The 115,343-nt window shown below is 68.4% G+C and carries 98 protein-coding genes (2 of these 98 running past the window's edge); 57 read left to right on the top strand and 41 right to left on the bottom strand.

Annotated features, from left to right (window positions below):
* On the bottom strand, window positions 1–379 hold the 5' portion of the coding sequence (cobA, locus tag B9Y70_RS05475) for a uroporphyrinogen-III C-methyltransferase (RefSeq protein WP_085549250.1). It extends 356 nt beyond the left edge of the window; the window shows 379 of its 735 coding nt (coding positions 1–379); it begins with the start codon at window positions 377–379; the stop codon falls past the left edge of the window.
* Complete coding sequence (locus tag B9Y70_RS05480; RefSeq protein WP_085549251.1) at window positions 370–882, bottom strand: hypothetical protein; 513 nt, start codon at window positions 880–882, stop codon at window positions 370–372. Before B9Y70_RS05480 ends, cobA begins: the two co-directional genes overlap by 10 nt.
* 130 nt (window positions 883–1,012) lie before the next feature.
* Here B9Y70_RS05480 and B9Y70_RS05485 point away from each other — a divergent pair, with 130 nt between their 5' ends.
* The 4 genes from B9Y70_RS05485 to B9Y70_RS05500 all read left to right on the top strand — a co-directional run bounded on the left by B9Y70_RS05485 (window position 1,013) and on the right by B9Y70_RS05500 (window position 5,703).
* Window positions 1,013–2,611, top strand: coding sequence for an AbgT family transporter (locus tag B9Y70_RS05485; RefSeq protein ID WP_085549252.1), 1,599 nt, complete (start codon window positions 1,013–1,015; stop codon window positions 2,609–2,611).
* Between the two features lie 16 nt (window positions 2,612–2,627).
* Complete coding sequence (locus tag B9Y70_RS05490) at window positions 2,628–3,992, top strand: M20 family metallopeptidase (RefSeq protein ID WP_085549253.1); 1,365 nt, start codon at window positions 2,628–2,630, stop codon at window positions 3,990–3,992.
* A 177-nt stretch (window positions 3,993–4,169) separates the two neighbouring features.
* Window positions 4,170–5,111, top strand: a complete 942-nt coding sequence (locus B9Y70_RS05495) for a hypothetical protein (RefSeq protein ID WP_143337538.1) — start codon at window positions 4,170–4,172, stop codon at window positions 5,109–5,111.
* A 13-nt stretch (window positions 5,112–5,124) separates the two neighbouring features.
* On the top strand, window positions 5,125–5,703 hold the full coding sequence (locus B9Y70_RS05500) for a nucleosidase (protein ID WP_085549255.1): 579 nt from the start codon (window positions 5,125–5,127) through the stop codon (window positions 5,701–5,703).
* Here the strand turns inward: B9Y70_RS05500 and B9Y70_RS05505 are convergent.
* From B9Y70_RS05505 to B9Y70_RS05515, 3 genes are read right to left on the bottom strand one after another with little or no spacing between them, the layout of a single operon-like run.
* Window positions 5,660–6,319 carry an FAD-dependent oxidoreductase gene (locus tag B9Y70_RS05505; RefSeq protein ID WP_143337539.1) on the bottom strand — a complete coding sequence of 220 codons (660 nt, stop codon included), beginning with the start codon at window positions 6,317–6,319 and terminating at the stop codon, window positions 5,660–5,662. The two genes, B9Y70_RS05500 and B9Y70_RS05505, sit on opposite strands and share 44 nt — an antisense overlap.
* Window positions 6,320–6,324: 5 nt before the next feature.
* On the bottom strand, window positions 6,325–7,752 hold the full coding sequence (locus B9Y70_RS05510) for an AI-2E family transporter (protein ID WP_085549257.1): 1,428 nt from the start codon (window positions 7,750–7,752) through the stop codon (window positions 6,325–6,327).
* Between the two features lie 34 nt (window positions 7,753–7,786).
* Entirely contained in the window at window positions 7,787–11,053 is a 3,267-nt protein-coding gene (locus B9Y70_RS05515; RefSeq protein ID WP_085549258.1) for a bifunctional proline dehydrogenase/L-glutamate gamma-semialdehyde dehydrogenase, read from the bottom strand.
* Between the two features lie 402 nt (window positions 11,054–11,455).
* Here B9Y70_RS05515 and B9Y70_RS05520 point away from each other — a divergent pair, with 402 nt between their 5' ends.
* The 6 genes from B9Y70_RS05520 (at window position 11,456) to exaC (ending at window position 18,712) form a co-directional block, all read left to right on the top strand.
* Window positions 11,456–12,508 (top strand): DUF4272 domain-containing protein, encoded by a 1,053-nt coding sequence (locus tag B9Y70_RS05520; RefSeq protein ID WP_085549259.1) that lies wholly within the window; start codon window positions 11,456–11,458, stop codon window positions 12,506–12,508.
* Between the two features lie 183 nt (window positions 12,509–12,691).
* Window positions 12,692–14,560, top strand: coding sequence for a molecular chaperone DnaK (gene dnaK / locus B9Y70_RS05525; RefSeq protein ID WP_085549260.1), 1,869 nt, complete (start codon window positions 12,692–12,694; stop codon window positions 14,558–14,560).
* Window positions 14,560–15,264, top strand: coding sequence for a nucleotide exchange factor GrpE (gene grpE / locus B9Y70_RS05530; RefSeq protein WP_085549261.1), 705 nt, complete (start codon window positions 14,560–14,562; stop codon window positions 15,262–15,264). The genes dnaK and grpE overlap by 1 nt, the downstream gene beginning before the upstream one ends.
* Before the next feature lie 145 nt (window positions 15,265–15,409).
* On the top strand, window positions 15,410–16,603 hold the full coding sequence (dnaJ, locus tag B9Y70_RS05535) for a molecular chaperone DnaJ (RefSeq protein ID WP_085549262.1): 1,194 nt from the start codon (window positions 15,410–15,412) through the stop codon (window positions 16,601–16,603).
* A 29-nt stretch (window positions 16,604–16,632) separates the two neighbouring features.
* Window positions 16,633–17,046 (top strand): heat shock protein transcriptional repressor HspR, encoded by a 414-nt coding sequence (locus B9Y70_RS05540; protein WP_143337551.1) that lies wholly within the window; start codon window positions 16,633–16,635, stop codon window positions 17,044–17,046.
* A gap of 145 nt (window positions 17,047–17,191) precedes the next feature.
* Window positions 17,192–18,712: an acetaldehyde dehydrogenase ExaC gene (exaC, locus tag B9Y70_RS05545; protein ID WP_085549264.1), complete on the top strand. Its 1,521-nt coding sequence runs from the start codon at window positions 17,192–17,194 to the stop codon at window positions 18,710–18,712.
* On the opposite strand, the gene B9Y70_RS05550 is transcribed toward exaC, so the two are convergent.
* The gene (locus B9Y70_RS05550; RefSeq protein ID WP_085549265.1) at window positions 18,682–19,842 is read right to left on the bottom strand and encodes an alpha/beta hydrolase; all 1,161 of its coding nucleotides are present in this window, start codon (window positions 19,840–19,842) and stop codon (window positions 18,682–18,684) included. The two genes, exaC and B9Y70_RS05550, sit on opposite strands and share 31 nt — an antisense overlap.
* Window positions 19,842–20,081 carry a hypothetical protein gene (locus B9Y70_RS05555; RefSeq protein WP_085549266.1) on the bottom strand — a complete coding sequence of 80 codons (240 nt, stop codon included), beginning with the start codon at window positions 20,079–20,081 and terminating at the stop codon, window positions 19,842–19,844. Before B9Y70_RS05555 ends, B9Y70_RS05550 begins: the two co-directional genes overlap by 1 nt.
* Before the next feature lie 91 nt (window positions 20,082–20,172).
* Between B9Y70_RS05555 and B9Y70_RS05560 the strand changes: the two genes are divergently transcribed.
* Window positions 20,173–20,976, top strand: coding sequence for a carbon-nitrogen hydrolase family protein (locus B9Y70_RS05560; protein WP_085549267.1), 804 nt, complete (start codon window positions 20,173–20,175; stop codon window positions 20,974–20,976).
* On the opposite strand, the gene B9Y70_RS05565 is transcribed toward B9Y70_RS05560, so the two are convergent.
* Window positions 20,959–22,128: an FAD-binding oxidoreductase gene (locus tag B9Y70_RS05565; protein WP_159449786.1), complete on the bottom strand. Its 1,170-nt coding sequence runs from the start codon at window positions 22,126–22,128 to the stop codon at window positions 20,959–20,961. The two genes, B9Y70_RS05560 and B9Y70_RS05565, sit on opposite strands and share 18 nt — an antisense overlap.
* A 104-nt stretch (window positions 22,129–22,232) precedes the next feature.
* Here B9Y70_RS05565 and B9Y70_RS05570 point away from each other — a divergent pair, with 104 nt between their 5' ends.
* Genes B9Y70_RS05570 through B9Y70_RS05585 form a run of 4 tightly spaced genes read left to right on the top strand, consistent with a single transcriptional unit; the run spans window position 22,233 to window position 25,268 of the window.
* Entirely contained in the window at window positions 22,233–23,039 is an 807-nt protein-coding gene (locus B9Y70_RS05570; RefSeq protein ID WP_085549269.1) for an ABC transporter ATP-binding protein, read from the top strand.
* Window positions 23,036–23,680 (top strand): ABC transporter permease, encoded by a 645-nt coding sequence (locus tag B9Y70_RS05575; RefSeq protein ID WP_085549270.1) that lies wholly within the window; start codon window positions 23,036–23,038, stop codon window positions 23,678–23,680. The genes B9Y70_RS05570 and B9Y70_RS05575 overlap by 4 nt, the downstream gene beginning before the upstream one ends.
* Window positions 23,677–24,342, top strand: coding sequence for an ABC transporter permease (locus tag B9Y70_RS05580; RefSeq protein WP_085549271.1), 666 nt, complete (start codon window positions 23,677–23,679; stop codon window positions 24,340–24,342). Before B9Y70_RS05575 ends, B9Y70_RS05580 begins: the two co-directional genes overlap by 4 nt.
* Window positions 24,339–25,268 (top strand): ABC transporter substrate-binding protein, encoded by a 930-nt coding sequence (locus tag B9Y70_RS05585; RefSeq protein ID WP_085549272.1) that lies wholly within the window; start codon window positions 24,339–24,341, stop codon window positions 25,266–25,268. Before B9Y70_RS05580 ends, B9Y70_RS05585 begins: the two co-directional genes overlap by 4 nt.
* 99 nt (window positions 25,269–25,367) lie before the next feature.
* Here the strand turns inward: B9Y70_RS05585 and B9Y70_RS05590 are convergent, their stop codons facing one another.
* Window positions 25,368–26,435 (bottom strand): LLM class flavin-dependent oxidoreductase, encoded by a 1,068-nt coding sequence (locus B9Y70_RS05590; RefSeq protein ID WP_085549273.1) that lies wholly within the window; start codon window positions 26,433–26,435, stop codon window positions 25,368–25,370.
* Complete coding sequence (locus B9Y70_RS05595) at window positions 26,432–27,586, bottom strand: NAD(P)-binding domain-containing protein (RefSeq protein WP_085549274.1); 1,155 nt, start codon at window positions 27,584–27,586, stop codon at window positions 26,432–26,434. The genes B9Y70_RS05590 and B9Y70_RS05595 overlap by 4 nt, the downstream gene beginning before the upstream one ends.
* A 149-nt stretch (window positions 27,587–27,735) precedes the next feature.
* On the opposite strand from B9Y70_RS05595, the gene adhP reads away from it, so the two are divergent.
* Window positions 27,736–28,767 carry an alcohol dehydrogenase AdhP gene (gene adhP / locus B9Y70_RS05600; protein ID WP_085549275.1) on the top strand — a complete coding sequence of 344 codons (1,032 nt, stop codon included), beginning with the start codon at window positions 27,736–27,738 and terminating at the stop codon, window positions 28,765–28,767.
* Window positions 28,768–28,806: 39 nt separating this feature from the next.
* Window positions 28,807–30,156 (top strand): sodium/glutamate symporter, encoded by a 1,350-nt coding sequence (locus B9Y70_RS05605; RefSeq protein WP_085549276.1) that lies wholly within the window; start codon window positions 28,807–28,809, stop codon window positions 30,154–30,156.
* Window positions 30,157–30,209: 53 nt separating this feature from the next.
* Here the strand turns inward: B9Y70_RS05605 and B9Y70_RS05610 are convergent, their stop codons facing one another.
* A complete protein-coding gene (locus tag B9Y70_RS05610) occupies window positions 30,210–30,596 on the bottom strand; it encodes an MmcQ/YjbR family DNA-binding protein (protein ID WP_085549277.1) in 387 nt (128 codons plus the stop codon).
* A 120-nt stretch (window positions 30,597–30,716) separates the two neighbouring features.
* On the opposite strand from B9Y70_RS05610, the gene clpB reads away from it, so the two are divergent.
* Window positions 30,717–33,275 carry an ATP-dependent chaperone ClpB gene (gene clpB / locus B9Y70_RS05615; RefSeq protein ID WP_085549278.1) on the top strand — a complete coding sequence of 853 codons (2,559 nt, stop codon included), beginning with the start codon at window positions 30,717–30,719 and terminating at the stop codon, window positions 33,273–33,275.
* Window positions 33,276–33,406: 131 nt separating this feature from the next.
* The gene (locus B9Y70_RS05620; protein WP_143337540.1) at window positions 33,407–33,661 is read left to right on the top strand and encodes a DUF7218 family protein; all 255 of its coding nucleotides are present in this window, start codon (window positions 33,407–33,409) and stop codon (window positions 33,659–33,661) included.
* Here B9Y70_RS05620 and B9Y70_RS05625 read toward each other — a convergent pair.
* Window positions 33,647–34,153 (bottom strand): DinB family protein, encoded by a 507-nt coding sequence (locus B9Y70_RS05625; protein ID WP_085549280.1) that lies wholly within the window; start codon window positions 34,151–34,153, stop codon window positions 33,647–33,649. The two genes, B9Y70_RS05620 and B9Y70_RS05625, sit on opposite strands and share 15 nt — an antisense overlap.
* A 34-nt stretch (window positions 34,154–34,187) precedes the next feature.
* Here B9Y70_RS05625 and B9Y70_RS05630 point away from each other — a divergent pair, with 34 nt between their 5' ends.
* From B9Y70_RS05630 to B9Y70_RS05665, 8 genes are all read left to right on the top strand, one after another.
* Window positions 34,188–35,345 (top strand): glucose-1-phosphate adenylyltransferase family protein, encoded by a 1,158-nt coding sequence (locus tag B9Y70_RS05630; RefSeq protein ID WP_085549281.1) that lies wholly within the window; start codon window positions 34,188–34,190, stop codon window positions 35,343–35,345.
* 58 nt (window positions 35,346–35,403) lie between these two features.
* Complete coding sequence (locus B9Y70_RS05635; RefSeq protein WP_085549282.1) at window positions 35,404–36,243, top strand: sulfurtransferase; 840 nt, start codon at window positions 35,404–35,406, stop codon at window positions 36,241–36,243.
* A gap of 20 nt (window positions 36,244–36,263) precedes the next feature.
* The gene (locus B9Y70_RS05640) at window positions 36,264–37,277 is read left to right on the top strand and encodes a type III secretion system chaperone family protein (protein WP_085549283.1); all 1,014 of its coding nucleotides are present in this window, start codon (window positions 36,264–36,266) and stop codon (window positions 37,275–37,277) included.
* Window positions 37,278–37,314: 37 nt separating this feature from the next.
* A complete protein-coding gene (pyrE, locus tag B9Y70_RS05645) occupies window positions 37,315–37,866 on the top strand; it encodes an orotate phosphoribosyltransferase (RefSeq protein ID WP_085549284.1) in 552 nt (183 codons plus the stop codon).
* Window positions 37,856–38,503, top strand: a complete 648-nt coding sequence (locus tag B9Y70_RS05650) for a TrmH family RNA methyltransferase (RefSeq protein WP_085549285.1) — start codon at window positions 37,856–37,858, stop codon at window positions 38,501–38,503. The genes pyrE and B9Y70_RS05650 overlap by 11 nt, the downstream gene beginning before the upstream one ends.
* 79 nt (window positions 38,504–38,582) lie before the next feature.
* Entirely contained in the window at window positions 38,583–39,782 is a 1,200-nt protein-coding gene (locus B9Y70_RS05655; protein ID WP_085549286.1) for a glycoside hydrolase family 76 protein, read from the top strand.
* A gap of 134 nt (window positions 39,783–39,916) precedes the next feature.
* Window positions 39,917–40,948, top strand: coding sequence for a class II fructose-bisphosphate aldolase (fbaA, locus tag B9Y70_RS05660; RefSeq protein WP_085549287.1), 1,032 nt, complete (start codon window positions 39,917–39,919; stop codon window positions 40,946–40,948).
* Window positions 40,949–41,013: 65 nt separating this feature from the next.
* Window positions 41,014–42,201, top strand: a complete 1,188-nt coding sequence (locus tag B9Y70_RS05665) for an FUSC family protein (RefSeq protein ID WP_085549288.1) — start codon at window positions 41,014–41,016, stop codon at window positions 42,199–42,201.
* A 98-nt stretch (window positions 42,202–42,299) separates the two neighbouring features.
* On the opposite strand, the gene B9Y70_RS05670 is transcribed toward B9Y70_RS05665, so the two are convergent.
* Both B9Y70_RS05670 and B9Y70_RS05675 read right to left on the bottom strand, forming a co-directional pair.
* Window positions 42,300–43,307: a PRC-barrel domain-containing protein gene (locus B9Y70_RS05670; RefSeq protein ID WP_275886734.1), complete on the bottom strand. Its 1,008-nt coding sequence runs from the start codon at window positions 43,305–43,307 to the stop codon at window positions 42,300–42,302.
* A gap of 274 nt (window positions 43,308–43,581) precedes the next feature.
* Window positions 43,582–44,424, bottom strand: coding sequence for a hypothetical protein (locus B9Y70_RS05675; RefSeq protein ID WP_085549289.1), 843 nt, complete (start codon window positions 44,422–44,424; stop codon window positions 43,582–43,584).
* A 94-nt stretch (window positions 44,425–44,518) separates the two neighbouring features.
* On the opposite strand from B9Y70_RS05675, the gene B9Y70_RS05680 reads away from it, so the two are divergent.
* Window positions 44,519–45,811 (top strand): adenylosuccinate synthase, encoded by a 1,293-nt coding sequence (locus tag B9Y70_RS05680; protein ID WP_085549290.1) that lies wholly within the window; start codon window positions 44,519–44,521, stop codon window positions 45,809–45,811.
* Window positions 45,812–46,855 carry an ATP-grasp domain-containing protein gene (locus B9Y70_RS05685; RefSeq protein ID WP_085549291.1) on the top strand — a complete coding sequence of 348 codons (1,044 nt, stop codon included), beginning with the start codon at window positions 45,812–45,814 and terminating at the stop codon, window positions 46,853–46,855.
* On the opposite strand, the gene B9Y70_RS05690 is transcribed toward B9Y70_RS05685, so the two are convergent.
* The 4 genes from B9Y70_RS05690 to B9Y70_RS05705 all read right to left on the bottom strand — a co-directional run bounded on the left by B9Y70_RS05690 (window position 46,819) and on the right by B9Y70_RS05705 (window position 51,592).
* On the bottom strand, window positions 46,819–47,271 hold the full coding sequence (locus tag B9Y70_RS05690; RefSeq protein WP_085549292.1) for a GNAT family N-acetyltransferase: 453 nt from the start codon (window positions 47,269–47,271) through the stop codon (window positions 46,819–46,821). The two genes, B9Y70_RS05685 and B9Y70_RS05690, sit on opposite strands and share 37 nt — an antisense overlap.
* A gap of 8 nt (window positions 47,272–47,279) precedes the next feature.
* Complete coding sequence (locus tag B9Y70_RS05695; RefSeq protein ID WP_085549293.1) at window positions 47,280–48,794, bottom strand: MFS transporter; 1,515 nt, start codon at window positions 48,792–48,794, stop codon at window positions 47,280–47,282.
* 96 nt (window positions 48,795–48,890) lie between these two features.
* Entirely contained in the window at window positions 48,891–50,360 is a 1,470-nt protein-coding gene (locus B9Y70_RS05700) for an MFS transporter (RefSeq protein WP_143337541.1), read from the bottom strand.
* A 2-nt stretch (window positions 50,361–50,362) separates the two neighbouring features.
* Entirely contained in the window at window positions 50,363–51,592 is a 1,230-nt protein-coding gene (locus tag B9Y70_RS05705; protein ID WP_085549294.1) for an amidohydrolase, read from the bottom strand.
* A gap of 781 nt (window positions 51,593–52,373) precedes the next feature.
* On the opposite strand from B9Y70_RS05705, the gene B9Y70_RS13030 reads away from it, so the two are divergent.
* Entirely contained in the window at window positions 52,374–52,604 is a 231-nt protein-coding gene (locus B9Y70_RS13030) for a hypothetical protein (RefSeq protein ID WP_240309150.1), read from the top strand.
* A 106-nt stretch (window positions 52,605–52,710) separates the two neighbouring features.
* Here B9Y70_RS13030 and B9Y70_RS05715 read toward each other — a convergent pair whose 3' ends face one another.
* Entirely contained in the window at window positions 52,711–54,078 is a 1,368-nt protein-coding gene (locus B9Y70_RS05715) for an FAD-dependent oxidoreductase (protein ID WP_085549295.1), read from the bottom strand.
* 472 nt (window positions 54,079–54,550) lie between these two features.
* Here B9Y70_RS05715 and pta point away from each other — a divergent pair, with 472 nt between their 5' ends.
* The 3 genes from pta to B9Y70_RS05730 all read left to right on the top strand — a co-directional run bounded on the left by pta (window position 54,551) and on the right by B9Y70_RS05730 (window position 58,314).
* Window positions 54,551–55,924 (top strand): phosphate acetyltransferase, encoded by a 1,374-nt coding sequence (gene pta, locus B9Y70_RS05720; RefSeq protein WP_085549296.1) that lies wholly within the window; start codon window positions 54,551–54,553, stop codon window positions 55,922–55,924.
* On the top strand, window positions 55,924–57,123 hold the full coding sequence (locus B9Y70_RS05725) for an acetate kinase (RefSeq protein WP_085549297.1): 1,200 nt from the start codon (window positions 55,924–55,926) through the stop codon (window positions 57,121–57,123). Before pta ends, B9Y70_RS05725 begins: the two co-directional genes overlap by 1 nt.
* 192 nt (window positions 57,124–57,315) lie before the next feature.
* Window positions 57,316–58,314: a hypothetical protein gene (locus B9Y70_RS05730; RefSeq protein ID WP_085549298.1), complete on the top strand. Its 999-nt coding sequence runs from the start codon at window positions 57,316–57,318 to the stop codon at window positions 58,312–58,314.
* A 79-nt stretch (window positions 58,315–58,393) separates the two neighbouring features.
* Here the strand turns inward: B9Y70_RS05730 and B9Y70_RS05735 are convergent, their stop codons facing one another.
* Genes B9Y70_RS05735 through B9Y70_RS05745 form a run of 3 tightly spaced genes read right to left on the bottom strand, consistent with a single transcriptional unit; the run spans window position 58,394 to window position 63,416 of the window.
* On the bottom strand, window positions 58,394–60,802 hold the full coding sequence (locus B9Y70_RS05735) for a serine/threonine protein kinase (protein ID WP_143337542.1): 2,409 nt from the start codon (window positions 60,800–60,802) through the stop codon (window positions 58,394–58,396).
* The gene (locus B9Y70_RS05740) at window positions 60,799–61,845 is read right to left on the bottom strand and encodes a glutamate ABC transporter substrate-binding protein (protein WP_143337543.1); all 1,047 of its coding nucleotides are present in this window, start codon (window positions 61,843–61,845) and stop codon (window positions 60,799–60,801) included. The genes B9Y70_RS05735 and B9Y70_RS05740 overlap by 4 nt, the downstream gene beginning before the upstream one ends.
* Window positions 61,845–63,416, bottom strand: coding sequence for a hypothetical protein (locus tag B9Y70_RS05745; protein WP_085549300.1), 1,572 nt, complete (start codon window positions 63,414–63,416; stop codon window positions 61,845–61,847). The genes B9Y70_RS05740 and B9Y70_RS05745 overlap by 1 nt, the downstream gene beginning before the upstream one ends.
* 77 nt (window positions 63,417–63,493) lie before the next feature.
* Here B9Y70_RS05745 and B9Y70_RS05750 point away from each other — a divergent pair, with 77 nt between their 5' ends.
* The 3 genes from B9Y70_RS05750 to B9Y70_RS05760 are packed head-to-tail and all read left to right on the top strand — an operon-like array spanning window position 63,494 to window position 65,707.
* A complete protein-coding gene (locus tag B9Y70_RS05750) occupies window positions 63,494–63,997 on the top strand; it encodes an NUDIX domain-containing protein (RefSeq protein WP_085549301.1) in 504 nt (167 codons plus the stop codon).
* Between the two features lie 22 nt (window positions 63,998–64,019).
* Window positions 64,020–64,937: an ABC transporter ATP-binding protein gene (locus tag B9Y70_RS05755; protein ID WP_085549302.1), complete on the top strand. Its 918-nt coding sequence runs from the start codon at window positions 64,020–64,022 to the stop codon at window positions 64,935–64,937.
* Between the two features lie 8 nt (window positions 64,938–64,945).
* Window positions 64,946–65,707, top strand: a complete 762-nt coding sequence (locus B9Y70_RS05760; protein ID WP_085549303.1) for a multidrug ABC transporter permease — start codon at window positions 64,946–64,948, stop codon at window positions 65,705–65,707.
* Between the two features lies 1 nt (window position 65,708).
* Here B9Y70_RS05760 and B9Y70_RS05765 read toward each other — a convergent pair whose 3' ends face one another.
* Window positions 65,709–66,932 carry a Na/Pi symporter gene (locus tag B9Y70_RS05765; RefSeq protein ID WP_085549304.1) on the bottom strand — a complete coding sequence of 408 codons (1,224 nt, stop codon included), beginning with the start codon at window positions 66,930–66,932 and terminating at the stop codon, window positions 65,709–65,711.
* A 118-nt stretch (window positions 66,933–67,050) separates the two neighbouring features.
* Between B9Y70_RS05765 and B9Y70_RS05770 the strand changes: the two genes are divergently transcribed.
* Window positions 67,051–68,253, top strand: coding sequence for a multidrug effflux MFS transporter (locus tag B9Y70_RS05770; RefSeq protein WP_085549305.1), 1,203 nt, complete (start codon window positions 67,051–67,053; stop codon window positions 68,251–68,253).
* Here the strand turns inward: B9Y70_RS05770 and cls are convergent.
* The 5 genes from cls to B9Y70_RS05795 all read right to left on the bottom strand — a co-directional run bounded on the left by cls (window position 68,225) and on the right by B9Y70_RS05795 (window position 72,687).
* Complete coding sequence (gene cls, locus B9Y70_RS05775; RefSeq protein ID WP_085549306.1) at window positions 68,225–69,721, bottom strand: cardiolipin synthase; 1,497 nt, start codon at window positions 69,719–69,721, stop codon at window positions 68,225–68,227. The two genes, B9Y70_RS05770 and cls, sit on opposite strands and share 29 nt — an antisense overlap.
* Window positions 69,722–70,543, bottom strand: a complete 822-nt coding sequence (locus tag B9Y70_RS05780) for an exodeoxyribonuclease III (RefSeq protein WP_085549392.1) — start codon at window positions 70,541–70,543, stop codon at window positions 69,722–69,724.
* A gap of 101 nt (window positions 70,544–70,644) precedes the next feature.
* Entirely contained in the window at window positions 70,645–70,995 is a 351-nt protein-coding gene (locus B9Y70_RS05785; RefSeq protein ID WP_205410415.1) for a VOC family protein, read from the bottom strand.
* 114 nt (window positions 70,996–71,109) lie between these two features.
* Window positions 71,110–72,102 (bottom strand): N-acetylglutamate synthase, CG3035 family, encoded by a 993-nt coding sequence (locus tag B9Y70_RS05790; protein ID WP_085549307.1) that lies wholly within the window; start codon window positions 72,100–72,102, stop codon window positions 71,110–71,112.
* Complete coding sequence (locus tag B9Y70_RS05795; protein WP_085549308.1) at window positions 72,103–72,687, bottom strand: peptide deformylase; 585 nt, start codon at window positions 72,685–72,687, stop codon at window positions 72,103–72,105.
* Here B9Y70_RS05795 and B9Y70_RS05800 point away from each other — a divergent pair.
* The 4 genes from B9Y70_RS05800 to B9Y70_RS05815 are packed head-to-tail and all read left to right on the top strand — an operon-like array spanning window position 72,686 to window position 75,222.
* Window positions 72,686–72,961, top strand: coding sequence for a DUF3263 domain-containing protein (locus tag B9Y70_RS05800; protein ID WP_085549309.1), 276 nt, complete (start codon window positions 72,686–72,688; stop codon window positions 72,959–72,961). The genes B9Y70_RS05795 and B9Y70_RS05800 overlap by 2 nt on opposite strands.
* 5 nt (window positions 72,962–72,966) lie before the next feature.
* Window positions 72,967–73,638, top strand: a complete 672-nt coding sequence (locus B9Y70_RS05805) for a LytR C-terminal domain-containing protein (RefSeq protein WP_240309151.1) — start codon at window positions 72,967–72,969, stop codon at window positions 73,636–73,638.
* Entirely contained in the window at window positions 73,638–74,777 is a 1,140-nt protein-coding gene (locus B9Y70_RS05810) for a glutamate--cysteine ligase (RefSeq protein WP_085549310.1), read from the top strand. The genes B9Y70_RS05805 and B9Y70_RS05810 overlap by 1 nt, the downstream gene beginning before the upstream one ends.
* The gene (locus B9Y70_RS05815; RefSeq protein WP_085549311.1) at window positions 74,770–75,222 is read left to right on the top strand and encodes an alpha/beta fold hydrolase; all 453 of its coding nucleotides are present in this window, start codon (window positions 74,770–74,772) and stop codon (window positions 75,220–75,222) included. The genes B9Y70_RS05810 and B9Y70_RS05815 overlap by 8 nt, the downstream gene beginning before the upstream one ends.
* On the opposite strand, the gene B9Y70_RS05820 is transcribed toward B9Y70_RS05815, so the two are convergent.
* From B9Y70_RS05820 to B9Y70_RS05860, 9 genes are all read right to left on the bottom strand, one after another.
* The gene (locus B9Y70_RS05820; RefSeq protein WP_143337544.1) at window positions 75,203–76,372 is read right to left on the bottom strand and encodes a glycosyltransferase 87 family protein; all 1,170 of its coding nucleotides are present in this window, start codon (window positions 76,370–76,372) and stop codon (window positions 75,203–75,205) included. The two genes, B9Y70_RS05815 and B9Y70_RS05820, sit on opposite strands and share 20 nt — an antisense overlap.
* Window positions 76,373–76,426: 54 nt before the next feature.
* Window positions 76,427–76,807, bottom strand: coding sequence for a monovalent cation/H(+) antiporter subunit G (gene mnhG, locus B9Y70_RS05825; RefSeq protein ID WP_085549313.1), 381 nt, complete (start codon window positions 76,805–76,807; stop codon window positions 76,427–76,429).
* A complete protein-coding gene (locus B9Y70_RS05830; RefSeq protein ID WP_085549314.1) occupies window positions 76,807–77,082 on the bottom strand; it encodes a monovalent cation/H+ antiporter complex subunit F in 276 nt (91 codons plus the stop codon). The genes mnhG and B9Y70_RS05830 overlap by 1 nt, the downstream gene beginning before the upstream one ends.
* Window positions 77,083–77,084: 2 nt before the next feature.
* A complete protein-coding gene (locus B9Y70_RS05835) occupies window positions 77,085–77,594 on the bottom strand; it encodes a Na+/H+ antiporter subunit E (protein WP_085549315.1) in 510 nt (169 codons plus the stop codon).
* Entirely contained in the window at window positions 77,591–79,333 is a 1,743-nt protein-coding gene (locus B9Y70_RS05840) for a Na+/H+ antiporter subunit D (protein ID WP_205410416.1), read from the bottom strand. The genes B9Y70_RS05835 and B9Y70_RS05840 overlap by 4 nt, the downstream gene beginning before the upstream one ends.
* Window positions 79,326–79,820, bottom strand: a complete 495-nt coding sequence (locus B9Y70_RS05845; RefSeq protein WP_085549316.1) for a Na(+)/H(+) antiporter subunit C — start codon at window positions 79,818–79,820, stop codon at window positions 79,326–79,328. The genes B9Y70_RS05840 and B9Y70_RS05845 overlap by 8 nt, the downstream gene beginning before the upstream one ends.
* Window positions 79,821–82,781: a Na+/H+ antiporter subunit A gene (locus B9Y70_RS05850; protein ID WP_085549317.1), complete on the bottom strand. Its 2,961-nt coding sequence runs from the start codon at window positions 82,779–82,781 to the stop codon at window positions 79,821–79,823. It lies immediately after the preceding gene.
* 403 nt (window positions 82,782–83,184) lie between these two features.
* Window positions 83,185–83,706, bottom strand: a complete 522-nt coding sequence (locus tag B9Y70_RS05855) for an acetyl-CoA acetyltransferase (RefSeq protein WP_085549318.1) — start codon at window positions 83,704–83,706, stop codon at window positions 83,185–83,187.
* Between the two features lie 255 nt (window positions 83,707–83,961).
* Window positions 83,962–85,320, bottom strand: a complete 1,359-nt coding sequence (locus tag B9Y70_RS05860) for a dipeptidase (RefSeq protein ID WP_085549319.1) — start codon at window positions 85,318–85,320, stop codon at window positions 83,962–83,964.
* Window positions 85,321–85,545: 225 nt separating this feature from the next.
* Between B9Y70_RS05860 and B9Y70_RS12630 the strand changes: the two genes are divergently transcribed.
* The 15 genes from B9Y70_RS12630 to B9Y70_RS05930 all read left to right on the top strand — a co-directional run bounded on the left by B9Y70_RS12630 (window position 85,546) and on the right by B9Y70_RS05930 (window position 108,635).
* Window positions 85,546–85,899, top strand: coding sequence for a hypothetical protein (locus B9Y70_RS12630; protein ID WP_143337545.1), 354 nt, complete (start codon window positions 85,546–85,548; stop codon window positions 85,897–85,899).
* Between the two features lie 17 nt (window positions 85,900–85,916).
* Window positions 85,917–88,631, top strand: a complete 2,715-nt coding sequence (locus B9Y70_RS05865; RefSeq protein ID WP_240309152.1) for a vWA domain-containing protein — start codon at window positions 85,917–85,919, stop codon at window positions 88,629–88,631.
* 101 nt (window positions 88,632–88,732) lie between these two features.
* On the top strand, window positions 88,733–92,341 hold the full coding sequence (locus B9Y70_RS05870; protein WP_085549320.1) for a tubulin-like doman-containing protein: 3,609 nt from the start codon (window positions 88,733–88,735) through the stop codon (window positions 92,339–92,341).
* Entirely contained in the window at window positions 92,341–95,112 is a 2,772-nt protein-coding gene (locus tag B9Y70_RS05875; RefSeq protein WP_085549321.1) for a hypothetical protein, read from the top strand. Before B9Y70_RS05870 ends, B9Y70_RS05875 begins: the two co-directional genes overlap by 1 nt.
* On the top strand, window positions 95,113–97,224 hold the full coding sequence (locus B9Y70_RS05880; RefSeq protein ID WP_085549322.1) for a SaeA-related protein: 2,112 nt from the start codon (window positions 95,113–95,115) through the stop codon (window positions 97,222–97,224).
* Complete coding sequence (locus B9Y70_RS05885; RefSeq protein WP_085549323.1) at window positions 97,221–99,182, top strand: GAP1-N2 domain-containing protein; 1,962 nt, start codon at window positions 97,221–97,223, stop codon at window positions 99,180–99,182. The genes B9Y70_RS05880 and B9Y70_RS05885 overlap by 4 nt, the downstream gene beginning before the upstream one ends.
* Entirely contained in the window at window positions 99,175–100,122 is a 948-nt protein-coding gene (locus tag B9Y70_RS05890) for a vWA domain-containing protein (RefSeq protein ID WP_085549324.1), read from the top strand. The genes B9Y70_RS05885 and B9Y70_RS05890 overlap by 8 nt, the downstream gene beginning before the upstream one ends.
* Window positions 100,123–100,125: 3 nt before the next feature.
* Complete coding sequence (locus tag B9Y70_RS05895; protein WP_143337546.1) at window positions 100,126–101,238, top strand: TRAFAC clade GTPase domain-containing protein; 1,113 nt, start codon at window positions 100,126–100,128, stop codon at window positions 101,236–101,238.
* A complete protein-coding gene (locus B9Y70_RS05900) occupies window positions 101,238–101,525 on the top strand; it encodes a hypothetical protein (RefSeq protein WP_143337547.1) in 288 nt (95 codons plus the stop codon). The genes B9Y70_RS05895 and B9Y70_RS05900 overlap by 1 nt, the downstream gene beginning before the upstream one ends.
* Before the next feature lie 197 nt (window positions 101,526–101,722).
* Entirely contained in the window at window positions 101,723–103,369 is a 1,647-nt protein-coding gene (gene groL, locus B9Y70_RS05905) for a chaperonin GroEL (protein ID WP_085549327.1), read from the top strand.
* Window positions 103,370–103,770: 401 nt separating this feature from the next.
* Window positions 103,771–104,010, top strand: a complete 240-nt coding sequence (locus B9Y70_RS12755; RefSeq protein ID WP_085549328.1) for a PorH family porin — start codon at window positions 103,771–103,773, stop codon at window positions 104,008–104,010.
* A gap of 74 nt (window positions 104,011–104,084) precedes the next feature.
* Window positions 104,085–104,291: a PorA family porin gene (locus B9Y70_RS05915; protein ID WP_085549329.1), complete on the top strand. Its 207-nt coding sequence runs from the start codon at window positions 104,085–104,087 to the stop codon at window positions 104,289–104,291.
* A 137-nt stretch (window positions 104,292–104,428) separates the two neighbouring features.
* Window positions 104,429–105,328, top strand: a complete 900-nt coding sequence (ppk2, locus tag B9Y70_RS05920; protein ID WP_085549330.1) for a polyphosphate kinase 2 — start codon at window positions 104,429–104,431, stop codon at window positions 105,326–105,328.
* A gap of 320 nt (window positions 105,329–105,648) precedes the next feature.
* Entirely contained in the window at window positions 105,649–107,106 is a 1,458-nt protein-coding gene (locus tag B9Y70_RS05925; protein WP_085549331.1) for a cryptochrome/photolyase family protein, read from the top strand.
* Entirely contained in the window at window positions 107,103–108,635 is a 1,533-nt protein-coding gene (locus B9Y70_RS05930) for an SDR family oxidoreductase (RefSeq protein ID WP_085549332.1), read from the top strand. The genes B9Y70_RS05925 and B9Y70_RS05930 overlap by 4 nt, the downstream gene beginning before the upstream one ends.
* A 2-nt stretch (window positions 108,636–108,637) precedes the next feature.
* Here the strand turns inward: B9Y70_RS05930 and B9Y70_RS05935 are convergent, their stop codons facing one another.
* From B9Y70_RS05935 to B9Y70_RS05945, 3 genes are read right to left on the bottom strand one after another with little or no spacing between them, the layout of a single operon-like run.
* Entirely contained in the window at window positions 108,638–112,525 is a 3,888-nt protein-coding gene (locus B9Y70_RS05935; RefSeq protein WP_085549333.1) for a Pls/PosA family non-ribosomal peptide synthetase, read from the bottom strand.
* A gap of 3 nt (window positions 112,526–112,528) precedes the next feature.
* On the bottom strand, window positions 112,529–113,014 hold the full coding sequence (locus B9Y70_RS05940) for a MarR family winged helix-turn-helix transcriptional regulator (protein ID WP_085549334.1): 486 nt from the start codon (window positions 113,012–113,014) through the stop codon (window positions 112,529–112,531).
* 55 nt (window positions 113,015–113,069) lie between these two features.
* A complete protein-coding gene (locus tag B9Y70_RS05945; RefSeq protein WP_085549335.1) occupies window positions 113,070–113,360 on the bottom strand; it encodes a rhodanese-like domain-containing protein in 291 nt (96 codons plus the stop codon).
* A 25-nt stretch (window positions 113,361–113,385) separates the two neighbouring features.
* On the opposite strand from B9Y70_RS05945, the gene B9Y70_RS05950 reads away from it, so the two are divergent.
* Window positions 113,386–113,748, top strand: coding sequence for a hypothetical protein (locus B9Y70_RS05950; protein WP_085549336.1), 363 nt, complete (start codon window positions 113,386–113,388; stop codon window positions 113,746–113,748).
* A gap of 94 nt (window positions 113,749–113,842) precedes the next feature.
* Here B9Y70_RS05950 and B9Y70_RS05955 read toward each other — a convergent pair whose 3' ends face one another.
* On the bottom strand, window positions 113,843–115,343 hold the 3' portion of the coding sequence (locus tag B9Y70_RS05955) for an FAD-dependent oxidoreductase (protein ID WP_085549396.1). 350 nt of this gene lie beyond the right edge of the window; only the last 1,501 of its 1,851 coding nucleotides appear in the window; its start codon lies beyond the right edge, outside the window; its stop codon occupies window positions 113,843–113,845.

Here is a 115,343-nt window from a genome sequence, read left to right on the forward strand (position 1 = left end):
AGATCGCACTGGTCACGCCGGGGACGACGGCGCACGGGATGGCGTGCTCGCGGCAGGCCTCGAGCTCCTCGTAGCCGCGGCCGAAGACGTACGGGTCGCCGCCCTTGAGGCGCACGACGTGACGGCCGGCCAGGGCGTGCTCGACGAGGAGACGGTTGGTCTCCTCCTGCGCGACCTGGCGGCCGTAGGGGAGTTTGGAAACGTCGATGACGGTCTTCTCCGCGGTCTCGCACAGCTGCGAGAGCTCGTCGGTGGGGCCGAGGTGATCGGTGAGGATGACGTCGGCGTCCTGCAGGGCACGCATGCCGCGCAGGGTGATGAGGTCCCAGGCGCCGGGGCCGCCGCCGACGAGGGTGACGTGGCCGGTACTCACATGCACACCGGGACGCCGCGGGAGGACAGCTCGACGGCGGCCCAGTCGGTGGAGGCCGTGACGCCGGCGGTCCAGCCCTGCCAGGAGATGACGGCGACGCCGCGGGCGTCGAGAAGCTCGAGGAGGCGGGGCGGGGCGTCCTGCGGGCGCTCCGGGAAGACGGCGGCGGTGATCTCGGCGGAGGCGAGGGCCGCGCCGGTGAGGGTGGCGGTGTCGGTGGTGGCCAGGGCCGCGGCGTCGGGGGTGACGACGGCGTCGTAGAGCTCGTGGAGCTCGTCGACGGTGACGTCCTCGTCGACGCGCACGTTGCCGATGAGGCGCAGGCGCGGGGCCTGGTCACCCTGCGGGGTGGAACGGAGCAGGCCGGCCGGTGCGGTGCGTGCGGTGATGAGGTCCACGAAGACAGGGGCCTGGTGACGGGTGGTGAGCAGGCTCTCGGCGAGGCACATGCCGGTGGCTCCGTCGCTGATGACTGCGATGCGCAGGGGCCGCTGGGATGACTCGGGCATGGTCTCTGTCCTCTCTCGTAGACTGAATTGTCTACGAAGATTAGTACAGGTCGGTCTATTTGGCAACGGGGGCGACCTTTCCATCTAAAGGTGCATGTGGCCATATGTGATCTGTGCAACATTGGTTGGTATGACCACGAAGACCACCGACAAAAGGCAGGGCGGGATCGGTGACCGGATCCTCACCGGCATCGAGACCCTCGGCAACAAACTGCCCGAACCGTTCACCCTCTTCCTCGGCCTGTTCCTCATCACCGGCGTCGCCTCGACGATCATGGCGCTGCAGAACATCCAGGTCGCCGTACCCGGGTCCGAGGAGGACCTGGTCATCCGCGGCCTGTTCACCGGCGAGGGGCTCACCTGGCTGACCACCACCATGGGTGCCAACTACATCGGGTTCCCGCCCCTGGTCACCGTCCTGCCGATCCTGCTCGCCACCGGTGTCGCGGAACGCACGGGCATGCTCTCGGCGCTCATCCGCAAGCTCTTCGGCTCCGCCAAAAAGTGGATCCTCCCCTACGCCGTCGGAGTCGTCGGCGTCACGGCCTCGATCATGGCCGACGCCGCCTTCGTCGTCGTCCCGCCCCTGGCCGCCATGGTGTTCAAGGCCGCCGGCCGCCACCCCGTCGCCGGACTCCTCGGCGGCTTCGCGGCCGTCGGCGCCGGCTACTCCACCTCCTTGTTCCCCACCAGCCTCGACGCCCTGTTCGCCGGCATCACCAACGCCGTCATGGAGACCCTGCCCGGCATCGCCACCACCGAGGTCAACCCGGTGAGTAACTACTACTTCAACATCGTCTCCGCGATCGTCCTCGGCATGCTCGCCGGCTTCATCACCGACCGCGTCCTCGAGCCCCGCATGGTCCGCCAGGACGTCCCCGCCGAGGAGACCCTGTCCGACGGCGAGGACCCCTCCCAGCGCGGCGACCGCGACGCCGAGGGCAACGAGCTCTCCGCCACCCTGACCAGGCAGGAGACCAAGGGCCTGTGGGCCTCCCTCGTCGCGGCGCTGCTGCTCACCGTCGTGTTCCTGTGGGCGTTCCTCATCCCCAACTCCCCGTGGCGCAACGAGGAGGGCGGCTTCCTCCCGCAGTCCCCGCTGCTGCAGTCCATTGTGTTCATCGTCTTCGCCTACTTCATGGTGCTCGGCATCGTCTACGGACTCTTCGTGGGCACCGTGACGTCCGTCTCCGACATCGTCGAGATGATGGGCCTGGCCATCAAGGACATGCTCAGCTTCCTCGTCCTCGCCTTCATCCTCGGCCAGTTCGTCGCCCTCTTCGCCTGGACCGGCATCGGCACGTGGACCGCGGTCAAGGGCGCCGCCTTCCTGGAGAGCATCGGACTCACCGGCTTCGGCGCGATCCTCGCCTTCATCGTCCTCGCCTCCCTGCTCAACCTGCTCATCATCTCCGGCTCCGCGATGTGGACCCTCATGGCCGCCGTCTTCGTGCCCATGTTCGCCCTCATCGGCTTCGAACCCGCTTTCACCCAGGCCGCCTTCCGCGTCGGTGACTCCGCCACCCAGGTGATCACCCCGCTCAACCCGTACATGATCGTCATCCTCGGCCTCCTCCGCCGCTACGAACCCGACGCCGGCCTGGGCACCCTCATGTCCCGTCTCCTGCCGTTCGTCATCCCGTTCTGGCTGGCCTGGGCCTCGCTGCTCGGCGTCTGGTACTTCCTCGACCTGCCGCTCGGCCCCGGCGCCGCGATCTTCCTCAACTAGGTAGCGTGAGAAGACGATGACCTCTGCAGAAAGAACCACCCCGTCCACCGCCTTCCTCGACCACGCCGCTGCCAGCATCTCCGCCCGGATGGCCGAGGTCACCGAGGCCGCCTCCGCGGCAGAACCGGCCGCGCTGGACGCCTACCCGGGGCAGAAGGAGGCGTGGCGGGTGGCGTCGATAAGCGCCGAAGCACTGGAGCCGACACTGACCGAGCTGCTGTGCGACCTGCACGCCCACCCCGAGCTCGCCTTCGAGGAGGTCCACGCGCAGGCGACGCTCACCGCGCTGCTCGAGGGGCGCGGTTACCGCGTCGAGCAGGGCGCGCACGAGGTCGGCACCGCGCTGCGCACCTCGTGGACCTCGCCCGGGTACGAGTCCGGCAGTCACCGCACCGTCGCGATCATGGCCGAATACGACGCCCTCCCCGGCATCGGCCACGCCTGCGGGCACAACATCATCGCCGCCGCCGGCATCGGCGCCTTCCTCGCGGCCGTCGACGCCGCGCAGGCCGCGGGTATCGAGGGACGCCTCGTCCTGCTCGGCACACCCGCCGAGGAGGGCCACTCCGGCAAGGAGTACATGATCCGTGGCGGCATGCTCGACGACATCGACATCGCCGTCATGATCCACCCCTTCGGCTACGACATCGCCAGCCACTACTGGCTCGGCCGCCGCACCCTCCAGGCCACCTTCCACGGCGTCGCCGCGCACGCCAGCTCGCAGCCGTTCATGGGACGCAACGCCCTCGACGCCGCGACCCTCGCCTACCAGGCGATGGGACTGCTCCGGCAGCAGATGGCCCCCTCCGACCGCCTCCACGCCGTCATCACCGACGGCGGACACCGCCCCTCCGTCATCCCCGAGCAGGCCTCCCTGGACATCTACGTGCGCTCCCTGCTCACCGACTCGCTCGTCGACCTGTCCGCGCGTGTCGACGACATCCTCGACGGCGCCGCCCTCATGACCGGGTGCCGCGTCGAGAAGACCTGGGACGTCCACCCCGCGACCCTGCCCATCCGCAACAACCAGGCCCTCGCCGAGCGCTGGACCCGCACCCAGGCGCTGCGCGGACGCGTCGCCGTCCCCGCCGGCGTGGTGCCCGACTCGCTGGCGGCGTCGACCGACTTCGGCAACGTCTCCCAGCTGGTCCCCGGCATCCACCCGATGGTCAAGGTCTCGCCCTCCGACGTGGCGCTGCACACCGCGGCTTTCGCCACGTGGGCCGCCGGGGAGGAGGCCACGCGCGCGGCCGTCGACTCCGCGGCCGGGTTGGCGCAGGTCGCCGTCGACACGCTTGCCGACGACGCCCTCGCCGCCGCCGCCCGCGCCGAGTTCGAGGCCACCGGCGGGCGCTTCAGCGTGGCGGAGCAGCTGGGGTAGGGTCCGCTCCCTCAGCGCCTCCCTCAGCGCCTCCCTCAGCGCCGCGGTTTGGCCACTTCTGGGGTGTTCAAACAGCCCGGAAGTGGCCGAACCGCGCGCGGATGACACCCGCCCGGGAACCTTTCGGCCCCCGACACAGTCCAATCTGTGTGGGACATCCACACAGAGAGGGAATTCATGGGGGACACGGAGACGGCACTGGGCCGCTGCACGCGGCGGGACGACCATCTTCTGCTGCGCAAGGAACAGACACACCTGCCGGACGCCTCGAAGGTGCTGCGGCGACTGCTCAATGACCGGGTCATCGTCCGACTCTTCCGGGGCGCGTACGTCGAGGCCGCGTTCTACGGGACGCTGCAGCCCTGGGAGCAGTACGACCTGCAGGCCAGGGCATTGGGGGAGGTGTCCGGGCGGGTGCTGGTCGGCTATTCGGCGGCGGCGCTGTGGAAGCTGTGGCGCTACGAACCGACACCGGTACAGCACGAGATCCACCGCCGCAACGGTGGTGGCAAGCGGACGCGGAGCACCGTGCGGGAGGTCAGCGGTGCCCTGCCGGACGAGGACATCGTCGGCGAGCACGTCAAGGCGACGACGGTCCCGCGCACGCTCGTGGATCTCACGCGGCTGCACGGGTTCGGGGCGGGGTTCGTCGCGGCGTGCAGCGCCCTGCGGCAGAAGCTGGTCACCCGGGAGGAGCTCGCGGCGTACGACGTCACCGGCATGGAGGGCCTGGCGCACTGGCCGCTGGTGGTGGAGAAGACGACGGGGGTGGTGGAGTCGGCGCTGGAGGCGGCTTTTCTGGCGCAGTCGGTCTTCTTCGGGGACTTCACGCTCATCCCGCAGGTGTCGGTGCGGGGGAGCAACGGGAGGAACTACCTCATCGACTTCCGGGTCGAGGGGACGGAGGAGTACGTGGAGACGGACGGGCGGGGGAAATACGGGGCGTCGGCAAGCGAGCAGGAGTTCAACCTGAAGAAGGAGAAGGAGCGGGCCGACAACCTGCCCGTCCGGCCGGAGCGTTTCGGGTGGGCGGAGGTGATGAGCATGCAGGCGTACCGGCGGATGCTCGACAAGCTGGGGTGCTGGCACCGGTGGGATCTGCCGCGGATCCACTGGTAGTAGGATCGCGCGCATGACTGTTCTGTTTGTCGCCGCCGTGTCCGAGGAAGCCGCCCATCTGCCGGAGGGGGCGGATCTGCTGGTGACGGGGATCGGCACCCTGCCGGCCGCCATCACGCTGACGGAGGAGCTGTGCGCGCGCCGGGCGAACGGCACGCTGCCGGAGCGGATCATCAATGTGGGCACCTGCGGGGCGCTGCGCGATGAGATCCCCAACGGGGTCTACGAGATCGACCGGGTGCACAAGCACGACTTCAACGTGGAGTTCACCTCCGACATCGCGTTCGACGCCTTCCCGCGCGTCATCACCCCGGCCACCACCGGCCTGTTCCCGACCGGGCAGCTGGCCACGGGTGACACCTTCGTGGAGGATTCCGCCACCCGGGAGCGCATCGCGCAGGTCGCCGGGCTGGTCGACATGGAGGGCTACGCTCTGGCGGCCGTCGCCCACCGTTTCGACGTCCCCATCACCCTGCTCAAGCAGATCAGCGACCGCGCCGACGAGGAGACCGCCCCCGAGTGGGCCGACGTCGTCGAGGGCAGCGCCGTCAAGCTCGCAGACGCCGTCGAGCGGCTGCTTGCTGCTCTGTAACCCACGGCCGCAACCGCGCCTCTATCTCGTCGAGCGTCAGCCCCCGAGTCATGCCGGTCGCGACCTCGTACCCCATGGCCAGGGCGACCGTCGTGCCGTAGCCGGTACTCGCCCCGCTGGCCGCCGCCGCGTCGCCGATGAGCATGACGTTGCCGACGGACCAGCGGGGGAGCACGATCTGGTCGATCCCGTCGGCGCGCCAGGGATCCCCGCCCGGCGCCTCCCCGGTGGGGAAGAGGAGCACATGCCCGGTCGGACGGCGCCCGTCCAGGCCGAGACGTCCGCGGGTGGGGGAGTCGATGCCGTCGGCACCGAGCACCAGATCCCACCCCTCGTGGGGCACCGTCTCCGCGGCCACGCCGAAGCAGATCTCCCCGACCTCCCGCGCCAGCATCCGCACGAGGTCCCCGCGTGACATCTCCACCGGACCGCGGGTCACGGGGACGTCGAGAAGCGATGCCAGCACCTGCCGGCCCCGCTCATGCACGGGGACGGAGAAACCCTCCGTGCGCAGGCGCGGGGCCTCCTCCACCAGCCGCACGTGCCAACCAGAACGGCGCAGGACCAGCGCGGCGGTGAGGCCGGCGGGTCCTGCGCCGATGATGAGCGCTCGCACGGGGGCTAGGACGGGTCCGAGAAGTTGACCATCCGCCAGCGCGGCTTGTCTGACTTGTCTGCGTCGGCGTCGCCCTCGACGTCCTCGGAGGCGGTGTCGGAATCGGTGTTCTTGCGGCGACCCAGCGTCGGGGTCATGGTCACCAGGCGCTCGCGCACCGCGGTGAACGCCTCCCAGGAGGTGAGATTGGAGCCCTTGGCGGTGGCGATCTCGATGTCGTCGATGGTGATCTCGCCGGCGCGCAGGGCGACGAGCTCGGAGTGGTAGCGGAACCACACGGCGGCGACCGCGGCGATGGGCACCGCGAGGAAGGCACCGACGATGCCGAAGAGGGTGGAGCCCAGGGTCACGGACAGCAGCACCACCGCGGCGTGCAGGTTCATCGCCTTGGACTGCAGCACCGGCTGGAGGATGTTGCCCTCGATCTGCTGGACCGCGATGATGAGCAGCAGCACCAGCAGGGCGTTCGTCACACCGTTACTCACCAGCGCGATGATGACGGCCAGGGCACCGGCGGTGAAGGCACCGACGATGGGGATGAACCCGGCGAAGAACGTGATCACGGCGAGGACGAACGCCAGCGGCACGCCGAGCAGGACGAGGCCGATGCCGATGAAGACGGCGTCGACGAGCGAGACGATGGCCTGGGTGCGGATGAAGCCGGCGAGGGTGTTCCACGAGCGGGTCATCACCTCGGTGAGGTGCCAGCCCGCGTTGGAGCCGGTGAAGCCGCGCATCCACGGCAGGAAGCGATCGCCGTCCTTGAGGAAGAAGAAGGTGAGCACGAGCATGACGACGGTGGTCACCACGATCGATGTCGCCGCGCCCAGGCCGGTGAACACGCCCGACGCGATCTGGGAGGAGCGTTCCTGCAGGAAGCCCGTGATGTCGTTGAGCACCTGGTCGAACTGCGAGGTGTCGACGTTGAGCGGCGGGCCCTGCACCCAGTCGGAGAGCTGGTTGAGGCCGTCCTGCGCCTGCTTCACCAGCGCCGCGCCCTGGTCACGGACGATGGGGGCCATCGCGGCGAAGATGCCGCCGAAGATGGCGAAGAAGCCGACGAGCGTGACCACCGTGGCCAGCGCCGCCGGGAACCTCAGCTTGTCGCGGAGGAACTTTACCGGCGGCCACAGGACGGTGCACACGAGCAGCGCCAGCAGGATCGGGAGGAGCCCGGCCCACACGAAGCCGAGGATCCGGCCCAGGATGAAGGCGGCCACCACGAAGATGATGAATCGCAGCGCCCAGCCGGCGGCCCACCGGCCGTCGCGGCCGATGAAGACCGCGCGGTCGGTGACCTCCGGGGCGTCGTTGGGGGCGTTGGCGTCCAGCGGATTGTCGGACAGCTCGGCGTAGTCCGAGACCATCTCGGTGAGGTCGCGGGTGTCGGTGCCGCCGGGGCCCGGTTTCTGGGGATCAATAGGTGTGCTCATCAGAACTTCATTGTGCCCCAAAAACCTGTGGTTATCACTGTCGGATGCTGCCTACTTTCCGCAGGACGCCGAATCGGTGCAGGGTGACGGTGAGCGCCTGCTCGAGGAGGAAGGGCAGGAGTTCGCGGCGACCGTCGGCGAGCACCGGTCCGTCGAGGATGACGGCACCGACCTCGGCCGCCTGCTCGTACAGCTCCTCCGGGACCGCGCCGAGCGCCCGGACGCGCCCGCCGGGACGGAACGACACCTCCTCGCTTATCGACGCCCCCGCCCGCTCCGCCGCCAGCTTCAGCCGCCAGAGGTCGCGCTCGTCGGCACCCTCGCCGACGTACACGGGCAGCGGTTCCGGCAGCGGGCGGTAGCGGAAGATGTTGGCCTCGGAGGCCAGGCCGGTGAGGTCGTGCTCGCGGGAGAACTCCTCGCGCCAGGCCAGTTCGTCGAGCTCGGCGGCGCGGCGCAGCCAGGGGTCGGCGGGGGCGTCGGCAAGCAGCTTCTCGACGCCCGCGCTCAGCTGCACCTGCCCGTGGTCGAGGTCGCCGTCCGTCCACGTGCCCAGCTGGGCGACGTAGTTCGGGCCGCCGGCCTTCGCGCCGGAACCGATGACCGAGTCCTTCCAGCCGCCGAAGGGCTGGCGCTGGACGATCGCACCGGTGATGCCGCGGTTGACGTAGGCGTTGCCGACCTCGACGTGCTCGGTCCAGTAGTCGATCTCGTCGTCGTCGAGGGAGTGGATACCGCCGGTGAGGCCGAAGCCGGTGTCGTTCTGCCACTCGACGGCCTCCTCGAGGGAGGAGGCGTACATGATGCCCAGGACCGGACCGAAGCACTCGGTGCGGTGGAACCAGGAGCCGGGGCGGACGTTGTCGCGGATGCCCGGGGTCCAGAACCTCCCCTCCTCGTCGAGCTTCTCGGGCTGGAGCAGCCAGGACTCGCCGTCCTCGAGGGTCGTGAGGCCGCGCTCGAGCTTCTCCCCGGGCGGTTCGATGAGGCCGTTCATGGTGGTGGAGATGTCGGTGCCGGGGCCGACGCGGAGGGTGGAGACGGCATCGATGAGCTGCTCGCGGATGCGGCGCGACTCACCTGCCTGGCCCACGAGGATGACCAGCGAACTGGCCGAGCACTTCTGGCCCGAGTGCCCGAAGGCGGAGTGGTAGATGTCCGCCACCGCGAGGTCCGGGTCGGCGGCCGGGGTGACGATGATCGCGTTCTTGCCCGAGGTCTCCGCACTGATGCTCATGCGCGGGTTCCACGAGCGGAACAGCTCGGCCGTCTCCGAGGCGCCGGTGAGGATGACGTGGTCGACGTCCTCGTGGGAGATGAGACGCTGACCGGCGTCGGCCTCGTCGGCGCGGAGGAACTGCACGAGGTCCGTGTCGATGCCGTGGCGCTCCAGTCCACGGTGCACCGCCTGCACCATGACCTCGGCGCAGGCCACCGTCTGCGGCGCCGGCTTGATGATCACCGCCGACCCCGCCGCCAGCGCCGCCGTCACGCCACCGGTCGGGATGGCGACGGGGAAGTTCCACGGCGGGATGACCACGGTGAGGGCGTGCGGGGTGAAGGTCGACCGCGCGCGGTCGAGGTTGCGGGCCTGCTCGCCGTAGTAGGCGGCGAAGTCGATGGCCTCGGAGATCTCCGGATCCGACTGGTCGACGGTCTTGCCTGCCTCGTGCGCCATGACGGTGATGAGCTCGCCGCGTGCCCTGGCCAGCTCGTCGGCGATGGTCTCCAGGACCTCGGCCCGCTCGTGCCCGCTTCTCGACGCCCACTCCGGGCCCAGCTCCCGCGCCCGCGCGACGGCGGCGTCGACGACGGCCGGGTCGGTGACCTCCTCCGCCCCGCTGACGTGCGGCTTCGCGGCCAGGCGCTCCAGCGCCCACTCCCGGTTGGCACGCAGGGCGGGGTCGGTGTCGGGTTCGTTGGTGAACCGGCCCTCGACGGTGCGGCCCGTCTCCGTCAGACGGTTCTGGGTGCGGCGCGGCGAGGTGGTGGAGGGGTTCCGGGCGGCGTCGAGAAGCGCCTGCTCCTGGGCGTTCATCCCGTCGCCCGGGGCGAACAGGGCGTGGAGGAAGTTCTCCTCCGCGGCGTTCTCCTCGAGGCGACGCACCAGGTAAGAGACGGCGACGTCGAAATCCTCGCGGTGGACGACCGGGGTGTAGAGGATCATGCGGCCCACCACATCACGCACCGCCTGCTGCTGCGCCGGGGCCATGCCCTGCAGCATCTCCGCGTCGATCTGCTCCGTGACGCCGCGGGCGGTGGCCAGCTCCCAGGCCAGGGCCACCGAGTAGAGGTTGTGGCTGGCGACGCCGATCCGCACGTGCGGGGCGTGCTCCGGGGTGAGGATGTAGTCGAGGAGACGGATGTAGTTCGCGTCCACCTCGTGCTTCGTGGCGTACGGGGCCTGCTCCCAGCCGTGGCTCTCCGCCTCGACCTTCTCCATCGAGAGGTTCGCGCCCTTGACCAGGCGGATCTTGATCGGGGTGGAACGGGAACGGGCCCACTCGGCGAGCTCGACGAGGGCGTCGTGGCTGTCCGGGAGGTAGGCCTGCAGGACGATGCCGGCCTCGAGGTCCCGGAACTCCTCCTCGCCGAGCAGCTCCGTGAACAGGCGGATCGTCAGGCGGAGATCCTTGTACTCCTCCATGTCCAGGTTGATGAACGTGCCCGACTCCTGCGCCGCCCGGTACATCGGGCGCAGCTGCTCCTTGAGACGGACGAGGTTGCCCTCCAGATCCCACGGGTTGAGCTGGGCGACGAGGCTCGAGGCCTTCACCGAGACGTACGTGACCTTCGGATTCGTGATGAGCGCCAAGGTGCGCTCCGCGCGGCGGGCCGCCTCCTCATCGCCGAGGACCGCCTCGCCGAGCAGATTGAGGTTGAGCTGCGTGCCCTCCTCGGCCGCCCTGTCGAGCAGCTTGTCCAGGGCCTTGCCGTCGGCGTCGAGGACGAGGTGGCCGACCATCTGGCGCAGGCGGGCGCGGGCCACCGGCATGACGACGTTCGGCAGCCTCGGGCCGACGATTCCGCCGAGCTGCAGGGCGGTCTGGTTGAGTCGGCCCAGGAAGTCGGGGGCGCCGTCGAGCTTGCGCAACGCGTTCGCGGCGGTGCGGTTGTCCTCCGGGCGGGCCACCCGGTCGACGAAGTCCATGGTGAAGGAGACACCGGCGGGGTCGCGGACCAGGTCGGCGAGGCGCTCGGTGGCGGAGGAACCGTCGGTGTCGGAGGTGGCGGCGAGCCACTCGCGTGCGCGGGCGACGGCGGGGTCGAGCACCTGCTCGACGGAGGCATGCTGAGACATCAGGGATTCCTTTACGGGGAGGATGGGGAGGGGTGGTGGGCGCGTGTCTCAGGCGGCCACCGGAGGGCGGTCGCTGACGTGGCGGGTGCGGGTGACGTGGGGATTCACTGGCGGGCCCTTTCTCCTCGGTCCGCGGGCAGGGTGATGCCGCGGACGCTCCTGCTCAGAATGTGATGAGGGTTACTCTCTCTGCTGGCCAGTATAGGTCCTGGGTGGTGTTAGGGGTGACCATTCTGGGCGGCCGCTGCGGCGGGGTGCGTACGGACGTACTCCTCTGTGTCGGGCGGGGTGGCATTTCCCCAGGTCGCGGAGGAGGGGTGGAGGGAATAGGAGTACGCCTGCGACAGGCCTGCTGTCACCGCGAACCCTGCCGCGCGGGCGGACCTCTGGTTGCATGGGGGCATGGATCTCCTCGTCTACTCCACCGTGCCGGACCCGGTCGACCTGCCGGGCCCGGTGGAGGTGTTCACCCACCCCCGGGACCGGGCGGTGTTCGTGGAGGACGCCCTGCGCGACCTGGCCGAGGCCGGGCTGCGGGTCACCGGGCCCGACGTCACGCAGGTCCACCCCCTGGCCCGCCACATCTCGCGCTCCCAGGTGATCTACCGCCTCCAACGCGACGACAGCTACACCGCCCGCCAGCTCATCGAGTTCGCCGACTGGGGGCGGTGCTGCGTGTTCCGGGTGGGCAACGGCCCCTTCCGCAACCTCGACGGGGAGAACCTGGCCGCGCCGGGCAAGGGGGTCAAGGTGCCCGTCCACGTCGACGCCTACCGGCGGCGGCAGAAGAACCTGCGCACCCTGCGTCAGGCCGGGCTGGAACTCGACGAACAGATCCCGGTCATTCCGGCGGAGGAGGAGGTGCGGCTGCGCGACCATGCGCAGGTGGTCTACCGGCTCGGTGCCCTGGCGCTGGTGGTCGACGCGGCCCGCCACGTGCGGGAGGGAAGTCTGCCGCAGGCCGATGACCTGGTCGCCGCGCAGGAGCTCGTCGCCTCCTCGTTGACTGCGCGGGAGCGGGGCTTTCTGGCGGACGTGGGGGCGGCGCGGGCGGCGGCCTTCGACGACGGCGGGCGGGTGGAGTTCCCCGCCGGCCTGCGCGCCGAGGCGGAACTCTTCGCCCGGTCGGCCTGGGCGGTGGAGGCGCTGGCGTGGGCGGCGCAGCTCGTCGACCTGCCGCCCCAGCGGATCCGCGCGTGGGACTTCGACGCGCGGGCGTGGGAGGCGCCGACGCCGGAGACGAGGGAGGGCGAGACCACCGTGACGCTCCTCGCCCGCTCGGCGGGCCTGCGGGGCGTGACCCAGTTGCTGGAGGCGTTCGATCTGGTGCACATCCTCCATCACGGGGTCGTTTCCGACGACCCGGGGGCGGTCGTTGCGGAGCAGTGGACAAAGGCGCTGGCGTGGGTCATCGCGCCGGACAGCGCGTGGGGCGAGGCGGAGCGGCTACTCTGACCTGCATAAACGCGGCGGAAAAGAAAAAGTTGAGTCGATCGGGAACAACTTTGGCGGGTTGCCCGTTGTACTGGGTGTCAGGTTGAGTGCTCCAGGCTCAAGGGGTCTGGTACGTTGGGTTCCACAAGTTGAGCCAACAGCAGTCAACTTCAGGAAATCCCGTACAACAGGAGGAAACACAAAATGGGACGCGCAGTAGGAATTGACCTCGGTACCACCAACTCGGTGGTCTCCGTCCTCGAGGGTGGCGAGGCCACCGTTATCGCCAACTCCGAGGGCTCGCGGACGACCCCGTCCGTCGTCGCCTTCGCCAAGAACGGCGAGGTCCTCGTCGGTCAGCCGGCCAAGAACCAGGCCGTGACCAACGTCGACCGCACCATCCGCTCCGTCAAGCGCCACATCGGCTCTGACTGGAACGTCGAGATCGACGACAAGAAGTACACCGCCCAGGAGATCTCCGCCCGCACCCTCATGAAGCTGAAGCGCGACGCCGAGGCCTACCTGGGTGAGGAGATCACCGACGCCGTGATCACCGTCCCGGCCTACTTCGAGGACGCACAGCGCCAGGCCACCAAGGAGGCCGGTCAGATCGCAGGCCTCAACGTCCTGCGTATCGTCAACGAGCCGACCGCCGCCGCTCTGGCCTACGGCCTGGAGAAGGGCGACAAGGAGCAGACCATCCTGGTCTTCGACCTCGGTGGCGGTACCTTCGACGTCTCCCTGCTGGAGATCGGCGACGGTGTGGTCGAGGTCCGTGCGACCGCCGGTGACAACCAGCTCGGCGGCGATGACTGGGATCAGCGCATCGTCGACTGGCTCGTCGAGAAGTTCAAGTCCACCAACGGCATTGACCTGACCAAGGACAAGATGGCCCTGCAGCGTCTGCGCGAGGCCGCCGAGAAGGCCAAGATCGAGCTGTCCTCCTCCCAGCAGGCCAACATCAACCTGCCGTACATCACGGTCGACTCCGACAAGAACCCGCTGTTCCTCGACGAGACCCTGTCCCGCACCGAGTTCCAGAAGATCACGCAGGATCTGCTGGACCGCACCAAGGAGCCGTTCAACCAGGTCGTCAAGGACTCCGATATGTCCGTCTCCGAGATCGACCACGTCGTTCTCGTCGGTGGATCCACCCGTATGCCGGCCGTGACCGACCTGGTCAAGGAGCTCACCGGTGGCCGCGAGCCGAACAAGGGCGTCAACCCGGACGAGGTCGTCGCCGTCGGCGCCGCCCTGCAGGCCGGCGTCCTGCGCGGTGAGGTCAAGGACGTGCTGCTTCTCGACGTCACCCCGCTCTCCCTCGGTATCGAGACCAAGGGTGGCGTGATGACCAAGCTCATCGAGCGCAACACCACCATCCCGACCAAGCGCTCCGAGACCTTCACCACCGCCGAGGACAACCAGCCCTCCGTGCAGATCCAGGTCTTCCAGGGTGAGCGCGAGATGGCGTCCGCCAACAAGCTGCTCGGCTCCTTCGAGCTGGGTGGCATCGCCCCGGCCCCGCGTGGCGTGCCGCAGATCGAGGTCACCTTCGACATCGACGCCAACGGCATCGTCCACGTCACCGCCAAGGACAAGGGCACCGGCAAGGAGAACACGATCAAGATCCAGGACGGCTCCGGCCTGTCCCAGGAGGAGATCGACCGCATGATCAAGGATGCGGAGGTCCACGCCGAGGAGGACAAGAAGCGCCGCGAGGAGCAGGAGACCCGCAACAACGCGGAGTCCATGGTCTACCAGACCCGCAAGTTCGTCGAGGAGAACTCCGACAAGGTCTCCGAGGACATCAAGACCAAGGTCGAGGATGCCGCCAAGGAGGTCGAGGAGGCCCTCAAGGGCGAGGATCTGGACGCGATCAAGACCGCCGTCGAGAAGCTGTCCACCGAGTCCCAGGAGATGGGTAAGGCCATCTACGAGGCCGAGGCCAACGCCGGTGCCACCCAGGCACAGGCCGGCGACGCTGAGGCAACCGACGACAACGTCGTCGACGCCGAGGTCGTCGAGGACGAGCCGACCGCCACCGACACCGACACCGGGGAGGAGAAGAAGTAGTGACGCACCCCAACCAGATGCCCGACAACCCGGGCGATCCGGAGCACACCGACCCGGAGGCGACCTCGGCCGACCGTGCTGAGGCCGCCGCCGAGGAGGCCGCCCGCGCCCAGGACGACGACCCGGACGCCGTCATCGACGAGGAGCCTGTCCCCGGCGACGACGCCACCGAGGCGGAGATCGACGCCCGGCTCGAGGCCGAGATCGAGGAGGCACTCGCCGACATCGATCCCGACGCCGACGGCGACGGTGAGGTCTCCGACGTGGAGGCCCAGCTCGCGGAGCGCACCGAGGACCTGCAGCGCGTGAGCGCGGAGTACGCCAACTACCGCCGGCGCACCGAGCGTGACCGCCAGGGCATCATCGACGCCGCCAAGGCGTCGGTGCTGGCCAAGCTGTTGCCGATCCTCGACGACCTGGACCTGGCGCGACAGCACGGTGACCTCAACGAGGGTCCGCTGAAGTCGTTCGCCGACAAGTTCACCGACACGGTCACCGGCCTCAAGCTCATCCCCTTCGGCGAGGAGGGCGAGCCCTTCGACCCGGAGATCCACGAGGCCGTCCAGGACCTGTCTTCCGGTGAGGACAAGGCTCTCGGCACGGTGCTGCGTCGTGGCTACCGGGTGGGCGACAAGGTCGTCCGCAACGCGATGGTCATCATCGCCGACCCGGCCGCCCCGGCAGACGCCGCGGCCACCGACTAGCGGGACGCCCGTCCCGTACCTGAGCACCGCCGTCCGAGACGCACCTCCAGTCGCCCTCGGGCGGCGGTGCTCCCCCTTTTAGTTAGCGATTAAACATAATTAGACACAACAACGAACTTCTCATCCCGAAAGGAGGAGATGCCCAGTGACCGTTCAGCGCGAATGGGCAGACAAGAACTACTACGCGGATCTGGGGGTCTCCTCATCCGCCTCCGCCGAGGACATCAAGAAGGCCTACCGCAAGCTGGCCCGGGAGAACCACCCGGACAAGAACCCCGGCGACAAGGCCGCCGAGGAGCGTTTCAAGAAGGCCGCCGAGGCGTACGACGTCGTCGGTGACGAGTCCAAGCGCAAGGAATACGACCAGCTGAAGGCGATGCTCCGTTCCGGCGGTGGTTTCGGTGGCTTCGGTGGAGGCGGAGGCGCCGGATTTCCCGGCGGGTTTCGGCAGACGCAGGAGGACTTCGACGCCTCAGACATCTTCGGACGAGGACCCGGTGGAGGATTTTCTGCGGACGGCGGTCTGGGCGATCTCTTCGGTGGCCTTTTCAACCGCGGCGGCGCTCCTCGCCACGCAGCTCGGCCGACGCGGGGGGCCGACGTCGAAACGGACATCACCCTTGACTTCCGGGAGGCGGCCAAGGGCACGACGATCCCGCTCCAGCTGACCGGTGACGCCCCCTGCAACACCTGTCACGGATCGGGCTCCAAGTCCGGCAACCCCGAGACCTGCGCCGTGTGCAACGGCTCCGGCTTCACCTCGGAGAACCGCGGCGCCTTCGGCTTCAGCGCGCCGTGCACCAACTGTGCGGGCACCGGCCAGTTCATCGCCGACCCGTGCACCACGTGCCACGGTTCCGGCACGGTGCGGCGCACCCGGTCGCTGACCGTCCGCATCCCGGCGGGCGTCATCGACGGACAGAAGGTGCGCCTCGCCGGCCAGGGCGAGGCCGGCCCGCAGGGCAAGCCGGCGGGTGACCTGTTCGTCACCGTCCATGTGCGTGACGACGCCGTGTTCACCCGCTCCGGCGACGACCTCGAGGTCACCGTCCCGGTGTCGTTCACCGAGCTGGCGCTCGGCGACACCATCACGGTGCCGACGCTCGACGCCCCCGTCCGGGTGAAGGTGCCCGCCGGCACCCCCAACGGCCGGACCCTGCGTGTCCGCGGACGCGGTGTGCCGAAGAGCGGCGACAACGCCGGTGACCTGCTGGTGACCGTCGAGGTGGCGGTGCCGAAGAATCTCGACGCCGCCGCGACCAGTGCCCTGCGCGAGTACGCGCAGGCGGAGAAGGACTCCGGCTACAACCCGCGCGCCGGGTGGGCCGGCAACAAGTAGGCACGGAAGGAGGTGCACGGACCATGACCATGAGGAAGGACAAGTCGTCGACGGACGACCTGGGCGAGGTGTTCGTCATCTCGGTTGCCGCCGAACTCGCCGGCATGCACGCGCAGACACTGCGCACCTACGACCGCATGGGTCTGGTGACGCCGCAGCGGACCCGCGGGGGCGGGCGTCGCTACTCCCGCAAGGACATCTCCCTGCTGCGTCGCATCCAGCAGCTCAGCCAGGAGGAGGGCGTCAACCTCGCCGGGATCAAGGCGATCATCGAGCTGAGCGAGGAGGTCGACCGCCTGCGTGCCGAGGTCGAGGAGCTCCGGGAGGAGCGCGAGCGGCAGGCCCGCCCGCGCGGCGAGCTCGTCCACGTCCCGCGCTCCACGGCGCTGGTGATGTGGGAGCCGCGGCGCGGCCGTCTGCGGCGACATCAGGACCATCGCTAGAAGAACCGCCACGAGCCCACGCTGACCCTGTTTCCCGGGGTGAGCGTGGGTTTGTGCGCCTGTCACAACAATTCTTAACAAAAGTGGCGCGGGTCACTGTATGGTGTGGTGCAGACCACTCAAATCCCTGTGAAAGGACACCATCATGACCGTGTACGCGAACCCCGGCACCGACGGATCGATCGTCAACTACCGCGAGCGCTACGACAACTACATCGGCGGCGAGTGGGTGGCACCCGTCGACGGCGAGTACATGGACAACATCACCCCGGTCACCGGTGAGGTGTTCTGCCAGGTGGCCCGCGGTAAGGCCGCCGACGTCGAGCTCGCCCTCGACGCCGCCCACAAGGCCGCCCCCGCCTGGGGCCAGACCTCCCCGGCCGAACGCGCCCTCATCCTGCACCGCATCGCGGACCGCATGGAGGAGCACCTCGAGGAGATCGCCGTCGCCGAGACCTGGGAGAACGGCAAGGCCGTCCGCGAGACCCTCGCCGCCGACATTCCGCTCGCGATCGATCACTTCCGTTACTTCGCCGGCGCCACCCGCGCGCAGGAGGGACGCCTGTCCCAGATCGACCACGACACCGTGGCCTACCACTTCCATGAGCCGCTGGGCGTCGTCGGCCAGATCATCCCGTGGAACTTCCCGATCCTCATGGCCACCTGGAAGATTGCCCCGGCCCTGGCGGCCGGTAACGCCATCGTCCTCAAGCCGGCCGAGCAGACCCCGGCCTCCCTCCTCTACCTCGTGGAGATCATCCAGGACCTGCTCCCGGCGGGCGTGCTCAACATCGTCAACGGCCTCGGCGAGGAGGCGGGTGTCGCCCTGTCGAGCTCCGACCGCATCGCCAAGATCGCCTTCACCGGTTCCACCGCGGTGGGCAAGATCATCAACAAGGCCGCCGCCGAGAAGATCATCCCGGTCACCCTGGAGCTGGGCGGCAAGTCCCCGTCCATCTTCTTCCCCGACGTCATGGCCAAGGACGACGCCTTCCGCGACAAGTGCCTCGAGGGCTTCGCGATGTTCGCCCTCAACCAGGGTGAGGTCTGCACCTGCCCGTCCCGTGCCCTCATCCACGAGTCCATCGCCGACGAGTTCCTCGAGCTCGGCGTCGAGCGCGTCAACAAGATCAAGAAGGGCAACCCCCTCGACACCGAGACGCAGATGGGTGCGCAGGCCTCCCAGGAGCAGATGGACAAGATCTCCGGCTACCTGGAGCTCGGCCCCCAGGAGGGCGCGGAGACCCTCACCGGCGGCAGCATCAACAAGATCGAGGGCCTGGACAACGGCTACTACATCGAGCCGACCGTGTTCAAGGGCACCAACGACATGCGCATCTTCCAGGAGGAGATCTTCGGCCCGGTGCTCTCCGTCGTCACCTTCAAGGACTTCGACGAGGCCATCAAGATCGCCAACGACACCAACTACGGTCTCGGTGCCGGTGTCTGGTCCCGTGACGGCCGCACCGCCTACCGCGCGGGCCGCGAGATCCACGCCGGTCGTGTGTGGGTGAACCAGTACCACAACTACCCGGCCCACGCCGCGTTCGGTGGTTACAAGGAGTCCGGCATCGGCCGTGAGAACCACCTCATGATGCTCGCCCACTACCAGCAGACGAAGAACCTCCTCGTCTCCTACTCGGATGACGCCCTCGGCTTCTTCTGAGTCCACCCGCTGAGCAGCCCGAGCAGCACGGGATCGTCCCAGTAGCTGCCGTGGCTGCCGGCCCGGTCACCCGGCCAGACCCGCGCCCCGAACTCCGGGGATGTCGGGTCTGTTCCGTGTACGCCTCCGACCAGTGACAACGGGTCGGAGGGGTGCGTCATGGCGTGCACCTGGGGGTCCTCGCCGAGCAGGGTGAGCTGTGCCGCATGATCGACGCCGACCCCGGGGCTCCCGAGGAACACCAGGTCGTCGGCATACAGGCCGCCGCCCCGCGACGCAGCCCTCCCCGCCACCACGGACCCGTAGGAGTACCCGAGCACCACCCGCCGCTGATCCGGGTGACGGCGGGCGAGTTCCCGCTGGAAGGCCTGCAGGTCGGCCCCGGCGGCGCGGGCTGGTTCGTGGGCCAGGGCCTGCCCCAGGCCGGCGGGTGCCCGGTAGCCCAGCCACAGCACACTTGCCCCGCCCGTCGCCTGCGCGATGGTGCGCGCCCGGTCGAGGTGCACGGGCAGGCGTTCCGGATCCGAGGATCCCGTGCCCGCGACGATCGTGACCACCGAGTCGGCCCGCTCCAGGTCGCCGACCGCGGTGACGAGGCGGCCTTCGCCCACCTCGAGGACCTGCACGTCCGGCGGCAGGTCCAGCGGGTGGGTGAGCATGTTGAGTTCATGGACCGCCCCCACGCTGAGGTCGGGGGCATCCGCCAGGCGGCGCACCGGGGCCGGCGCGACCGGGGTACACAGGACGTCGATCTGGCGGGCGCAGGCGTGATCGAGGAGGTCGCCCAGCGAGTGCAGGTCCCGCAGGAACAGTGCCACCAGCGACGAGGCCCCGGCCACGCGGTCGGCGAGGAGGACGGCGCGCCGGGCGGCGTCGTCCAGCTCCTCCTGCAGCCGGGCCGTGACGGTGAGCACCTGCGCCACGCGCAGCATCTGTTCCGGCGGGCCGGCGAGCGGTCGGGCATGGAGATGGAGACGGGTGACGGCCGCGTCGGCGGCGGGCCCGGAGAAGCCGGTCCCCGGGAGGTCGTCGAAGGTCCGGGCCAGCCAGGAGTTCTGCTCCTCCAGCCAGTCGGCGTCGACTCCCAGGAGTCGGGCGGCGTGGCGGAGGGAGGGGGCGTCGAGAAGCATCACAGCAGCGACCGGTCCTCCTCGGCGACCCGCCCGACGAAGCGCTGCAGGTCGCGGACGTGGTCGAGGAGGGCGGTGTCGGCCCGGCGGTGCGTGCCCGCCCAGGCGGCGGCCGCGCGGTCGAGGGCGGCGGCGGTCCGCGAGCCCGGTGGCAGGGTCGGCGGGGAGGGCGGCGTGGTGCGCCGCAGGAGGGTGAGCAGGTGGTCGGCGGTGGCGGAGGTGAGCTGCAGGTGGTCCATGGCGCCAGTGTCCGGCCGCGGCGGCGATCTGCCAACCGCGGGGTGTGCCGACCTGTGGATAACCCGGAGTTATCCACATAGTGTGGGTGCCATGAAGATCGCAGTCGTGCAGCTGACCTCCGGGCCGGATATCCTCAACAATTTGGCCCTCGCCAAGCAGAAGCTCCGGGAGGCCGCCGGGCAGGGCGCGCGTCTCGTCGTGTTCCCCGAGGCCACGAGCCAGGCCTTCGATTCCGGCCGCCTCGATGAGCAGGCCCAGGAGCTCGACGGGGAGTTCGCCACCGGGCTGCGCGACACCGCCCGGGAACTCGGCGTCACCGTCGTCGCCGGTATGTTCCGCCCGGCCGACACCGTCGAGCGTGAGGGCAAGAAGATCAACCGTGTCTACAACACCGCGCTCATCACCGGGCCGGACATCCACCGCGGCTACGACAAGATCCACACCTTCGACGCCTACTCCTACCGGGAGTCCGACACCGTCAGACCGGGCGAGGAACTGGTGACCTTCGACGTCGAGGGCGTCACCGTCGGCGTCGCCACGTGCTACGACATCCGCTTCCCCGAGCAGTTCCGCGACCTTGCACGTAAGGGGGCGCAGGTCATCGTCGTGCCGACCAGCTGGATGGACGGCCCCGGCAAGCTCGACCAGTGGCGCATCCTCACCGCGGCGCGCGCGCTCGACTCCACGTCGTGGATCGTCGCCGCCGGCCAGGCCCGTCCGGGCGGGGAGGAGAAGGCCGGGGAGGCCACCGGGCCGACCGGCATCGGCCACTCGTGTGTGGTGGGGCCGATGGGGCGTCGGGAAGCGGAGGCCGGTTACGAGCCGGAGATCCTCACCCACGACCTCGACTTGGAGCAGGTCACGAAGGCGCGGGAGTCACTCCCCGTCCTGTGACGGCCAGTCGTCGGTGTTCTCCCAGGCCTCGGCCTGGATCTGCTCCCGCGGCGTGCCACCGGCGATGAGCTTGTCGACGGTTGCGCGGACCTTCTCCGCGTCCCCCACCACGAGGACGTCACGGTCCGCCCACGCGCCGTAGGAGGCGACGAGCTCGCCGACCTGCCCCGTCTGCTGCAGGTGGAGACCGTACGGGGCGCGGGAGGACTCGGTCGCGCCGACCCACCAGGCGTCCTTCGTGTGCTCGACGACGGGCACCACCGACAGCCAGTGACTGACGATCGCCAGATTCCACAGCCCCATGAGGTCGTAGAGCTCACCCGGGTACTCGGCGGCGACGAAGAGATGGACGCGGGGGCGGTGCTCCCACGCGAGCATGTCGAAGAGCATCGCGCGCAGGGGAGCCAGGCCGGTGCCGTGGGCGATCATGAGGACGTCCCGCTCGCCCGTCACCTCGAGCGTGCCGCGCGGCTGGCCGAACAGCCAGTAGTCCCCGGCCTTCGGGGTGGCCAGCAGCTGGGAGATGTCCGAACCCTCCAGCTGACGGATGTGGAACTCCAGCTGCCCGAAGTCGTTGGTGGGCAGCGCGGGGGAGAACATCCGCCACACGCCCGGCAGGTACGAGGTGGTCACCGGCAGATGCTGGCCGGCGCGGTAGGCGATGGGGACGCCCGCCTCCAGGCGCACGACGCTGATGTGGCGGGTACGGCGCTGCACGCCGAGCACCTCCGCGGAGTACGCCGGGGCCACCCCCTCCCGGTCGGCCTCGCGGGCGGCGGAGGCCATGACCGCGCACACCGTGTCCAGCGCCCGCGAGGCCGCGTCGGCGTGCGGGATGCCGAGGGAGTGCAGGCCGTGGGAGAGGGCCCCGGCGAAGGCGGGGTAGATGTCCGCCGGGAAACCGTGGCGGCGGTGGTCCCGCCCCAGGTCCCGCAACCGGTCGAGGACCTCCGCCGGGACGGCGCCGGTGGCGGGGGTGCGTTCGAGGACCCAGGCGCAGGCGTCGGCAAGCTCGAGATGCGTGTGGCGCAGGGAGATGGGGAAGACCTGCCGCGACTCGAGAACCTCCTGGTAGAGGCGCTGCTGGACGGCGTCCCGGAACTCTGCGCTGCGCTCGCGGAGGACGGTGCCGGTGTCGGTCAGGGTCTGCATGGACTCCATTGTGCCCGGATGCGGCGGCGGCAGGTCAATGGGTGGCGGGTCAATTCGTGGTTAGAATTGCATAACACCCCGTCGTCGACCCGGAGGAGCCCGCGATGATCGAGTTCGACCGCGTCTCCCGCACCTACCCGGGCAGTGCCCACCCGGCGGTCGCCGACTTCTCCCACCGCGTCGAGCCCGGCTCCACCACCGTCTTCGTCGGTCCCTCCGGCTGCGGCAAGACGACCCTGCTGCGCATGGTCAACCGCATGGTCCCCGCAGACAGCGGCACCGTCCGCGTGCGCGGGGAGGACGTGAGCGCGGTCGATCCGGTGCAGCTGCGGCGCTCCATCGGCTACGTCATGCAGCACTCCGGCCTCCTGCCGCACCGCACGGTCCTCGACAACGTGGCCTCCGTAGCGCAGCTGGGCGGCACGCGGAGGAAGGAGGCCCGGGAGCGTGCCGCCGACATGCTCCGCCTCGTCGGCCTCGACGTGGACCTGGGGCGACGCTACCCGGCGGAGCTGTCCGGCGGGCAGGCGCAGCGCGTCGGCGTCGCCCGCGGCCTCGTCGCCGACCCGGACATCCTGCTCATGGACGAGCCCTTCGGCGCCGTCGACCCCGTCGTGCGCCGCGGCCTCCAGGAGGAGATCCTCTCCCTGCAGGAACGCATGTCCAAGACCATCCTCATGGTCACCCACGACATCGACGAGGCCTTCCTCCTCGGCGACACCGTCGTGCTCCTCGGCGAGCAGGCCCGCGTCGAGCAGGTCGGACCGCCGGAGGAGTTCCTCACCGCCCCCGCCAACGACAACGTCCGCGAGTTCACGGGCGCGGAGGGGCGGCTGCTGAGCGTCGAGAAGCGGGACGGACGCGACGTGGTCGTCGACCGCAGCGGCCGGGTACGTGGGGTGCTGCAGTGAGGTGGGACTGGGTGGTCGACAACGCCGGGCGGATCGGGGATCTCGCCTGGGCGCACTTCTCCCTGTCGTGGCCGGCGATCCTCGCCTCCTTCCTCATCGCCCTGCCGATCGGCTGGTTCGCCCACCGACACGCCCGCACCCGCGAGGTCATCGTGGTGCTCACCGGCCTGCTCTACGTCATCCCCTCGCTGGCGTTGTTCGTGGTCATGCCGCTGGTGCTGGGCACGTCGATCCTCTCGCCGCTCAACGTCATCGTCGCGATGACCCTCTACGGCCTCGCGCTTCAGGTCCGCGCCACGGCCGACGCCTTCGGCACGGTGCCCGGGGACGTGCGGCAGGCGGCGATCGCCACCGGCTACCCCGCGTGGAGGCGTGTCCTCAGCGTCGAACTCCCGCTGGCCGGACCGGCGCTGCTGGCGGGCATCCGGGTCGTCTCCGCGTCGACGATCTCGCTCGTCTCCGTCGGCGCGCTCATCGGCGTCGCGTCGCTGGGCACGCTGTTCACCGAAGGTTTCCAGCGGTCCTTCCCCACGCAGATCATCGTCGGCCTCGTCGGCACGGTCCTGCTCGCCGTGCTTATCGACGCCGCCCTCGTCCTCACCGGCCGCCTCCTCATGCCGTGGGCCCGGAGGGTCGGATGAACCAGCTGCAGCCCATGTGGGCGTTCCTCACCGACCCGGACCGGTGGCCGCTCATCCTCTCCCGCACCCTCGACCACCTCGGGTACACCGCTCTGGCCGTGGGGCTCTCGCTGCTCATCGCGCTGCCCCTGGGTCTGTGGGTGGGGCACACGCGCCGGGGTGCGGACACCGTGCTGGCGGTGGCCGGCGCGCTGCGTGCGTTGCCCTCCTTGGGCCTGCTCACGTGGCTGACCGTGTCCATGTCGATGGGGGTACGCCTGCCGTTGGTGCCCGCCACCATCGTGCTCATCATTCTTGCCGTGCCCCCACTGTTGGCGGGCATCGTCGCCGGTATGGTGGCCGTGCCGCGGCACGTCGTCGACTCCGCCCGCGCCACCGGCTACAGCGAGTCCCAGATCCTGCGGCGCGTGGAGATCCCCCTCGGACTGCCCGTCATGATCGGTGGGCTCCGCTCCTGCGTCGTCCAGGTGCTGGCGACGGCCACTATCGTCGCCTACATCGGACTGTCCGGCCTCGGCCGCTACCTCATCGACGGCCTCGCCCTGCGCGACTACCCGCAGATGCTCGCCGGGGCGGTGCTCGTCACCGCGTTGGCGCTGGTCGTCGACCTGCTGCTCGCCCTTGTCCAGAAATCCCTGCAACCGAAAGGACGTGTGTCATGAAACTCCGACTCACCACCACCCTGTTCGCCCTCTCCGCCCTCGCCCTCGGTGCCTGCTCCTCCGGGGACGACCCCCTGGCCACCTCGCCGGAGTCCGCCGCCGGGGACGAGACCATCACCATCGGCACCGCCAACTTCCCCGAGTCCGAGATCATCGGCCAGATCTGGGCCGCCGCCCTCGAGGACGCCGGATTCGACGTCGAGGTCAACTCCGGCATCGGCTCCCGCGAGGTCTACCTCCAGGCCCTCGAGGAGGGCAGCATCGACCTCGTGCCCGAGTACTCCGGCAACCTCGCCCAGTACTACGGCGCGGAGCTTGAGGCGGGCACGGACGCCGACGGCGTCGTCTCCGCGCTTTCCGACGTCCTCCCCGAGGGCCTGGCCGCCGGTGACATCGCCGACGGCGAGTCCAAGGACTCCTACCGCGTCACCCGCGAACTGGCCGACGAGCACGGCCTGCAGACCCTCGGCGACCTGGACAATCTCGATCAGGTGCGCATCGCCGCCAATCCCGAGTTCGCCGAGCGCCCCTACGGCCCGCCCGGTCTGGCGTCGGTCTACGGCGTCGCCGAGGACAAGATCTCCGTCGTCCCGATCTCCGACGGCGGCGGCCCGCTCACCATCGCCGCGGTCGTGGAGGGCACCGCCGAGGTCGCCGACATCTACACCACGTCCCCGCTCCTCGATTCCGCCGGCAACGAGGTCGACCTGGTCACCCTCGACGACCCCGAGCAGCTCATCCTCCCGCAGAACGTCCTGCCGCTCATGCGCGCCGATGCCATCCCGCAGGAGGCCCTCGACGCCATCAACGGCATCTCCGCGGAGCTGACCACCGACGTCCTCGTCGAGCTCAACCTGCGCAACATCGGTGAGGAGAAGGCCGAGCCCCCGGTCATCGCCCGCGACTTCGTCGACGAGCACGCCTGACCCCCCTCGGGGTTCCCACGCGCTTAAGGGCGGGTCCATTTCCGCGACCTGGGGAAACGTCGGCCGGCGGAAAAATACACGTGGGAACCCGGTGGGCGGCTACGCCACCGGATACCCCTCCACGCGTCCCTCGGTCGCCGGCTTCCAGCCCAGTGCCGGGGCGACGTGCTCGGCGAAGGACTGCAGGATCGACTGGTTGAGCTCGACCCCCATCTGGTTCGGGATGGTGAGCATGAGGGTGTCGGCGGCCATGACGGCGGCGTCGGCCTTGAGCTGCTGGATGAGCACGTCGGGCTCGGCGGCGTAGGTGCGGCCGAAGGTGACCGGGGAGCCCTCGCCGAGAGAGCCGATCTGGTCGCGGCCGGTGGCCTGGAGGCCGAACATCTCGCGGGAGCGGTCGTCGACGATGGGGAACACCGAGCGGGAGACCGACACACGCGGGGTCCAGTCGTGGCCGGCCTCGACCCATTCGGCGCGGTAGCGGGCGATCTGCTCGGCCTGCAGGTCGCCGAGGGAGGAACCGTCGGCCTCGGAGACGAGGGTGGAGCTCATGAGGTTGACGCCGTCGCGGGCGGCCTGCTCGGCGGTGGCGTGCGATCCGGCTCCCCACCACACGTGGCGACGCAGGCCGGGGGAGTGGGGGAACACCGGCAGCGGGGTGCCGGGCTGGTACATGCGCGGGTACTGCTCCTCGGCGGGGGCGGCCTCGGCGACGCCGTAGCCGTCGATGGCGGTGAGGAACTGTTCGAACTTGGCGCGGGCCATGTCGGCGCCGTTGGGCTGCTCGGCCCGGTAACCGAAGGCCTCCCAGCCCCGCTGGGCGGGTTCCGGTGATCCGCGGGAGACGCCGAGAGCGAGTCGGCCGTCGGAGAGGAGGTTGAGGGCGGCGGCCTCTTCGGCGAGGTAGAGGGGGTTCTCGTAGCGCATGTCGATGACGCCGGTGCCCACCTCGATATTCTTGGTGGCACCCACGATGGCGCCGAGCAGGGGCATCGGGGAGGCCCCCTGCGGGGCGAAGTGGTGGACGCGGAAGTACGCGCCGTTCACGCCGATCTCGTCGGCGGCGACGGCCAGTTCGAGAGCCTGCTGGAGGGTCTCGGCGGCGTCGGGGCCGGGCTGGTTACCGATGGCGTAGTGGCCGAAGCTTAAGAATCCGAAGGCTTTCACGCGGCTGAGTCTACTTTCTGCTGGAGGATGCGGGCGGCGCGGCGTCCGGCGAGACGGCCCGCGCGGGTGGCACCGACGGTGGAGGCGGTGGAGCCGTAACCGACGAGGAGGATGCGGTCGTCGGCGGCGGGGGTGACCTCGTCGAGCATCCGGATTCCGCCTTCCGCGCCGCGCAGTTTCAGTGGCGCGAGGTGGCGGAGGGCGGGGCGGAATCCGGTGTTCCAGAAGATGATGTCGACGTCCATCTCCGTGCCGACCGGCAGCGGGTCCCAGGATTCCGGGACCTGCAGCTCGTTGCTTCTCGACGGCCCGTACCCCGCCGCCACCTCGCTCTTCGGCGGCCCGAACACGACACCGGTCTCGGTGACGCGGTCGAACATGCCCCGGGAGACGAGGGTGCCGGCGGCGACCCCGTCGAGGTAGGCGGGGATCTGCGGGATGCCGGTGGTGCGCACCACCGAGGCGGGGCGCCGCCCGGCGAAGGTGCGCTCGCGGACGGCCTCCTCGACGGCCAGGCCCCATCCGGCGTCGAACTCCCTCTGCGTGAAGTTCGGCGGTCGGTGGGTAGCCCACACCGTCTCGGTGACGGGGGCGAGTTCGAGGAGGAACTGCACCGCGGACAGGCCGCCGCCGACGACGAGGGTGCGTTGCCCGACGAAGTCCTCTTTCCGCACGTAGTCCTTCGTGTGGAGCTGACGACCGCGGAAGTTCTCGATGCCGGGGATGTACGGGATGAACGGGTTGTCCCACGTGCCGGTGGCGTTGAGGACGAGGTCGGCGGTGAAGACGCGGTCGTCGATAAGCGTGACGGTGAGCGGGGACCCGGGGTCGACGCGACGGACCGGGGCGGGGCGCAGGACCTGCAGGTCGAAGGTGTCCTCGTAGGTGCCGTAGTAGTCGGCGACGAGGCGGGAGGCGGGGACCTGCGGGTCGGGGCGGTCCATGGGCAGGCCGGGGAGGTCGGCGATGCCGTGGGCCTTGCCGAGGGTGAGGGAATCCCAGCGGTGTCGCCAGGCGCCGCCGGGGCCGTCGTTGGCGTCGAGGGCGAGGACGTCGCCGTCGGGTCCCAGGGAGTACCCGCGCCGGAGGAGTTCGTGGGCAGCCGCCAGGCCAGCCTGGCCGGCGCCGATGATGATGGCGCGGTAATGCATGGTCCCAGCATAGCCGAAAATGGTGATATATCACCAACCGGCCCCGGCCTGAATATTTGTTGAGAATCGGAAAATGTGATGACAGGCACATTGGGGGGCCGATAGTGTGGCCCGTAACACATCAATCCGCTCCTAGGAAAGGATCCGTCATGTCTGCACCCACCTCCTTCCGCGCCGCCGTCGTCGAGGAATTCGGCCCCGAGGTCAACGTCCGCGACGTCGACCTGCCGAAGCCGGACCGCCACCAGGCGCTGGTCAAGCTCCACGCCTCCGGCGTCTGCCACACCGACCTCCACGCCGCCGAGGGCGACTGGCCCGTGAAGCCGGAGCCGCCGTTCGTGCCGGGCCACGAGGGCGTCGGCGAGATCGTCGAGCTCGGCCCGGGCGACCACGACCTCAAGGTCGGTGACATGGTCGGCAACGTGTGGCTGTGGTCCGCCTGCGGCACCTGTGAGCACTGCCGCACCGGCTGGGAGACCCTGTGCAACGACGCCGAGTACGGCGGCTACACCGTCAACGGCTCCTTCGGCGAGTACATGCTCGTCGACACCCGCTACTGCGCCCGCATCCCCGAGGGCTCCGACCCGGTCGAGGTCGCCCCGATCCTCTGCGCCGGCGTCACCGTCTACAAGGGCCTTAAGGTCGCGGAGACCAGGCCCGGCCAGTTCATGGTCATCTCCGGCGTCGGCGGCCTCGGCCACATCGCCGTCCAGTACGCCGTCGCCATGGGCATGCGCGTCATCGCCGTCGACATCGCCGACGACAAGCTCGAGCTGGCCAAGCGCCACGGCGCGGAGTTCACCGTGAACGCCAAGCACTCCGACCCGGCGGAGGCCGTCCAGGAGTTCACCGGCGGCGGCGCGCACGGCGTCCTCGTCACCGCGGTCCACGAGGCGGCCTTCGGCCAGGCCATCGGCATGGCCCGCAAGGGCGGCACCATCGTGTTCAACGGCCTGCCGCCGGGGGACTTCCCGGCCCCCATCTTCGAGATCGTGTTCAAGGCGCTGACGATCCGTGGTTCGCTCGTCGGCACCCGCCAGGATCTCGAGGAGGCGCTCGACTTCTACGCCCGTGGCATGATCAAGCCGACCGTGCACGAGTGCTCCCTCGACGACGTCAACTCCGTCTTCGAGGACATGCGCCACGGCAAGATCGAGGGACGCATGTCCATCAAGTACTGAGTGCTGTATGGTCCTACCACCTGACATAAGCTGAGCGGTATGGACTACACCCCTTACAGCCTGCTTATCGACGTCGGCTGGATCTCACTTCTCATGATCATCGGCAACCTGCTGCGCAGGAAGGTCCCGCTGTTCCAGAAGCTGCTCCTGCCGGCGTCGATCACCGCCGGCCTCCTGGGCCTGCTCTTCGGCCCGCAGGTGCTGGGCGTCATCAACTTCTCCGACCAGATCGGCACCTACACCGGCATCCTCATCGCCTTCGTCTTCGCGTCGATGGCGTACGGCATGGACCTCACCCCCTCCGTGCGCACCGGTGCCCGCCAGATGTGGTCGTACTCCACCGGCATGTTCCTGGGCCAGTGGGGCCTGTTCATCCTCCTCGGTGTCTTCCTGTTCAAGCCTTTCTTCGGCACCGAGGACTGGTTCGGCATGATGCTGCCCGTCGGCTTCGTCGGCGGCTTCGGCACCGCCGCCGCCGTCGGCCACTCCCTCGAGGAGGCCGGTGCCGTCGCCGCCAGCTCCCTGGGCTTCACGTCCGCCACCGTGGGCACCCTGGCCGCCATCGTCGGTGGCCTCATCTTCGCCAACTGGGGCATCCGCACCGGCCGCGCCTCCACCATGCCCGGCGAACTGCCGTGGGACCTGCGCTCCGGCTACATCGACAACGTCAAGGAGCGCCCGTCGATCGGTAAGGCGACGACGAACCCCTCCTCCATCGAGCCGCTGGCCCTGCACCTCGGCTTCGTCATGCTCACCGTGCTCGTCGCCTACCTGGTCAACGGCTTCATCACCGGCATCTTCCCGAACGTGTCCATCCCGCTGTTCGCCATGTCGTTCGTCATCGGCCTGCTGGGACGCGCCCTCCTCTCCGGCCTCGGCCGCAAGGACTTCCTGGACAAGAACACCGTCAACTCCATGTCCGGCGCCGCGACCGACTACCTCATCGCCTTCGGCGTCGCGTCGATCGTGCCCGCCGCCATCGCCGACTACTGGGTGCCGCTGCTCGTCCTCTTCGTCCTCGGCGTCGTGTACTGCACGTTCATCTTCTTCGTGCTCTCGCCGGAGTTCTTCGGCGAGAAGTGGCTCGAGCGCGGCATCTTCTCCTGGGGCTGGGCCACCGCGGCCGTCGCCACCGGTATCGCCCTGCTCAAGATCGTCGATCCGAAGCTCAAGTCCGGCACGCTCAACGAGTACGGCGTGGCCTACGTCGGATTCGCCCCCTTCGAGATCGGCATGACCATCCTCGCGCCCATCGCGGTGCTCGCCGGCCTCACCGCGGGCCTGGGCTGGGCGTCCCTCATCGTCGGCGTGGCGGTCATCCTCGTGCCGATCTTCACGAAGAAGACGCCGGGCGCCGAGAAACGCGCCGCCGCAAAGGTCGGAGGGTGATCGCCGGTACGTAAGGCCCTGCCGAGGGCCCTGAAAAACGCCTTACGTACCGGCTATCCACCTTCGTCCCGGCCGAACGTCGCCGGGTCGACCGGTCGCCGCCGGCGGGGCAGGCCGGCGACCCCCAGGAGGTAGGAGTCGGTGACCAGGTCGTGCAGGTACTGCGCGCCCTCCGCGAACACCCCGTCGCCCACCGAGATCCAGTGCCTCTTGTTCATGTGCCACCCCGGCTGAATCCAGTCGTGGGTGGCACGCAGCATCTCCGCCTCGTGGGGGTCGGCCTTGAGGGTGACCACCCCGCGGGTGAGCATGGCGAACATCTTCCCGCGTACCTTCCACACCTCGATGTCGGCGTTGTGGCCGTCGAAGGGGAAGGTCTTCTCCGTGCCGGGCAGGTCGTGGCAGCGGGCGCGGGCGGCGTCGAAAAGCGGGGTACTCATGAAACCCTTCCGTAAACTTGAGTGCGCAGGACTCAAAGTTTTTTCCCTTGAGTGGAACAGACTCAACTCTTGAGACGTTACTACTAGTAGATAACAGACGAAAGAGAAAGGAAACGTGCCATGAGCTCGTTCAACCCCACCACCAAGACCCAGGAGGCCCTGCAGACCGCACTGCAGTCGGCCTCCGCGAACGGTAACCCGGACATCCGCCCGGCGCACCTGCTCGCCGCGATCCTCGATCAGCCGGAGGGCATCGCCGCCCCGGTCCTCAAGGCCACCGGCGTGGATCCGGAGACCGTGGCGCGGGAGGCCCGCGAGCTGGTCGACGGTTACCCCAAGGCCGCAGGTGCCAACCTGGCGAACCCGAACTTCAACCGGGAGGCGCTCAACGCGCTGACCGCCGCCCAGGAGCTGGCGGGCGAGCTCGGCGACGAGTACGTCTCCACCGAGGTCCTCATGGCCGCCATCGCGCGCGGCGACTCGGATGCGGCGCAGCTGCTCAAGGGCCGCGGTGCCACCTATGACGCCATCAAGGGCGCCTTCCCGTCCGTGCGCGGCGCCTCCAAGGTGACCAACCAGGACCCGGAGGGCCAGTTCCAGGCCCTGGAGAAGTACTCCACCGACCTCACCGCCCGCGCGCGGGAGGGCAAGATCGACCCGGTCATCGGCCGCGACTCGGAGATCCGCCGCGTCGTCCAGGTGCTGTCCCGTCGTACCAAGAACAACCCGGTCCTCATCGGTGAGCCGGGCGTCGGTAAGACCGCCATCGTCGAGGGACTGGCGCGCCGCATGGTCGCCGGGGACGTCCCGGAGTCGCTCAAGGGCAAGACGCTCATCTCCCTGGATCTCGGTTCGATGGTCGCCGGCGCGAAGTACCGCGGCGAGTTCGAGGAGCGCCTCAAGGCCGTCCTCGACGAGATCAAGAACTCGAACGGCCAGATCGTCACCTTCATCGACGAGCTGCACACCATCGTCGGCGCCGGTGCCACCGGTGAGTCCGCCATGGACGCCGGCAACATGATCAAGCCGATGCTCGCCCGCGGTGAGCTGCGCCTGGTCGGTGCCACCACGCTCGACGAGTACCGCAAGTACATCGAGAAGGACGCCGCGCTGGAGCGTCGTTTCCAGCAGGTCTTCGTCGGTGAGCCCTCGGTGGAGGATGCCGTCGGTATCCTCCGTGGCCTCAAGGAGCGCTACGAGGTCCACCACGGTGTCCGCATCCAGGACTCCGCGCTGGTCGCCGCCGCCTCCCTGTCCGACCGGTACATCACCAACCGCTTCCTGCCGGACAAGGCCATCGACCTCGTCGACGAGGCCGCCTCCCGCCTGCGCATGGAGATCGACTCCTCCCCGCAGGAGATCGACGAGCTCGAGCGCATCGTGCGCCGCCTCGAGATCGAGGAGGTCGCCCTGCAGAAGGAAACCGACGCCGCCTCCCGTGACCGTCTGACCAAGCTCCAGTCCGAGCTGGCCGACGAGCGCGAGAAGCTCGGCGAGCTCAAGGCCCGCTGGACCAACGAGAAGTCGTCCATCGACAAGGTCCGCGGGGCGAAGGAGGAGCTGGAGAAGCTGCGCCAGGAGTCCGAGATCGCGGAGCGCGACGGTGACTACGGCAAGGTCGCCGAGCTGCGCTACGGCCGCATCCCGGAGCTGGAGAAGGAGGTCGCCGAGGCCGAGGCCGAGGTCGCCCAGGGCTCCAACAACGCCATGCTCTCGGAGGAGGTCACCCCGGACACCATCGCCGAGGTCGTCTCCGCGTGGACCGGTATCCCGGCGGGCAAGATGCTCGCCGGCGAGACCGAGAAGCTGCTCGCCATGGAGAAGGTGCTGGGTAACCGTGTCGTCGGCCAGCTCGAGGCCGTGCAGGCCGTCTCGGACGCGACCCGTCGTGCCCGCGCCGGTGTCGCCGACCCGAACCGCCCGACCGGTTCCTTCCTGTTCCTCGGCCCCACCGGTGTGGGTAAGACGGAGCTGGCGAAGTCGCTGGCCGAGTTCCTCTTCGACGACGAGCGCGCCATGGTCCGCATCGACATGTCCGAGTACGGCGAGAAGCACTCCGTCGCCCGTCTCGTCGGTGCCCCTCCGGGCTACGTCGGCTACGACGCCGGTGGTCAGCTCACCGAGGCCGTCCGCCGTCGCCCCTACACGGTCGTGCTTTTCGACGAGGTGGAGAAGGCCCACCCGGACGTCTTCGACGTGCTGCTGCAGGTCCTCGACGAGGGGCGTCTCACCGACGGCCAGGGCCGCACGGTCGACTTCCGCAACACCATCCTCATCCTCACCTCGAACCTGGGTGCCGGTGGTACCCGCGAGCAGATGATGGAGGCCGTCAAGCGGACGTTCAAGCCGGAGTTCATCAACCGCCTCGACGACGTGGTCATCTTCGACCCGCTGTCCCAGGAGCAGCTCACCCACATCGTCGACATCCAGATCGGCCAGCTGGCCGCCCGCCTGTCGGGCCGCCGCCTGAGCCTGGATGTCTCCGATGCGGCGCGGTCCTGGCTCGGCGAGCGCGGCTACGACCCGGCCTACGGTGCCCGTCCGCTGCGTCGCCTCATCCAGCAGGCCATCGGTGACCGCCTGGCCAAGGAGCTGCTGGCCGGTGACATCCGCGACGGCGACACCGTGCACGTCGACGTCGCCGACGGCGGCGAGTCGCTGGACGTGACCCGCGGCTAGTCTCCCGCGCGGTTCGGCCACTTATGGGGTGTTTGAACACCCCGGAAGTGGCCGAACCGCGGCACCGCCACTTATCGACGCCGCCCGTTCCCCACCCCGGGGGAGCGGGCGGCGTCGCTATGCTCGGGCCCATGGCAGATCCCATCAAGGACCGTGAACTCTACGAGGCACTCCGCGAGGACGGCGCGAGCCAGGAGAAGGCCGCACGCATCGCCAACGCCGCCGCGAACTCTTCCCGCGAGGAGGTCGGGCGCCGGGGAGGCGACGCCGACGCCTACGAGGAGTGGACCGTCGATGAGCTGCGGGAACGCGCCCGCGAGCTGGACATCGAGGGGCGCTCGAGCATGAAGAAGGACGAGCTCATCGAGGCCCTACGGAATCACTGACGGCATGCCGGCGATGTAGTGGGCCTGGGCGAGGTGCTCGAGGGCGTCGATAAGCAGGGAGGTGATGCGCACCTGCCGGGTGACGGGCTGATCATCGTAGGTGTCGACGATGTCGTCCCAGTCCGGGGAGTCGTCGACGTGGGCGCGGACCGCGGCGAGGGCGTCGCGGATGTAGGCGGCGAGGGCGGCGTGGTCGTCGACACGCACCGACCGGGCCTCCTCGGCGGAGTGGCCGTACCCGAGGGTGTCGCCGATCGAGCCGAGGCCGAGGGCCTCCCGGTGGCGGGGCCACACCTCCGCGCCGCCGCTGAGGTGCGCGAGCTGCATGTCGATCTCCCGGCCGGTGTGCCACAGCAGCCACGCGGGGGAATTGGGGTGCCCGCCGGGGTGCGCGTTGAGCTCCCCGGGGCCCAGTTCCCGCAGGTGGGAGAGAGAATACTCGGTGCGGTCGAGGAGATCGCGGATTGTCCTGTCAACTTCGTCACTGTGCATGTCGCCAGGCTACCGATCTCCGTACCATGGTCCCATGAACGGCAACGCATCCCACACGGTCGCGCTCATCCTCGCCGGTGGCCGCGGCAGCAGGCTCTCCCCGCTGACCGACGCGCGCCCCAAGCCGGCCGTCCCCCTGGCCGGTTCCTACCGGCTCATCGACGTCGCGCTCTCCAACCTCACGCACTCCCAGATCCGCGATGTGTGGGTCGCCGAGCAGTACCGCCCGAACCTGCTCAACCGGCACCTCGCCGGCGGCCGCCCCTGGGACCTCGACGGCACCCGCCACGGCCTGCGCCTGCTCCCGCCGGGGGAGGGGGACGCGGAGGACGGGTTCTCGGAGGGCAACGGGCACGCCCTGTTCCAGCAGCTGGAGGCCGTCGAGGAGTACGGGGCGCAGACCCTCATCGTGCTCAGCGCCGACCATCTCTACCAGCTGGACCTGCGGCCGGTGCTCGACCAGCACGCGGAACTGGGCAGTGACCTGACGATCATCACCACCGAGATCCTCGAGGACGCCTCCCGCTACGGCGTCGTGACCGCGAAGAACAAGGAGGTCACCGGCTACGACTACAAGCCGGACTCCCCGGCGGGCCAGGTGGTGGCCACCGAGGTCTTCGTCTTCGACGTCGCCGCCCTGCGCCGCGCCTGCCGCGACCTCCTCCCGGCGGGTTCCGACGGCTCCGAACTCGGCGACTACGGCGAGACCATCGTGCCCCACATGGTCGAGCACGCCACGGTCCATGAGTACCGCCTCGACGGCTACTGGCGTGACCTGGGCACCATCGACGCCTACTTCCGCGCCCACATGGAACTCATCGAGGGCACCGGCATCGACCTGCACCGCCCGGACTGGCCGCTGCTGACCAACCTCTCCCAGTCGGCCCCCGCCCGCATCGCGCCGGACGCCGAGATCAACAACTCCCTGGTCTGCCCGGGTGCGGACGTCGTCGGCACGGTCGAGCACAGCCTCATCGGCCCCGGGGTGCGGGTGGAGAAGGGGGCGACCGTCCGCCGCTGCGTCCTCATCGGGGACGTCACGGTCCCGGCCGGCGCGCACCTGGAATCCGTCATCGCCGACCACGGGGCGGAGATCCCCACCGGCCGGACCGGGCAGACGAAACCGGGGCCGGGCAACATCACGGTGCTCGTCGAGAAGCGGACGGACGAGGGGGACGCGCTGACGCCGTGATCGGCCGGGGGCGTGCACCAGCGGCACGTCCGGTGAACCCCACCTAATATCGAGATATATGAGCACCTTCGTGAGCGCCGACTCTCTGCGGGACGACATCTATCACGGTAACCATCAGACCGTCCTCGCCTCCTACTGGGCCCCGGGCGAGGGCGGCGGGTACAAGCGGTACGAATCAGAGCACATGCCCACCGCGCTGTTCTGCGATCCGGCCTACGCGCTGGCCGGGATCCCCAGCTCGGACGACGGCCGCAACCCCCTCCCGGAGGCCCACTATCTGCAGGACTGGTTCAGCCGGTGGGGGCTGGAGGAGGGCAGCCGCGTCGTCGTCTACGACGAGGGGCGCGGCCTCATGGCGGCCCGCGCGTGGTGGATCCTGCGCTGGGCGGGACTGGATGACGTGCAGATCCTCGACGGTGGCCTCAAACGCTGGGACGAACTCGGCTACCCCATCGTCGGCGGGCCGGGGAACTTCGCCATGTCCGACGGTGGGGCGGTGAAGATCGGCGGCCTGCCCGTCGCGGAGATCGACGACGTCCGCGATCACATCGCCGGGGGAGGGGTCCTCGTGGACACCCGTGACTCCCGTCGCTTCGAGGGCCGCCGCGAGATCCTCGACCTCAAGGCCGGCCACATCCCGGGGGCCATCAACATTCCGGTCCGCGAGCTGCTCAACGACGACTGGACGATCCGCACGCGGGAGGAGATCCGGGAGCGTTTCGCCCGCGACGGCATCACCTCGTGCGAGAACGTCGTCCTCTACTCCGGTTCCGGCAATCACTCCGCCCTGGCGATCGCCGCGATGGAGTACGCGGGCCTGGGCTGCGCGACGCATTATGTCGGTGGCTGGTCGCAGTGGTCGGCCGATCCGACGAACCCGGTGCAGCGGGGCTTCTGATCGCACTATTGTCGAAGGTGATGTCCACCATTGCCTTCGTCCTCGCAGCAGCCGCCGCCGGTGCGGCCGGCGCGCTGTGGCGTCTCGACGCCCGCCGGCAGGCCCCCGCCGCGCCGGAACCGGTCCCCGAGACCACCGGGCATCCGGAGACCCCGGAGGAGCACGAGCGCACCCGCCCGAGCCTCCACCTGCCGGGTGCCCTGCGCCGCGAGCGCCGCGCCTGGGCCGAGGAGAAGGGCTACGACTTCGCGCGTACCGACGACTGGCTCAACGACGAATGGTCCCGCGGCGCGGCGGCCTCCGGGGCGGTCGCGCGCGACATCGTCAGTGGTCAGGCGTACGGGCACGAGATGGTGCTCATGGATCTCGGCGGCGTCAACGTCATGGCGATGCGCCGCGGTTCCAGCTCGGATGTCGTCCTCGACGCCCGCCGCAGCGGCCTCACCCAGGAGTCCTCGGAGGATCTCCTCGAGGCGTTCACCCTGGGGGATTTCACGGTGCTGGCCACCGACATCGGCGTCGCCGAGAGGCTTCTCGATGAACGCGTCACCACCGCCTTCGAGGTCTTCCCCGAGGTGGTCACCGCCGTGTGGATGGAGGCCGACTGGGTCCTCGCCCAGACCGCGAAGGGCTCGCACAGCGCCGACTGGGAGGCGATGCTCGCCCCGCTCGCCATGCTGGCCGACGCCGCCTGCGCCCTGCCTCCGAAGGCGACTGCCGCCCAGACCCTGCTTCTCGACGATCTGGATCCCACCCGCCACATGCCCGGCCCGCCCCAGCCCGGTTTCGGGGTGCTGGCCATCGCCCGGGAGGGCGTCGACGGGGGCGAACGGCCCCTCGTGCAGCGCCCGGAGGAACCGCTCGACCTGCCCTCCCGCCGCCAGGCGGTGGCGCGTGGTGTGGTGGAACCACGCAACATCGGGGCGGACGAGGTGGAACCGATCGCGGACGGCGTCGATAAGCGGGACGGTGAGGCGCGGGGACCGCGCATGCCGCGCGACCTCAGCGGGGGATCCTCCCTCTTCGACGACTAGAGTCACAGGGAGAACCCCGCACGAGAAGGAGACCCCCATGAGCCGCACCGACGTCGACGCCACGAAGCTCGCCGAGCTGGCGGAACTGGTCAAGGAACTGGCCGTCGTCCACGGAAAGGTGACGCTGTCCTCGGGCAAGGAGGCCGACTACTACGTCGACCTGCGCCGGGCGACGCTGCACAACGAGGCGTCGAAGCTTATCGGCACCCTCCTGCGCCAGCTGACCAGCGACTGGGACTTCGTCTCCGTCGGCGGCCTCACCCTGGGCGCGGACCCGGTCGCCACCGCCGTCATGCACGCCGAGGGCCGCCCGATCGACGCGTTCGTCGTGCGCAAGGAGGCCAAGAAGCACGGCATGCAGCGCCGCGTCGAGGGCCCCGACGTGGTGGGGAAGAAGGTGCTCGTCGTCGAGGACACGACCACCACCGGCAACTCCCCGCTCACCGCCGTCGCCGCGCTGCGTGAGCTCGGCGCCGACGTCATCGGCGTGGCCACCGTCGTCGACCGGGCGACCGGCGCCGACGAGGTCATCCGAGCCGAGGGCCTCGAATACCGTTACCTCCTGGGCCTGGACGACCTTGGACTCTAGTCCCGGGCCCACCGAATGGGGTGAGGGCCGGCACGGCGTCGGCCCCTGGGAGGGGGAGTGGCCCGAGGGTGACCACTGGGACCCGCAGCTCCTCGCGGAGGGCGACCGACGCAACGTCGTCGACGCCTACCGCTACTGGACACGCGAGGCGATCGTGCGGGACATCGACACCCGTCGGCACCCCCTGCACGTGGCGATCGAGAACTTCGAGAACGACGCCAACATCGGCACCGTCGTGCGCACCGCCAACGCCATCGCGGTGGACACCGTGCACATCGTCGGCCGGCGGCGCTGGAACCGGCGCGGGGCCATGGTCACCGACCGTTACCAGCACCTCATGCACCACCCGGACGTACATTCGCTGCTGGTGTGGGCGATCCGGAACGACCTCACCGTGGTGGCGATCGACAACACACCGGGTTCCGTCCCGCTCGAGACCGCGCACCTGCCGCGCGAGTGCCTCCTGCTGTTCGGGCAGGAGGGGCCGGGCATCACCCCGGAGGCTGCGGAGGGGGCGCTCATGACCTGCTCCATCGCGCAGTTCGGGTCGACCCGGTCGATCAACGCGGGCGTCGCGGCGGGCATCGCCATGCACGCCTGGATCCGGCAGCATGGAGATCTCGGTCACGCCTGGTGACGTGCGCGTGACGTAACTGCAAACCAATCGTTATCATGGTGTGATACTTTCGGACACAGCGAGGAGTGACGGAAAGAACGTGCAGGAGACCTGGGCGCACCGCGCCGACCTGGCGGAATCCGCCATCAACGAGCGCCACGGTTCGCGCGTGTGGGGCATCCCGCGCACCAACCTGGCCGTGGTCAGCTGGCCGCCGACCACCAAGGAGCGCCTCTTCCACCACTGGCACTACTGGTGGCAGGCCCACTACCTCGACTGCCTCGTCGACGCCGCCACGAGGCGGCCGACGCGTGCCCGCCGCCGGGTCATCGCCAACACCATCAACGGCATCCGCCTGCGCAACCTCGGTCCCCTGACCAACAACCGCTACTACGACGACAAGGCGTGGCTGGCGCTGGCCCTGCGCCGCGCCGGGACCCTCCACCAGGTGCCCATGCCCACCGTCCTGCCGCGCCTCGAGCACAACATCGTCGACGGCATCGACGGACTCACCGGCGTCCTCCCGTGGCGTACCGGCGAGACCTTCTACAACGTCCCCTCCAACGGCCCCGCCGCCATCATGATGGCCCGCACCGGCCGGATCGAGGAGGCCCGCGGCATCGTCGACTGGATCCACGAGCACCTCATCAACGACGACGGCCTGGTCATGGACGGCATCCGCATGCGCATGCACGGCCCGGAGCTCGTCCCCAACATCCACCCGTACTGCCAGGGCGTGGCCCTCGGCGCCAACCTCGAGATCGCCCTCGCCCTGCGGGAGAAGGCCGGCTTCTCCCACGGCGACACCATCTCCGGGCTCGCGGACGCCGAGGCCATCGACGAGGCCATGCCGTACATCACCCGCATCCGCGCCCTCGTCCAGGCGGTGGCCGTCCACATGGCCACCCCGGCCGGGGTCATCGACTGGAAGACCGGCGACGGTGACGGCGGCCTGTTCAAGGGCATCCTCATGCGCTACCTCGCCGACGTCGCCGTGCGCCTGCCCTCGGACAACGCCGCGAACCGGGCCGCGAAGAAGGTCGCCGCCCGCCTCGTGCTGTCCTCCGCCGAGTCGGTGTGGAACCGCCGCCTCGAGGTCGACGGTCTGCCGGTGTTCGCCACCGACTGGACGGCCGACGCCCGCCTCCCGCACAACTTCGGCCTCGCTCCGTCGACCCTGCCGGAGGCCCTCGGCGTGTTGCGTATCGACGAACGCGACCTCTCCGTCCAGCTCTCCGGATGGATGCTCCTCGAGGCCGCTGCCCGCGTCGTCGCGGATTCGGACACCCGCAAGCCCTGATTCTGCCCGAATCGGGGGGAGGGGAGCCTGTGATTTCCTCTGGCGGGGCGAGCACTCAGGCGCAAACGCAGGCATACTGGTATGCGGACCCCGATTCGGACCCCTAGCGATCGAACTACCTGGAGGATCACCCTATGCCTATCGCGACTCCTGAGATCTACAACGAGATGCTCGACAAGGCCAAGGAGGGCGGCTACGCCTTCCCGGCCATCAACTGCACCTCCTCGGAGACCATCAACGCTGCCCTGAAGGGCTTCGCCGAGGCCGAGTCCGACGGCATCATCCAGTTCTCCACCGGCGGCGCCGAGTTCGGCTCCGGTCTGGCCGTGAAGAACAAGGTCGCCGGCGCCGTCGCCCTGGCCTCCTTCGCCCACGAGGCCGCCAAGCACTACGGCGTCAACGTCGCACTGCACACCGACCACTGCCAGAAGGAGGTGCTCGACGAGTTCGTGCGCCCCCTGCTCGCCATCTCCCAGGAGCGCGTCGACGCCGGTGAGCTGCCGCTGTTCCAGTCCCACATGTGGGACGGTTCCGCTGTGCCGATCGACGAGAACCTCGAGATCGCCCAGGAGCTGCTGGAGAAGTCCCGCAAGGCGAACATCATCCTCGAGATCGAGATCGGTGTCGTCGGCGGCGAGGAGGACGGCGTCGAGGCCAAGGCCGGCGCCAACCTCTACACCACCGAGGAGGACTTCGAGAAGACCATCGACGCCATCGGCACCGGTGAGAACGGCCGCTACCTGCTGGCCGCCACCTTCGGCAACGTCCACGGCGTGTACAAGCCGGGCAACGTCAAGCTGCGCCCGGAGGTTCTCCTCGAGGGCCAGCAGGTTGCCCGCAGGAAGCTGGGCCTGTCCGACGACGCCCTGCCGTTCGACTTCGTCTTCCACGGTGGCTCCGGCTCCGAGAAGGAGAAGATCGAGGAGGCGCTGCGTTACGGCGTCATCAAGATGAACGTGGACACCGACACCCAGTACGCGTTCACCCGCCCGATCGTGACCCACATGTTCGAGAACTACAGCGGTGTCCTCAAGGTCGACGGCGAGGTCGGCAACAAGAAGGTCTACGACCCGCGTTCCTACCTCAAGAAGGCCGAGCAGGGCATGGCAGAGCGCGTCATCGAGGCCTGCCAGGACCTGCATTCCGTGGGTAAGACCGTCAAGTAGTCTTCCTCCACTGGTCAAGCCCCGCCCTGTGCGGGGCTTTTCCCTTTTCATTAGTGTGATACTCCATGGCGAAGTTGAGAGTCGGCACCCTGGAGCGTCTCCGTCGCGTCGAGGGGTCCCTGGAGTCCCGGGCCCTGCGTGTGCGGAAGCGTCTGTTCGCGATCCTGCAGGTCGCCATCGCCGCCGGCCTCGCCTTCTGGGTGGCGCAGACCCTCGTCGGCCACCCGTTGCCCTTCTTCGCGCCGATCACCGTGGTCATCATCCTCGGTCTCGCCGGCGGCGAACGGATCCGGAAGGCCCTGGAGCTCTCGCTCGGCGTCATCGTCGGCGTCGGCCTCGGTGACCTGCTCGTCCACTACACCCCGGACGGGCCGTGGATGATCCCCCTCGTGGTCGGCGTCTCCCTGCTGGTGGCGTCGTTCCTGTCGAAGTCGCCGCTGGTGAGCAACCAGGTGGCCATCGGCTCGATCCTCATCGCGACGATCCTGCCGCCGGGCACCGAGGGCGGCGGCCCCGACCGCATGCTCGACGCGTTCGTCGGCGCGGCGATCGGCCTGGCGACGATCGCGCTGCTCCCCTCGTCGCCGCTCAATTCCGGTCGGCAGGAGGTGTCCAAGTTGCTGGGTATCGCGTCGTCCGTGCTTGACGACGTCGCCGTGGCCCTCGACACCCGCGACGCCGAGGCCCTCGACAAGGCCATGGAGGCCGTCCACAACACCCAGCCCGACATCAACAACATGATCTCCGCCGCCGCCCACGGCCGCGAGATCTCGGCGCTGTCCCCGCTGCTGTGGGGCTCCCGCCGGCGCGTGCGATCCCTCGAGCGGATCCTCCCCTCGGTGGAGTACACGATGCGCAACGCCCGCGTGCTGGCCCGCCGCGCCCTCGTGCTCTGCCAGGACGGGGACCGCGTCTCGACGCGCCTGGTCAACATCGTCGACGAACTCGCCGACATCGCCGCCGAGCTCTCCGACGTCTTCGACGCCCGCACCCCCTCCAACGAGGCGCAGGACATCCCCGACATCGTCCGTCGCCTGCAGGTCATCGGTGCCCGCTCCGGCATGGACGCGATCAGCGCCGACGCCGTCCTCTCGGAGTACGTCATCCTCGCCCAGGCCCGGTCCATCACCGCCGATCTGCTCGAGGTGAGCGGCTGGTCGCGGGAGTCCGCGCTCGCCGCCCTGGCGCCGACCTCCTCGACCCCGGCGTACCAGCCCGAGATCTGGCCGGGGGTCCGCGACGAGGAGTCGTAATCCGGTCCGGATGAAGCAGAACGTACCGCGAAGCCCCTTCACCGGCATGGTGGAGGGGCTTCGCGGGACGAAGTGCCGCTCGGTCCTAGGAGTTGGTCCTAGTAGTTGGAGCGCGGGATGTGCTGATCGCCGTCATCCAGCGGACGACCGTCCGCGTCACGGTTGCCCAGGTCGCGCGGGTCGTGCTGCTCGCGCATGGAACGGCCGGTGGTGCCGCTCAGATCCTCCTGGTCGCCGCGTGCGGAGAGGTCGTCACCGCGCTCGACGTGGACCTCCTCGCGCTCGACCGGGACCTCGACGGTCTCGGTGGAGCGGACGCGGTACTTGCGCAGGCGGGTCTCGCCCGGGCGGAGCTCACGGCCACGGTCACGGTCGCGGTGGGCGTCATCGGCGTAGTCGCGCTCGGCGGTCTCGTAGTCGCGGAGCTGCTCGCGCGGCTCGTCGCTCATGCCGTGGGCGCTGGTGCCGCGGGCGGCGCGGTCCTCGGGGGTGCGGTCGAGGCCGAGCTCGTGGTCGGACTCGGCACGCAGGCGGTCGGCGGAGGCGTCGCCGTCGCGGCGGTGGTCGCCGAAGCCGTGGACGTCGGTGCCGTCGGTGCCATCGGTGCCCTGCGGGGCGGCGGCAGCGCCGGTGACACCCGGGGCGACGACCTGGTCACCCGGCATGCCCTGGTCCGGGGTCGGCTCCACGGCGTCGCGCTGCAGGTCACGATCGCGGTCGAAGCGGTCACCGTGGACGTCACGGTCGCGGTCGTAGTCGTCGTCGAAGCGGTGCGGCTCGTACTCGGTCTCGTTGGGGGTGCCGTCCAGGCCGAAGTGACGGTAGATCGTCGCGTGGTCCTCGTCGGAGAGGTGATCGTCGTCGCGGATGTTCGGGGCATCCTGGATGCGGTCCTTGGTGAAGGCGAGCTGGAGGTTCTCACCGTCGAGGCGGTGGCCGCGGAGCGGGACGATGCTGGAGCTCATGCCGAAGAGGCCGTGGCCCACCTCGACGAAGTCCGGCTGGCCGGTGGAGTCGTTGATGTAGACCTCCTTGACGGAGCCGAGCTTCTCGCCGTCGCGGTCGTAGGCGGTGGCGGTGGTGAGGTCGTGGATGTTGCGGTTCATGATGCGATTCCTTTCGGGTGATCGGTTGATCTGGTCCCGAGCGTAGGAACGCCACGCCGGTCCTGCCACGAATTTCAACCCTCCCCGGGGCGTCCTTGAAAAACGTGTGAAGCAGGCTACAATGTTCGCCCTGTACTGGTCACATGTTGCGGCAATAATAGATTCCGCTGGTCAGTGATCGTGGCCTGACCTTCGGCGTCCGTTACCGACACTGTGACGGCGACCACATGCGGGGGCGTCGATAGGCAAAACCCCGTGTGTGATCTTAATCACATTAGGACCGGACAATCTGAAGATCTCGGAGGTGACGGTAGAACGTCGAGCGCTCCAGCGGGCGCTTGTGGCGGACGCCGTCGATCGTCACCGCCAGGGACGGTCCGCCAGCCTGCACCGCGCGGCCCGTCGCCAGGGAATCCGGGTCCACCGGAGTGGAACGACTCAGCTTGTGTGCGAGGCGCTGACGGAAGGACAGCTCCAGGTCGGCCGGCTCCCGCATGCGCACGGCGGCGATGCCGGGGGCGTCGAGCATGGGGACGAGGCGGGCGCCGAAGACGCCGTCGAAAAGCACGCCCTCGCGGCCCTCATGGCGGACGAGGACATGGTCGTTGACGATGATCTCGCCGGTGATCTCCCCGCCCTCCCACTCGGTGATCGTGGCGGAGCCGGCGACGGCCATGCCCAGGTCAGTGCGGATGAGCGGCACCGGGCGCGCCGACCCTGCCAGGGCGATCCGCCACGGCGAGTCCAGGCCCCAGTTGGCCGCCGCCACCGAATCGCCGACCGGGATGAAACCGACCTCCGCCCACAGGTAGTCTCCGCGCATCATGCGGGTGAGGACGGCGGCGAGGGCGGCGTCGGTACCCACGACGATGACGCGCAGCGGCTCCGGCAGGTGCGGGGCCTGCGGGGCCGGGGCCGGGGTCGCCAGGTGGGCCACATCGGGCTGCTGGGCGATCTCGTCGAGGGAGGGGGTGGGATCCTCCGGGAGCATCTCCGCGGCGATCGCGTCGAGAGGGGAGAGGTCGCGGCGGCCCGGGATCGCCGGCAGGCTGAGAACAGTGCCGGGGAGGTCGGCCGGAACAACGACATCGCCACAGCGTAGGATCACCACTCGCATGAGGGTTGATCCTACAACCCGTAGTAGAATGGTAAGCCGTCTGTGGCTTTCAACAGCCACGCGTTCCCGAAACTTGAGCGGAAGTGACCCAATAATGGCTGCAATCGTGATCGTCGGCGCCCAGTGGGGCGATGAGGGCAAGGGCAAGGCCACCGACATCCTGGGCGGCGAAGTTGACTACGTGGTCAAGCCCAACGGCGGCAACAACGCCGGCCACACCGTCGTCGTCGGCGGCGAGAAGTACGAGCTGAAGCTCCTTCCAGCCGGTGTCCTCTCCGAGAACGCGGTCCCGATCCTGGGTAACGGCGTCGTCATCAACCTCGAGGCACTCTTCGAGGAGATCGACGGCCTCGCCGCCCGCGGGGCTAACCCGGAGCGCCTGCGGATCTCCGCCAATGCCCACCTCGTCGCGCCCTACCACCAGGTCCTCGACCGCGTTCAGGAGCGCTTCCTGGGCAAGCGCGCCATCGGCACCACCGGCCGCGGCATCGGCCCGGCCTACGCCGACAAGGTCAACCGCATCGGCATCCGCGTGCAGGACATCTTCGACGAGTCGATCCTCCGCCAGAAGGTCACCTCCGCTCTCGACGTCAAGAATCAGATCCTGGTGAAGATGTACAACCGCAAGGCCATCGACCCGGAGACCATCGTCGAGTACTTCCTCGGTTACGCCGACCGCCTGCGCCCCATGGTCATCGACGCCGACCGCGTCCTCAACGAGGCCCTCGACGAGGGCAAGCGCGTCCTCATGGAGGGCGGCCAGGCCACCATGCTCGACGTCGATCACGGCACCTACCCGTTCGTCACCTCCTCGAACCCGTCGGCCGGTGGCGCCTGCGTCGGTTCCGGCATCGGCCCGACCCGCATCACCACCACCCTGGGCATCATCAAGGCGTACACCACCCGCGTCGGCGCCGGCCCGTTCCCGACGGAGCTCTTCGACAAGTGGGGCGAGTACCTGCAGACCGTCGGCGGTGAGGTCGGTGTCAACACCGGCCGCAAGCGCCGCTGCGGCTGGTACGACTCGGTCATCGCCCGCTACGCCTCCCGCGTCAACGGCTTCACCGACTACTTTCTCACCAAGCTCGACGTGCTCACCGGCATCGGCGAGATCCCGATCTGCGTCGCCTACGACGTCGACGGCACGCGTTTCGACGAGATGCCGATGACCCAGACCGACTTCCACCACGCGGAGCCGATCTTCGAGACCATGCCCGCCTGGGACGAGGACATCACCGGCTGCACCACCTTCGAGGAGCTGCCGCAGAAGGCCCAGGATTACGTCCTGCGCCTCGAGGAGCTCTCCGGCTGCCGCATGTCCTACATCGGCGTCGGCCCGGGCCGCGACCAGACGATCGTGCGCCACGACGTCCTGATGGACAACTAGATGACCAGCGTCCTCCTGCTCGGCCGCTCCGCGGAGCTCACCGCCGCTTTTCGACGCCTCGGTGTCACCGTCCACTCCGCCCCCGCGGGTGCGGCGTCGGACGGTGACCAGCTGCGGGTGCTCGTCACCCGGCACGAGGTCGACCATGTGGTGCCGCTCGTGGAGGACGTGGACGTGGCCGGCCTAAAGGCCCTCGAGGACAGCGGCGTCGACGTCGTGCCCTCCGCCAAGGGCTGCCGCCTCACCGTCGAGCGTGACACCCTGCGCACCGTGGCCAACGAGGAACTCGGCCTGCCCACCACCGCCTACCGCTTCGCCGACACCCGCGAGGAGTTCGAGGCGGCGGTCGAGGAGCTGGGCCTGCCGTGCATCGTCAAGCCCGCCCGCTTCTCCTCCGAGAAGGGCCACCGCGTGCTGCATGAGGGCGATGACATCGCAGCCGCATGGCCCGACCGCCGGGTCATGGTGGAGCGCTTCGTCGACTTCGACCACGAGCTCACCATGCTCGCCGTGCGCTCCGTGGACCCCGCCACCGGGCGCCTGGCCACGTGGTTCTGCGAGCCCGTCGGCCACGCCCACCGCGGCGGCAAGCTGGCCGAGGCGTGGCAGCCCATGGAGGTCAACCGGTCGGCCCTGGACAACGCCCGCTCCATGGCCGCGCGGATCTCCAATGCGCTCGGCGGGCGCGGCCTGTTCGCCGTCGAGATGTTCGTCGCCGGGGAGGACGTCTACTTCTCCGCCGTCACCCCCCGCCCGCACGACGTGGCGACGGTGACGCTGAGCTCCCAGCGTTTCTCGCAGTACGACCTCCATGCACGGGCGGTCCTCGGGCTGCCCATCGACACCACGCTCGTCTCCCCGGGCGCCTGCACGATGCTCTACGGGCCGGTCAACGACCTCGCTGCCGCTCTCGCGGTGCCGGAGGCCGACGTCCGTCTCTACCGCGACGAGCGGGCCATGGTCCTGGCCACCGCAGAAACCGTTGACAGCGCCCGCAGCCGGGCGGCTCAGGCCTCGGAGGCGGCGACCCGCAGCATCGGCTGATGTGGGATTCCCTCGTCGTCGAAGACGTCGCCGACGGGCTCGAACCCGAACCCGCGGTAGAACGCCACCAGCGGAACCTGGGCGTCCAGCACCACGTCCCGGCCCTCGGCCAGCCCGGTCGCTGCTTCAACGAGCTGGCCGGACAGGCCCGTGCCCCGCGCCGACGGCGTCACGCACACCCGTCCCAGCCGCAGCCGGGCGCCGTCGGGGAAGACCCGCGCCGTCCCCAGTAGCTGCCGCCCGGCGACGTCCCAGGCCAGCAGATGGACGGTGTCCGGATCCGCGTCCACGTCGTCGATCTCCGCGTAGGGGCAGCGCTGCTCGTGGACGAAGATGTCCACCCGCAGCTTGTAGAGTTTGTGGACCTCGAGCGGCGACAACGCCGCGAGGGGGTGGGCGGCGATGAGAGTGTGCACGGTGAGCCTCAACTCTTGTGGGTCGTGGGGGAATCGACGGCGATCTGGTCGGCCGGGCGTTTCTGGCGGGGCACGACGACGAGGATGGCGACGAGGGCGATGAAGGCCAGGAGGGCATTGAATCCGATGCCCACCATGCCTGCCTCGCGTAACGCCACATTGTACTGCACTCCCACGAAGGGGATCAGCTCCCGCAAGACAGGCACCCCGGTCTCCTCCAGCGCGGTGAAGATGGCGGTGGAACCCGCCAGACCGAAGGCCGCGCCAAGGGAGGAAGCCATCTTGAACAGTCCCGCGCCGGAACCGGCGTACTCGTCCGGGAGCGAGGAGAGGGCGGTGTCCGTCGCCGGGGTGGCGAAGAAGGCCAGTCCCAGCCCGAACAGGGAGAAACCGATCGCGGCCATGATGATGTAGGAGGTCTGGTAGAGGTTGGTGAACATGAGGAAACTAATGGCCACCAGCATCGTCGCCGCGCCCAACGCCATGGGCTTGCGGGGGCCGAGCTTCTGCAGCATCTTCTCGCCCACGCGGATGAAGGCGATGACGCACACGGCGTAGCCGAGGGTGACGTAACCGGCGTCGGCGGCGGACAGGCCTCCCGCCTGCTGCAGCATCCACAGCGCCACCGTCATCACACCCACGCAGGAGTTCATGAGGAAATTCGCCAGCACGGCACCGGAGAAGGAGCGGCTGCGGAAGAGCCGGAAGTCGATGAAAGCATCCGGATTGCCGGACTCGACCCGGAAGAAGACGATCAGCGCGGCGACGGCGACGGCCGCCAGCGTGAGGATGATCGGGTGGGCCCAACCGAGGGAGGACCCCTGGGTGGCCACCACCTGAGCGGACAGGAGGGCGACGAGGAAGCTGGCGATGCCCGCGACATCGAGCCTGCGCTCCAGCCCCGCGGCGGGCTGGGACTCCGGCAGCGGCCGGATGAGGACTATCGCGGCGACGGCGACGGCCGCGCTGAGCACGAACAGCCCGCGCCAGCCGACCACAGTGCCGGTGAGCCAACCACCGACCAGGGCGGCGAGTCCGGACCCGCCGAAGGTGCCGATCGACCACATCGACACGGCGCGTTGGCGGTCCTCGCCCTGCCAGTAGGTTTTCACCAGCGCGAGAGAGGTGGGCATGATGAACGCCGCGGCCAGGCCCTGCATCGCACGGCCCAGCAGCATCATCACCGCCGACAGGTCGCTGAACGCTCCGGCCACGAGCAGGGAACCGACGATGTTGATGACGAGCCCGATCGTGAGGAACCGTACCCGGCCGTACCGGTCGCCGAAACCGCCGGCGATGACGACGAACATTCCGGCGAACAGCGACGCCAGGGAAATGGCGGTGTTCATCAGCGGTTGCGGTATGCCGGTGTCGCCGGCCATGACGGGGCCGATGTTGAGCGCGGACTGGGCGAACAACCAGAAGGTCAGGACGGCCAGGACCAGGCCGAGCAGGGTCGGGTTCGTGCCTGTGAACTCACGGTCCGCGCCGGTGGGGCCAGTGTCTGCTGTGGGCGTTGACATTGGCATTCCTTATGGTTGTCGGGCGCTGAACCACAATGACCGCTACCCGGGAGGTGATTCCCGCAGTGGCGGTCATTGCACGGAACTCGCCGAAGTCTAGGCTTCCGCCTCGGCTTTCTTGCCCTTGGGGATGAAGAAGGTGATGGAGATGAGGGCGGCGATCGCCATCAGGGCGTTGAAGGCGAGGCCGACGAAGCCGGCTTCGCGGACCGCCACATTGTCCTGTCGACCGGAGAACTCGATGGCCGCACCGACGATGTCGAGGCCGGAGGTCTGGAGCGCGGTGAAGATGGCTGCGGAGGCGGCGACGCCGAAAGCGGCGCCCAGGGACGAGGCCATCTTGTAGATGCCGGAGCCCGAGCCGACCTGGTCGTTGGGCAGGTTGGACAGGGCGGCGTCTGTGGAGGGAGTGGCGTAGAACGCCAGTCCGAGGCCGAACAGGGAGTACGAGATCACCGCGAGGATCTGGTAGGTGCCCTGCATGGTGTTGGTGGCCATGAGCAGTGAGATGGAGACCAGCACGATGAGGGTTCCCCAGATCATCGGCTTCCGCGGACCGAACTTCTGCAGCAGTTTCTCACCCACGCGGATGAACGCGATGATGAAGATCGCGTAGCCGAGGGTCAGGTAGCCCGCCTCGGCGGCCGACATGTTGCCTGCGCCCTGCAGGACCCAGAGGGAGACGGTGAGGGCGCCGGCGGTGCCGTTGATGAGGAAGTTCGAGATCGTCGCGCCGGTGAACACGGTGTTCTTGAACAGCGCGAAGTCGACGAAGGGGGTGCCGGTGTTGCGTTCCTGGTTGATGAAGACGCCGAACGCGGCGAGGAAAACCGCCAGCAGGGCCCAGGTGATCCAGCTGGTCCAGCCGATGGAGGAGCCCTGGGTGACGACGATGAGCAGGGACGCCAGAGCGACCGCCAGGGAGATGATGCCTATCCAGTCGGTCCGGCCGGGCTTGCCCGCGCCCGGCGCCGCCTCGGGGATCTGGCGCATGAGGATGATCGAGAGGACGGAGACGACTGCGCTGATGATGAAGATCGAGCGCCAGCCCAGGGCGGTGGAGGCCATGAAACCGCCGAAGATGGCGGTCAGGCCGGAGCCGCCCCAGGAACCGATGGACCACATGGACACGGCGCGCTGGCGGGCGGGACCCTCCCAGTACACCTTGAGCAGCGCCATGGTGGTCGGCATGATGGCGCCGGCCGACAGGCCCTGGAGCACGCGGCCGGTGAGAACCATGCCGGAGGCGGCCTCGCTGAAGGCGAAGGCGATGAGCAGGGAGCCGATCATGCCGAAGACATTGCCGAGGGTGGCGATCTTCTTCAGGCCGAACTTGTCGCCGAAGCCGCCCCACATGACGATGAACATGCCGGAGAACAGGGCGGACAGCGAAATCGCGATGTTCATCACCTCCATCGGCATGCCGATGTCGTCGGCCATGAGGGGGCCGATGTTCATTGTCGTCTGGGCGAAGAGCCAGAAGGTGATGACCGCGAGGACGATGCCGAAGAGGGAGGCGTCGTTGCCCTTGAAATCGGTCCTGACTGGTGTGGTCGTGGTGGTCATGCTCAGTTCTCCTTCAGGAGCCACGGGGACGCGGCGACGATGATGGCTTCAGCGCCGCGGTCGAGTGTGGGCTGGATGTCGGGTGCGAAGAAGGGGGAGTGGTTGCCGGGCGCGGTCGCGGTGTCGGCGAACCCGCCGAGGCCCCAGAAGGTGTACGGCACGCCCAGGGAATCCGGGATGACGGAGAAGTCCTCGGAGGCGGGCACGGGACCCATCTCGACGGAGTTCTCGCCGAAGAAGTCGTCGAAGGCGGCGGCGACAGTGTCCGTCACGTCGTCGTCGTTGTTGGTCAGCGGGTAGACGTCGAAGTACTCGAACTCCGGCTCCCGCGGGCTGCGGGAGGCTTCGCACTCCGCCTTGACGATCCTCTCGATCGCCTCGTGCAGCGAGGCGCTGACCTCGGCGTTGTAGGCGCGTGTGTTGAGCAGCAGGATCGCCGAATCCGGAATGATGTTGGATTTCGTGCCGGCGTGGAAGGAGCCGACGGTCACCACCGCGGTCTCCTTGGGCGCGACCTCGCGGGAGATGATGGTCTGCAGGCGGGTGACGATGGATGCGCCCAGGACGATCGGGTCGACGCCGAGGTTGGGCATCGCGCCGTGGGAGCCCTTGCCGTAGATGGTGATCTTGATCGAGGCCGCCTGGGAGAACAGCGGGCCGCGGCGGGTGCCGACGGCCCCGCCCGGGAGTATCCCGAGCACGTGCTGGCCCAGGTAGACGTCCGGGGTGGGCATCTTGGCGGCGATGTCGTTGTCCACCATGTCCTGGGCGCCGGCCGCGATCTCCTCGGCCGGCTGGAAGACGCCGACGAAGGTGCCGGACCACTCTCCGCGGGCGGCGGCCAGGGCCTCGAGGGCGCCGAGCAGGGACACGATGTGTACATCGTGGCCGCAGGTGTGCGCGACCGGCGTTTCCACGCCGGTGTTCTCGTCGACTTGGGTCACTCCCTCGGCGGAGTAGTCCTTGCCGGACTGCTCGGCCATGGGTAGTCCGTCGATGTCGGCGCGCATCGCGACAACGGGGCCGTCACCGTTGCGGAGGATGGCGACCAGGCCGGTCCTGCCGACCGGGTTGAGCTCGTCGACGCCGATGCGGTCGAGCTCTTCCCGGATTTTCGCCGAGGTCTTGTGTTCCTGGAGGGAGAGCTCCGGGATTCGGTGGAATTCCTTGTACAGCTCTTCGCGGGCGCTTCTGGTGGTGTCGAGATGGGAAACGATGTTCTGGATCGTCATGGCTGCTCCATTTCCAGCGGAAGATAATACCTTTTATTGAACTCCGAGGAGCTCAATGGTCAAAGCAATGTGGGATGTGATATTCACCTCATCATGGATGAAGTTGTCGACGAGTAGTACCTCCATCACCAAAATACCCCGTATGCATTGCGTACGGGTGTGTTTTCCGGCGGCCGGTCCCGGCCCGTTGCGCCAGTCTTCCCCGGGGCGGCTTCCCCGGGTCGGTGGGGCCGCGGAAAGCCCGACGGGACCGGTGCGGACGAGCGCCCCGAGGTGCCCTCCCCAATGTTCCGCAGAAGTGCATGGTCATGGCGGCGTTCGCGGATCGTCAGGGTGACCGAGTTGGCCAGCCCCACCGACATGACCCGCGCCTCGCCCGAACCGTGGAACTGGCTCGCCGCATTCGTCGACGGCGCGGTCCCGACAGTCATTGCAACCTGTTTTGGCCTCATAACCTTGGTCTGAGCCGCCGTGGACCCGTAGAAGATTATTAGGGTGGGAGTGTGACATTCCCCGGCGTGTGGTTTCAAGGTGGCCATGCGCAAGTTCCGTAACACCATGACCACCCTCGCCGTCGCGGGTCTCGTTGCCGCCGCTCCCGCCGTCGCCCACGCCGACGTCGTGGACACCTACCTCGCGGCCATCCCCGCCGGCCAGATCTCCTGCCAGCAGGCAAACAACTACTGGACCGACGCCGGCGATTACCAGAGTAAGCGCAGCCAGGCGCTGCTGGCCGCCAACTTCCATCCGCGCGGCGGCGAAATCCGCGACGCGCTCGCACGTGTCGACGAAGCCGCCCACCGCTGCGGCCTCATCGGGGGGAGGTGCAACCGCCCCCGCCGCCCAGAACGGCCAGGCCCCGGCTCCCGTCCAGCAGGGCGGCCAGCAGGTTCAGGCCCCCGCCCCCGGACAGGCTCCCGCTCAGGCTCCCGCCCAGGCCCAGGACAACACCGTGAGCATCGGCGGCCAGACCTTCCCGGTGCCGGAGATTCTCGCCCCCGTTGTCAACTGACTGCGAGACGCCTTGGGCAACCTGGGCATCCGCTTCTAAACAAGCAGAAAACACGACGCCGGGCCGGGAACATGAAAGAAGTCCCCGGCCCGGCGTCGTCGTGCCGCTAAATCTCGTACTCGGGGTGCGAGGAGGTGACCATCTGGTCCCACTCGACGATCTTCTTGCGCTCGCGGCCCTCGGCCTCGCCGAGTGAACGCTCGGCGGCATCGAGGTTGCGCCAGCCTTCCCAGGTGGTGACGGCGATCCCGCGGGCGTCGAGAAGCTCCAGGACAGCCTGGGGCTCAGGCTTTGCCGGGGCACTCAGGCGGCCCGCGTTGAAGTCCTCGAGCAGCATGGTCGTCGTGTCCTTCGCGTCGGACTTGGTGTTGCCGATCAGGCCGACGGGGCCGCGCTTGATCCAGCCGGTGGCGTACAACCCCTGGACCGGCGCCTCGGTGGAGGGGTCGAGGACCCGGCCGCCGTCGTTGGGGATGACGGCGCGCTCGGCGTCGAAAGGCACGCCTTCGACGGCCTCGGAGCGGTAACCGACGGCGCGGTACACCGCCTGGACATCCCAGGTAGTGAACTTCCCGGTACCGCTGACGTTGCCGGTGCCGTCCAGCTGGGTGCGTTCGGTCTTCAGTCCGACGACGCGGCCGTCCTCGCCGAGGATCTCCACGGGGGACTCGAAGAAGTGCAGGTAAAGCTTGTGCGTGGCGCCCTTCGGCTCACGGATGGCGTAACCCTCCAGGGTCTGGCACACCAGGTCCACGGACTTCGACTCGCGGCGGGCGGCCTCGGACGCGGCGTCGTAGTCGATGTCCTCCGGGTCGACGATGACCTCGAAGTTCTCCGAGTGGTCGAGCTCCTTGAGCTCCAGGGGGGTGAACTTGGCCTGCGCGGGGCCGCGGCGGCCGAAGACGTGGACCTCCTTGACGGCGGAGCGCGCCAGGTTCTCGTAGACGTTGTCCGGGATCTCGGTGACCTTGAGCTCGTCGGCGGTCTTCGCGAGGATGCGCGCGATGTCGAGGGCGACGTTGCCCACGCCGATGACGCCGACCTTCTCGGCCGTGAGATCCCAGTCGCGGGCGAAGTCCGGGTTGCCGTCGTAGAAACCGACGAACTCGCCGGCACCGAAGGACCCGTCGAGCTCGGAGCCGGGGATGCGCAGGTCACGGTCGCCGGTGGCGCCGGTGGAGAAGACGATCGCGTCGTAGTAGTCGCGCATCTCGTCGACGGTGAGGTCCCTGCCGATCTCGATGTTGCCCAGCAGGCGGATCTCAGGCTTGTCCAGCACGGCGTGCAACGACTTCACGATGCCCTTGATGCGCGGGTGATCCGGTGCCACGCCGTAGCGGATGAGGCCGAACGGGGCGGGCATGCGCTCGAAGAGGTCGACCGTCACGTCCTCCCCCGACTTCACGAGCAGATCCGAGGCATAGATACCGGCGGGACCGGCACCGACAACGGCGACGCGCAGGGGACGGGACATGGTGATGGAACATCCTTCGGGGTGGGGACAGTTTCGTTCCATAGTACTGACCTCTGCTGCGCGTCCCATATTCCGGGCGGGGGTACCGATGGGGTGTGGTCCGGAGCACCGTTCCCGGGGTGATTCGCGGAAATTTGCAGGTGTGTCAGGTCGGTTCGCGGGGAGATCCGCGGCGTCGGGGTGCGCGATCGGGCACGATTCCCACACCGCGCTGCGACGGGTTGGTCATACGTCGTATTGTGGGCGTGTGCTGCGGGTTTTCGTGCTTATCGACGCTCCGTCCGGGCCGCTTCCGTGACTCTATGCGGGGTGTCACATTGTGGAATGTCCGGTTATGTCGTGTTAAGTCTGAAAATTGCGGGCGTTACCAGTGTGGCGGAGGCGACATTCGTTATAGAATGGCGACCGATCCCACACGAGCGGCGATCCCGTGTTGCCCCGGACACCCCGCTCAGCGACAGAAAGGTTACGCATGTCTGACCCTCGTTCAGCACTGCTCAGTGTCGTCAACCGCAACTTCGACGGTGTCGACATTGACGGCCTGGCCGCGTCCCTCGGCCTCGGCGTCCGCCGCCTCGGCGACCACGAGCCCAAGGTCGGCTCCATCGTCACCGCAGGACTTCTCGACGACGGACCGGCCCTCGTCGTCGGCACCGGCAACCTGCACTTCGACGCGGAGATCGCCGCGGCCCTCGGCCTGCCGATCATCCTGCTGACCGACGCCGCAGGCTCCCACGTCCAGCTCGCCGAGCGTCAGGCCAAGACCCTCGACGCCGTCATCGCCGCCGCCGTCACCGAGGACGGCCTGCGCGACGTCGTCAAGCTGAAGGAGGCCCTCAAGATCAACGTCTCCCCGGTCATGTCCCCGCCGGTCTTCGAGTCCTGGCTGCTCCAGCGCGCCAAGGACGCCAAGGCCCACATCGTCCTCCCCGAGGGCGAGGACGACCGCATCCTGCTCGCCGCCGGCCAGCTGCTCGACCGCGACATCGTCGAGCTCACCATCCTGGGCAAGCCGGACGAGATCAAGAACCGCTCCGGAGAGCTGGGCGTCGACCTGGGCAAGGCCCACATCATCGACCACCTCACCTCCCCGCTCCTCGACGAGTTCGCCGAGGAGTTCGCCGAGCTCCGCAAGTCCAAGGGCGTCACCCTCGAGGAAGCCCGCGAGACGATGAAGGACATCTCCTACTTCGGCACCATGATGGTCCACAAGGGCATCGCCGACGGCATGGTCTCCGGCGCCGCCAACACCACCGCCCACACCATCAAGCCCTCCTTCCAGATCATCAAGACCACCCCCGACGCCTCCGTGGTCTCCTCGATCTTCCTCATGGTCATGCGTGGCCGCCTGTGGGCCTTCGGCGACTGCGCCGTCAACCCCAACCCGACCGCCGAGCAGCTCGGTGAGATCGCCGTCGTCTCCGCCAAGACCGCCGCCCAGTTCGGCATCGACCCGCGCGTCGCCATGCTGTCCTACTCCACCGGTTCCTCCGGCTCCGGCCCGGACGTCGAGCGCGCCATCGACGCCCTCCACAACGCCAAGCGCATCAACCCCGAGCTCAAGGTCGACGGCCCGCTGCAGTTCGACGCGGCTGTGGACCCGGGCGTCGCGAAGAAGAAGATGCCCGACTCCGACGTCGCCGGCCAGGCCAACGTCTTCGTGTTCCCCGACCTCGAGGCCGGCAACATCGGCTACAAGACCGCCCAGCGCACCGGCTCCGCCCTCGCCGTCGGCCCGATCCTGCAGGGCCTGAACAAGCCCGTCAACGACCTCTCCCGGGGTGCCACCGTCCCGGACATCGTCAACACCGTCGCTATCACCGCCATCCAGGCCGGAGGAAAATAATGACCTACGCACTCGTCCTGAACTCCGGTTCTTCGTCCATCAAGTTCCAGATCCTCGACCCGACCGCCGACGCCGCCGACGACCCGTTCGTCTCCGGCCTCGTCGAGCAGATCGGTGAGCCCAGCGGCAACATCGTCGTGAAGATCAACGGCGAGAAGTACACCTCCCAGGCCCCGATCCCGGACCACTCCGTCGGCCTCGAGATGGCCTTCGCCATCCTCGGCGAGCACGGCGCCGGCCCGACCGACGTCGACATCTCCGCTGTCGGCCACCGCGTCGTCCACGGCGGCAAGGTCTTCTCCAAGCCCGAGATCATCAACGACCAGGTCGTCGAGATGATCCGCGACATCATCCCGCTGGCCCCGCTGCACAACCCGGCCAACGTCGACGGCATCGAGGTCGCCCGCCAGATCCTCCCCGACGTCCCGCACGTCGCCGTCTTCGACACCGGCTTCTTCGCCGACATGCCGCCGGCCGCCGCCCTCTACGCCATCAACGCCGAGGTCGCCGGTGAGAACGGTGTCCGCCGCTACGGCTTCCACGGCACCTCCCACGAGTTCATCTCGCAGCAGGTCCCGGCACTCCTGGGCAAGGACCCGAAGAACGTCAACCAGATCGTCCTCCACCTGGGCAACGGCGCCTCCTGCTCCGCCGTCCAGGGTGGCCACGCCATCGACACCTCCATGGGCATGACCCCGCTGGCCGGCCTCGTCATGGGCACCCGCTGCGGTGACATCGACCCGGGCATCATCTTCCACCTCTACCGCACCGCCGGCCTGAGCATCGACGACATCGACACCCTGCTCAACCGCAAGTCCGGTATCAAGGGCATGTCCGGCGTCAACGACTTCCGCGAGCTGCGCCAGATGATCGAGGACGGCGACACCGACGCCTGGTCCGCCTACAACATCTACATCCACCAGCTGCGTCGCTACATCGGCTCCTACATGATCGCCCTGGGCCGCGTCGACGCCATCACCTTCACCGCCGGTGTCGGTGAGAACGCCAAGTTCGTCCGTGAGGACGCCATGGCCAACCTGGAGATGTACGGCATCAAGATCGACCCGGAGCGCAACGACCTGCCCAACGACGGTCCGCGCGAGATCTCCTCCGACGACTCCGCCGTCAAGGTCTTCGTCGTCCCCACCAACGAGGAGCTGGCCATCGCCCAGAAGGCCACCGCACTCGCCGGTAAGTAGAACGCGAGCAGACCCCCGGTGCCACGGTGCCGGGGGTTTTCTCTGTGGTGCCCCTCGAATCCGCCCAGTGTTTCCACGTGGATTTTTCGGCGCGCGTGCATTTTCCCAGGTCGCGGAATAGGTCAGGCCCTTATCCACGTGGGAACCCAAAGGAGGCGAGCGGGGCCGGCCCGCCCGGGTTAGGGTGGCGGCATGACACGGGTCGGGGGGCCTCTGGTCGACATCTCGGGGATGTCGGAGTGGGAGGCGAGGCAGAAGCTCAGGCAGGCGAGACACATCAAGCTCGCCAAAGGCATCTACATCGGCGAGGGTGACTGGTCGCGGTTGGACAGCGCAGCACGCGCCACGGCGCAGATCGTGGCGTCGGGGATTGCGACGCCCGCCACCGTGGTGGCCGGACGATCGGCGGCGATACTCCATGACCTCCCGCTGGTCGGCCGGCTGGATCATCACGCGGTGGAACTCGGTGGGTACCGGGCCACGAAGGGCGGCCGTCGGCGTCACGACCACGTGTACCGGAACCTGTCGCCGGCACAGGTGGGGGAGGCAAAGACGGTGACGACACCGTACGGCGACGTCCCGGCCACCACTCCGGCGGCGACGGGTCTCGACCTGGCCCGTTGGTACGAGCTGTCGCTGGGTGTCCGGTGCCTCGACCGCGCCCTGGCTCGGAAGGCCACGACCGCCGCTGACATCGACACGGCTCTAAAGCTCGCCCACGGTTGTTCCGGCATTCAGGCCATGCGGAACGCCGCGCGTCTGGCCTCACCCTGGTCGGAGAGTCCGCGCGAGTCCGACATGAAGGTCGCGATGTGGGCGGCGGGGCTGCCTCCCCCGTTGCAGCAGGTGAACCTCTACGACGCGTCCGGGGGGTTCGTGGCGCGGCTGGACTTCTTCTGGCCGGACATCGGGTTCGGCACGGAGTACGACGGCCAGGGAAAACTTGCCGGGGAGTTCGGGGTCCCCGTCGCGGTCGCCGCCCGGCAGGACGTGGAACGGCAGCATCGGATCAGCAACCTGGGGGTCAGCAACTTCCGGGTGGATCATCGTTCCGCGCGGACCGGCGCGGCGATGCGGGGTGTCGCGGCGATGTACCGGCGGGTGGCGGCGCGGGGAGTGCCTCTCGACCCGGCCCTGTGGAAGTGCGTGGGCGGGCCGGCGTGGCGACCCCCGGGGTTCCCACGTGGATAAGGGCCCGACCTATTCCGCGACCTGGGAAAACCCCGGCGCACCGGAAAATCCACGTGGGAACCCTGAGGGAGGCAGCACCCTAGAACCACGTCACCGGCCGCACCTGGTTCGCCAGATCCACGAGCGCGTAGCGGTGGCGGGCGAAGGGCGCCTGCCGGGCCTGCTGCCGCAACGTGTATGCCAGTCCGTAGCGCAGCCCCCGCTGGGTGAAGGGGTACTCGAAGAGGTCGTTGGGTGAGGCGGCGGACTCCACGGTGGCGTCGCGGAGGAAGTTGAGGCCGGCGGACATGACGGCGATCTTGATCTGGAGGAAGCGGGGCTCGTTGGTGGGGATCTCCTCCAGGCGGCGGGCGGCGCGGCGGATGCGGGATTCGGTGAGGGTGCCGGAGATGAGCTGGAGGATGGTCGTCAACTGGGCCATCCGGTGGTGGCGGGAGGCCTGCGGCACGCGGTCGAGTGCGGCGACGGACATCTCGATCTGCCCCTCGGCCATGAGTTGGCGCGCGAGGCCGAAGGCGGAGGACACGGTGGTGGGGTTGGTGGCCCACACGAGGCCGTAGAGGCCCATGGCGTTGAAGCGGAGGAGGGCGGGTTCCTGGGTGACGTGCAGCCAGGTGGGGTTGATCTGGTCGACGACCTCGGGGTCGACGGCGTCGAGGCTGGTGGACAGCAGTGATGCCGCGCGGGCCACCTTCTCGGGGAGCAGGGCGGAGTGGTGGTGGCCGAGCTGCTGGAGGATGAGTTCGTCGACGGCGGCGAGGGCGAGTTTCGGGGCGGACTCGCCGGGCAGGATGTTGAGGACCGCGGCGAAGTGCTTCTGGGCGGAGACGTAGTCGTCGAGAAGTAGGGCGGTGACGCCGGAGTACCACTGGAACCGCCAGTCGTGCCCGAGCCGCCCCTCCAGGGAGGACAGCCAGGAGCGCGCCTGGCCGGTGAAACCGAGGTCGAGCATGGCGCGGACGACGCCGAGGGGGATTTCGGCGGACTGCTCGTATTCGGGGGTCTTCATCGCCTGGCGCAGCGTCTCCAGGGCCTCCTGGGGTTCGGTGTAGGAGGAGCCGGAGAGCATGCCGGCGCCGACGTCGGTGCGGTCGATGAGCGGCGCGGGCAGGGCGGAGACGACCTCGGGGGAGGTGATGCGGACGGTGCGGTCGATGCCGTCGATGAGCTGGTCGGTGCGGAAGACCAGGTGTTTCGTGCCGAAGGTCGTACGCTGCGGCGAGAACATCGAGTGCTGCGCGGGGAACTGTTCACCGGTGCGGATGGCGATGACCTCGCGGAGCACGCCGTAGAGCTGGGTGGACATCTCGGCGATGTCGCGGAAGCGCTGGGTGGGGTCCTCGTTGGTGGCGCGGCGCAGCAGGCGGTAGAAGCTGAGGTGCTTGCGGAACAGCGGCTCCGTCGACGGCGAGGGGAGTCCGGGCAGGTAGGCGCCGGTGTCGTCCTTGGGCAGGTGGACGGTGAGGGCGGCGAGGGTGCGGCCGATGGTGTAGATGTCGCTGGCGACGCTCGGTCCGTGGCTGGCCACCTCGGGGGCCTGGAAGCCCTTGGTGCCGTAGATGAAGCCGTAGGCGCCGATGCCGGAGACGGCGCCGAGGTCGATGAGTTTGACCTGGTCCTCGGTGACGATGATGTTGTCGGGTTTGAGGTCGTTGTAGACGACGCCGCGGGAGTGCAGGTAGTCGAGCGCGGGGAGCACCTCGATGAGGTAGCCGATGGCGAGGTCGATGGGCAGGACGTGGTTCTCGCGGCTGTTGCGGCGGCTGCGCAGCGACGGCCCGCCGACGTACTCCATGACGATGAAGCCGCCGGGGACGCGCGGGTCGTCGATGAAGTTGTAGATCTTCACGATCCCGGGGTGCGTGATGTCGGCGAGGAACTCGCGTTCGGCGACGGCGGCGCCCATCTCGTCGGCGGACTTCTCCGACTGCATGCCCTTGAGCACGACGAGGCGCCCGGAGACGAAGTGGTCGTTGGCCAGGTAGATCCAACCCATGCCGCCGTGGGCGATGACGCCGAGGATCTCGTACTGTCCGGCCACCATGTCGCCCGGGTTGAGGTGCGGGGCGGGGATGCCCTTCTGCGCGGCCGCGGCCGGGTCCTGCAGGGCGTCCTCGGGGCGGGTGGGGGGGATGAACGGCAGGTTGACCATGCCGTCGGCGACGGTGCGGCCGCCGCGTTCCGCGCCGCGCCGTTCGCGGAAGGTGGACAGGGCGAGTTCGCGGGCGCGGGCCGAGGTGTCGTCTCTTATCGACGCCGCCGTCGGCGCCGTGTCCGGCCCCGTCATCGCGGCGGTGCCGACGGGGCTGCCCACGGTGGCGCCGTCGTCGTGCTGGTCGCGCAGGTTGCCGAGGTCGGCGATGAGGGCGTCGAGGCCGGCGTCGACACTGTCGTCGTCATCGGCGAAGGGGTCGAAGTGGACGGCCTGGGTGCCGGGGGCCTCGTCGGCGATGTCCTCGGGGAGTTCCTCGAAGTCGGGGTGGGTCACGGGGCCTCCTCCTCGGGGGCGGGCGGCTGGGGGGCGTCCTCGGGGCGGTACATCAGGGGCGGCGGGCCGGAGGTGGCGAGGTACACGGCGAACCAGCGGTCGTAGAGGCGCCACCAGGTGCCGTCGGCACGCACGCGCTCGATGGTGGCGTTGACCTGGCGGACCAGCCCGTCGGTGTTGAGGTGCTCGTCGGAACGCGCGGCGGCGACGGCGTAGGACTCGGCGGCGAGGGATTCACCGACGATCTCGGTGTAGGGGTCCTGGGCGGCGATGCCGGAGAGGATGGTGTCGTCGGAGAGGATCGCGTCGGCCTGGTTCTGCTGCAGGGCGACGAGACAGTCGGCCCAGCTGCGGGTCTTGAGGATCCGGGACTGCGGGGCGTGGATGCGCGCCTTCTCCAGGGCGGTGGAACCGTCGGTGACGCACACGGTGCGGCCCGGCAGCTGGGTGACGCCGGTGATGGCGGAGTTGCTCATGACCAGCAGGCGGGAGTCGGTGGTGAGGTAGGGGGAGGAGAAGGCCACCTCCTGCTGGCGGTTGCGGGTGACGGTCATTGTGCGGATGATGATGTCCACCTCGTGGTTCTCCAGGGCGGAGGCGCGGTTGGCGGACTCGACGAAGCGGAAGTCGACGAGCTCCGGGTCACCGAAGATGTCGCGGGCGATCTCCCGGGCGAGGTCCACCTCGAAGCCCTCGAGTTCGCCGGTGACGGAGTCCCGGAAGGACAGCAGGTTCTGCGACTGGTCGACGCCGACGATGATGCGGCCGCGTTCCATGATGTGCGGGATCGTCAGGTGGAGGTCGGGCTCCGAGGCGTAGGGACGCAGGGAGCCCTCGATGTCCCACGTGTTGATCTCGCGGGGTTCCTCCGCGCCGGGTTCCTCCACGGCGGAGCCGGCGGGCAGCGGCGGGCCGTAGGCGTGGGCGACGGGGCGCTGCGGGGCGGTGGGGCGTTCGTCGGTGGGGGTGCGCTGGAACTCCAGGGTGGGCAGGGAGCACCCGGCGAGCGTGCCGACGAGCAGGAGGGCGAGCAGGCGGCGCATCACAGGTACTCCTGCAGGCGGGGGCGCACGCCGATCCACACGGCGAGGACAGCGAGGATGCTCAGCAGCAGCACGGCGGTGGACACGAGCTGGGTGGCGGCGAGGCCGTCGTTGATGAAGGCGCGCATGGAGGAGCGGGCGTCGGCGATGAGGCGGGACAGCGCGCCGTCGAGACGGTCGTAGGAGGCGGCGGCGGTCGGCGGGGCACCGGGCACGAGCGTCGTGGTGGTGGCCAGGCGGACGGCCTCGGCGTAGTTGCCGGTGTTCATGGCCACGACGAAGCGGTCGTGCGCGCCCTCCCAGTCGTTGAGGGCCGTGCGGGCCTCGATGATCTGCGCGCGGTTCGCCCCGGAGGCCAGCGGGTTGTGGCCCTCGGCCTGCTCGAAGTCGTCGAGGGCGAGGTTGATGGCGTCGGCGGTGGACCCGAAGGAGACGGAGGTGTCGGAGACGGACTGGCGGCGGACCAGGGCGAGGGTCTCGGAGGTGCGGGCCTGCTGCGCCTGGATACGGGAGGCGGTGAGCGAGTCCCAGGGCATCGACGCCTCCTCGAAGCCGCGGGTGCCGGCCTGCCAGGTGCTGAAGTTCGACGCGGAGACCCACACGATGGCGATCGCCATGAGGGCGGTCGCCGCGAGGAAGCCGCGGTTGAGGCGGCGCCGGGTCATGCGCCACAGCAGCCACTGGGCGACGAGCAGGAAGAACACGGCGGCGAACAGGCCGGACAGCGGCACCCACTGGGGGCGGGTGAGCTGGTGCTGCTGGTCGCGGACGTTGGAGGAGGTGGCGGCGAAGAGGGTCGCGGCGTCGGGGAGAATCTGTTCACGCATGAGCGACGACGCCTCCGCCATGTAGGCGACGCCCACGGGGTTGCCCATGCGGTTGTTGGTGCGCGCGGTCTCGACGAGGCCGGTGTAGATGGGGATCTGCCGCTCGATGTCCGCGATGAGCTGCAGCGTCTCGCGGTCGTTGAAGGCGATGCCGGCGGAGGACTCGGTGGCCGACATCATGGCGCGGTCGATGGCCGCGTTGTAGCGCGCCCGGGTACCCGCCGACTCGACGCCGGCCTGCACGAAACCGGTGGTGGCGATGGTGTCCGCCAGCGACAGGGAGGTGTAGAGGTTGTGCGCGGCGTAACTCATCGGCTCGGTGGTGGTGAGCAGGACGTCGAGCTCCTGCTGCCGGTCCGACGACGACTGGGACATCGACCAGCCGGCCGCGAAGATCGCGGTCGACAGGATGACGGAGATGGCCACCAGCTTGCCGGGCGTGGTGGCAAGGAAGAAGAAGATGCGGCGGAACCACAGGTAGGGCACCGCGAAGGTGTCCATGACGCGGACCATCGCGCCGCGGCGGCGATGCTCCTCATCCGAGGTGACCTCGTCGAGCCAGTGGTCGCGCGTGTCCTCGGGGACGTCCGCTCCGTCGTCGTCGACGACGGTTCTTTTCGACGCCCGCGTCGATCCGTTTCCGGGAGTGCGCAGGCGGGTGCGACGGTAGTGCAGGAGCGTGCCCGTCGGGCCGGAGGTCTCACCCCCCGGGGCACGCTCGGGTTGGTCCGTCGCGCCAGTCATTGCCACATGATAACCCGCTGAGTGTGTCCTGCGCCATGCCCCGCGCCGGGGGGTGACGGGCGGCTACGCTCGAGGACATGAACGGTGACGGAAACGGTTGGGCCGCCGGCCCCGGCACGAAGGTGTGGGGCCGTTTCGGGGCGGCGGGACTCATGCTCCTGGCGGGCCGCGAGGACCCGCACGTGCTCATGCAGCACCGCGCCCTGTGGACGAACAACGGTGGCACCTGGGCCCTGCCCGGCGGGGCGCGGGACTCGCACGAGTCGACGCAGGAGGCCGCCCTCCGGGAGGCGGTGGAGGAGTGCTCGCTGGAGCCCTCGCTCATCGAGGTGCTCCACGAGTCGGTGACCGCCGGCCCGTACCCGGCGGACCCGGAGCAACCGGAGCTGGCGGGGGACTGGACCTACACCACGGTCATCGCCCGGACGACCACCGGCGAGCCGCTGAAGACGTTCCCCAATGAGGAATCCGTCGAGCTCAGATGGGTTCCTCTCTCAGAATTGACTCAACTTCCGCTCATGCCCGCGTTCGCGGCGTCACTCCCGGCACTTGTTCAGGTGATTGGCAGGTTGCCGCTCTGACACGTGTGGCAGGGTGGACCATATGATCCACGTTGAAGGGCTGACGAAGGAGTACGGAGAGGTCCGCGCAGTCGACGACCTGACGTTCTCGGTGCAGCCGGGGATCGTCACGGGATTCCTCGGCCCCAACGGGGCGGGGAAGTCGACGACCATGCGGATGATCGTCGGTCTGGACACCCCCACCACCGGCACCGCGCTCATCGACGGCCGCCACTACCGCGAGTTCACCCGCCCCCTCACCCAGGTGGGTGCGCTTCTCGACGCCAAGGCCGTCCATCCCAACCGCTCCGCCGCCAATCATCTGCGCTGGCTGGCGCAGTCCAACGGCCTGCCGCTCTCGCGGGTCGACGAGGTCCTCGACCTCGTGGGGCTGAGCGGGGTGGCGAAGAAGAAGGCCGGGGGGTTCTCGCTCGGCATGGGGCAGCGGTTGGGACTGGCGGGTGCCCTCCTCGGTGACCCCCGCATCCTCGTGCTCGACGAACCCGTCAACGGCCTCGACCCGGAGGGCATCCGCTGGGTCCGCGGGCTGCTCAAGGCGCTCGCCGCGGAGGGCCGGACGGTCCTCATCTCCTCGCACCTGCTCTCGGAGATGGCGCTCACGGCCGACCGGCTCATCGTCATCGGCCGGGGCCGGCTCGTGGCGGACACCACGACCGAGGAGTTCATCCGCGAGCACTCGACGCAGACGGTGCTCGTGCGCGCCGAGGACCAGACCGGGCTGGCCACCCACCTCACCGCCGCCGGGCTCGAGGTGACCAAGGTCAACGGTCACGGCCTCGAGGTCGCGGACAGCAGTACCGAGGAGGTCGGGGCCCTGGCGTTCACCGGCGGGTACCAGCTGCGTGAGCTGTCCATGCGGCAGGCGTCCCTGGAGGACGCGTTCATGGATTCCACCGGTGGCGCGGTGCAGTACCAGGCGCGGGCGGACCGCGAGAACTAGGGAGAAGAATGTTCCTCAACACACTGGCGGCGGAGTTCACCAAACTCCGCACGACGGCGTCGTTCTGGTGGACCACGGTCCTCTTCGTGGCGGTCGGCCTCGGCTGGGCCGCCATGACGGGGGCCACCACCCTGGAGGCGGACGGCGGGTTCCCCACCCTGTGGGCCCCGACGATCGCCACGACGGTGTACATCATCGGCTTCCCGGTGCTCATGATCCAGGCGATCATGCTCATCACCACGGAGTACCGCTACGGGGTGCAGTCGTCGACGTTCCTGGCCACCCCCCGCCGGTGGACCGTGGCCCTGGCGAAGCTGCTGCTCTACGCCGCCTTCGCCGCGGCGCTCACCTTCGTGGTGGTGGTCGTCGGCTTCTACCTGGCGCGTGCGTTGGCCCCGGCGTCGGCGGCGGAGTTCTTCGACCCGTTCAACGACGCGGACGCCCAGCACATCATGTGGGTCTACCCGGCGGCGGCCGCGATGACGGTGATGATCAGCCAGGGCATCGCCCTGCTGCTGCGGCAGACGGCGGGCACGGTGGCGCTCATGCTCATCTGGTTCATGGGCCTCGAGCAGGTGTTCCGCCTGGTGCCCAAGATCGGGGCGGACATCGTCGGCTACCTGCCCTTCGAGAACCTGGGGGCCTTCGTCAACGGGGTGCAGCTCGAGGGGATCGGGTGGGACACCTACGGTTCGGGCGCCTACTTCCTGGTGTGGGCGGTCGCCGCCTGGGTCGCCGGGGTGGTCGTCCTGCAGCGTCGCGACGCCTGAGTCAGCTCACCACCGAGTACACGAGGATGATGAGGGCGGGCACGACGAAGTACGCCGTGGCCATCATCGCCGCCGCTGCGGAGTAACCGCGGGCGGCGACCCGGCCGGAGAACTCGGCCAGGCGGATGATGAGCTCCCGCAGCGGCGGGATGATGATGACCAGCAGCGCGGACATGACGTTGAAGGAGACGTGCACCAGCGCCGCCTGCACGGCCAGGGCCCCCATCGGGCCCGGCACCGCCAGTGCGGCGAGCAGCGACATGAGCGTCGTGCCGACGTTCGCGCCGAGGGTGATCGACAGGGCCTCCCGCATCTTCAGCGTCCGGGTGACGGCGAAGGGCAGCAGGGAGGAGACGGTGACCGAGGAGGCGTTGACCGCCATCGTCACCAGCGCGCCCGAGAGCACCCCGAGGGCGTCCGACGCGCCGGAGGAACGCTCGAGCAGCGTGCGGGTGGTGGCGGCGGTGAGCACCGAGAGCTGGGCGTTGAGGATGCGGATCGCGCCGAGGATGAGCAGCGTGCCCGCGAGGATCGCCACGACCGCCGCGGCGCGCGCGGACATGACGGTGCCGAGGAGACCCTGGACACCGACGGCGTCGATAAGCGGGGCGAACAAGGACGCCAGCTCGCGGCCGGTGTCCGTGGCCGCGTCGCCGACGACCGTGTCGGAGACGAGCCCGGCGGTGCGCGACAGCGGCTGGAAGAGCAGCTCGAGAATGAACGCGACCAGGACGAACAGACCGTTGAACCACGTGTGCAGCGACGCGGAGGCGAACGCGCGGCGGAAGCTGCGGCGGTGGCCGAGGTAGCTGAAGGAGACGATCATCGCCGTGATCGTCGTGCCCACGTTCGCGCCGAGGATGATGGGGACGGCGACCGCCACGGAGACGCCGCCGGTGCCGACGGCCGTGACCGTCAGGGCCGTCACCGCCGTCGACGACTGGATCGCGGACGTGGCGATGACGCCGATGAGCAGACCGATGACCGGGTTCGTCGCCAGGTCGAAGAGGCGGCCGATGGCGGGGGACCCGAGGGCGTAGGCACCGTCGAGGATGAGGTAGACCGCCAGGAACATCATGAGGATCGCGGCGGCCACCGCCATCCAGCGGACGAACGCGCCGAAGGCGGAGAGCGCGACGAAGTCCCGCTCCGCGGGGATCTGTTTCGGGTTGATGAAGTGCTGGGTGCCGGGGAGCGGGAGGGGGAGCGTGGCGTCCGCGGTCATGCCTCACTCCCTCGTCGCGTTACCTTGCCGTTATGTGGTCGTCATGTGGCAGACAACTGATGTCCACCTGAATCTATCACCGAGGGTGGTCGGACACCATTGCGCTAAGGTGTCCGGAATGAACGCCCGACAGCAGCTCACGGTCCCGCTGCTCATGGCGCTGGCGCTGCTCTCCGCGTCCGCGCCCTTCGCCATCGACATGTACCTGCCGGCCCTGCCGGACATCGTCCGTGATCTGGACACCACCCAGCCCATGGTGCAGCTCACGCTGTCCGCCTTCCTCGCCGGACTGGCGATCGGCCAGCTCATCATCGGGCCGCTGTCCGACGCCCTCGGCCGGCACCGGCTCATGCTCGTCGGCACCGTCATCGCCCTGGCGGCGGCGGTGTTCGCGGCGCTGGCCCCGACCGTCGAGATGCTCATCCTCGCCCGCCTCATCCAGGGCCTGGGCTCCGGCGCGGCGATCGTGCTCTCCCGCGCGGTGGTCCCCGACCTGGCGGTGGGGGAGGCGGCGGCGCGGGCCTTCGCCCTGCTCATGACCATCCAGGGCGTGGCCCCCATCCTCGCCCCGGTGCTCGGCGGCGTGCTGGCCGAACCCATCGGCTGGCGCGGCCTGTTCTGGGTGCTCGCCGGGCTGGCGGCGCTGCAGGTCGTCGTGGTGCTCGTTGTCATTCCCGAGTCCCGGCCGCCGGAGGAGCGCAGCCCGGCGACCGTGCGGGGCGTGCTGGGCAACTACGCCTTCGTGCTGGGCAGCCCGGGCTACCGCGGCTACCTGGTGACCTTCGCGGCGGCCTTCTCCGCGATGTTCTGCTACATCTCCGCCTCGCCGTTCGTCATGCAGGAGCAGCTGGGGATGTCCGTGCGCGGCTACGCCACGATGTTCGCCGTCAACGGCGTGGGCATCATCGGCGGCAGCCTCGTCAACGCCCGCCTCATCGGACGGGTGCGCACCGAGAGGCTGCTGCTGGGTGCGCTGACGGTGCAGGTCACGGCGACGCTCGCGCTGCTGGCGGCCACCGCCCTGTACCCGCACAAGTGGCTCATCATGGCGCTGCTGTTCGTCATCATCGCGCAGATCTCCATCGTCATGGGCAACACCACCGCGCTGGGCACCGGGCTGGTGCGTGAGCGCGCCGGGTCCGCCTCCGCACTCATGGGTTTCGCGCAGTTCGGCATCGCCGGCCTGGTCAGCCCGCTCATGGGCCTGGGCGATGATCCCGGCGTCACCATGGCGCTGGGCATGACCGCCTGCTTCCTCGTGGCCCTCGGCGCGGCGGTCTACGCCACCCGCACTACTGCAGGGCCGACGTCAGCTTCATGACGTTGTCGACGTAACGCCGGAAGAAGCTGCGGTCGTTCCACTCCTCCAGGGTGAGGCGGCGGGAGACGGCGAGGTAGGCGTCGGCAAGCTCATTGAGATCGTCGAGAATGTCACCGCGGGCGATCATGAGCGTGGCCTCGTAGTTGAGTCCGAAGCTGCGCATGTCCATGTTCGAGGAACCGACCGTGCCCATCGACGTGTCCGAACCGGGGTCGGCGATGTTGAACTTCGAGTGCAGGATGTACGGCGCGGGGAAGAGGTGGATGCGCACGCCGGCCTCGAGGAGCACCTGGTAGTAGGACGACTGCGCGTGGTGCACCATGAACTGGTCCGACTGCTCGGAGACCAGCAGATCCACCTGGACCCCGCGGTAGCAGGCGGAGGTGACGGCCTCCAGGAGGGACTCGTCGGGGATGAAGTACGGCGAGCACAGCACGAGGCGGTGCTTGGCGGCGTGGACGATGGAGTTGAACATCCGCAGGTTCGGCTCCGTCGTGTAACCGGGGCCGGAGGGGACGAGCTGGACGATATTGTCGGACTCGCCGGGCTCGGGGCAGGAGGGGTCCTGCACCTCGTGCTCCGGTGGGGGCTCGATGTCGAGGAGCTCGTTGGTCTCCGCGTACCAGTCGACGGCGAAGAGGAAGGCCATCGACGCCACTACCGGGCCGGTCACCTCCACCATGCAGTCGACCCACTTGCGGCCCTTCCGGATGTTCGCGCTCATGAGGTAGGAGCGGTCGATCATGTTGATGGAGCCCATGAAGCCGACGCGGTCGTCGATGATGAGCAGTTTGCGGTGGTTGCGCAGATCGGGGCGGCGGAACCGGAGGCGCCACGGCTTGAGCGGGAGCATGAGCTGCCAGTCAACGCCGATCCTCGTGAGCCGGCGGCCGAGGCTGAGATAGCCCGGGTACTTCAGGGAACCGATCTGGTCGAAGAGGTAGCGGACCTTGACGCCGCGCTGCACGGCGCGTTCCAGGGCGCGGAAGAAGGGGTCGGTCGTCTCGTCCCAGGCGGTGATGTAGATCTCGACGTGGACGTGGTCCTCCGCCTTGTCGACCGCGGCCGCCATCCGCAGGATCGTCTCCTCGTAGTCGCCGTACACGCCCCGGTTGTGGGCGACGACGGCCGGCAGGTTGGTCAGCCGACGGTTGAGCTTGACGACGGACTGCATCTCCGGCCGCAGGTCACAGCCCTCCGGCCAGTCGGGGACGTGCGACTGGACGTCCTCGATCATGACGTTGGCCTCGCTCTGGATGCGGTGGCGGCGCCGATTGATGTACGGCGAACCCACGAGGAGGAACAGCGGCAGCCCGATGAAGGGCAGCAGCAGAATGGCCAGCAGCCAGGCGGTCGAGGAACTCGGTCGGCGCCCCTCCGGGACCAGGCCGATCGCGATGATCTTGATCGTGTAGTCGACGATGAGGCCGATGAGCTGCCACGTGCTGAGATCGAGTGCGAGGGTCACTTAACGGACCTCGTCGAAGGTGGCCTTCTCCACGTAGTCGACGACCACCGGCGCGTGATCCGAGGCGCCCGTGCCGGCCCGCTCCTCGACGTCGACGAACGCCGCCTGCGCCTGCTTCGCCAGCGCCGGGGTGGCCAGCTGGAAGTCGATCCGCATGCCCTCCCCCTTCTGGAAGCGCAGGGCCTTGTAGTCCCAGTAGGTGAAGCGTGCCTCGGTGAGCGGGCGGGTGACCTCGGTGAGCCCGGCGTCGATGAGCCCGTCGAAGCAGATCCGCTCCGGCTCGGTCACGTGCGTCTTGCCGTCGAAGAAGGCGATGTCCCACACGTCCTCGTCGAGCGGGGCGATGTTGAAGTCGCCCAGGTAGACGGCCTTCTGCCCCGGATCCGCGCGCAGGGAATCCCGCACGTGGTCGGCGAGGGCGTAGAGCCAGCGCAGCTTGTAGTCGTAGTGCGGGTCCGCGATCTCGCGCCCGTTGGGCACGTACAGGCTCCACACGCGGACCCCGCCGCACGTCGCGCCGATGGCGCGCGACTCGACGATCTGCTCCGCGCCCGGATCCTTGTCGAAGCCCGGCTGTCCCGGAAAATGCTTCTCGACGTCCGCGATACCCACCCGGGACACGATCGCCACGCCATTCCACTGACTGGTGCCGACGTGCGCGACCTCGTAACCCGCGGCCTCGAAGACGGCGTAGGGGAACTTCTCGTCGGTGCACTTCGTCTCCTGGATCGCCAGGACGTCCACGTCGTGGCGTTGGAGGAAGGCGACGACGCGCTCCGCACGCGTGCGCACGGAATTGACGTTCCAGGAGACGATCCGCATGAAGTACACACTACCTGCGGGTCAGGGGCAGGTCAGGCCTCGGTGGCGTTGAACATCCACAGCACGCCGAACTGGTCGCGGACCTGGCCGTAGTGGTCACCCTACGGGGCCTGTTCGAAGGGCATCTCCACCTCCGCACCACCGGTGATGAAGCGGTTGATGATGCCCTCCGCCTCGGCGACGGAGTCGAACTGCAGGAGGAGGGAGTAGACGTCGGAGCGCAGCCCGGGGGCGTCGTCCTCCATGGCGTCGCCGCCGGCGATGCTCACGGTGTCGGAATTGAGGGTGGCGTAGGCTACGGCGTCCCGCGGCGGGTCGAAGGGCAGGCCCTCCATGGGGGTGTCGCCGTAGGTGAGAAGCTCGAGCTCCCCGCCGAAGATGGACTCGTAGTGGCGGAACGCCTCCGCGGCGTTCCCGGGAAAGGAGATGTTGATGCTGAACTGCATGGACATGGGTACTCCTGGCCGTTGTGTGTGACGTAACGGGTATTAAGTGGTCCACGTCACAGTGTAGGCCTGCGCGGGTGATCCGTCGACCGGGAAACGCCGACGCCGAGGGGAGTGGTCTCAGGACTCCCGTCGCGCGTAGCGGTGCCGGTGGTGCTCGATGAACCCCAGCTTCGTGTACAGCGCCCGGCCCGCCTTGTTGGAGGCGATGACCTGCAGGTACGCGTCGGTGGCGCCGCGGGAGGCGCCCCAGGCGAGCATCTCGGCACCGAGTCGGGTGCCGAGGCCGCGACGTCGATAAGCTTCCGCCACCTCGACGGCCGAGTACCCGAGCCACACGCGACCATCCTCCGAGGACGTGAGCGTACCCCGGGTGATCGCGACGGTCTCCCCGGCGGGTGCGAGGAGGCGGCCGAAGCCCATCTCGCCGTCGATCTGGTCCTGCAGCAGGCGCAGCGCGTGGACCGGCAGCGGCTGGCCGCGGAAGTGGTAGAGGGCGAGCCAGTCGTCGTCGGGTTGGTCGTCGATGCGGAAGGTGTACTCGGCCGCGGGGAGGTCGAGGGCGGTCAGCTCGCGCGTCATGACGATGATCTCCGGGCCCAGCTCCCAGCCGCCGGACTCGACGAGCTTCTCCGCGGGCGCGCCGATGCGCTCCGGGATGAGCACCTTCACCGGCAGATTGTGGCGCTCGTAGAAGGCCCGGATCTCCTCGAGCGGCACCTGCCCGAAACCGGCGGAACGGCCCAGGGGGGCGGCGGAGTTGGAGCGCTCCGTGATGCCGTCGCCGGCGCGCATGAGCCACTGGCCGTCGCGCGTCCACGTGTGTTCGATGCCGGGGAAGGCCTTGGCGGTGGCGGTCTCCACGGCGCGGATGTCGGAGTTGCGGATCCGGCGCGGGGAGAGTTTCTTCACCACCTTGACCAGCTCGTCCGGCACCTCGATCGGCTCGGCCGAGGAGACGAAGCCGCCGACGGACTGCGGGCGCAGCACCAGCGGCGACACCGAGACCACGTGCCCGATGATGTCGGAGAGGTGCCCGGGGGTGTCGGGGAGGAGGCGGCGCACGACCACGCGGTCGCCGACCGCCACCTCGTCGGAGCGGAAGATACCCATCTAGTGCCCGAAGGGGTCCTCGTCCTCGCCCGGCATCCAGGTCAGGCCGGGTTCGGTCCACCCGTTGGCCTTGATGGTCTTCTTGGCCTGGCGCTTGTAGCGGCCGATGAGGACGTCGGTGTAGAGGAAGCCGTCGAGGTGGCCGACCTCATGCTGGAGGCAGCGGGCGAAGAAGCCGGTGCCCTCCACCTCGATCTCGTTGCCGTCGGCGTCGAGGCCCGTGACCTTGGCCCAGGGGGCGCGGCCGGTGGGCCAGCCCTCACCGGGGACGGAGAGGCAGCCCTCGTCCTCGGAGCCGTCATCGGCCGGCATGGTCTCGGGGATCTCGGAGGTCTCGAGCACGGGGTTGATCACGCATCCCGTGTGCTGCACGCCCTCGTCGTCGGGGCAGTCGTACACGAACAGTCGCTTGCCGACGCCGATCTGGTTCGCGGCGAGACCGACACCGTTGGCGACATCCATGGTCTCGTACATGTCGGCGATGAGGGTCTGGATCTCCTCGCTCCCGATGTCGGCGGGGTCAACGGGCGTGGTGGGGTTGTGCAGCACGGGGTCGCCGTGGATCACAATCGGGCGGATCGTCATGGCATACAGTTTAGGCATGTCCGGCCTGAGTGAATCCGATGCCCGCCTCCTCGCCTTCGAGGAACGCGCGCCCCGCTCGGCGGGAGCGAAGGAGGAACTCATCCGCGCCGAGCTGGGGATGAGCCCGGTCCGCTACTATCAGCGCCTCAATCTGCTTATCGACGTCCCCGCCGCCATGTCCGCCCATCCCGTCCTGCTCGGCCGTCTGCGGCGTATCCGGGACCGACGGGCCGGGGAGCGCGCGGAACGCGCGGCCCGCGATGATTTAGACTGACTCCTGTGACGCATGTGAATCCGGAGAATCAGTCAGAGTCCGCAGAATCCACCAGCACCGCCGCCGGTGCCGGTTCCGGTCTGCCGCTGCGCGGCCTGGCGATGGTGCTCATCGCCGTCGCCGTGCTGCTGGTGATGTGGGGCCTCTACGCCGCCACGCAGAACACCGATTCCGACGGTGACCAGGCGGCCCCGGCCACGACCACGGAGGTCGTCGAGACGCGGGCCGAGCAGCCGACCGCCCCCGCCGAGGAGACCACCGAGGAGGCGCCGGAGGAGACCACGACCGAGGAGGAGGCCGACGCCACCGACGCCACCGACGCCACCGAGGAGGAGACCACCGAGGCCCCCGCTCCGGCTCCGGCGCCCGCCCCCGCGGACGAGCCGTCCCGCCTCAACGTCATCAACAACTCCACGGTGCCGAACCTGGCCGCCGATGTCGCCGACCGCATGCGCGCGGACGGCTACGAGGTCGGTGAGGTGGGCAACCTGGCGGACCACATCCTCCCGGAGAACACCGTCTTCTTCCAGCCCGGTAACGCCGAGGCGGAGCAGCGGGCCCGCGAGCTGGCGGAGCGCGTCGGGGGCGTGGCCCGCGAGTACGAGAGCTTCCTCCCGGAGAACACCGACGGCCGCAACGATCTGACGTTGGTGCTGGTGAACCAGGTGGCCCTGTAATGGCCGTCGAACCGATCCCCTTCCGCCGTTCGCCGCGGCCGACGCTCGGCGTGGAGTGGGAGGTCGCGCTCGTCGACCCGGTGACGCGTGACCTGGCGCCGAAGGCGGAGGAGGTCATCGACATCGTCCAGCGCGACAACCCCGAGGTGCACCTGGAGAAGGAGTTCCTGCAGAACACCGTCGAGCTGGTCACCGGAGTGCATGACACGGTGCCGCAGGCCGTCGCCGAGCTGGCGCACGACCTCAACGTGGTGCGCGACGCGGCGGAGCAGCTGGGTCTCAAGGTGTGGGCGTCGGGGTCGCACCCGTTCTCGGACTGGCGGAAGAACCCGGTGAGCGCGAAGATGTCCTACGCGGAGATCATCAACCGCACCCGTTACTGGGGTTCGCAGATGCTCATCTGGGGCATCCACGTGCACGTCGGCATCTCGCACGAGGACCGCGTGTGGCCGATCATCAACGCGCTCATGACGAAGTACCCGCACCTGCTGGCGCTGACGGCGTCCTCGCCGGGGTGGGACGGCATCGACACCGGTTACGCCTCCAACCGCACCATGCTCTACCAGCAGCTGCCCACCGCGGGACTGCCGTACCAGTTCACCACCTGGGCGGAGTGGGAGTCCTACATGCACGACCAGGGGATCTCCGGCGTCATCAACCACACCGGGTCGATGCACTTCGACATCCGCCCGGCCCCGAAGTGGGGGACCGTGGAGGTCCGCGTCTCCGACTCCACCTCCAACCTGCGGGAACTGGCCGCCGTCGTGGCGCTGACGCACTGCCTCGTCGTCCACTACGACCGCATGATCGACCGCGGGGAGGAGCTGCCGATCCTGCAGCCCTGGCACGTCGCGGAGAACAAGTGGCGGGCCGCCCGCTACGGCATGGACGCCCTGGTGATCACCAGCCGCGCCACCGACGAGCGCTGGGTCACCCAGGAGCTCACCGATCTCGTCGACGAGCTCGCCCCCCTCGCCGAGGAGCTCGGCTGCCTCCACGAGCTCAGCCTCATCCCCGAGATCCTCGAGCGCGGTGCCGGGTACCAGCGGCAGCGCCGCATCCACGAGAAGACCGGCAGCTGGCTCGGCGTCATCGACGCCACCTGCGCGGAGATGGAGGAGATGGTGCCCCGTGACTGATCTCGTCCTCGTCCCCACGGCCGGCCGCATGCCGGACACGTGGACCGACGTCATCCGCGCCTTCCCCGCCGGGTGGAAGCCCTGGCTGCCCAACCCCGTGGCGGGCAGCCTCGAGAGCTACCTCGACAAGCAGGAGTTGCGGAAGGTGGTCCTCGTCGGCCACGGCACCGGCGCCCTGGCCGCGCTGGCCCTGGCCCGCTCGCAGCCGCAGCGCGTCAGCCACCTCGTGCTCGCCGATCTGCCTGACACCGCGCCCACGCGCCGCGCCGTGAAGCTGCTCCCCGGGTTCCTCTTCCGCCGCAAGCAGGAGGTGCTCGATTCCCTCGCGCAGGCCGAGAACCTCGACGTCGCCATGCCGACCCTGCTTATCGACGTCACCTACGACCGGGATCCCGCCGGTTTCGTCGCCGCGATCGACGGGTTCCTCACCGCGCATCCGCAGTGAGTGACCGGTACCGGTCCCACCCCGCCCAGGCCGTCCAGCCCAGGAGGAAGAGCAGTCCGTAGCCGGTGAAGGCCAGCTGCCAGGCGACGTTGACCTCGAGGAACCACGGGCCGGGGTAGGCCATCTGCGGCCACAGCACGCCGGAGACGTAGGGCAGCAGTATGACGAACACCACCGCCACGGTGAACAGGGCGCCGAGCTGGGCGGCGAGGAAGCCGCGGGCGTCGATACGCGAGGCGATGCCGGCGATGACGGCGACGGTGAGCGGAACGATCCACACCCAGTGGTGGAACCACGAGAACGGGGAGACCAGGCATGCGCCGATGCCCGTGAGCGCCAGGGCGAGGGTGCGGTTGCCGCGGCGCAGCGCCAGCCACGCGGCGGCGGCCGTCAGGGCCGTGACCAGCAGGGCGAGCAGCAGCCACAGGAGCGTGGAGTCGGTGCCCGCGTTGCGCACCAGCAGTGACTTGATCGACTGCGCGCCGGGATTCTCGTGGACGCCGACGCGCTCGGAATTGAGCATCGCCTCGCGCCAGAAGGCCCCGGCGTCGGGGACGATGAAGAACCCGGCGACGACGGTGGCCAGGAACGTGCCGGCGGCCACGGCCGCGGCCCGGAAGCGGCGCTGCACGAGGAAGATGATGACGAAGAACGCCGGGGTGAGCTTCAGCCCGGCGGCGATGCCGATGCCGACGCCCGCCAAGCGGTGGTGCCGCGGCAGGACATCGACGGCCACGAGCAGCATGAGGATGAGGTTGATCTGGCCGTAGTAGAAGGAGCCGCGGACGGGCTCCGTGGCCAGGAAGGCCACCGCCAGCAGGACCGCGAGGAACGCGACGGGGCGACGGCGTTCGGAGAAGCACAGGAGGATGACGGCGACGAGTGCCAGCAGGTTCGCGGCCTGCCAGATGATCGTCGCCAGATCCGGGGTGAGCGTGGCCAGCCAGCGGAACACACCCGCGGCGAACGGCGGGTAGGTGAAGGGGAGCTCGCCGAGGAGCGGGGCGTCGTACAGCAGCCCGCCCTCGTTGAGGCGGCGGCCCGCCAGCAGGTAGACCTGCAGGTCGGTGGGCACGTGGAGGCCCAGGTCCAACCCCCCGACGACGTAGGTCTCCTTGCGGGCCATCCACGCGCCCAGCCACAGCAGCACGGAGATGAGTACGGGTGCGCCGAGCAGTGGGGCGGGGCGGTGCGGGATGGTGTCCTATCGTCTGCGGATGGAGCGGTCGGCGGGGGCGTCGTTACGCGACATATCCTCCCGCACACCATAGAGCCCTTCGCGACGGGACACGCGGCCGAGACGCTGCGCGGTGACCGGGGAGGTCATGGCGGCGAAAATCACCAGGAGAATGAGCACGCCGAGATCGCCGCGCTCCGCGACCCCGAACTCCGGGTCGCCGGTGACCTTGAGCAGGGCACCGAGGATCGTGAGGATGAGGCCGGTGGTCTGCGGCTTCGTGATCGCGTGAATGCGCGACATCGTGTCCGGGAAGCGGACGACGCCGACCGCCGCGGAGAACACCAGGAACGCGCCGACGATGATGAGGATGAGGGACGTGACGTCCGCGAACAGTGTGTAGGTCATTAGCTGCCGTCCCTCTTGCGGAAGCGGGCGACGGACACCGAGGCGATGAAGGCCAGCATCGCGATGACGAGCATCGCATTGGCGACGGTGGTGTCCAGCGTCCAGCAGATGTAGGTGGCCAGGGCGCACTGGAGCATCGCGACGAAACCGTCCAGGCCCAGCATCCGGTCCATGGAGTTCGGCCCGACGACGATCCGCCACGTCATGATGACGAAGGACACGGCGAAGAACGCCGCCGGGATGAGCAGGAAGGTGGTGTAGAGCTCGGGGTTCACGGTCAGCTCCTCTCGAAGATGCGGATCATGCGGCGTTCCAGGGTCTGGATGGTCTCGATCTCCCGGGCCAGGGCGGCCTCGCTGCCGGCGTCGAGGAGGTGCACCGTCCACATGCGGTTGGCGATGTCGATGTCACTGACCGAACCACCCGGCTGCAGGTTGTACAGCACCGTGGCGAACGACAGGACCAGCTCGTTGGACACGCGCATCGGCACCTTGACGATCGCCGACTGCGGTGGCGCCGCCGGGCGCAGCGACAGCCAGGCGACCTTCACCGACGCCACGGCCAGGTCCTTGAACCAGCCGAGCATGTGGAGGAACAGCAGCCACCAGTTGACGCTCAGACCGGCGATGGGCATCGCCGGCAGGGGCAGACCGAAGACGATGAGCGAGCCGACGAGCAGGCCCGAGATGATGTTCGCCCAGGTGAACTCGCCCATGAGCAGGCACCACATGAGAGTGATCCACACGATGAACCAGGGGCGGAAGCGGCGGCGGATTCCGGCGATCACGGCTGGACCTCCTCGGGGGCGGTTTCGACCGCGGGCTGCGGCTCGGGGAGCATGTGGTCACGGTTGCGCAGGGTGTCGGAGCCGTCGTCGAGACGCTGCTGGTCGAGGGTACGGCCCGGGTTGTCCGCGGTGGTGCCCAGGACGGCCGAGCGGTAGATGGTGACGTCCTGCGCGCTCTCCGCGGCGCGTCCCGTGACGCCGGCGATGGGGCCGGCGAGGACGGTCACGGCCAGGGAGGCGGCGATGAGGGTGGCGGTGGAGGCGACCATGCCGACGGGCATGCGGCCGACGTCGTCACGCTCGACGAACTCGACCTCGTCGGTGATGTCCGCCAGCGGGGCCGGACGGGCCATGGCGACGTTGCCCTCCGGGGCGTCCTTACGGTCGCGCCAGAAGCCCTTCGACCACACGAGCACCATGACGTAGAGGGTGAGCAGCGAGGTGACCACGGCACCGCCGATGAGCAGCCACGCCATGAACCCGCCGACGTTCGCGCTGGCCTCGATGAGGATGATCTTGCCCAGGAACCCGGAGAACGGCGGGATGCCGCCCAGGTTGAGCGCCGGGATGAGGTAGAGGATCGCGATGACCGGGGCCGTGTACGCCAGCGACCCGAGGCGACGCAGCGAGGAGGTGCCTGCCTGCCGCTCGATGAGGCCGACGACGAGGAACAGCGCGGTCTGCACGAGAATGTGGTGCACGGCGTAGAAGATCGCCCCGGACAGGCCCTGGGCGGAGCCCAGTGCGATGCCGAAGATCATGTAGCCGATGTGGCTGACCAGGGTGAACGACAGGAGTCGTTTGATGTCGTTCTGCGCCATCGCACCGAGGATGCCCACGATCATCGTCGCCAGACCGACCCACATGAGCAGGCCGTCGAGCGAGCCGTCGGTGAACACCACCGAGCGCATGCGGATGATCGAGTACACGCCGACCTTGGTCAGCAGACCCGCGAACACGGCGGTGACCAACGACGGGGCGGTGGGGTAGGAGTCCGGCAGCCAGGCGTCCAGCGGGAAGACCGCGGCCTTGATGCCGAAGGCGACGAGCAGGGTGCCGAAGATCGCCGCGCGCGTACCGCTGGGCACGTCCTCCATGCGCATGCCGATCTGCGCCAGGCTCATCGTGCCCACCGCGGCGTAGACCATGGCGAGGGCGAAGAGGAAGATCATCGACGACACCATCGAGACCATGACGTAGGAGACACCGGCACGCACGCGCGACGGCGAGGCGCCGAGGGTGAGCAGCACGTAGGAGGCGACGAGGAAGACCTCGAAACCGACGTACAGGTTGAACAGGTCGCCGGCCAGGAAGGACATGTTCACGCCCATGCTCAGCAGCATGTAGGTGGGCAGGAACACGGCGACGGGCTCGTCCTTGCCACCGTCGCGGATACCCTGGCTGATCGCATACCACATGACGCAGAACAGGACGACGGAGGAGACGGTGAGCATCACCGCCGACAGGCGGTCCGCGACCAGCGTTATGCCGATCGGGGCGTCCCAGCCGCCGAGCTGCACCGTCTGGATGCCCTCCAGGTCCACGACCATGACCATCGAGGCGGTCAGGCCGATGAGGACGAGCAGGGTGCCCAGGGCGATGGTGCGCTGGATGTGCGGGTGCCGACCCGCCAGCAGCGCCAGGGCCGCCGCCGCCGCCGGCAGGATCACCGGCAGCGGAATGAGGAACGGCATGTACGGCAGCAGTGCGTCAACGAAGGGGGTGATCGTCTCAGTCATCAACCTCTCCCTTCACCGGAGCTTCGAAGGACTTCGGGCCGAAGGCATCGCCCTCGGACGTGACGCGACCGGTGTCCGGATCATCGGACGCGTCGTGGTCGGGTGCGGCGCTCGCCGTGGCGGGGCGCGCCGCGATGGCGGCATCCTCGAGGTCATCCTCGATGACGTCCGCGGTGCGGTAACGGTACTGGCGGTACGCCAGGGTGAGGATGAACGCCGTTAACGCCATCGCGATGACGATCGCCGTGAGGATCATCGCCTGCGCGAGCGGATCCGCCACGTTCGCATCCTCGTGGACCAGGGACTTGCGCCCCATGATCGGCGGCGCACCGGCCGAGCCGCCCGCCTGCAGGATGAGCAGGTTGGCGCCGTTGCCGATGAGCATGAGGCCGAGCATCATCTTGGTCATCGCGCGGTCGAGCACGAGGTACACGCCCGCGGAGATGAGGGTGCCCGCCGCGAGCAGCAGGAAGAGGTTCGCGACCATCTACTTGTCTCCTTCCGTGCCGGTGGTGCCGGTGGTGCCGGTGGTGCTCATTGCTTTGCGACGCTCCGCCGCCCGCGCCATCGACCGTGCCCGGTCGCGGGCGCGCTGTTTGCGCATCTCCTCCTCCTGGTCGAGCTGACCGCCCAGGGAGGAGAGGATGTGCATCATGAGTCCGACGACGATGAGGTAGACGCCGGCGTCGAAAAGCAGGGCCGACGGCAGGGACATGTTGCCGATGAGCGGCAGGTCCACCGAGTCGTACCAGGACGTCAGCGGCGGGTGGCCGAGGAACATCGGCCAGATCGCCGCGGCCGCGGAGAGGATCAGGCCTGTGCCGAGGATACGACCGGCGTCCACCGGCAGCGCCTCCTCGAGCTCCGCGCGACCACCCGCGACGTAGCGCAGGGTGAAGGCCAGCGCGGCGACGAGACCGCCCGCGAAACCACCACCCGGGGCGTTGTGGCCCGCGAAGAAGAAGTACAGGGACAGCGCGATCATCGACGGGAAGAGGATGCGCGTGGCCACGTCCACCATGAGGGAACGATTCTGGGCGCGCTCGGTCTCCACACCCGCGGCCAGCCAACGACGGCCGGTGACCGTCAGCGTCGGGCGACGCGAGGAACGGTTGAACGAGCGGGTGCGGTAGATGAGCGAGGCGACACCCGTGGCCGCGATGACCAGCACCGAGACCTCACCGAAGGTGTCCCACGCACGCAGGTCGACGAGCAGCACGTTGACCGCGTTGGCGCCGTGGCCGATGTCCTGCGCCAGATCCGGGATGAACGTGGCGATGGGCACCTGGGAGCGGGCGTTGATGGCGAACATCGTCACCACCGTCACCGACAGGCCCACCGCGATGGACAGCCAGGCGCGGATGCGGTTGGCCTTCGCCCCCGGCGACCACTCCGTGCTGGTGGGCAGCTTGCGCAGCACCAGCATGAAGATGACCATGAGGACGGTCTCCACCAGCGTCTGCGTCAGCGCCAGATCCGGCGCACCCTGCAGCGCGAAGATGACCGCCAGGGCGTAGCCGGTGACACCGACGAGGATGACTCCCGACAGACGGTTGTCCATGCGGGTGGCGGTGATGGCCGCGACGATGATGATCGCCGACGCCAGCGCCTGCCACGGCGAATCCCACAGCACCATGCGCACATCCGGCCGGTCGCCGAGGACCAGCACCACCATCGGCAGCGCGATGAGCACCGAGAAGATGATGCCCAGGTTGACCGCCAGTGAACCACGCTGGGTGGAGGCGGTCAGGCGCAGCGAGATGGTGCGCAGGTAGTCCAGCACCGAGTCGTAGGCGGCGTCCGCGGAACCCAGGGCGGGCTCCTCGAACTGCGCCTTGGCGATGATGTCGCGCTGCCAGTGCAGGGCCACACCACCGACGATGATGACGATCGACAGCAGCAGCGGGATGGTGAAGCCGTGCCACAGGGCCAGGTAGATGCTCTCCTCGCCCGGGGCCAGCGGCAGGACGTTGTCCAGGTGCGTGGTGATCGCGTTCGACAGCGGCAGCGGGTACACGCCGAACCCGACGGTGCAGGCGGTGAGGATGAGCGGGGCGATCCACAGGCGCGGGCCGATCGAGTGCATCTTGGCCACCGCCTCGGAGGTGCCGCCGCCGGACTCGTGGTCCGCCGGCTTCGTCGCGAACGCCCCGTAGAGGAAGCGCAGCGAGTACGCCATCGTCAGCGCGGAACCGACGACGATGGCCACCAGCATGAGGTTGCGCGGCATACCGACGAGCAGGTCCTCGTGCATGACCGCCTCGAGGACGGACTCCTTGGCCACGAAGCCGAACAACGGGGGCATGCCCGCCATCGACAGCGCCGAGATCATCGCCAGCGCCGTGACGAAGGGCTGCTTCCGGCCCAGTCCCGACAGCTCCCGCAGGTCACGGGTACCGGTGGTGTGGTCGATGGCACCGACGATCATGAACAGGGTCGCCTTGAACAGGGAGTGCGCGAACGTCAAGGCCAGGCCGGCGAGCATCGCCTCCCGCGAACCGACCGCCACCACCGAGGTGATGAAGCCCAGCTGCGAAACCGTGCCGTACGCCAGGACCAGCTTGAGGTCCTTCTGGCGCAGCGCCATCCAACCGGCCATGAGCATGGTGAACAGACCCAGCGGAATGACCACCAGGTGCCAGGTGGTGACCACGTTGAAGTCGGGGGCGAGGCGGGCGACGAGGTAGATGCCCGCCTTCACCATCGCCGCGGAGTGCAGGTACGCCGACACCGGGGTCGGGGCGGCCATCGCGCCGGGGAGCCAGAAGTGGCCCGGGGCGATCGCCGACTTGGTCAGCGCACCCGCCAGGATGAGCACGATCGCCGCCGTGATGTGCGGGGTCTGCGCGATCCCGTCGAACGGCGCGATCTCCGACAGACGCCAGATACCCGTCTGCCGGCCCAGCAGGATGATGCCGACCAGCATGGCCAGGCCGCCGAGCGTGGTGACCATGAGGGCCTGCCCGGCGGAACGGCGGGACGACGCACGCTCACCGTAGTAACCCACCAGCAGGAACGACAGCACCGACGTGATCTCCCAGAAGATGTACATCAGGAGGAAGTTGTCGGAGGTCACCAGGCCGAACATGGCCATGGCGAAGGCCACCATCTGGGCGCCGAAGATCGACAGGCGGCGTGGGTTGGAGTCGAAATAACCCCAGCAGTAGAACAGGACCAGGGCACCCACACCCAGGATGATCAGGCTGAACAGTCCCGCGAGGGAGTCCATCCGGAATTCCAGGTTGAGGTGTGCGGCCGGCATCCATTCCATGACGAAGAGCAGGGAGCCGCCGTCGGCGAACGTCCCTGACAGGAACAGGTTGAGTACCCAGAAGAAGCCCACGGCCGGCACGATGGCCAACAGCCCGAAGGCGGAGCGACCCATGGCGCGGATGAGGACAGGTGCGACCAACGCGGCGATGGTCAGGGCAGCCAGAAGTAACAGCACGTCTGCGGTGTTCCCCTTCGCTTTGAGGCGGACAGGTCAGTCAGGTCGAACGCAGACCGCGCGTCCGTGGTTGTCGTCGCCAACGTGCGTGCTGCCCCCAGCGGCACTGAGAAACACCCATGATTGAGGCGGCGTCGATAGGCGGCGCGGCCAACGATAAGACAGTCTAACTGAAGGCTGTATATATGGCCCTGTTGCACTGGTCACGGGGGCACCTTCGGACATTAATGGGGTGGGGTGCGGTGTCGCCTCGGTGTTCCCACGGTGTTCCCACGCGGATTTTATTCGTCGTACTATTTGACCTGCGGAAATGGTCCACCGCCCGCAAATCCACGTGGGAACCCCGAGGGCGTACCAAAGAGAAACTCCCCGCCACGTGGACGGGGAGTGACGCGTGAATGTATCAGCCGTAGATGCGCTGCGCGCCGGAGGCCAGGGCGGCGGCGATGGAGGCGTCGTTGGTGGCGCCGAAACCCATGGCCCAGGCGGTGCGGTTCTCGTTGTTCTGGTGGGCGACCTTGACGAAGGTGATGGTGGCCTCGAAGAGCTCGGTCTGGTGGAAGGCCAGGATCTCGACGTGGCGGCCGGCGTCGGCCAGCAGGTGGGAGGCGGCGGAGGTCGGGCCCATGGCGGTGATGTCGTGGGTGGAGGTGATCGGCTGCTCGGTCTTGGAGGTGCGGATCATCTCGGCGGTGTAGTGCTGCTGGCCGCCGCGGCCACGGGTGGCCTCCAGGTGGGCGATGCGGATGTCGGCGGCGGGGGCGTAGGTGGCGATGAACAGGGGCCAGGCCATGCCGGCGGCCTCGTCGCGCATACCGCGGGGCAGACGGTGGTCGTTGCCGAAACGCGCGGTGAACGGATCCTGCTGGATGTCAGCGGAAGCGTAGGTGGAGGTGGTGACGGGTGCGAAAGTAGCGTTGAACATGATGCGGTCCTCTAAAGGTCTTCGAAAAGGAAGGGAATTTTTAAGTGGACCGACTCTTCAGCGGCGAAAAAGCTTAACGACTACTACCCCAGGGTGCGGGGAGTCAGTCCCTAGCCCGCACTGGGGTTCGTAGCCTCGGCTACTAGCTGAAGAGCGATGTTGGTGTACGTCACGTGTGTCACTCTATGACCTACGCCACCCTCTTGGCAACCCGTTCACTGGAATTAACCTCCCGTTTACCCCCGCAGGTACCCGCTACCGGCCCCAGACCTGCAGGAACGCGGCCTCCGCGACGGCCACGTTGATGATCTCGGTGGGGTCGACGGACTCGTCGGGGGAGTGGATGGTGCACTGCGGCTCCTCCACGCCGAAGAGCGCGATCTCGGCGTCCGGGAAGGCCTCCTGCAGGGCGAGGGTGAGCGGGATGGAGCCGCCGGACCCCAGCGCCACCGCATCCTCCGCGCCGTAGGCGTCGGCCAGGCACTGCCGCAGGACGGTGAGGGCCGGGCCGGAGGGGTCGGTGGAAAAGGGCTGGTTCTTCTCCTGCACATCGACGGTGATGTGCGCGCCCCACGGGGTGTGGGCCTCAAGGTGTGCCACCAACTTCTCCATGACGTCGTCGGCGTCGAGGCCCGCGGGCACGCGCACGTTGAGCTTGGCCTGCGCGGTGGCGGGCACGGCGTTGACGGCCTGTGACACCGGGGTGGAGGTGAAGCCGGTGACGGTGATGGCCGGGCGGGCCCACACCATGTCGGCCGGGGCGTCCTCGTCGGTGCCCATGATCTGTGCGCCCTCGAGCATGCCGGCGTCGCGGCGGAAGTCCTCGGCGCTGTACGGCTCGCCCTCCCAGGTCCGCAGGCAGTCGACGCCGTCGATCGTCGTGCGGCCGTACTCGTCGCGCAGGGAGTCCAGGACGCGGACCAGGGCGGCGACGGCATCCGGGGCGGCACCGCCGAACTGGCCGGAGTGCAGCGGAGCGCGCAGGGTGTCCACGGTGACGGTCACCTGGCCGCCGCCGCGCAGGGACGTCGTCAGCGTCGGCACGCCGACGGCGGCGTTGCCGGAGTCGGCGATGAGGATGACGTCGGCACGGAAGAGCTCGGGCCGGGTCTGCAGCAGGTGATCGAGGCCCTCGCCGCCGCGCTCCTCGGAACCCTCGACGAGCACGATGAGTCCCAGCTCCGTGCCGCCGAGGTCGCGCAGGGCACGCAGGACGGCCAGGTGCATGACGAGGTTGCCCTTGCAGTCCGCGGCGCCGCGGCCGTACCAGCGGCCGTCGCGTTCGGTGAGCTCGAAGGGCGGGGAGGTCCACAGGGAGTGGTCACCGGCGGGAACCACGTCGTGGTGGGAGTAGAGGAGGACGGTGGGCATGCCGGGGGCCGCTTCCCGACGCCCGATCACCGCCGTCGATCCGTCGACGGTGTCGTGGGTGGTGACGTCGAGGCCGGCGTCGACAAGCGCCTTCCGGGTCCATTCGGCGGCGCCGGCGGCGTCGTCCTCGTGGCCGGGCTCGTTGTGGACGGAGTCGAACGCGACGATCTCGGTGAGGTCGCGGAAGATGCGGTCGCGCTGTCCTTCTATATGGGTGCGGAGTTCGTGGAGGGAAGCAGTCATAACGTCGGATTCTACGTACTTTGATCCCCGTGGCGCCCCGTTGAGTGTCAGCTACTAAAATCATGGGAATTACTTCAAAGTCCGACCTTGGATGAGATGCCGGAGCTGCATATGACGCAAGGATTTACCCCGTATTCCGGTGGCGGATACGGAAACCCACCGGGAGGTTTTGCCGGCACCGGGACCGGAGAGACTTTCGGCCCGTCTGGGGGAGAGAGCTTCTCGATGCCGTCGGCCCCGCGCGCCCGCCGGGCCACCTCGCAGCCGGTCCAGTACCTGGTTCCGAGCCTGGTGGCCGGCGTCGTCGGACTGGCGCTCAACGCGTTCCTCGTGCTCGGAGACCTCGTGGCGACGGACCGGACATGGGGTTACACCGCCATCGGAGCGTGGTTCGTCGCCGGCATCGTCGGTGTCATTGCGTTGGGCTGGTATTTCAGGGAGCAGAACAAGCGCCGGGGCGCCGGGTTCTTCTCCACCGTGGGTTGGAAGAAGGCCGTCGCCTACCTGACTTACGCCGTTCTCTGCGGCGCGATCATCTGGTCGGCCGTCAGCATTGCATTGTGGGTGAGCAAGTGGTGAACAGGTTTGCACAGCGGGTGGCAGCTCTCGGCGCTCTGACCGGAATGGTCGGGGCGCTCGCCGCGCCGGCGGCACTCGCGCAGGACGTGCCGGGGTCCGGAAGCCTCAACCGGGTCGGTGCCTGTATCGCCGATCGTGGTGCCCTCGACGTCATCATCATGATCGACGAGACCGAGAGTCTCGTCCACGAGGCCCGGGACGGAGCGGTCAACCCCGATGTCCCCGGTGCCGACGCCGAAGGCCACCGCGTGCCCGCGGCCCAGAGCTTCATCGACGAGCTGGTGGCCAAGCAGCGGGACGACAACCTGGAGACCCGCGTCCGGGTCGCCGGTTTCGGCCAGGAGTACAAGTCCGGGGCCACCGACCCCGACAATTACGGTGACTGGCTCGTCCTCGACCAGGACTCCGCCGGCGAGGCAAAGGACCTCATCGCCGCGTTCGCGGATCGTACCGACGAGCAGTACACCAACTACGCCTCCGCCCTCGAGGGTGCCTACCAGGACTTCTCCCGCTCCGGTGCGGAGGACCCGTGCCGCATGGTGGTGACCTTCACCGACGGTGCGCTCACCGCAGCCGAGGGTGCGGACGCCGCAGAGGCGGCCCTGTGTACGCCCGGTGGCGTGACAGACCGACTGCGCGGCGCCAACATCACCAACATCGGCATCGGCCTGTCCGCGCCGCACAACCCCTCCGACTTCTCCCTCTTCCAAGGGATCACGGAGGGCACCGGCAGCGCTTGCGGTGATCTCCCGCCGAACGGCGCCTTCTTCACCGCCGACAACGTCGGTGGGTTGTTCGCCGCCTTCCGCGAGGCGCTGGCGACGGGCGGAGAGGCCAGTGGGGAGACCCGCGCGGGGGATCCCTTTCACTTCGTGCTCGACGACTCGATCTCGACGGTGCGCTTCACCGCCATCGCCAAGGACGACCTGGGCCCGGACGCACACCTCGTTCTCACCGCACCCGACGGGGAGTCCATTCCACTCCGGGACACCGGTTCCGGCGAACTCCACTCCGGTGAGGTGACCTGGGCCGCCACCACGGACCCGGTGCAGAAGGCCGACGGCACACTCGCTCTGACCGACGGCGGCTCCTGGGCCGGAACCTGGGCGCTGCAGTTCCAGGGGTTCGACGAGTCCGCGGCCGACGGCCGGGTGTTCAACTCCGTGGAGATCCAGCCCGACCTGCAGGTGGAGTTTGTCTCCGGGGACGACTCGGCTGAGGGACTCAACCTGCGGGACGACGACTCCCTGTACCTGCGTCTCGTCGACCGTGACGGTAACGTCCGCCCCCTCGAGGGCGAAGGCGTCGTGGACCTGATGTTCAGCGGCACCGCAGCGGGTGACATCGTCCTCGCCGAGAGTGCCGACATCTCCCGTGGCGAGCTGCGGGTGCCGCTCGACGCCATCGGGCAGTTCCCCGCCCTGGGCAGCCTGCAGGCGCGTACCACCGTCACCACCCGCGGCGACGGCGTCAACCCCGGCACCCGACTGAGCCCCATCCTCAACACCACGCAGATGACGGTCACCCAGCGGGACATGCCGCAGCTGCCGGGCGACATCCGCTTCCGGGCGGAGGCGGAGACCGTTGCGGTCGACGTGCCCGTCACCGGGCCGGGTCGGGTCTGGATCCCGGCCGACAGCCACATCAATGCGGCCACCATCCCCGACGGGCTCTCCGACATCGCGGTGGCCAGCGCCCACGACAGCGTCGATAATGCTCTCGTCCTGGAACGGGACGAACATGCCGTCCTGCCGATCGAACTGAGCACCACCGAGCTGCGCGACGGCTTCGTCACCGGCACCCTCCCGGTCGCCATGGCCAATCTCGAGGGGGCGAACGAGACGGTCGCGGACGTGCCGACCGAGGGCGAGCTCTCCGTGCCGATCGACAAGGCGACCTTCGCGATCGCCTTCGTCATCGCGCTCGCGCTTGCCCTGTTCATTCCCCTGTTATTCCTTTACGCGGTCCGGTACCACACCGCCCGCATCCCGAAGGACAACATGGGCTACGTCCGCATGCCGGTGACCATCGACGACGGGCTCATCCGCTTCGCCGGACAGACCCGGCCGGAGATCGATCCCACGGTCGTCGGCCAGCAGCAGATACACAACAACGGGAAGAGCTTCAACGCGGACGTGTACTCGGTGAAGGTCAGGAGCTTCCAGCTCAACCCCTTCGCGGAACCCGTCGCCGTGGTCCAGCAGGCACCCTCCATCAGCGGTGAGGGCAAGCAGCTCAAGGGACACGCCAAGCTCCCCACCGCGGTGCAGGACACCTGGTTCCTCGCCGCCGACCCGACCGACCCCACGGCCATGGATCTCGTGGTGCTGGCCCGGCACCCCCTGGAGAACGGTGGAAAGAACTTGGTCGACAGCATCATGCACAAGGCCCCCGACCTGGCTGAGGAGCTGTCCCGACAGCTGGAGAAGCCTGCAGAGGCCACCCCGCCGTCCGTCGGCGGGGTCATCCCGGCGGACAGTGGCCCGCGTGCGACAGGCCCGGCCACCGACGGTTTTGCCCCCGGGACATCGGCCGGGGGGTTCGGCTCCGGCGGAGGTTTCGGCTCCGGTGGTTCCGGAGACGGCGCTGCCCCGGGAGCCTCCGGTGGCGGTTTCGGCTCCGGTGGCTTTGGATCAGGGGGAACCGGTGGCTCCGGCGGATTCGGCTCCGGGTCCTCCGGCGGTGGTTTCGGTTCCGGGAATCCCGGTGGTTCCGGCGGCTTCGGCAGCTGATCCCACCCCCGTCAGGCGGTCGTGTGTTCTATACGGCCGCGGACGTGTGGGTGGTCCCCTCTAGTGTTCAGATATCTGTGATTGACCAGTAAGGAATAGCAATGCACAAAGTTCTCGTCGTCGGTTGTGGTGGATCGGGTGCCAAGACCCTGGCCTACATGATGGACCAGCTCAAGACCACACTGGCCGAGCGTCTGCCGGAGCGGTATGACAGTCCGAAGGACGTGGATCTTCCGCGTGCGTGGCAGTTCGTCTCCGTCGACGTGCCGACGGTGGCCGAGCGACCGGGCAAGAACCTGGCGAACGTCCCGGAGGCGGGTGGTCGCTACATCTCCTGTGGTTCCTCGGACCGTTACGCCACCGTCGACACCGCCGTGTCCAATCAGCTCGCCAGCCGCGGTGAGCTCGGCACCATCGCCAGCTGGGCGCTGGAGAACCCGGCCGCGGAGACGACCCCGATCTCCGCCGGCGCCGGTCAGTACCGCTCGATCGGCCGCATGCTGTTCCTCAGTAAGCTGCAGGAGACGCAGCAGGAACTGAAGAAGTCCTGGGACGTCCTCTCCGGTGGAGAGACCGACCGTGAGCTGGCGGACCTGCGTTCCGCTCTCTACGGGCGTGCCGAGCACAGTGGTGAGAGCGCCAAGGAGCAGCCGCTGGTCTTTGTCGTGTCCTCCATGGCGGGTGGCGCCGGTGCGTCCATGGCCATCGACGTCTGCCGTCTGCTCACCGGGCTCGAGGGCAACGCGGTCTCCCTCAACTCCCTGTTCATGGTGACCCCGGACATCTTCTCCCAGGTCTCCCGCGATCAGGTGGCCGGCACCAACCCGAACGCCCTGGCCATGTTCGCGGAGCTGGTGGCCGCGCAGCTCGGATCTGCGACCGAGGAGGACAAGCGACTGTTCAACGCCCTGGGTGTGGCGGTCGGCGACGACGACATCCCGGTCGGCCGTATCTTCCCCGTCGGCGTGCGTTCCGGCGAGAACGGGGCGATGCTCGGTGACGGCAAGCCCGACACCGTCTACCGTGCGCTCGGCCGTGGTCTGGCGGCACTGCTCTCGGATGAACAGTCCATGGGCCACTACAAGGCCTTCACGCTCGGCAACCGCGGCACCTTCGACGCGGACACGAACTATTTCGCGTGGGGGTCCTCCGAGCCGAAGAACGTGCCGTGGGGCAGCTTCGGCTACGCCCAGCTGTCCATGGGCCGTGACCGTTACGCCGAGTACGCGGCGCAGCGTCTCGCCCGGAAGTCCGTGGAGCGCCTGCTCAAGGGCCATTACGATCCAACGGACGAGTCCCCGGCTGATGTGCAGATCCAGAAGCGACTGGACAACAACAGCGGTTCCCTCGACGCCCGTCTCCACGAGTTCCTTCCGGAAAAGGGCAACGCCGGCAACTGGATCTACCAGGCATTCCAGAAAGTCATCGAGGACTGGACCCGCTCCATGACCCAACGTTTGAGCGAGCAGATGCCGCTGGGACAGAACAAGCGCGGCAGCGAGTGGGTGCTCGACGTCAACCGTACCCTGCAGGGCATCAGCGCGCAGATCGACCAGGACCAGAAGAAGGAGCTCTACCAGGGCGTCAGCGCCTGGGCCAGCCCGGAGGGTATCCAGACGCTGCTGCTCAATCTGCTCAGGGATGAGATCGGCAAGTACGGTGTCCCCTACGGTTCCGCACTTCTGCAGCGGATCCGCAGCCGAATCGCCACGACGGTCCTGGGGGAGCTGCGGGGAATCTACTCCAGCATGTCTCCCCAGGCTGTCGTCCTCAACGACCAGCGCCGTGCGGACCTGGAGGGTAACCGGGGGCGTATCGACGACACCTCCGCCTACGTCCAGGAGATCGTCTCCGACGCTGCTCCGCAGATCCGCAGCCGTGCCGTCGGCCACATCGCGCACCGTCTCGAGGCCGCGCTGGAGGACTTCCTCCGCAACTTCATCGATCCACTGGACCGGAAGATCCGTGAATCGCACCTCGAGCTGGAGAAGCACACCGAGCTCACGAGCGACGTGAACCTCGGCGTCGCCCAGCTCAAGACCGACGTGCCGGCCCTGTGGCCCGACGAGTCGCAGTCGGAGGTGCCGAAGCGTTTCAGCCAGGCCGCCAATGAGGTGTTCCTCACCGAGGTCGACTCCTTTGTCGATCAGTTCGTCGCGGACATCATCCAGTCGGCCAAGACGGAAGAGCAGCAGGATTACGACTACGATCGTGCCCTCGAGATCTCCGCCGAGCGTGTCGTCAGCGGCGAGTGGGAGGCCCTCTCCGGTTCGGAGAAGGCCCCGCGTGATCTGCTGCGTCTGCTCGACGTGTGGGTGGCCCGCGAGCTCAGCCGCGACCCGGACAACCAGGGCATGTCCCGTGACCCGCGTCCGGCACGTTTCGACTTCAGGATCAGCACCAATGACATTCTCGAACGCGCACGTCAGTACATCCGCCGTCCGGGTTTCTCCTTCCAGCAGTTCATCTCCAGCTCGCTGCGTGAGTTCGTCACCTCCCCGGCGCTCACCGAGCACGAGCGCCGCGTGCGTCGGCAGACCGTGCTGAGCAAGTTCAGTGAGGCCATGACCTACGCGCTGCCGCTGGCTCAGATCAACTCCCAGCTGGTGCAGGCGATCTACGGCAAGGAGGTCTCCTACAACTTCAACTTCTCGCGCATCCCCTTCGGTGGCGATGAGGTCGGCAGCATGCTGGAGCAGGCGGTCCGTGACTACCCGAACCACCACCCGTCGGATGTGACGCAGCCGCTCGGAACGGCTCTGTCCAACCAGGGCGAGGAGCGGTCGATTGACATCTTCGGTTCCTACCCGAACTACGCGCCGATCGTGTTCGACTCCCTTCTGCCACCCATCGAGAAGCAGTGGCGTCAGACCACCGGCACCCGCGTCGAGTTCTGGCACGGTCGCCGCGCCCGTTCGCTCGTCGCCGCCCTGCCGCTGTCCGACGCCGACCGCAAGGCGATGGTCCTCGGCTGGTACATCGGCCGCCTCACCGGCCAGGTGAACTCACCGGGCACCCTCGACACCTCGGACAACACCCCGGTGCAGATCTTCGACGAGAACTCCGGTACCTGGACGGACTTCGACGTGCCGATGCTCACCCCCGTCTCGCGCTTCCGGCAGACCCTCGACTGGCTGCCCAACCTCCTGGAGTCCGTCTCCCTGGCCTGGGCGCGCGTCGGTGAGCAGCCGGTCTTCGGTTCGATGAAGCCCTACATGCTGCTGCGTCAGCTGTGGGATGCGGAGCCGGAGCCCTCCAAGCCAGGCCGCACCACCCGTGGTCAGCGACTCCTCCACGAGTGGCTGTACAACGGTGAGCGCAAGTCCGGTGAGCTGCACATGATCCCGGGCACCGAACCGGCTGCGACGATGGAGGCGCGTTACGCCGCCGTCAAGGAGTGGCTGGAGAAGCAGAACGCCATCGCCCAGGCCTACATCCCGAGCTCTCGCCTGGGGGCCGGTCTGCTGCGCACCGCGAACAACGACCGCCCCTACGGTGACATCACCGACCGTGAGCTCGCCTCCCAGGTCCCGGTCTTCGCCGATCTGGCCATCGACGTCGCGGAGGCCACCGCCCGGATCGCCGAGGTTCTCGAGGATTGCAGGCACCAGGGCCCGCCCACCACCCAGCCGACGCTCATGCCGACCTCCCCGTTCGCCGGTGGTTCCTCCTCCGGTACTCCCGCCATGCCGGGTGCGGGTGAATTCTGATGAATCAGCAGCTGGATCACGACAGCGCGTTGACGGTGTTCGTGGGACGGGGATGCCTGTCCCACGGCATCCGTCAGACCCTGGAGGACTTCACGGCCACCGGTCTCACCCGGGATCTCGCCTGGGTGGACACTGACACCTTCTCGTCTTCCTCCTCGGAGATCACCTACCTGTGCCTGGGCGAGGACGGCACCCCGCAGATCACGCGGGAACCGTTCAATGCCCTGGTCGCGCGGCTCAATGTCTCCGGTCTGCACCTGGGTGTCATCAACGTCGTCGGAGTGTCGGACGGCACGATCAGCAGTGATGAGCTGCAGGAACTGCTCGAGGCCATCGACAGTGTGCTCACCGGCCCCCGGATCGAGCGGACGAACCTGATCATCTCGGCGGTGGAGGCGCCCCTCGAGGGCGATCTGCCGACGCTGCGCGGGTACACGAACCTGTTCCTCGCGCCGGAGGATTCCCCGGGTCCGGAGTCCGCCACCGTGCCGTTCCACTTCGACGCCCTGGACAACCGTTTCACGCTGCACTGCGTGGCCGGCATCGCCAGTCTCTTCGGACTGTGGGAGGGCAGCCGCAGCGCTCCGGTGGCCCGCCTGGAGCCGGGCAGCGGCGGGTCGTTCCGGCTGGTCCGCGCCTACTACCGCCGTATCGACGGCCAGGAGGTGCAGGCCCGCCTCAAGGCCCGGATCTTCGACACCACCCGCAACCCGCTGCCCCGCCTCAACCGCCCGGGGCAGTCCCCGCAGTACACGGAGGACCCGGTGGCCTTCGCCCAGAATGCCGCGGAGGACCTGCTCACCGAGTTCAACCGCCGCCTGGAGGGGCACCGGTCGGAGGTGCTGGCGGACAAGACCCGCTACACCACCTCGTCGTCGGCAGCAGGGGAGTTCCTCCGGGCCTGGGGGCGGGGAATGGTGAGCACTCCCGCACGCTTCTTCCGTGAGCTCTCGGGTGAAACCCGGTCCTTCGTCGACGACACGGTGCAGTCCACCCTTTACGGGGAGGGTTCCCGCACCCACGTGGGCGGTTACCGGGAGACCACCGATGGTGAGTTGATGGAGCAGACGAAGCGGGCACCCCGCCCGGAGACCCTGCGCCTCGAGGCGACCCGGGAACTGGGGTGGATGTGGACCGCCTACGCCAACACCGCCATGTCGCTTCTCGACGCCTCGCCGCGCCACATCACCGACAGCAGCGAGGCGTCCTACCCGGGTGTCGTGCGTGAGCACGCCGAGGGGGAGGTGCGCGTCGCGCGCAGCTCCGCCGACGTCATACCGGGGCCCGACGCCAGTTTCGGCCGGGACCTGCCCGTCGAGGTGAAATCTACGGTGGGCGGCGGTGACATCGCCCCCTACGATCTGCTTGGCGTCGCCGACTACGAGCGTCGACTGTCCGACCAGCGACACGGCGGGCAGCGGGAGGTGGGCCGGGTCATCGGTGACTTCAAGCAGTGGCAGGAGGAGAACTCCGAGAGCTTCGCCTACTTCGTGGGGCGGGGGCTGGTGGAGCGGAAAACGCGGCTGGAGAAGCAGCGTGACGCCCTCGACCGGCAGATCGCCGAGCTGGAGAACCATCACGCCGAGGTCGAGGAGACCGGTGCCGCGGCTGGTGCCGCTCGCTGGTTCGGGTGGGTGTTCATGTCCTCTCTGGTGGTGTTCACCGGGCTGTGGGGATGGGCGAACCTCCGGACGACGCTTCTCGACGAGCCCTTGTGGGGCTGGGCCGCCAATCTCAATGCCGCATCGGCGTCCGCCAAGGGGTGGATGTTCGGGGTGTGGGCCGGATTGTGGATCCTCTGCTGGGTGCTGCAGGTGGTCTTCGAAACCCGCGATGAGATCCGTTTCCGGCACCGCCGTCGCGACGTGGTCGGTGAGTTGGAGGCCGCACGCGCGGACCTGCGGGAGGTGGACCGGGCGCTGCTGCGCCTGGGAGTCGGGTACCGGCAGTTCCTGTCGACCTCCCGGATGATCGGCGCGCTGCTGGCCGAACCCTTCGGCCGGATCCGTCATCTCCGGGTCGACTCGACCATCCCGGTCAACACGATGCCGGACTCGGTGGTCTTCGCGGAGGCGACGCCGGGATCGGGCGCCGTGGATGCTCTCGCGGACAGATTCCGTCGAGACCTCTACCGAGAGGGGTGGCTGGATGACTACGTCATGGGCGGCCTCAAGGAGGCTCTGACGCTCTCCGACGCCCACCACAGGATCGCCGTGAACGAGGTGTTCTCAACCTCGGGCAGCGGGACGGAGGGTGCCCTCGCGCGCCTGGCGACAACCGTCACCGGGGAGTCCTTCCGAGCCCGCGACCGGGCGAAGGAGAAGTGGCGGGCCATCACCGAAGAGCTGCGGGACAACTCCCGCCACAACGACGCGGACATCCTGTCCCCGTTGCAGATCTACCGCGCCGGAAAGCGGGAGACGGCATCGCCCCGGCTGCAGCTGGACGAGGTCCGCACCGTCGGCGCCTTCAACGGCGAGATCGCCACGGAGAAGGGGCGTGTCGACGGTGTTCTCGACCTCGATCCCCGCTACTGCACCTATCACCGCAACAGCAACACCTTCGACGCCATCGGCGTCAGCGAGGTGCTGGTCCAGGTCGGTGGGCCGGCGTTCCAGGGGGACGTTGCTTTCCGGCGCCCCGAACGTCCCGCACTCAGCGCGGACATTCTGCGCGCCATGCCCGTCTCCGAGGACTTCCAGTCCCCGGAGCGTCCCGCCATGCTCACGCAGCAGACCAGGCCTGAGCTGCCAGGAACAGGAGAGTTCTAGATGTCGACCGAACTAAAGATTCTCACCGCCTTCGAGACGTGGCGGGAGTTCGCTCGTCAGCGGTACGACGACGACGCGCTGCCCACCGGCGAGGAGCTGGTCGCTGCGGCGCAGGATCACAGCGAACTGGAGGACGGGGGCCGTTACCCCGCCCTCCTCGTCTGGGCGGAGGCGCTCAGGCAGGTGCGTGCTCTGGCGCTGACCGACAACGCCGAGGTCATCGGGATCCATGACTCGCTCTACGAGCCGACGCTGTCGTTCGAGTCCGATGCGACCACCGATGCCGGAGATCCCGTGGAGTACGCCGAGGTGGAGGAGGAACCGGAGGAGATCCTGGAGCCCGAACCGGATCCGGTGACGGACGTCCAGCCAGACCCAGAGCCTGCACCCGAGCTCGAGTACCAAGACCCGAACCTGCGCGACTACCAGCCGAATGAGTTCCGCATGCTCGACGGCTTCGCCGACCCGGAGGAGATCCCGGGCGCTGACTTGCGCGCGCAGGTGCAACCCGACGGCTCCGTCGTCCTTGAATGGGCACTGCCGGCGTCTGCGACGGGCAACGGACTGGTCCGGCTCTTCCGCATCATCAGTGATGAGGAGGAGTTCGACCGTGACCCGGATGCCGGTGAACCACGTGCGGTCACCGTCGGAGACTACTGGCTGGACCGGGATCCGCTGACCACGGCCTACCGCCAGTATCAGGTGTGGATGCACGAGGGGAGCTCAGAGACCAACGCGCTGCGCAGTGAGCCGCGGCTGCTCGGCGAGACCGCCTACATCCGCCCGATCGACCACATCGACCTGTCGGTGGCCGGTTCCAAGGTGAAGGGACAATGGGCTCCGCTGCCACACACGCACCGCGTGGCGGTGTTCGCCGCGAAGGCAGCGGCGAGGCGGGTGACCAGGCGGGACGAGATCGCCGTCGATACGCAGAACCTCCAGGGGTTCCGCTACACCCCGCAGTACAAGGGCGAGGAGTACAAGTTCGTCGCGCGTCGTTACGTGCTCATCCGTGGTGAGCAGCGGGCCTCGGCCGACTCCGAGGAGTTCCGGGTCTACGTCAACGCGGAGGTCGTTGATGTGCCGATCAACGTGGACGAGCTCTCGGACGGCTTCGACACCCGGTTCAGCATCAACTGGGAGAACCCGGACTCCGGTGAGGTGTGGATCTACCGCACCCAGCAGGCGCCGGTGGACGGACTGCAGGACCGCGTCGTCGAGGTCGATCAGCTGGAGGCGTTCGGGTTGGCGCAGCGCGACTGGGCGAACGACCTTGAGCGCGGCATGACCAGCTGCTCGGTGGACTGGCCGGAGGACTGGTACTCCGTGTTCATCACCCCGGTCAGCGTGGTGGGTAATCAGGCCCGAGTGGGGCGGTCCCACTCGCGCGTGCGCGTCGGTGGAATCACCAACCCCACGCTGTACGAGCGTGTGAACAACCAGTTCCTCACCTTCGGCTGGCCGGAGGAGGCCCACGAGGTCACCGTCGTCTACGGGGAACTGGGCACCGGTCATCAGATCGGCCCGGGCCCGGAGGCACCGGGGTCGAACATCGCCTCCATCCACCGGCAGACCTACGAGCAGGAGGGAGGCATGCGCCTGCAGCTGCCCGCCGCCGGTGACATCGCACTCTTTCCGTCCCGTGTCTATGAGGGGCAGCAGATCTGGGGCGACCCAGAGGTGCTCCACTACGACGGTCTGCACCAGTTCCGCTACGAGTTCGTCCCCTACAACGGGCACCTCGGCCTCGTCCTTTACAGCGACCGGGAGGACCACAACCACCGGCAGTTCACGCTCCGCCTGCAGCATGGACGGCTGCCGCTGGAACCGAACGACGGCCTCGAGGTGAAGACCCGCCGCATCGTGGGGGATCGACCGGACGGGCTGGACTTCCTGCCCGGCGTGAACTCCTCGCAGCTGTATCCGAATCAGGTGGTGGAGTTCTGGGAGATCGACCCGGCGATCCTCGGGGAACAACAGGGTCTGCTCCTGCGCCTGTTCGCCCGGGAGGACCACCGCCAGGGAACCCCGGTGGTCGCCGTCATCGATCCCTCCCCGGTCCACCTGTACCTCGACGAGTGGCGGAACTACCTGAACGGGCAAGCGCAGTGACGGGGCAGCCGCGCTGGGCGCACGTCACGTACGCCTCCTTTCGCAACCGTGCGGGCAGCGGCGGCTGGCATACCGGCCCCTCGGTGGAGGCCACCTCGGAGGAGGAGGCGCTGGTCATGGAGTACGCGCCGACCAGCGTGGTTCCCACGGCACCGATCGACGACTTCATCAGTGCCGGTGAGATCGCGGAGCTGCCGCGTCGATTCGAGTATCTCCCGCTGGGGGACAGGGGCCTGTTCATGCAGTCGGTGCCCGCCGGAAAGGACGCCACGGGGCGGCCCGGCAATGTGTTCACCCACGCGGCCATCGACCGGGACCTCGCGGAACCGCTTTCCGCGACGTACCCGGTGAACCTCTACCGGTCACCGGACCTGCAGACCCCGTTCCGCATTGCCGAGGTGGAGGCCGTGGAACTGGATCCGCAGCTGCAGGAGCCGCGTCCGGGTCCCCTCACGGACCTGTCCGTCGCGTGGACGATGGTGACCACCATGCTCGGTAATCGCAGCGGTGCCCTGTTCCGTCTGCAGGACGTTCTCTCTGAGGGGGAGACCACGCCGGTTCTGGTGCTTAAGAGTTCCAATGAGGCCGTGTACTGGCTGCAGGTGCTCTCATCGACGCTGTCGCCGGCCGAGTCGCGCCGCCTGCTGCGCTTCTCCACCTTCGAGCGGGCCCAGGCGTTGCCGACGGCGCTGCCGAATCAGCACCACCCCGTGCTCGTGGTGCCCGTCGCGGACAAGGACGAGCTCCGACGCCGCAGCGGGATCACCGTCATTGACCCCGCTGACCCGGAGACACAGCAGTCGGTGCCGCGCACCACGTGGGCGCTGCTGACGATGGGAGTCCTCGACGTCGGGGTTTCGCCGGCCTCCCTGGTCGAGTTGCTCACCACGGAGTCGGGCGGCGAAACGAAGTCCTTCGGTGACGCCCTGGCGCGGGTGGTCCGGTCCCGTCCCGGGGACTTCGGGGTGGAGCTGGCGGCTGTCGCCGAGCGGCATCTCGCAGAGTCTCCCCGGGCGCCGTCTCCCGCGGTGGTTGACGCCGATCTCGACCTCGTGCGACGTGTCGTCGACGATCCTCGTCTGGTACTCGGGCAGCACGTCTGGCCGGATGTCCGTCCTCCGAAGGCCCCGGAGCGGGAGTTCGACACCCTCTCGGTCACGGCCCGTGATCGGGTCCCGGGCCTCGCGTCGGCACCGACGGACGTACTCGTCGGTTACCTCAACTTCCTGCTGCGCACGGGCCTCGTACCGGCCGAGGATGTGCAGAACCCGGAGTTCCGGGGGCTGTTCCGTGACGCGGACTCCTTCCGCGGCGCACCGCACCTGCCGATGCCGCCGAGTGCACATCCGGACCTGCTGACTCTGCTCACTCTGGCTGACCGGGAGCGCAAGCAGACGATCCGCGCACCGCGGCCCGCCGGGGAACGGATCACCCGCGCCCTGGGTTCGGGCCGTAGCCGGGATGAGATCGTCGCCTGGCTGCGTCGCTCGGACACGCTCGAAATTCTGCGGGACTGGCGCGACGGTCGGGTGATCAGCACCAGTTCGCGCGATTTCTCCCACGACATGCTCCGCGTGTATTACGCGGTGTGTCTCCACCTGAGCGTGGAGCCCTTCATCAGCGGTGACCGCGCCGCAGATGATGAGCTTCTCGACGTCCTCGGCGAACTCATGCTGGAGGCCGTGGAGAAGGGCCTGAAGAGGAGACTGGAACGCCGGGACACGCCACCACCGACCACCACCGAGTTCCGCGACCTGGGCAGGACCGTCGCCGAGGACATTCTGTCGGCGGGGCACCGTCCGGTCCTGCTCGACCGGATCCTGGCGGATGTGGAACGTCACCGTGACAAGGAGAAACTGGACGGAATGGGGCGCGGCACCGCTCAGATCGTGGCCGCCGTCGCGAGCGGCATCACCGAGCAGACGAGGGAAGCACGAAGAGGAGAAGACAGTGAATAGCATCCGTCTCAATGCGGGACAGTCCTTCGAGATCGAGGGTGACTCCTTCACCGGTCGCCTGCACATCGAGTTGTCGGGGAAGCTGGATTTCGAGGTGTCCACCCCGCACATGGAGTCTCACCGCCGCGGAAAGCAGGTGGCCATCCGCAATCCGCAGGACATCTCCGAGATCTCCGTCGCGCCGGGATACGGGCACTCCTATTTCCCGACGGGTACGAAGCTCTTCGTCACTCTCGACCTGCTGTCGGAGGACGACGAGAACGTCCGTGTCGATTTCCCCACCTTCGAGGTCGGCGGCCTGCGCTCCTTCCCCGTCGCGGTCCTGCATCCGGCGGAGGGGAGGGTCCGGCTCACGGTCGCGGAAACCACGAGCGACACCATGCTCGACGAGTACTCGGCCGGCGTGCGTTCGGCCCTGCGGCGCTCGATCGAGAGGGACAGCCTGCCCGAGGGCCGGCGTCGTGACGTGGTGTTGCTTGTCGACGTCTCGTCGTCGATGCACCTCAACACGAGCCCCCGGGCGTTCGAGGCGATGTGCATGTTCGCCGCCGGCGTGCTGTCGACCAGCAGCGGCGATCGTGAGATCCGTCTGGCCACCAGCAGCTCCGCCACATCCGTGGAGGTCCTGTCCGGGCCGGAGGCGATCCGTCAGCTCACGCCGGGGGACTTCCCGGCGAAGGAGGTCGGATGGAGCCGGGACCTGGGAGCGCTTGATGAGGAACACGCGCTGGTGGTGCTGTCCGATGATCTGCCTGCAGAGGTGGCAGGGTGGCGCGGCGTCGTCCACCTGTTGACAACTCGGAGGCCGGTGGATTCCCGGGGAATCAGTTTCACGGTCTTTGACGAGACCTTGATTAACGCCGTGATGGAGCAGAATGCTGTCGCCCTCGCGGTGGAGACGAGAACCATGTTCGACACCTTGACACAGGGAGAGAAGTAGACGATGGCGAGAACCATTCACACCGGGGTGCTGCCGACGCGCTGCCCTTACACCTTCCAGGAGATGCAGGATCCGCAGGCGGAGCATTCCCCGTTCCTCACCCCCTCGGAGCAGCAGGAGTACCACCTGCCGGAGGGGTGGCAGGGGTCGGGCACGCTGACGTTCGCCATGGCGGGTGCCCGCACCTCGGGCAAGAGCCTGTACATCGCGGTGATCGTCAAGCTGCTGGAGCGGCTGGTCATCGAGAACCAGGGCACCTTCCGCTACGCCGACGAACACACCCGTCGCACGTACACCGAGCGCTATGAGAAGCCGCTCTTCGAGAAGATGGGACTGCTGCCGCCGACCCCGCCGGTGTCGTCCACGGACGCCCACCAAGACCGCCCGCTCATCTTCGACGTCGGCACGCACCGCCGCGACGGGCAGCTCCAGAAGATCTTCGTCGTCTTCCGCGACGTCGCGGGTGAGGACCTCAAGGAGGAGAACTTCGAGGAGCGGCAGGAGGAACTGGAATTCTTCCGGGCCGCCGATCAGATCCTCTTCCTCTTCGACCCGATGGCGGTGCCGCGCATCCGCCAGCTGCTCGAGGGGTCGGTGCCGATCCACGAGGTGGGTGACGACGACCCCACGGTCGTCCTGCAGAACGTGCTGCGGGTTCTGGGGACAGAGCACCGCCCGGACATCGCGTTGTGTCTGTCGAAGTTTGACGTCATGCAGCGGCTGTCGGAGGTCAACCAGGCGCATCATTTCACCGATGGCCCGAACACCGTGAACTGGCAGCGCGTGATGAACAACTACGGGGCGTCCTTCCGTCGCGAAGGAGCGCTGCCCACGGAACCTTTCGATCCGGAGAACAGTCACCTGCTGCACATGGAGGTGTCCAGCCTACTGCAGTGCCTGAACGCGACGCAGATGATCAACCAGCTCAACACCCCGTTGTTCGGCACGGAGGGGTACCGGTACCAGTGCTTCGTCGTGTCGGCGCTGGGTGCGTCCCCGGAGGGGGACCGCGTGAGCCGGACGGGCATCGCCCCGTTCCGGTGCATGGATCCGTTGCGGCAGAAGTTCTCCGAGTTCGCTCTCTTCGACGGCACCAGCAGGACGGGAGGTCTCTGATGAACAGTGGTCACGAGGGTATCCGGGGTGGTTTCGACCGTCCGGATTTCAGCCCGGGATCAGCACCGACGGGACCGCGGGTCGGGCCGCCGGTGGAGACGACACGGGCCGAGATCGCCGCACGCGACGAGCAGAGGCGACAGGACGAGATTCGGGTCAACCGGCAGCGCCGTCGACGTCTCCTCATGGCGATCGGCGGGGCGATCATCGTCGTCGCGCTCATCGTGTTCGCAATGGTGTGGTTCTGGGGCGACGATCGGTGGACGCAGGCTGCGGCCATGATCTGATGCGCCTCGCCGTGCTGTGCCTTGCACTCGCCCGCCTCGACTGCTAAAAACGGGTTAGCACTCAAATCCAGTGAGTGCCAGAAATCGATGTCTTCAGCGGGTGAGGTTGGTTCACACTCACCGACCGTGCCGTCGCGGGCGCCTGTTGGAGTGCAGACGTGAGTGTCGTCCTATATCAATAAGGAGCACAAACACACATGGCAAAGCTCATCGCCTTTGACGAGGAAGCACGTCGCGGCCTCGAAAACGGACTGAACACCCTGGCCGACGCGGTCAAGGTCACCCTGGGCCCCAAGGGCCGCAACGTTGTTCTCGAGCGTGGCTGGGGCGCCCCGGTCATCACCAACGACGGTGTGTCTATCGCCCGTGAGATCGAGCTGGAGGATCCGTACGAGAAGATCGGTGCGGAGCTGGTGAAGGAGGTCGCCAAGAAGACCGACGACGTCGCCGGCGACGGCACCACCACCGCCACTGTCCTGGCCCAGGCTCTCGTCCGTGAGGGTCTGCGCAACGTGGCCGCCGGTTCCAACCCGATGGGTATCAAGCGCGGCATCGAGCAGGCCACCGCCAAGGTGACCGAGGCTCTGCTGGCGTCCGCCAAGGATGTCGAGACCGAGGAGGAGATCGCCGCCACCGCCGGTATCTCCGCTGCTGACCCGGCCATCGGTGCGCAGATCGCCAAGGCCATGTACGCCGTCGGCGGCGGCGAGGTGAACAAGGACTCCGTCATCACCGTGGAGGAGTCCAACACCTTCGGCGTCGATCTCGAGGTGACCGAGGGTATGCGCTTCGACAAGGGCTACATCTCCGGTTACATGGCCACCGACCTGGAGCGCGGCGAGGCCGTCCTCGAGGATCCGTACATCCTGCTGGTGTCCGGCAAGATCTCCAACATCAAGGATCTGCTGCCGCTGCTGGAGAAGGTCATGCAGTCCGGCAAGCCCCTGCTGATCATCGCCGAGGACGTCGAGGGTGAGGCTCTGTCCACCCTGGTCGTCAACAAGATCCGTGGCACCTTCAAGTCCGTCGCCGTCAAGGCCCCGGGCTTCGGTGACCGTCGTAAGGCCCAGCTGCAGGACATCGCCATCCTCACCGGTGGCCAGGTCATCGCCGAGGAGGTCGGCCTGTCCCTGGAGACCGCCGACATCCCGCTGCTGGGTACCGCCCGCAAGGTCGTCGTGACCAAGGACGACACCACCATCGTCCAGGGTGCCGGTTCCGCCGAGCAGATCGAGGGTCGCGTCAAGCAGATCCGCGCCGAGATCGACAACTCCGACTCCGACTACGACCGTGAGAAGCTGCAGGAGCGTCTGGCCAAGCTGGCCGGCGGCGTCGCGGTGCTCAAGGTCGGTGCCGCTACCGAGGTGGAGCTCAAGGAGCGTAAGCACCGCATCGAGGATGCAGTCCGCAACGCCAAGGCTGCTGTCGACGAGGGCATCGTCGCCGGCGGTGGTGTCGCGCTGCTGCAGGCCGCTGAGGTGCTCGCCGACGACCTCGGCCTCACCGGTGACGAGGCCACGGGCGTCAAGATCGTCCGTGAGGCCCTGTCCGCACCGCTGAAGCAGATCGCCCTCAACGCCGGCCTCGAGGCCGGTGTCGTGGCCGACAAGGTTGCCGGCCTGCCGGCCGGTGAGGGTCTCAACGCCGCCACCGGTGAGTACGTCGACCTCATGGCCGCGGGCATCAACGACCCGGTCAAGGTGACCCGCTCTGCGCTGCAGAACGCCGCCTCCATCGCCGCGCTGTTCCTCACCACCGAGGCTGTCGTGGCCAACAAGCCGGAGCCGGCTGGCGCTGGCATGCCGGAGGGTGCAGGCGACGCCATGGGCGGTATGGGCTTCTAGAAGCCGCTTATCGACGCCCCTTTACGGCCGCTCCCAGGACCATTTACGGTTCCTGGGAGCGGCGTTTCCCCTTTTCGGGGGTAGGTCCGATTAATGTGGTGGTTATGGGTCGGCGCTACATCGGGGAGGGGTCGTGGTATGTTACGCGGTCAGTCCACGTTCACGTGTTATTAACCTGAGACATGCCATTTCCGCAGGTCGCCGGCAATGACCTGCGATGACGATGCTCGTCACCGCAGAATGTCACCGCCGGGTTACGGTGGCCCCCGGAAAAGAAGTTTGGCTGTAGCGCTTGACGGTGCCCCAAGTTGTGACAAAATAATCCCCGTGACGCCCGCAGGGTGTCAGTCAACTGGAAACTCACCGGCCCATGGGGGTCGGTCCACTCAAGGAGATATCTCATGGATCTCGGTACCATTCAGGACGCCCTGAAGGACTTCGCCACCTTCGGCAAGAACATCGGCGACGCCTTCCAGCTCATCCCGACCGTCCTCGGCGACACCCTGGACTTCTTCGTCAACTTCAAGGAGCTGTCCTCCACCACCGAAGAGGCCGCTGACGCCTCCAAGGACGCCGGCTCCGCCATCCTGTCCTCCACCACCGGAGACGCCGGTGACACCACCCCGGAGACCACCGAGTAGTCCCCCCGCTCCTTCCGGGGAGCTAGTACCACCATCTCTTCACTGACACCCTTTTTGATCTAAGGAGATCACTTATGTCTTCCAACCTCATCGAATTCTTCGGCACTGTGGGCCAGCTTTCCTCCGGCTACGTGACCACCGAGGAGAGTGTCGACGACGAAGGCAACGTCACCGTCGACGAAGTTACCAACGAGACCATCTTCTCCTACCTCTTCGACCTGCTCGGCACCGCTGGCGACTGGGCTGGCGCTGTTGCCAACCTCATCGGTCTGGTTCCTTAAGTAACCCGCTGATCACAGCTTCCTAAAAGAACCTCGATCCGTACGGATCGAGGTTCTTTTGCATGGGTGGGGGAGGCGGGGCGTCGAAAGCCAAATTCATCGCACCTGCGTGCGGGGGACGGTCTAAGATTATTGGCATGGCTGAGCACAAGGACGACGATCTCCCCGTTATTGATCTCGCGAAGACCGAGGGCTATGTCGTCGACGACTCCGACGAAGACGATCCGGTGCTGCTGCGCCCGGACGGCACCCCCATCGAGACCTGGCGCGAGAACTACCCGTACGAGACGCGCATGACACGCGACGAGTACGAGAAGACCAAGCGTCAGCTCCAGATCGAGCTGCTGAAGTGGCAGAACTGGACCAAGGAGACCGGCCAGCGCCACATCATCCTCTTCGAGGGTCGGGACGCCGCAGGCAAGGGCGGCACCATCAAGCGCTTCAACGAGCATCTCAACCCCCGTGGTGCCCGGACTGTCGCCCTGGAGAAGCCCTCCCCGCGCGAGTCCACCTCGTGGTACTTCCAGCGCTACATCTCCCACTTCCCGGCCGCCGGCGAGATCGTCTTCTTCGACCGCTCCTGGTACAACCGCTCCGGCGTCGAGCGCGTCATGGGCTTCTGCACCGAATCCCAGCACGCCGAGTTCCTCCGTGAGGTGCCGATGCTGGAGAACATGCTGCTCGGCTCGGGGATCTCGCTGACCAAGTTCTGGTTCTCCGTCACCCGCAAGGAACAGCGCACCCGCTTCGCCATCCGCCAGGTCGACCCGGTGCGCCAGTGGAAGCTCTCCCCGATGGACCTCGCCTCCCTGGACAAGTGGGACGACTACACCCGCGCCAAGGAGGAGCAGTTCCGCTACACGGACACCGACGAATCGCCGTGGATCACCATCAAGTCCAACGACAAGAAGCGCGCCCGCATCAACGCGATGCGCTACATCCTGTCGAAGTTCGAGTACACCAACAAGGACCATGAGGTGGTCGGAACGCCGGACCCGCTCATCGTGCTGCGCGGTCGCGACCAGATCGGCGACTAGGGCGTGCCCTCCAGAGTACGGAGCCAGGCGAGACCGCGCAGAGGTCGCCGGATTCCCGGTGGACGACGTCGCGTGTCTCATACCGGGGAGCCTGCCGACCACATCCCACCGTCTGCCCCGAGGTAAGCGGCGTGGTCATGTTTCTCGGGGCTCACCACCGCCATTCCACCGGCGCGTCACGGTTCCGGGCCGTCGCCGCCTCCGCACCTGATGGGGGTACGATGCGCGCACGCTGACCGAGCTCTCACGACAGATTTGGCCGACGTTACCCGAGGTAGTGAGCCTTCCTGGCCGGTGGCAGGAAAGCTATACTCGGGCGGATGAGCAGCGCACTCTTGTGGTTGAGAGACGACCTCCGAATTCAAGACAATGCCGCACTGGAGCTGGCCCGGGAGCATGGTCCGGTAACGGCGGTGTTCATTCTTGAGGACCCCGCCACAACCGGGGTACGGCCCCTGGGTGGGGCCGCCTCATGGTGGCTGCACCACAGTCTTCTCCGGCTCGCCGAGCAGCTCGCAGAACGGGGCATACCTCTGCACATCCTCAGCGGCGATCCCGCGGAGCTGATTCCGGACGTCGCTCGCAGGGTGAACGCCGGTCTGGTGACGTGGAACCGCAGGTATCACCAGCCACAGCGGGACAATGACGCGGCTCTCAAGCACCTTCTGAACCAGCATGGGCTGGAGGTGCACAGCACACCCGGGCATCTGCTGGTTGAGCCGTGGCTGGTCACCACCTCCCAGGGGCGCCCCTACCAGGTGTTCACACCCTTCTCGCGTGCCGTGCGGGCGAAGGTGGAGGAGGAAGCACTGCCGCTCGGTCGCCCCGGTCCACCGGAGACCATGGGGCCGGGTGCGGATCTGGGGTCCACTCTCCACGAGCTTCAGGGCCTTGCTCTGCTGCCTTCTCACCCCTCCCGGAGGGAACCAGTATGGACTGCCGGTCTGGAGGACGCCTGGACCCCGGGGGAGGAGGCGGCATGGCGACGCCTGGAGGATTTCGTGGGAAAGCTCGGCGATCCCGGGCACTCCGGTTACGCGACCGGCCGTGATCTGCCCGGAGAGGACTTCACCAGTCGCCTGTCGCCTCATCTGCGTTTCGGTGAGATCAGCCCGCACGCTGTCTGGGCCGCCGTATCCCAGGCCGGTGGGGCAGCGGAGGACATCGTGGCGTTCCAGAGTGAACTGATGTGGAGGGATTTCGCGTGGCACCGTCTCTATCATCGCCCCGACCTGGCCACCCGCAACGTCAAGGCCAATTTCGACCGTTTCCCCTGGGCGTGGGACCCGCCGGAGGCATCGGCCTGCACTGCGGAGGGCCGCGACGGCCGGAGAAGCCCCGGTGCAGGCCCTCACCACCTCGCGCTGAGTACATGGCGGTCAGGTACGACCGGCTTTCCGCTGGTCGACGCGGGCATGCGCGAGCTATGGGCCACGGGGCACATGCACAACCGAGTCCGCATGGTGGTGGGATCGTTCCTCACAAAAAATCTGGGAATACATTGGAGGCACGGGGAGGAGTGGTTCTGGGACACTCTGGTCGATGCGGACCCCGCCTCCAACGCCTTCAATTGGCAGTGGGTCGCAGGCAGTGGCGACGATGCCTCCCCCTATTTCCGCATCTTCAACCCGGTGACCCAGCAGAAGCGCTTCGACCCGGGTGGGGTGTATGTCCATCGCTGGGCGCCGGACAGTGAGCTGCACCCTCCCGTGGTGGATCTGCGTGAATCCCGGGCCGCCGCGCTCGCGGCCTACGAATCAATTAGGCTCGGAGAATGACACAAAAAGTCGCGCCCACACTGGATTTCACCGCCCGTCACCCCGGACGCCTGGCTCTGGTGACAGGGGCGACGGGCTATGTCGGAGGCCGCCTGGTCACCGAGCTACTGGCCGCGGGCCTCTCCGTCCGCGCCGCCTCCCGGAATGTTTCTTCGCTCGACCGCTTCGACTGGTCGGACCAGGTGGAACTCGTCGAGGGCGACCTGACGCTGGAAGAGGATGTCGCCGCCATGATGGACGGCGTGGATGTCGTCTACTATCTCGTGCACTCGATGGGCGGGGACGGTGACTTCGAGGAAACGGAGAAGCACACGGCCGAAACGGTGTCCGCTGCGGCCGCCGACGCGGGCGTGCGACAGATCGTCTATCTTTCTGGCCTGCACCCGAGTTCCGCTGCGCACGAGAAGTTGTCCAAACACATGCGCTCCCGGGAGAAGGTGGCCCAGATTCTGTTGGAGTCGCCGACACCCACCCTGGTTTTTCGCGCAGCCACCCTCATCGGTTCGGGTTCCGCTTCCTACGAAATCATCCGGCACCTTACCGAGAGGCTGCCGGTGATGGTCGCGCCTCAGTGGATCAACAACCGCATTGAACCGCTGGCGATCCGCGATGCGCTCTACTACCTGGTTCGTGCCGGCGATCTCGACGAGACCGTCAACAGGGGGTACGACATCGGTTGCGGACAGACGTACAGATTCGCCGATCTGCTCCACCTTTACGGACGCCACCACGGGCTCAGGCGACGGATAGGGGCGGTACCCGTTCCACTCCCGATGGACACACTGTCCGGCCACTGGATCGGGTTGGTCACTCCTGTACCTGCAGGCCTTGCGATTCCCCTCGCCCAGTCGATGGCGGAGGATGCCGTCACCGAGAATCACGACATCGAGGACATCATCCCTGACCCGCCGGGCGGGCTCATCGATTATCCCGCTGCGGTCGATTTGGCCGCCCGAGCCGAGCACGACCGCGGCGTCCCCACATCCTGGGACAGGAGTTGGACCCTGCCCCGCGATGCTGCCGGCAGCCTGCCCACGGACCCGGAATGGGCGGGCGAGACCGTTCTGGAGGATGTCCGCACCGGTGAGTCAGCGCACCCGGCAGAGGAGGTCTGGCGGGTGGTGGAGAGCATCGGAGGTCGGACCGGGTGGTTCTCCGCCCCGGTGTTGTGGCGTATCCGCGGCATCATCGATCGCGTCGTCGGGGGCCCGGGGATGTCCAGCCGCCGCGATCCCCGGCGCCTTGCGGTGGGTGACCGTGTGGACTGGTGGCGGGTCACCGTCCTCGAACCGCCGCACAGACTCGTGTTGTCGGCGGAGATGAAGCTTCACGGGCGTGCGTGGCTCGTTCTCGAGGTCGCCGAGCGCGGAACGGGATCCACCTACACTCAGCGGGCTGTTTTCATCCCGCGCGGTGCACGCGGACGCCTGTACTGGTGGGCCGTCCTCCCGTTCCACGCACTGATCTTCCCGACGATGCTCCGCACCCTGTTGCAGACGGTCGAGAAAGGCGAGACACCAGCGTCGTAGAACTATCCGCGTTTCCAGGGCTCGATCGGGTTGCCCTGCCACACCGTCGACGCCGGAACCTGGTCGCCGCGCATCACGAGGGAGCCGGGGCCGACGGTGGCGCCGTCGCCAAGAACGGCGGCCGGCAGCGCCACCGAGTGGGCGCCGAGGGTAGCACCGTCGGCGATGGTGACGGTGTCGAGGCTCATGACGCGGTCCTGGAACAGGTGCGTCTGCACGACCGTGCCCGGGCCGACGGTGGCGCCGCGGCCCACGACGCACAGATTCGTCTCGGGGAACCAGTAGGACTCGATCCACGCGCCGCGGCCGATCTTCGCGCCCAGCGCGCGCAGCGCCATGTTGAGCTCACCGGTGCCCAGAGCGGGAACGAGGAACCACGGGCCGGCGACTGCTTCGACGAATGCGTCCTGCAGCTCGTTGAGCCACACGAACTCACTCCACAGCGGGTGGTCGCCCGGCTTGTGCCGACCGACGCAGAACCACTTCACCACCACCGTGATCGCCATGGCGATGACGCCGGCGGCCATGAGCACCAGGCCACCGAGCAGCCAGGCGAGGAACACGCCGTAGCTGACGATCAGCCAGTACAGGGTGCCGACGACACCGGCCAGCAGCATCGCCGACGTCATAGGGGCGAGCAGACGCATCGTCTCGATGAAACCGCGGAAGAACTTCACCTTGACACCCGGGTTGTAGGTGAGGGCCTCGCCACCGTCGACATCGACATGGACGCGGCGCATGCGCTCCGGTGGGGAACCCCACCAGTTGGTGTTAGCCTTCGCCTTCTTCGGGGTGGACGACAGGACGGCCACCAGTGAGTTCTTCGGCAGCTTGCGGCCCGGGCCGGTGATGCCCGAGTTGCCGACGAAGGAACGCTTACCGACGCGCGTCTCACCCGTGAGCATCCAGCCACCGCCGAGCTCGTAACCACCGACGAGGGTGTCGTCGGCGAGGAAGGCACCTTCGCGGACGTCGGTGAGCTTGGGCACCATGACGGCGGTCGACACCTCGACGTTCCTGCCGATCCTCGCGCCGAGGCTGCGCAGCCACAGCGGGGTGAGCTGCCCGGCGTAGAGCGGGAAGAGGTAGGTGCGGGCGTCGTCCATGAGACGTTCGATGGTCCACAGCTGCCAGCCGCGCAGGGAGCGCACCGGGTAGACACCCGGCTGCAGGCCGATCTGCAGCAGGCGTACCCCGATCCACGTGGACACCATGTAGAAGGCGAAGGCCACGAGGCCGCCGAGCGGGGCGAACACCAGACCCCCGAGGAGGGGGTTGCCGCCGGTGGCGTCGATAAGCAGGAGGACGACGACCGCGGCCAGGGCCAGCGCCGCGAGCGGCTGCAGACTCAGAGCCACCGACGTGAGGCCGTAGATGGGCACCCAGCGGGAACGACGCGGCGGATGCTCGTCCGGGAAGCGGTGCTTCGACCGACCCACCTTCGACGCGGGCGAGCCCGACCAGCGGGAACCCGGCTTGATGGTGCGGTCGCCGGTGACGGTGGAGCCGGCCTCGACGTGGGCGTCGGCACCGACGACCGTGCCGGGCAGCAGGGTGGAGCGGGCACCGACGCGGGCCTCGCGGTGCACCTCGATGGCACCGACACGCAGGATGTCACCGTCGACCCAGTAGCCCGACATGTCGACCTCCGGCTCGATCGAACAGTGGTCGCCGAGGGTGAGCAGGCCCGTGATGGGCGGCAGGGAATGCAGATCGACGCCGCGGCCGACCTTCACACCGAGGGCGCGCGCGTAGTAGTTCACCCACGTCGCACCCGAGATGGACTGCGAACCGGAGGCGTCCGCCCACCGTTCGGCGGCCCAGATGCGCAGGTGCGTGGCGCCGCCGCGCGGGTATTCACCGGGCTGGATGCCGGCGGTGAGCAGGCGCGCGCCGAGCCCACCGAGGGGCAGGCGGCCCAGCGGGGAGCCGAAGACGAGCAGCAGCACGGCCACCAGCCACCAGGAGACGTGGACGGCCCACGGCAGGCCGGCGAGGTGTGCCAGGTTGCCGCCCAGGAGGATCCAGCCGAGCCACGTCGTGGCCTGCAGGGTCATCATCGGGATCTGGATGAGCAGCTGCGCGAGGCGGGTGCCCGGGCTGACCGGGCGGACGGTGCGGGGTTCGGTGGGGGTGGCGTCGTCAAGCGACACCCCGGACTTCCGCGCGATGGTCTCCACGGCCTCCGCCAGCGACCCCAGGCGGGGATGGTCGTAGAGGTCGCGGACCGCGACGGTGGGTACCTGTTCGCGGATGCGGCCCACGAGGGTGGCGGCGGCCAGGGAGGTGCCGCCGAGGGAGAAGAAGTCGGCGTCGGAATCCTGGACGGACGTGCCCAGGACATCGACCCACAGTTCGGCCAGCCACGCCTCGGTGGGGGAGAGGTCGGTGGCCTCGACACCGACGCCCGGCAGCGGCCAGGGCAGCGCGGCTTTGTCGACCTTGCCGGAGGTCCGCACCGGCAGCTCCTCCATGACGCAGATGCGCGGGACGAGGGCGGCGGGCATGGTCTCCGCGAGACGCTCGTGGGCGGCGTCGTGATCGAAACCGGCCTCCGGGTCATCGAGGGAGACATAACCGACGAGCACCGACTGGTTCGCACCCGTCTTCTGCACCGCGACAGCCGAGTTGTACACGTTCGGCAGGGCGGCGACATTCGCCTCCACCTCACCGAGCTCGATGCGGCGGCCACCGATCTTCACCTGGTCGTCGACACGGCCGACGAAATAGAGACCGTCCTCCTCGAGGCGGACGTGATCACCCGACCGATACGCGCGCGCCCACCCGACGGACGGCATCGGGGCGTACTTCTCGGCGTCCTTCACCGGGTCGAGGTAGCGGGCCAGGCCGACGCCGCCGATGACGAGCTCGCCGACCTCGCCGACGGCGACCGGCTTCTCCTCGGAGTCGACGACGATGAGGTCCCAGCCCGCCAACGGCAGGCCGATGCCCACCGGCTGGCCGGGGTGCAGCTGCGTCGCGGAGGCGACGACGGTGGCCTCGGTGGGGCCGTAGGTGTTCCACATCTCGCGGTCGTCGGTGGCGAGGCGCTCGACGAGCTCCTGGGAGCAGGCCTCACCGCCGACGATGAGCAGGCGGATGTTGTCCAGCGCCTCGGCGGGCCACAGGCCGGCGAGGGTGGGCACGGTGGAGACCACCGTGATGTCGCGACGGATGAGCCAGGGGCCCAGGTCCATGCCGGAGCGCACCAGGGAACGCGGGGCGGGCACCAGGCAGGCACCGTGCCGCCACGCGAGCCACATCTCCTCACACGACGCGTCGAAGGCGACGGACAGGCCGGCCAGGACGCGGTCCTCGGGTCCGAGGGGGCCGCCGGGGGAGTTGACCAGGAACATCTGGGCCTCCGCGTCGACGAAGGCGGCCGCCGAACGGTGGGAGACGGCCACGCCCTTCGGCTTGCCGGTGGATCCGGAGGTGAAGATGATCCAGGCGGTGTCGTCGAGACGCGGGCGATGTTTGTCGCCGCCCGCGCGCGGCGACAGCATGCGGAAGCCCTCGTCGGTGAAGACGCCGTTGATCTTCCCTTCGGAGAAGACCATGTCGGCGCGTTCGTCGGGGTCGTCGGCGTCGACGGGGACGTAGGCGGCGCCGGCGGCGATGGTGGCGAGGATGGCGATGTAGAGGTCACGGGACCCGGAGGTCATGCGGATGCCGATGCGGTCGCCGCGGCGGATGCCGTTGGCGTGCAGTTCGGCGGCCAGCCCGTGGACTTCGTCGATGAGTTCGGCGTAGGTGAGGATCTCGCCGTCGTCGATGGCGGCGGCCTCGGGGTGGGCGGCGGCGGTGGCGGCGAGGATGTCGTAGAGGGTGCGTTTGGCGGGGGCGTCGCCCGCGCGGAGGAATTGGCGGGGGACCTGGTGAAGGGACAAGTCCTAGTCCCCCTTGGTTTCGTCGGGTTCGAGGTCGGAGACGAGGACGGCCTTGGTGAGTTTGCGCAGGTGCTTGAGCTGCTTGCCGGTGGATTCGTCGAGGGCGGCGGCTTCGGCGTCGGTGACGAGCTGGGCGAGTTCGGCCTGGGCCTTGGTGCCCTTCTTCGTGGAGGTGACGATCTGGCGGCGGCGGTCCTTGGGGTCGCGTTCGCGCCTGGCCCAGCCCTGGGCCTCGAGGCCGTCGATGAGGCGGACCATGTCGGAGGCGTCGATGGCGAGGGTTTCGGAGAGGGAGGCCTGGGAGGAGGCGTCGCGTTCGACGAGGCAGGTGAGGACCCAGTAGCCGCGCATGGTGGTGCCGCGCGCGCCGAGGGCAGCCTCCACTTCGTCCCGGGTGCGGCGGCGGAGGCGTTCCAGCTGGAAGCTGGGGGATTCGAGGAGGGTGGCGGGTACGCCACCCGTCGTGGGGGAATCAACTGATTGCGACATACCACCGATGGTACGCCGCCTACGGTAGCGTTGTTAAATCATGGGACGGGGCCAACTATTCGGTGGGCAGGTTCTGCGCGACCCACTCCAGGGTGCCGCCCTCCACGTTGATGGCCTCGATGTCGTGGTTCTCCTTGAGGAAGGTGCACGCCTTGCCGGAGCGGTTGCCCGAGCGGCAGATGAGGTAGATGTCGCGGGAGGTGTCGAGCTCGTCGACGCGCGCCGCGAACTCGGACAGCGGGATGGAGGTGGTGCCGACGGCGTGGACCTCCGCGTACTCGTCGGGCTCGCGGACGTCGATGAACTGGGCGTCGGCCGGGACCTGATTTACATTCACAGTCTTCATGTCTTCAGAGACTACCGTTATTCCCATGGATACCCGACGCCTCACCGGCCCCATCGCCCTCCGTTTGTGGGCGGTCGTCCTCGTCGTCGGCGCGGCGGGCGTCGGGCTGCTGTGGCTCGGCGTCGGCCTGGGCATGGCGCTGGTCACCATCGCCGTGCTGTCCGCACCCCTGGCCCTGGTGGCCACGGTCGCCTTCGCTTGCCGACGCCCCGCCCTCGTCCTTCCCCGCTGGTTCCTCTGGCTCGGCGCGGCGGGATCGGCGGCGGGGTTCGTGTGGTTGCTCGTCACGCCGGGGGAGGTGCCGGCGATCCTCACCCTGGCGATCGGGGTGTGGCTGCTGGTCGTGGGGCTCATCGCCAGCGTGGCGGTGGGGGTGGTCCGGCGTTAGCCTGCCCGCCCTGCCGCCGATCCACCTGTAGCGCGAGCGTCGCCCCCTCCGAAGCATGATTCGCAGGGGGCGCGGGGCGTCGATAAGCAGGGGTTTAGCTGACGGCGACCTTCGCGGCCGCCATGAGGCGGGCGACCTCCTCGGCGGAGTCGTCGCCGCCGCGGGAGAGGATGGAGGAGAGGACGGCGGTCAGGGCGTGCTCCGGGTCCTCGACGAGGCGGTGGGAGCGCCAGGCGATGTGCTTGTCGGGGCGGACGAGGATGACGCCGTCCTCCTCGACCTCGCGCTGGCGCAGCCAGTCGCCGTAGAGGTCCTGGTGCTCGAGGCCCTCGCCGATGACGACGGCCTTGAGCTCGATGTCCAGGGCGCGGGCGACGCGCTGGGCGGCGTCGGCCCAGGGCTTGCCGTTGATGCCGGTGAACAGGGTGAAGCCGGTGCCGGTGGCGATGTCGTGGGTGGACTGCTTGTTGAGGGTGTCGCCGATCCAGGCGTGCGGCAGGCGCAGGCCGGGGTAGGTGGACTTCTGGTGGTGGAGCATGGGGTCCTCGGTGACCTCGGGGCGGCCCAGGCCGTCGCAGACGACGGCGGTGGACTGGTAGAACTGGCCGATCTCGGTGCCCTGGGCGTTGAACTCGAAGTCCTTGTTGTCGAGGGCCTGGCGGAGGGCCTTGCGGCGCTCGGCACCTTCGGGGGTGGCCTCCTTGCGCAGCTTGAGCTTCTCGGTGAACTCCTCGTCGGTGGTCGCGTCGGCCACGCCGAGGGCGTCGAAGATGGGCTGGTACTCACGGGAGGAGTTGTTGGCGCGGGTGACGATCTGCTTCGCGATCGGCGCGCGCTCCACCGAGTAGGTCTCCAGGAGGTCCTCCCCGGCCTGGCCCTTGAGCACGGCGGCCAGCTTCCACGCCAGGTTGTAGGAGTCCTGGATGGAGGTGTTGGAACCCAGGCCGTGGCTCGGCGGGTGGCGGTGGGCGGCGTCGCCGGCGATGAAGACGCGGCCGTTCTGCATGTGGGTGGCCCACTGCTCGTTGTTGCCCCACAGGGAGTAGCCGGTGATCTCCAGCTCGAGGTCCGGGATGCCGACCAGCTTGCGGACGATGCGCTTGGCCTCCTCCTCGTCGAGCTTCGGGGGCTCCTTGGTGATGTCGTAACCCCAGACGGCCAGCCACTCGTTCCACGGGCGGACGCAGCGCACCAGGCCGGCGCCGAGGCCGCCGATGTTGGAGCCGGGCGGGAAGACCCAGTAGAGGATGGACGGGCGGTGGGCGACCCACTTGGACAGGTCGGCCTTGAACTGCAGGTTCATGGAGCCGCCGATGTCCATGGCGCCCTCGAAGGGGATGTCGATGTCCTCGGCGATCTGGGAGCGGGCGCCGTCGGCGCCGATGAGGTACTTGGCGCGGATGGTGTACTCGTGGCCGGTGAGGCGGTTGCGGACCTGCACGCTGACGCCGTTCTCATCCTGCGTGTGGGAGAGGTACTCGGTGGAGAACTGGGTCTGGGTGCCGCGCTTGGTGGCGTTCTCCAGCAGGATCGGCTCGAGCAGGGTCTGCGGGATGTCGCACGGCATGGCGGGGGAGGCCAGCTCGTAGTCGGCG

The organism is Corynebacterium pollutisoli, assembly GCF_900177745.1.
Classification (GTDB): Bacteria; Actinomycetota; Actinomycetes; order Mycobacteriales; family Mycobacteriaceae; genus Corynebacterium; species Corynebacterium pollutisoli.

Coding starts and splice junctions, on each gene's coding strand:
- B9Y70_RS05875 (WP_085549321.1), top strand. CDS start 92,341: ATGAATCAGCAGCTGGATCACGACAGCGCGTTGACGGTGTTCGTGGGA.
- fbaA (WP_085549287.1), top strand. CDS start 39,917: ATGCCTATCGCGACTCCTGAGATCTACAACGAGATGCTCGACAAGGCC.
- B9Y70_RS05705 (WP_085549294.1), bottom strand. CDS start 51,592: ATGACGATCCAGAACATCGTTTCCCATCTCGACACCACCAGAAGCGCC.
- ppk2 (WP_085549330.1), top strand. CDS start 104,429: ATGGCTGAGCACAAGGACGACGATCTCCCCGTTATTGATCTCGCGAAG.
- groL (WP_085549327.1), top strand. CDS start 101,723: ATGGCAAAGCTCATCGCCTTTGACGAGGAAGCACGTCGCGGCCTCGAA.
- B9Y70_RS05625 (WP_085549280.1), bottom strand. CDS start 34,153: ATGCACAGTGACGAAGTTGACAGGACAATCCGCGATCTCCTCGACCGC.
- B9Y70_RS05550 (WP_085549265.1), bottom strand. CDS start 19,842: ATGCTTCTCGACGCCCCCTCCCTCCGCCACGCCGCCCGACTCCTGGGA.
- B9Y70_RS05945 (WP_085549335.1), bottom strand. CDS start 113,360: ATGAAGACTGTGAATGTAAATCAGGTCCCGGCCGACGCCCAGTTCATC.
- B9Y70_RS05745 (WP_085549300.1), bottom strand. CDS start 63,416: ATGACTGGCGCGACGGACCAACCCGAGCGTGCCCCGGGGGGTGAGACC.
- B9Y70_RS05780 (WP_085549392.1), bottom strand. CDS start 70,543: ATGCGGATCGTCTCCTGGAACGTCAATTCCGTGCGCACGCGTGCGGAG.
- B9Y70_RS05665 (WP_085549288.1), top strand. CDS start 41,014: ATGGCGAAGTTGAGAGTCGGCACCCTGGAGCGTCTCCGTCGCGTCGAG.
- B9Y70_RS05790 (WP_085549307.1), bottom strand. CDS start 72,102: ATGGGTATCTTCCGCTCCGACGAGGTGGCGGTCGGCGACCGCGTGGTC.
- B9Y70_RS05595 (WP_085549274.1), bottom strand. CDS start 27,586: ATGCATTACCGCGCCATCATCATCGGCGCCGGCCAGGCTGGCCTGGCG.
- B9Y70_RS05630 (WP_085549281.1), top strand. CDS start 34,188: ATGAACGGCAACGCATCCCACACGGTCGCGCTCATCCTCGCCGGTGGC.
- B9Y70_RS05950 (WP_085549336.1), top strand. CDS start 113,386: ATGGATACCCGACGCCTCACCGGCCCCATCGCCCTCCGTTTGTGGGCG.
- B9Y70_RS05585 (WP_085549272.1), top strand. CDS start 24,339: ATGAAACTCCGACTCACCACCACCCTGTTCGCCCTCTCCGCCCTCGCC.
- B9Y70_RS05785 (WP_205410415.1), bottom strand. CDS start 70,995: ATGTCCATGCAGTTCAGCATCAACATCTCCTTTCCCGGGAACGCCGCG.
- B9Y70_RS05560 (WP_085549267.1), top strand. CDS start 20,173: ATGAAGATCGCAGTCGTGCAGCTGACCTCCGGGCCGGATATCCTCAAC.
- B9Y70_RS05765 (WP_085549304.1), bottom strand. CDS start 66,932: ATGACCGCGGACGCCACGCTCCCCCTCCCGCTCCCCGGCACCCAGCAC.
- B9Y70_RS05580 (WP_085549271.1), top strand. CDS start 23,677: ATGAACCAGCTGCAGCCCATGTGGGCGTTCCTCACCGACCCGGACCGG.
- B9Y70_RS05695 (WP_085549293.1), bottom strand. CDS start 48,794: ATGTCAACGCCCACAGCAGACACTGGCCCCACCGGCGCGGACCGTGAG.
- B9Y70_RS05860 (WP_085549319.1), bottom strand. CDS start 85,320: ATGACTGCTTCCCTCCACGAACTCCGCACCCATATAGAAGGACAGCGC.
- exaC (WP_085549264.1), top strand. CDS start 17,192: ATGACCGTGTACGCGAACCCCGGCACCGACGGATCGATCGTCAACTAC.
- B9Y70_RS05495 (WP_143337538.1), top strand. CDS start 4,170: ATGGGGGACACGGAGACGGCACTGGGCCGCTGCACGCGGCGGGACGAC.
- B9Y70_RS05900 (WP_143337547.1), top strand. CDS start 101,238: ATGAACAGTGGTCACGAGGGTATCCGGGGTGGTTTCGACCGTCCGGAT.
- B9Y70_RS05915 (WP_085549329.1), top strand. CDS start 104,085: ATGTCTTCCAACCTCATCGAATTCTTCGGCACTGTGGGCCAGCTTTCC.
- B9Y70_RS05675 (WP_085549289.1), bottom strand. CDS start 44,424: ATGCGAGTGGTGATCCTACGCTGTGGCGATGTCGTTGTTCCGGCCGAC.
- B9Y70_RS05640 (WP_085549283.1), top strand. CDS start 36,264: ATGTCCACCATTGCCTTCGTCCTCGCAGCAGCCGCCGCCGGTGCGGCC.
- B9Y70_RS05880 (WP_085549322.1), top strand. CDS start 95,113: ATGTCGACCGAACTAAAGATTCTCACCGCCTTCGAGACGTGGCGGGAG.
- B9Y70_RS05555 (WP_085549266.1), bottom strand. CDS start 20,081: ATGGACCACCTGCAGCTCACCTCCGCCACCGCCGACCACCTGCTCACC.
- B9Y70_RS05770 (WP_085549305.1), top strand. CDS start 67,051: ATGAACGCCCGACAGCAGCTCACGGTCCCGCTGCTCATGGCGCTGGCG.
- mnhG (WP_085549313.1), bottom strand. CDS start 76,807: ATGACCTACACACTGTTCGCGGACGTCACGTCCCTCATCCTCATCATC.
- B9Y70_RS05925 (WP_085549331.1), top strand. CDS start 105,649: ATGAGCAGCGCACTCTTGTGGTTGAGAGACGACCTCCGAATTCAAGAC.
- clpB (WP_085549278.1), top strand. CDS start 30,717: ATGAGCTCGTTCAACCCCACCACCAAGACCCAGGAGGCCCTGCAGACC.
- B9Y70_RS05740 (WP_143337543.1), bottom strand. CDS start 61,845: ATGCGCCGCCTGCTCGCCCTCCTGCTCGTCGGCACGCTCGCCGGGTGC.
- B9Y70_RS05895 (WP_143337546.1), top strand. CDS start 100,126: ATGGCGAGAACCATTCACACCGGGGTGCTGCCGACGCGCTGCCCTTAC.
- B9Y70_RS05845 (WP_085549316.1), bottom strand. CDS start 79,820: ATGGTCGCGAACCTCTTCCTGCTGCTCGCGGCGGGCACCCTCATCTCC.
- B9Y70_RS12630 (WP_143337545.1), top strand. CDS start 85,546: ATGCCGTCGGCCCCGCGCGCCCGCCGGGCCACCTCGCAGCCGGTCCAG.
- B9Y70_RS05635 (WP_085549282.1), top strand. CDS start 35,404: ATGAGCACCTTCGTGAGCGCCGACTCTCTGCGGGACGACATCTATCAC.
- B9Y70_RS05760 (WP_085549303.1), top strand. CDS start 64,946: ATGTTCCTCAACACACTGGCGGCGGAGTTCACCAAACTCCGCACGACG.
- B9Y70_RS05800 (WP_085549309.1), top strand. CDS start 72,686: ATGGCATACAGTTTAGGCATGTCCGGCCTGAGTGAATCCGATGCCCGC.
- B9Y70_RS05610 (WP_085549277.1), bottom strand. CDS start 30,596: ATGAGTACCCCGCTTTTCGACGCCGCCCGCGCCCGCTGCCACGACCTG.
- B9Y70_RS05570 (WP_085549269.1), top strand. CDS start 22,233: ATGATCGAGTTCGACCGCGTCTCCCGCACCTACCCGGGCAGTGCCCAC.
- B9Y70_RS05480 (WP_085549251.1), bottom strand. CDS start 882: ATGCCCGAGTCATCCCAGCGGCCCCTGCGCATCGCAGTCATCAGCGAC.
- B9Y70_RS05930 (WP_085549332.1), top strand. CDS start 107,103: ATGACACAAAAAGTCGCGCCCACACTGGATTTCACCGCCCGTCACCCC.
- B9Y70_RS05725 (WP_085549297.1), top strand. CDS start 55,924: ATGACCTACGCACTCGTCCTGAACTCCGGTTCTTCGTCCATCAAGTTC.
- B9Y70_RS05490 (WP_085549253.1), top strand. CDS start 2,628: ATGACCTCTGCAGAAAGAACCACCCCGTCCACCGCCTTCCTCGACCAC.
- B9Y70_RS05755 (WP_085549302.1), top strand. CDS start 64,020: ATGATCCACGTTGAAGGGCTGACGAAGGAGTACGGAGAGGTCCGCGCA.
- B9Y70_RS05700 (WP_143337541.1), bottom strand. CDS start 50,360: ATGACCACCACGACCACACCAGTCAGGACCGATTTCAAGGGCAACGAC.
- B9Y70_RS05605 (WP_085549276.1), top strand. CDS start 28,807: ATGGACTACACCCCTTACAGCCTGCTTATCGACGTCGGCTGGATCTCA.
- B9Y70_RS05840 (WP_205410416.1), bottom strand. CDS start 79,333: ATGACTGAGACGATCACCCCCTTCGTTGACGCACTGCTGCCGTACATG.
- dnaK (WP_085549260.1), top strand. CDS start 12,692: ATGGGACGCGCAGTAGGAATTGACCTCGGTACCACCAACTCGGTGGTC.
- B9Y70_RS05510 (WP_085549257.1), bottom strand. CDS start 7,752: ATGAGCACACCTATTGATCCCCAGAAACCGGGCCCCGGCGGCACCGAC.
- B9Y70_RS05795 (WP_085549308.1), bottom strand. CDS start 72,687: ATGACGATCCGCCCGATTGTGATCCACGGCGACCCCGTGCTGCACAAC.
- B9Y70_RS05485 (WP_085549252.1), top strand. CDS start 1,013: ATGACCACGAAGACCACCGACAAAAGGCAGGGCGGGATCGGTGACCGG.
- B9Y70_RS05730 (WP_085549298.1), top strand. CDS start 57,316: ATGACACGGGTCGGGGGGCCTCTGGTCGACATCTCGGGGATGTCGGAG.
- pyrE (WP_085549284.1), top strand. CDS start 37,315: ATGAGCCGCACCGACGTCGACGCCACGAAGCTCGCCGAGCTGGCGGAA.
- B9Y70_RS05685 (WP_085549291.1), top strand. CDS start 45,812: ATGACCAGCGTCCTCCTGCTCGGCCGCTCCGCGGAGCTCACCGCCGCT.
- B9Y70_RS05680 (WP_085549290.1), top strand. CDS start 44,519: ATGGCTGCAATCGTGATCGTCGGCGCCCAGTGGGGCGATGAGGGCAAG.
- B9Y70_RS05565 (WP_159449786.1), bottom strand. CDS start 22,128: ATGCAGACCCTGACCGACACCGGCACCGTCCTCCGCGAGCGCAGCGCA.
- B9Y70_RS05520 (WP_085549259.1), top strand. CDS start 11,456: ATGGATCTCCTCGTCTACTCCACCGTGCCGGACCCGGTCGACCTGCCG.
- B9Y70_RS05855 (WP_085549318.1), bottom strand. CDS start 83,706: ATGTTCAACGCTACTTTCGCACCCGTCACCACCTCCACCTACGCTTCC.
- B9Y70_RS05750 (WP_085549301.1), top strand. CDS start 63,494: ATGAACGGTGACGGAAACGGTTGGGCCGCCGGCCCCGGCACGAAGGTG.
- adhP (WP_085549275.1), top strand. CDS start 27,736: ATGTCTGCACCCACCTCCTTCCGCGCCGCCGTCGTCGAGGAATTCGGC.
- B9Y70_RS05940 (WP_085549334.1), bottom strand. CDS start 113,014: ATGTCGCAATCAGTTGATTCCCCCACGACGGGTGGCGTACCCGCCACC.
- pta (WP_085549296.1), top strand. CDS start 54,551: ATGTCTGACCCTCGTTCAGCACTGCTCAGTGTCGTCAACCGCAACTTC.
- B9Y70_RS05540 (WP_143337551.1), top strand. CDS start 16,633: ATGAGGAAGGACAAGTCGTCGACGGACGACCTGGGCGAGGTGTTCGTC.
- B9Y70_RS05870 (WP_085549320.1), top strand. CDS start 88,733: ATGCACAAAGTTCTCGTCGTCGGTTGTGGTGGATCGGGTGCCAAGACC.
- B9Y70_RS05620 (WP_143337540.1), top strand. CDS start 33,407: ATGGCAGATCCCATCAAGGACCGTGAACTCTACGAGGCACTCCGCGAG.
- B9Y70_RS05715 (WP_085549295.1), bottom strand. CDS start 54,078: ATGTCCCGTCCCCTGCGCGTCGCCGTTGTCGGTGCCGGTCCCGCCGGT.
- B9Y70_RS05500 (WP_085549255.1), top strand. CDS start 5,125: ATGACTGTTCTGTTTGTCGCCGCCGTGTCCGAGGAAGCCGCCCATCTG.
- B9Y70_RS05515 (WP_085549258.1), bottom strand. CDS start 11,053: ATGTCTCAGCATGCCTCCGTCGAGCAGGTGCTCGACCCCGCCGTCGCC.
- B9Y70_RS05810 (WP_085549310.1), top strand. CDS start 73,638: ATGGCCGTCGAACCGATCCCCTTCCGCCGTTCGCCGCGGCCGACGCTC.
- B9Y70_RS12755 (WP_085549328.1), top strand. CDS start 103,771: ATGGATCTCGGTACCATTCAGGACGCCCTGAAGGACTTCGCCACCTTC.
- B9Y70_RS05670 (WP_275886734.1), bottom strand. CDS start 43,307: ATGAACCGCAACATCCACGACCTCACCACCGCCACCGCCTACGACCGC.